We start from the raw sequence: 110964 nt of genomic DNA, 5'->3' as shown, positions 1-110964 counted from the left end.
TGTCGACGGCGAATTCTGCTGTCGCGGCTGTCTGGAAGTCGCTCGATCGGTCGGCTCTGTCGAGGATGCGACCCCCGAGGACGCCCGCGAGGAAGTTCAGGCCGACACCGATCCTGACGACCTCCCGAACGGCTACGACGAGCAGTACCTCCATGTCGATGGCATGCACTGTGCCACCTGTGAGGCGTTTCTCGAATCGACCGCTGTCGACAACGACGGCGTCGGCGCGGCGACAGCCAGCTACGCGACGGACACGCTGAAGCTCCACTACGATCCTGACGCCGTCGATAGCGACCAGCTGCCAGAGATCGTCTCCGGCTACGGCTACGATGCCACCGAGCGCGCGCTGACCGACGACACCGCCCCGGCCGGCGATGTCGCCGTCGCCAAGTTCCTCATCGGCGGCGGGCTCTTCGGGATGATGACGATGATGTGGTATCTTCTTTTTATCTATCCGAAGTATTTCGGCTTCGAGCCGTTGATCGATCTCGGCGGGTTTGACGGGCTGTATCTGTTTACGCAGCTGTGGCTGTTGGCGTCGCTCGTCCTGTTTTACACCGGGTATCCGATCCTCCGTGGGGCGTACGTCAGCCTCACGGCCGGCGAGCCAAACATGGATCTGCTTGTCGCGGTCGCCGCGCTGGGCTCGTATGGCTACAGCACGCTGGCGTTGGGTCTCGGCCGTACCGATCTCTATTTCGATGTCACCGTCGCCATCATCCTGGTCGTGACCTTCGGCAACTACTATGAGAGCCGGATCAAACGCCGGGCGTCGGATCTGCTCTCCGAGCTGACGGCGATCCAGGTCGACGAAGCCCGCCGACCGGACGGCACAACCGTCGCTGTCGACGCGGTTGAGCCGGGCGACGAACTCCTGGTGCGGCCGGGCGATCGAATTCCGGTCGACGGAACGGTCGCCGAAGGGGTCGCCGCCGTCGACGAGGCACTGGTGACCGGCGAGTCGCTACCCCGCACGAAACGTGCCGGCGATTTTGTCCGTGGTGGCACCGTCGTCACCGACCAGCCGCTGACGATCGAGGCCGGCGACGACGCCGACAGCACGCTGGATCGCCTCATCGAGCTGTTGTGGGAGATCCAGAGCAGCTCCCCCGGTGTCCAGCGATTCGCCGACAAGCTGGCGACGATCTTCGTCCCGCTGGTGTTGACGATCGGCGCGGTTGTCACGGTCGGCCTGATCGCAACCGGCACGTCGCCGACGGCCGCCCTGCTCACCGGGCTGACCGTGATCATCGTCTCCTGTCCCTGCGCGCTTGGCTTGGCGACGCCGCTGGCGGTCGCCCGCGGGATTCAGACAGCCGCCGACCACGGGCTGGTCGTCGCCAGCGACACCGTCTTCGAGCGGCCGATCGATCTCGATGTGATCGCCCTCGACAAGACGGGCACGCTGACGACCGGCGAGATGGAGGTCACCGAGACGGTCGCCGACGACCCCGAGGCCGTGCTGTCGGCGGCCGCCACGCTCGAACGCGCGGCCGCCCACCCGATCGCCGATGCGATCGTTGCGGCAGCCGCCCCCGACACGTCGGCCTCGGGCCAGTCGACTGACGGGCCTTCGCCATCGACGGCGACCGATGGTGGCGTGGCGACCGCGGGCTGGGCCGACCCCGAGTCATCGATCGAGACGGTCGAGACGCTGGAGCGCGGTGTTCGCGGCGAGGTCGACGGGAGGGAGACACTGGTCGGTCATCCCTCGCTGTTTGCTGATGGGTCGTGGGATGATCCCGAAAACTATCTGGCAGCCGCCGACCGCATCGCCGAGGGCGGCGCGGTCGCCGTCGTCGTCGGCTGGTCGGAGACGATCCAGGGGGTGATCGCCGTCGGCGACGAGCCGAAAGCCGACTGGGAGGGTGTCGTCAGCGACCTCGCGGCCGACGACCGTGAGATCGTCGTCCTCTCTGGCGACAACGAGGCTGCAACCCAGGCGTTCGGCGAGCATCCCGCTGTCGACCACGTCTTCGCTGGCGTGCCGCCGGAGGCGAAGGCGGCGACCGTGCGCGAACTCCAATCGAAGGGTCGGGTGGCGATGATCGGCGACGGCAGCAACGACGCCCTGGCGTTGGCGACGGCGGATCTCGGGATTGCGTTGGCAACGGGGACGAAGCTGGCGACCGACGCCGGCGACGTGATCGTCGCCGATGGCACGCTTGACGCGGTGCCCTCGTTGCTGACGATCATCGAAAAGACCAACAGCCGCATCACCCAGAATCTCGGCTGGGCACTCTGTTACAACGCGGTGGCGATCCCGCTTGCGGTCGCCGGCCTGCTGAACCCGCTGTTGGCCGCGGTGGCGATGGGGGCAAGCAGTCTGTTGGTCGTGGTGAACTCAACGCTCCGGCCGCTGGACTGATCTGCCACAGGCGGCCGGAAGATTATACACAATTTCGATGAAAAGTGGATGTTTATTGGGATAATGACATTTTACCTTTGCTCATCCACCGAACAGACTGCCACACTGAGCAGTACGACTGGGTACTGTATCAACCCTCTCAGTGTGTGTCTCCTGATTTCTCAACGACAGATAGTGATCTGTTCTGATAGAATTGTCGTACAAGATACAGAGCATGAGGTCTGCATAAGGAGGCTGTGAAGTCAGATTAAGTGATACTGTACCGCCGTCCTCGCTCAGTGAACTGGATAACGAATCTCTTCGATTTTAGTCTCTTGTCTGCAAGTCACTACCTACTGCACCATGATTCTCAGTATCACAAATCTTGAGCTGCTTTCGGCTCTGTGATTGATAAATAATGTGCCCGGATACGATTTGTATACCTGATTAAGACGTCACGGCACTATTTCTTCAAGCAGTACCTCCCTTTGATCTCCGCTTTCACCCGTCCAAATCATCCGGATTTCTCCACCCGAAGAAACATCATCACCATCTTCGAGAAAATTTACGCTACTCAGTGTAACTTCATCCCCGGATTGGAACAACCCGTCTATAGTATCACTATTATCGACGGCATCATTGAAGTTCGTAGGCCCTCTTTCAGCAGTATCATTGACGGTGTATTCGAACGCTACATTGTCTGGGTTGATATCATCCCCACTTCCATGGGTTATGGTAATATTATTCCCGTTAGTATCGAAGTCTGCATTGAATTGAGCATTCGGTGCGACTTCGATATCACTGCCGAAGTCTGTTACAAGTCCACCCACAACTGCCACGAGAATAACTGTAATCCCAACCAATAGGATTACACCGATTACTGGTGACAGTCCCCGGTCATCCGCTGGTTTAAATTCGAACATCACTATATCATTATCGTTTATACTATATAATATTTCGGGACAAATATTTATGAAATTTAAATTCTTATCGAGTTACATTATAATACAAAAGCTTATTGACTAGGGCAACATTACGTCACGAATAGGAACATATTAATTAGAATGATTTGATGGGGATTATAGGAAATACGACAAATATCTAATATGAGTTCAGATATCAACGATGTAAGTGGGGAAAACGCTTCTATTAGTCGAAAAAATGAAAAGTCGCTTTATTTGCAGCATGATAGTAGTGAACTCGGAGTAGAATCTAAGATACAGAAGGCTATAACAAACGGGAGGGCTCTCTCTGAATGTTTAAAAATACACCAAGCAAGTAAGACTGCTAATCAACTTGCAGAGAGTATAAATGAAAATACTGTCTCTGTCAATCCAAATGTGGATGAGGATGAATTTTTCTCAACTTCAACCGGAACAACCACAATCACAAACAGATATGATTTAGAAAAAGCCGTTCCACACGAAAAAAAGACACACTTCAATGAAATTAATCGATATTGGGTGAATAAGCCATACTCGTTTATTATCTTATTCAAATCAAAGAAAGAAAATGAAATTAAATATTATGCCATTGAGCCTTATCAGTCGAAGATTGAAGCCGAGCTACGTGAGTACATTGAAAAGAAACTCCAGCAAGAGATCAAATACGGGCAGTACACTGGTAATGAAACCACACGGCAACATAAACTTCATAACATAACGACTGAGACCCACAAGCTGCTGCGACGGTTTGGGTTATACACGCCTTCCACTTCTCCAACAACTCCTCCTACATCTGAAACTCCCATTGCCAATGAGGGGCAGTCACTTTCGGCTCGAATTAGCCGGTATATTACCAGATTCAAACAAAAGACCGACAAGTTCGATCTAAAACAAGTGGTGGCTACTCTGAGCACTAATGGGAAATCAACGCTAACACCAACAGCAAATCCAGATGATCCACCGACAAATCACGTAGACGGTATCGAGGCGACTCCAACGACCGATGCAGACTTAGAAAAGAGTAAAACACTCTCAGAATATCAAGTCGAGAAGCTGTTGTATTATCTCCAGCGTGACTACATTGGCTATGAGAAAATCGACCCGATCAAGCATGATATCAATATCGAGGATATTTCTTGTGATGGCTATCATTCACCGGTTTTCGTCTATCACACGGAACACGAACAGATCATCACCAATATCTTCCACGAGGAAGACGAGCTTGATGATTTTGTTGTTAAATTAGCCCAACTATCCGGGAAAGGGATTTCAAAACGACAACCACAGGTTGATGCGACACTTCCTGATGGGTCACGCGCACAGCTAACGCTTGGACGAGAAGTTTCCGATCACGGGACGAATTATACGATCCGGCAATTCAAAGAGGTTCCTTTTACACCAGTTGACCTGATTAATTGGGGGACGTTCTCACTTGACCAGATGGCGTTGCTGTGGCTGGCAATCGAAAACGAAAAATCGCTGATCTTTGCTGGCGGAACAGCCAGTGGCAAAACAACGTCTCTCAATGCAGTTTCGCTGTTTATTCCCTCTAACACAAAGATCGTCTCTATTGAGGATACACGAGAAGTTGAGCTCCCACAACGGAATTGGGTAGCGTCAGTAACCCGACCCTCCTTCACAGAGGACGAGCAGGGCGACATTGACGAATTTGACTTGCTTGAAGCAGCCCTTCGCCAACGACCAGATTACATCGTCATGGGTGAGATCAGAGGCGAAGAAGGTCGCACGCTCTTCCAAGTAATGTCTACCGGCCATACGACCTATACAACCTTCCACGCAGATTCAGTCGGCGAGGTTATCAAGCGGTTCACGACAGACCCAATCAACGTTTCCAAGACGATGTTTACCGCCCTCGATTTAGTCTCAATTCAAACGTCAACGAGGGTAAATGGACAGAAGGTACGGCGGAACAAGGTGATCACTGAAATCAATCACTACGATGCCGAAGATGACGATATCAATGTCCAAGACGTGTATCAGTGGGGTGCTAAAGACGATGAATTCGAACAAATCGGCAATCCAAATATCCTCAAAGAGATTAAATTCGATCGCGGCTGGCAACAACACCGGCTTGAGCGTGAAATCCTTGAGCGAAAGGTCGTCTTAGCCTATCTCATCAAACACGGCCTAAATACCTATACGGAGGTTGCAGCCACAATTCAAGCCTACATTAATGATCCAGAAACGATTCTTTCGTTGATTGCAGACGGGTCATTAGAGGAAAGTCTAAGCGACCTCCGTGATATGGAGTCTGTCCATATTGACATTGATGAATCAACTGAGGCTCTTGTGCCTCGGCCAGACCCTGATGAGGATCAAATCACGGAGGTAGACAAAATCCTCCATCGTGCGGAGCTTGAACCACTTCCAAAATTCGAAAACGCGATGGATTTCGAAGGAGAAATTGAGACTCTCTTCGATATGTATGGTGATTCTTCGTCGACTAGTTTAGATTACACGCTAACGACATTCATTGGTGATGAAGAATGAGCACCCCAACCAAATCGCAGTTTAACCAAGTCAATATCGATACGTTAGGGGATTTATTCTATCCGCTCTTTGATCGTTTGTTTGCGGACAATAGCGATTTCGTTGGGAATGTAGAGACGAAACTCAAGCAAGCCCGGATGAAGGAAACGACGGAATACTATATTTCTAAGGGGTTGGGTATCGGTATCGTCGTCGGCCTCGTATTATGGGTTTTGGGAATGGCTCTCGGCTACGGTATTTTCGCACTCAATTTCATCACGCCAGAAACGCTGAGTCTTGGCATCCCCGTTCCAAACGAGGCAACTGCTGATCTGCTCAGATCATTAGTGGTTCCAATCATTGTTATTTTATCAGGGATCGTTTTCGGGACGATTGGCTTCGCCGTCGGGTTCGGTGGGTATGTCGGTATCCCATATCAGCGAGCAAGCCAGCGAAAACGGAATATCAATATCCTCCTTCCGGATGCGATCTCGTTCATGTATGCACTTGCTGTTGGGGGAATGAATCAGCTAGAGATACTCAGAGCAATGGCGCAAACTGAGGAAACCTATGATGAAGTCTCTAAAGAATTTCAGTCCATCATCAACGAGACGGAGTATTTGGGTGAAGACTATCGGAATGCGATCCGAACACAAGCTCTCGAAACACCGAGTGATCCGTTCGCTCAGTTTCTCACTGATATGCTTTCAATCATCGACTCCGGTGGCGATATTGAGTCGTTCTTAGAGGATAAAAAAGAGCGGCACATGCGAACAGCCAAACAGGAAGAGGAAACCACACTTGACACGCTTGAACTGTTTGGCGAAATGTATATGACGATCTCGATGTTCCCGCTACTGCTGTTGATTATTCTTGTCGTCATGGGGATCATGGGGCAAGCCCGAGAACAAATGCTCTATCTTGTTGTATACGGAATGATCCCGCTGATCGGCGTCGGGTTTTTAGTCATCATAGCGAGCGCAAAAACGGATGATCCCGGTAATGGATATCTCTCAGTAGAACCGGGGGAGACGGCGGGAAAGAAAGGGGTGATTGATCTCTCAGATATTAACCAGCATACCGCCAGTTCATCCGTGTTTTCATTCATTAAATCACACCAACGGAACTACGAAATACGTGAAATAATCGCTGCACCACATCAGTTTTTCAAGCAGTATCCAACATACACACTACTCGTCACGGTTCCAATTGCACTTGCTGTATTGGGAATCGGACTCATCCAAGGGATCGCCCCAACCTCGCTTGACGGACTGATGAATCAGGTCGTCTGGGGGACACTCTTCTGGGTGTATATTCCGACGTACATCCTTTTGACCCCGTTAGCCATCTTCTATGAATGGAACGTCAGATCCCGACAAACGATCATCGGCAAACTCTCGGTCAACCTCCGGAAAATCGCCAGCGCGAACGATACCGGCCAAACTCTCCAAGAAGCAATTGAAACGGTTGCCACGACCTCGACTGGCAACTTAGCACGAGAGCTATCTATCATTCACGCTAAAATCAGCTACGGGATCAGCGTCAAACAGGCTCTCATTGAATTTAATAACACGTATCACATCCCACGGCTCTCCCGGACAATCAAGCTCATCGTCGAAGCACAGCAAGCAACAAATGAGATCTCAGACGTGCTTACGACCGCCGCACGAGCCAGTGAGAATGCCGACGATATCGAACGCGAACGCCGATCACGAACACAAATGCAGGTCGCTATTATCCTCATGACATTTCTAACGTTGCTCGGTGTCATGGCTATCCTACAAAGTCAATTTATTGATGTAATGGTGGAACTCACTCAAGGAAACAACGGTGGTGGCGGAGCCGGGAGTCCTGTTACCGGACTCGATGGGGATATGCTTTCGATGCTATTCTTCCATGCCGTCACGCTGCAAGCGTTACTTGCAGGATTCATTGCTGGCATTATTCGCACCGGAAAGCCACTCTCTGGAACGAAATTCGTCGTCGTGTTGCTAACAGTCTCAATCGCAGCTTGGAGCGTGGTTGCATAATGTGGCAAGCGCGTTTTTCAAACAGCCAATCAAGAGGACAGACTACCATCGATTATACAATCGGGATCGTTCTCTTTATTTCAGTTATCGGCGGTGTATTCCTCCTCCTTCCAACAGTGTTTGAGCCGTTTTCGACGTCGACTACAGCAGAGACGATCATAGCAGATCAAATCGCTACCCAACTCACAACAGAGTTGCTACAAGCAGAAGATCCAGGAACGGTAGATGCCGTCTGCACGGCGGCATTCTTCGGCGGTAATACCAGTCTTGATGAGACGTGTTCATTCACTGCTGATGATTCGGTTACAACGATCGTTGGGTTGGATAATACAACCAGTACTTCGATTTATATTCACGAAGTCCGAGAGGGTGGAGCCGGCGGGAGTGCTGCAACAACAACGGTTGACGGTGTAAGCTACGATCTACAGCGTAACACAGGAGAGACTGGGCGAAACACTGCTGTCGCTACACGAACCGTTCGGTTGAATGGCGAGATTCATCGCCTGTCAGTTGAGGTATGGTAGGATGTATCTCCCTACCCAATTTGATTGTGAAAATAGAGGCCAAGCGCATACCACCGAGGCCATTGTTGCATCCATACTGATACTCCTCGCAGTCTTATTCGCCCTGCAGACCACGACAGTTACTCCGTTCTCATCAACAACGACGGACAAACACTTGGAGAATCAAGAGCGGGAGCTGGTTAGCAATACGATTGACATCACCCACACCTCTGGCGAACTGAAACAAACCCTGTTGAACTGGAACGGCTCTGATACCGCCGGGAACGAGAAAGAAGGGTTTGCTGGTCGAGCGAACCCGAATGAAACCAGTTATTATACAAATATGGATGCTGATACAGCTTTCCTTAATCGGCTGAATGACAGTATAGATACCACTCAAACGGCCTATAATGTCAATCTCAAACACTACAATACCTCGACCGAAATGAAATCACAACGACTCCTCAGAACAGGATCACCATCAGATAATGTCGTCACTGTCAGAAAACCGATTGTCCTGCATGATTCGGATACACTCACAACGCAGCCACATACACAGTTACAAAACACCGATAGCGAGGACTTCTATATTACTTCGCTAAACGAAACCGCTCCAATCTACAATTATGTCGAAGTCGAGGTGGTTGTATGGAGGAGATAAGTATGAGCGGACAATCGAACGCAGAATCTCGGGGGCAACTATTGATCGTCACAGCAGTCGTGATTGCGGCTCTGCTTCTCTCCCTTTCAATGGTACTCAACATGGCCCTATTCACCGAAGCGCAGTCGACAAGTGTCACATTCAGTGATACTGCTCGCGGTGAATCGCTGAAAGACACACATATCACAAATATTGCCCAAACGATTGCTATCGAAAATAGTCAGATGGACGGGCAGGCCCCATCAGATACCCACGCCGTCATTGCCAATATCAACGCACAAACTACCCAGCGACAAACAACGTACGGTGCCATCGCGTCGCTCACACATGACTCGACGACAACTGGGACACGGATTGCATGGACAAATTCGGATGCATCCCTTACGAATACAGATGGGAATGAGACGTGGGTAGTAACGGATGGAATCGGAGAGATACGCGCTTATTCGATGAATTTCTCTACACTGCCTTCACTATCAGATCCGTCCGTCGCAGCGTTAGAGGCAAACGCGTTCGGCGTGACGTTCAACCCCAGTGATTCGGAAAACGCAACCAGATACGTCTACAGAAACAGCGGTGAGATCCATATTACAGGAGTAGATGAGACTGCGACGGTCACGACCTCATGTCGTATCCCAGAACGAACCACCACAACCATCCACTTCACAACAAATACGCTCACATCGGCTGTCGAAGAATCCCCTTGCCGTAACTTGTGGCCGGGATTCGATGTCGATGAACTCCAGTTCAATAACGGCGATACCGCTACTGGTGAGTTTGCTTACGTTATCTCATCCGGCTCGGTTGCTCCCGACGATGGAGGGACACACAACGAAATTGAGACAGCGACAGCTGTCTACGCCCTCACAGTCACATACGAGTACATCACTGACGATACTGAATACACGACCAGCACACGGCTCGCAAAGGGGGAACCATGATCATGAATCGCTTCGATTTCGGATCAGACAGCCGTGGACTGTCTACGGTCACCGGCTATACGCTCACACTTGCTATTACGGGTATTTTGCTTACAGGCCTGATTACCGGGGCAACGGGGTTTGTGCAAAGTGAAACCGAGCTGACAGCGACCAACCAATTAGAGATTGCTGGAAACACGCTCGGAAGTGAACTCGGGACGACACACGGCATTGCGACAAATCCAGCTGACAGCAACCAGCAAATCACCACGACTGTTGATTTGCCCGACCGGACGGCTGCGGGAGCATACACAATCACCGTTACTGACACGCAGATTCAACTCGCAACGGTTGACGGCGACGTGACCGTTACCGAACCACTCCCGGCTGCAAACGAGGAGATAAATATTACAAGCAATGGCCGAATTAGCGGAGGGTCAGTCACCATCCGCTACTCTGGTGGAACGACAATCGAGGTGGGAGCCACCAATGGATGAATCGGACTGTGGACGAGGGGTGAGCGATGTTCTTGGCTACATCATGATCTTCGGCATGATCCTCACACTAACTTTTGTCGCAACCACAACAGGCATCACTGAAATCAGCTCACAACAACAGAGCGAGCAGATTGCCACAGTCGAACGTGGCTTCCAGATCCTTGACCGTGATTTCGAAACTATACAGACACACAAAGACTCACGAAAGGCAACACCGTTGAATATTCAATCTGGGAGTATTGGCTACGGTGAAATAGCAACAATCACAATCGGCGAGTGGGATACAAGCAGCAACGAGTTTACCGCCGATAACACATCGATTGCGACGAGAACAATCACGTATCAAAACGACAATACAGAACTTGTCTATGAGGGTGGCCTGCTGTTCAATGATAGAACGAGCCGAGAGACCCTTTCACGTACTGACACCGGCTTTGTTGTAGAAGACACGAAAGCAGTCATCCCTGTTGTGAGTCTCAACACCCCCAATCCTGATTTCGGTGTTGCTCCCTCAGGAGAACTCGTCATCCAGTCGGTGTATTCTTCCGACACACAAACAACAGCGGCGCGAACAGTGACAGGTGAAACACTCAAAATAGCGATTGAATCAACCAAACCGGCTGGCTGGGAACGGCAGTTAGCCGACGAGGGATTCGAGAATGTTGAACGCGATGGGAGTACCGTTCGGGCATCAATTACTGTTGATGGAACAAGCCCAGAAACCGCCGTACTCTCGCCGACAGCTATCCAAACGGACATTGAAACCTAAATTCGCTTTTTCTAAGTCAACAAAACAACATTATGAACGCAGTGAACTTAAATAACCGAACAATCCTCTCGTTTTTAGCCAGAATATGATTCAATATACAGTTTCGAGTTTTCAACACTCGCATTGACACGGTTTGTCGTAACGTGCATGAACCGGATTTTATCGCTGACACCAGTCACATCCAGTTCATAGTTCAGCGGTACATTTCCTCGTCGTATTTGCCCTGACTGCCCATTTACAGATAGGCTATTAGCGATAAGTGCTCCTTGGAGGTCGATATTTCCACCCGTTTCAGTATCTGATTCAGGAGCATAGATAATCCCCTCAATGAGAATATTCCCACTGCCACTTGCATCATCTGTAAACTGATCACCGACGAAAAATTCGTTCTGTATCTCGCTACCGCCTGTTGGGTGTGTTACTTCTGCATTCCCTTGCAGTTGAAGATCATCAGCGATGTAGTACGATACGACGTTTTGTGCGTCACCTTCGACGCTCACCCCATGGGAGTTGATGTTGAAATCACCAGTAGTGGCGATTGTGATATTGCCAGCTGAGACATCAAGCGTGAGATCGTCACTGAGATCAACATCCGAGTCAATATAGTACGTTCCCGCAGTCAACTCACAACTTCCACTTATTCCTGATTCAGAAACACAGCTATGTGCATCATTCGTATTGGATGCCTCCGCAGCACTACGTTCAGACGTAATTATCGGATCCGCCGATGCATGGGGGACGTTTTCTTCTAATTCATCCTCTGGAACAACTGGATCGTTCCCGTTACCATTTCCAGATGGATCATATTCTGATTCAAGAGAGACAACGTTACTCAACACGATAGTATCCGGCACAATAAGAGTCGCTGTGGCCGTATTGTTGTGATGGTAAATATTGGCCTCAGTATCAGTTTGGGTTTGGAAGTATTCATACCACCCTTCATAGTATATACTCCTCACTTTGATCTCTACAGTTCCATTTTCTAACGGGTAATCAAGTGCATCTGATTCTAACGTTGTTGGTTTCTCGGCATCCTCATACGAGACTGTGTCATCGCCTGTCTTCCGAACCTGAATAATTGGGAATGTCAACGTCTGCTGGGTATAATCAAATTCTGGTTGCGAAACAATTGATGTATACTCCCCTTCTTTCGACCAGACACCACCGCCCTGATAGGCAATGTCTCGATCAGAGCTATTGTAGACAATCGCTCCCAGAGGTCGTGTCACATTCCACTCTTCGGTGCCAGTTTCAGTGTATGTGACCGAAACCTGCCCCGAATCCGGTTGCACCAAGTACCTGCCATTAGAAGTCTGACTCAAACTCACCATACGGTTCCGCGAATCACCGATGGCGACAGCACTCATTTCTGCCTCAACATGAGAAATTGAATTTTCGCCGTTTTCTGATTGAGCAGCAAGAGAAAAGTCATTCGCACTCCCTGTCGCAACGACAATAGATCCACCAATAACCATCGTTGAAATCCCCAATAGAAGAATTACGCCAATCACCTCCGTTTGTCCCCGATTCTTTGTGCGCATTAACATAACTCAGTCCTGCAAGGAAATAATTGTATGGTTGAAAACCCAACTCTATTTTTTTGACAGTAATCACCACCATCTATACATACGGTGGCCTCGTATACCAATATGTCTGGAATATGAGTGTATCGAATGGATTCTCAACCGGGATACCCCTCTTAGACCGCGAGATAGGCGGCGGCCTGCCTCCCGGATCTATTTTATTGTTTATTGCACCCCCAGCAAGTCAATCCGAGCAGTTTCTCTATCGATTTTCTCAACCCCGAGAGACACTGTACTCCACTACGGTACGGTCAAAACATTCGATCATTGATGCTATCACACGAACGCCACAGAATATTGCTGAACCGACAGTTGAGGATCATACCGATAGCCCAGTAACTCAGATTCAGAAAGCAGTTGGAAGGCTCAAAAAAGAATCAACACTGATTGTCGATACAATTGATCCACTCGAAGAAAACGATCCAGCAGACTATACGTACTTTCTTAATGACATCCAAAACGAGATCGCAAACACCGAATCAATAGTAATCCTTCATGCGATGAAATCGGATGTGATTAATAAAAATCGTGACCTAACAAAACAAATGGCTGATGTGGTATTCGATCTCAGTCAAACACAAAAAAATGGAAAAATAATAACAATGTTGTCTATTCCAAAGTATCGAGGAGGGTCGATCCCAGCAGAACCAATAAAACTTGATCTCACCGAAGGTATCAGCATCGATCCAAGCAGAGATATATCTTGACATCCATCCCACGGCGGTGTTCAGATAGGGACTGAAAACGTGAGGCGTCACGAGTTTTACGTGGTTCTGGAAGAATTCAGACGCCCCAGAGACAGTATCGACCAAACTGGATTAGATTTTATGAAACGAGAAGCGACACCGGAGTTTCTGATGAAGCTCAGTATTCAGCTGCATCTGTCTGGATTATCACTTTCGAATACGGTTTCTGTGCTTTAGATATTTGGTTTCGAACGCGCTCGATCAACCATGCACAACTGGATTTACAAGGCCGATTTACAGCCCACCTCAGGGAAGAGCCCGGATCACGTTGCGGTTGATGAGATGGTGATCCAACTCAATGACGAGCGATATTGGCTGTACGCAGCCGTTGATCCAGAGACGTACAAATTGCTGTATACAAGCCTTGAGACGACAACAAATACCGGACTAGCACGGACGTTTCCGCTGGGCCCAGCGAGAAACACGACGTTGCTGACGCCGTATTTCTCATTGATGGTGCCCACTCATTACAGGCTGCCTGTCACCGAGCCGGCTCTGATTTCAGATACGAAAAACATGGAGATCGAAACGCCGTCGAACGTGTCTTTCGTGATATAAAACGTCGAACTATCTGTTTCTCTAACTGTTTCAGCAACGCCGCAGCAGAGACAGCCGACGACTGGCTCAGATCGCTCAGTTTCGCATGGAATCAGCTTATCTGAACACCACCGATTGCACTAGACAAAAATACTATGCGGGAGTGCCTTGGGGTATGTAGTAGCACAGTCGCTACCATGGCAGACGACATATCACCGGCCGACGATACTATCACTCAAACTGAGGAAACGGTGGTCACGGCGGAATGTTCCTGCGGAGATGTGGTTGAGGTGGACGTTACCAGCGTCGTGAAACAGTACGAACAGGAAGCTGCGTCGGAACGAGCGGTCACCGAAGCCAGTCTCAACGCACTTGCTGATATCTTCTATGTCGTCGACCCCGAGGGTAACTTCCAGCGGTGGAACGACACACTCCCGAATCTCACCGGCTACACGGACGAAGAAATCGGCTCGATGAACGCCCTCGACTTCTTTACGGGCGACGACCGTGAGGCGATCAACGCGGCGATCCAAACCATCCTCCGGACGGGATCAGATGTAACTGAGGCCGAGATCACAACCAAAGACGGCCAACACATCCCACACGAGTTCAGAGGCGTCGCGCTGACCGATGATACCGGAACCCCCACCGGCATCATCGGCATCGCCCGTGATATCACGACCCGCAAGCAACGAGAACAGGAGCTCGAAACCCTCAACACGCGGTTCGAACTCGCGTTGGCACAAACAGATACGGGGATCTGGGAGCTCGATCTCGGTTCCGACACCGTCCGCTGGGATTCGACGAGTGAACGACTGTTTGGGTATGAGCCGGGTGAGTTCCCGGGCACGTACGCCGGCGTCGGCAGCCGCATCACGGAGAACGATTCGGAGTCTGGTGGGGCTGACTCCGACCCCGATTCGGAGACAGATGAGCAGTATCGACCCGAATACGGCGATCGGATCCGCTCGGAAGATCTGGAACGTGTGTCCGAACAGCTTGAGCGTGCTATCGAGACCGGCGAGCAGTACCAGGCTGATTTTCGGGTGCAGCCGCCGGATGACGACCAACGATGGATCCGAGCGCGTGGTGTGGTTGAGTACGACGACAGCGACGACCCTGATCGGGTTATCGGTATTCAAACCGACATCACCGAGGAAAAAGAGCGCGAACGCGAGCTCGAACGGACAAAAGCGACCCTCCAGCGGAAAAACGACCGTCTCAACGAGTTCGCATCGATGGTCTCTCATGACCTCCGGAATCCGCTTGAGATCGCAAGCGGATACGTGGAGATGGCTCGTGAGACCGGCGACGAAGCCGCCTTCGATACGGTCGAATCGGCACTTGACCGCATGAATACCATGATCGACGATCTGCTGACGCTGGCCCGCGCCGAGACGGTCGAACCGGACACCGAGCCGGTCGTCTTGGCCGACGTTGTGGCGATCGCCTGGGAAACCACACAGACAGGCGACGCCACGCTTGACTGTACCCTTCCGGACGCAATGACAATTGAAGCTGATAAATCACTCCTGCAAAACGTCCTTGAGAACGTCTTCCGTAATGCGGTTGAGCACAACGAATCCCCGATCACCGTCTCCGTCGGTCGGTTAGATTCCGGGGGGTTCTACATCGCGGATACCGGCACCGGACTGCCCAACGGTGAGGATGACGCGGTTTTTGAGCAGGGGTACACCACCAACGATAGCGGAACCGGATTCGGGCTGGCGATCGCCCGTGAACTGATCGAGGCTCACGGGTGGACGATCAGTGCCTCGGACGGTGCCCGTGACGGGGCGCGATTTGAGATTGGCACCGACGGCGTGTAACCAGTCGATAACAAGACACGCAACCTCTCTTGTACGCAACATCTCTCTTTCTCTTGCACGCGACCCCTCTCTTCTACGCAACTCCTCTCTTGTGTGCAGCGACCCAACACACCCCGGTGCTGAAATCGATCGGGGTATACTACCCCACCATGACCCACGACACACCGAATCAGGACAAAACGTTGCGCTGGTGTTCGCATTGTCAACTCAATGTCGAACCAACAGACGAAGAGCAGTCCCCGAGATGTCCCGCCTGTGGCCACGACCTCTCGTGAATCGAGGCCAGTCACTCACGTACCACACAGGCTAAGTTCGTGACGCGCTGAAAGAAGCTATGGACTGGTGGCTCCCGCGGCGATGGACGGTGGGCCTCATGCTGTGTCTGCTCGTGGTCGGGATTCCGATCGCGCTGTTTGGGATCCCTGTCGACTCGGCGGCCCCGGAGCCGGTGCCGTTCGAGGACACCCGCGCGATCGGGGTCGCCTCCGCCGAGGAGGTCGCTGCCGACGACACAGCGGCGATCCCCCGCGTTCAGGTGTTTTACTCCCAGTACCAGTACGTCATCGGCTACTACGGGCTGTCGACCGCGCTGGCGGCGATCGATGAGCCAACGACCCGCCAGCAGTACGGCCACCCGCTTGTGACCTACGTCACCGACTACAGCAACACGGCCCCCAGCGTCGGCGACGACAGCCGACTCGACACCGAGCAGGTTCCCGCCTGGACAGCCGCCAGCGACGCCGTCTTCGTCGTCGACAGCGGTGCCCAAACCCCTGCGGGGGCGGCGATCGTCCCGTTTAGCGACCGCGACGAGGCCACCGCATTCGCCGAGCAAACCGGCGGCCGGGTCGTCTCGTGGGCGACCCTCGGCGAGCAGTCCTTCGAGACCGACGACGGCGCGGTCGTCCGCGACCGCGTTGCGGCACAGCGGGCCGATGCCGATAGCTGGGTCGCCGAGCGAACCGAACTGCTTGATCGACAGCGTTCGGTCACAGTCGGGCCGGACGATGATCTCCAAGCCGCCATCGACGACGCGCCAAACGGGACAACGGTCGCACTCGCCCCTGGACAGTATCCCGGCCCAATCGAGATCGATCACCCGATCACGCTTCGCGGGCCGGGGGCGACGATCGCCGGCGACGGCGAGGGCAGCGTCATCAGCGTCACCGCCGACAGGGTTGCGATCCAGGGGCTCACGATCACCGGCGTTGGCAATCAGAGCCGCAACCCCGACGCTGTCGCCGGCGACCGCTGGGATGCGAATATCGAGCTCGGCTACGGCCACGGCGATGCCGCGATCGCCGCAACCGGCGCGAACGACACCTTGGTCGCCGACGTGACCGTCCCAGACACGCCCGCCAACGGCGTGTTGTTGCGGCGGAGCCCCGGCGGGGTCGTGACGAACCTCTCGGTGGCCGGCCCCGAAGACTGGCGTGACGGCTTCATGGGCGTTATCGCCATGTACTCCCCGACGGTGATCCAACACTCGGCGGTCACCGATGGGCGAGATGGCGTCTACCTGCATCGATCTGATGGGACGATTATCCGCAACAACACCTTCCGGGAGAACCGCTACGGCGTCCACCTGATGTACTCCTCGGGGGTGTTGGTCGCCGACAACCGGATGGCCGGCCAGTCGTACGGCGGGATCACGGTGATGACCGATCCGACCCGCAACGCGATCGTCGGCAACCTCGTTCACAACACGTCGACCGGGATCTCGACCAGCGGCTCGAACTCCTATCTCGCCCACAACGGCGTCACCGACAGCCGGATCGGGATCACGACGACCGCGATCAACTCGCTGTACGAGCACAACGTCGTCCGACACAACGAACAGGGGATGCGCACCGGCTCGGTCGTGGCGACAAGCGAGGTGACCGCCAACGACTTCATCAGTAATGACCGCCACGCCGGCGCGAGTGCCGGCCCGCTGCGGGTCTGGCGCGGGAACCACTGGGAAGGAGCGTTGACGACGCCGAGCGGCCGAACAGCCGACCGAGCATACATGCCGACTGATCCGGTCGACGGACAGCGACACCGCTCGACGACCCGCCGGACGGTCGCCGCCTCGCCGGTGTATCAGGGACTCCGCGAGCTGACCGGTGCCTCGCCGGGGCTTCGATCCGGGAGCATCCTTGATCCCGGCCCAGTCGAGACCCCACAGAATCCCGACCTCGTTGAGACGACAGCAACCCTCCACACCGACGGGCTGGCCGGCGTCCCCGCGGCACCATCTGAGCGATGACAACATCTCATGACCGACGCTGACGACGCCGAATCCAGGAGTGCAACGGGCGACAGCGACGGCTCGACATCGGTCGTGACGACGACCGGACTCACCAAGGAATACGGCGGCCGACCCATTTTCGACGGTGTCGACCTCGATATCAACGCCGGCGCGATGACTGCCGTGATCGGCCCCAACGGGAGCGGCAAAACAACGTTGTTGAAGACGCTGTTGGGCCATGTTGACCCCACCGCCGGCACGGTGACCTACACCGGCCCAGATGTGGATCGACCGATGGGGTATCTGCCACAGGAGCCGGCGTTTCGGCCGCAGTTCACCGTCAGCGAAACCGTCGAGTTCTACGCGTCGTTGGTCGACGCCTCCGTCGACACGGAGGGCCTGCTGCGTGAGGTCAATCTCTACGACGCCCGAACCCGCCGGGTATCCGCGCTTTCGGGCGGCATGCGCCGACTGCTGGCGGTCGCCCAGGCTGTCCTTGGCGATCCGCCGGTCGTCTGCTGTGATGAGCCCGCCAGCGGCCTCGATCCGAGCATGGCCCGGCGGGTCTTCGAGAGTCTCGCCGGGCGGGCCGCCGATGGGATGGCGGTCGTCGTCGCCTCCCATACCCTGTCGCTGGTCGAGACGTACGCCGATCACGTTGTCATCCTCGACGCAGGCGGTGTTGCCGCGGCCGGCTCGCCCGCCGCCCTCATTGAGCGGTACGACGCGGCTGATCTCTGGGATGTGTACGCCACTGTCGTCGATCCGGCGACTGCGGGTGTGTCTCGTCGCGGTGACGACGACGACACCGCGGAGCGAGACGCGGCGGCGTCCGACCCGACTGCTGACTCGGGAGGCGACTCATGAGCCCCCTGGCGATCATGTCGACGCTGATCGACCGCGAGCTTCGCACGGCAGCCCGAACGCGGAGCTACTACCTGCTTGGGCTTGCGGTCGGTGCGGTTCTGCTCGGGCTCACCCTCGGCGGCGGTGGAGCCGCGACAGGATACATCCCGGCTGTTGTCGATCTGCTGTTGCCGCTGGAGATCCTCGTCCCGGTTGTCGCCGTCGCCATCGGCTACCGGGCGATCCCCTCCGATCTCGACCGCGGCGAGGTGGCGATGCTCGATACCTACGCCGTCTCGCCGTCGGCTTACGTCGGTGCCGTCTATGTCGGCCGCGCAGCCGTGCTGTCGGCCATCATCGGCGGCGCGCTCGTGGCTGTTGGGGTCGTCGTTGCGGTCACCGCCGCGCCCGATACCGGCGTGTTTGCGACCCAGTCCGGGGTCGACTCGCCGATCCTTTTCGGGCGATTTCTCGTGGTGACGCTACTGTTCGGCAACGCGATTCTGGCGGTCGTCGTGTTGGCATCGGTGGTCGTGGCAACCACGCGAACGGCGATCGTCGCCGTGATCGCCGCGGTGCTCGCCGTCGTTGTCGGCGGTGAAGCGGCGATCCTGCTTGGCGTTCTCGACGGTGTGCTCGACGAGGCGACATTGCAGGTCGCCCTCGGCCTCATCCCGAACAGTGCCTACCGGGGGATCGTCTTTGAGACGGTTGTCGGCGTCCTGTCGGCCGGGGAGTCCGGCTACGCGTCGCCGCTGGTCAGCGCGGTCGGCCTGCTGTTGTGGACGCTCGTCCCACTCGCGGCAGCGGCGGGGCTACTGCGGTGGCGACTCCGATAAAATCGTGGTGAGGGCCGCTTAGACGACGAGGTACTCTTCGAGCTGGTCGCGCTCGGAGACCGCGTCGCCGGTGATCTCATCGACGATGGTGCCGTGATCGATGGCATAACACCGCTCGGCGAGCCCCTGAATCACCGACAGGTTCTGCTCGACAAAGAGGATCGTCGTGCCGAACTCCTCGTTGATCTGTTTGAGATCCTCGGTGATCGATTGGACGATCGAGGGCTGGACACCCTCCGACGGCTCGTCGACCAACAGCAGGTCGGGGTCGCCGACAAGCGCGCGAGCGATGGCGAGCATCTGCTGTTGGCCGCCGGACATCGTCCCGGCGTCCTGATCGGCGCGCTCTTCGAGGATCGGGAAGTAGTCGTAAACCTGCTCGTAGCGCGTCTCGTCGTCGCCGCCGACCGACTCGCCGACCAGCAGGTTCTCTTTGACCGTCAGATCAGGGAACACATCACGACCCTGTGGCACATAGCCGATACTGCGCTTTGCGCGTTCGTCAGGTGAGCTCCCGGTCAGCTCTTCGCTGTTGTACGTGATGCTTCCGGTTTCGGGTTCAAGCAGTCCCATAATCGACTTGAGCAGCGTCGTTTTGCCGACGCCGTTGCGGCCGACGATCCCAACGATCTCGCCGTCATCGACGCTGAACTCCACGTCTCTGAGGATCGGTGTCTCGCCGTAGCCGGCGTTGAGATCCGAGATCTCCAGGCTCATGCGTTCTCACCCAGGTAGATCCGCCGAACCTCCTCGTCGGCCTCGATCTCCTCGATCGGGCCCTGTGTGAGAACCGATCCCTGGTTCAACACGGTGACCTGCTCGGAGATCTTGCGAACGAACTCCATGTCGTGTTCGACGACGAGGAACGTCATCCCGTCGTCGTGCAGCGACCGGATCAGCTCGGCGATATCGTCCGTTTCGTCAACGGACATCCCGGCGACCGGTTCGTCGAGTATCATAAACGTTGGATCGAGCGTGACCGCCATCCCGATCTCAAGCCGCTGTTTCTCACCATGGGAGAGATCGCTGGCCGGCTCATCGGCCTTCTCGGCCAGTGCGATCCGGTCGAGCGTGCGCTCCAAGACGACATCGATATCGCGGTCAGTTCGGTTCAGCGGCACCCGGAGGTTCTGTTCGACCGTGAGACTCTCGTAGATGTGTGGTGACTGGAACTTGACGCTGATCCCGGCGTCCATGCGCTCGTGTGGCTCTAGATCGCTGAGATCGATCCCGTCGAAGTACATGTCGCCGTCGGTTGGCGACAGCTGTCCCGTGATCAGCTCAAGCAGCGTTGATTTGCCGGCCCCGTTCGGGCCGATCAGACACCTGATCTCACCCTTGTCGACGGTGAAGTCGACGCTGTCGACGGCGGTGAGGCCGCCGAACTTCTTGGTGAGTCCTTTCGTCGAGAGGATGGCCTCGCGGCTGGTTCCGGTGGCGGCAACCGCGGGCTGTTCTCTAACGTTTGGATCCTGTGGCGTGCTCATTCACGAACCACCTCCGAACTGGGTGGGGTCTCTGTGTCGGACTGTCCAACACCGAGCGACTCCAACCACGCCCGAATGCGTGTTTGGATCGTCGCTCGGCCGCGTTCAAGCCCATCCCGGATACCGTGTTTGCTGAAGAACACGTAGCTATCTTTGATCCCTGGGAGGATCCCTCGCGGAACGAGAAGCACTGTGGTCATCAGAATCACGCCAACAAAGACGATCGCAAACTCCGAGGCGTTAACCGAGAACCACAGCCGAAGCCGCTCGATGATGACCGTGCCGACGATCGCGCCGAGCAGCGATTCACGGCCGCCAAGGGTGACCCAGACGATCGGGATCGTCGCAAACACGAGCGAGAACACGCTCGGATCCATGTAGTTACCCCATGTCGCATAGAGAACGCCGCCGAGGCCAGCCAGCGCGCCCGACAGCGTAAACACGGCGAGCTTCACCCGCTTTACGTTGTAGCCGAGCATCGCGGTTCGCTCGGCATCCTCGCGGATCGCCACCAGCGCGTAGCCGTACTTGCTGTTGACGAGCACCCTCGCACCGAGATACGCGAGCAGGAGGATCCCCAAGACGAACCAGTAGAACCCCGACCCCGAGAGGGAGATCGAGGCACCCTCGACACCGAGTGCGAAGTTTCGGATCCCGGGGATGCCGTTGAACCCGCCGAGTGCGACTGTGCCGATCGACCACTCCGAGCCTGCCGTCTGTGCCATGAACGTTTCGAGGACGAGCGTCACGACGAGCGTGAGGATCGCCACGTACACGTCTTGGACGCCCCCGTAGAACATGAAGTAGCCGAGGACGAACGCCGACAGCGTCGCGGCGGCGATGGCGACAGGCAAGGCGACCGTCTGGCCCAACGGCCCGCCGAGATTGAGGCTCACGATCGCGTAGGTGTAGCCGGAGATCCCGAAGAAAGCGACCTGTCCGAAGCTCAGAATACCGGTGTACCCCCAGATGAGCGACAGCGACAGCGCGAGCAGGCCGTAGGCGAGAAACAGCGAGAACTGGCCCGCCGCGTAGGAGCCCCGGACGAGCGGGTAGGCGACCATCACGATCATCCCGACCGCGAAGGCGGCCCAGAAGGCACGGGAGTTCCCGAGCGTGTTCGGCCCGTTCAGTTTGTTCCCGATGCGTTTGAGTCGTGGTGGCAGCGTTACGTCCATCATTGCCGTTCACCTAGCTTATCGCGGATCGTGTGTGCGAGACCGGTCAGCCCATCCGGCAGGAGGCGGATCACGATGATCGCCGTGATCAGCAGCGCGATCTGCCCGATGAAGTTCCCATACAGGTTCGAGAAGATCGCGTCGATCGTGCCCAGGACACCGCCGGCCAGCGTCGTCCCGAGCAGGACGGTCGAGCCGCCGGTAACGACCGTGACGAACGACTCAACGAGGAACGACTGGCCCATGCCCGGCACGATTGTCGCCGAGGGCGCGTACAGCGCGCCGGTCAGCCCGGCGAGCCCTGAGCCGATGGCGAAGGTGACGGTGTACATCCGGTCGGTATCGACACCCATCGTGCGGGCGGTTTCGGCGTCCTGAATCGTCGCACGCGCCTGGATCCCGAACTCGGTGCGGGTAAAGACGAGGTACGCCCCACCGAGGACGGCGATCGCGGCAAACAGCAGCAGCACGCGGTACGCCGAGTAGGTGTACCCCGGAACGTTGCCGAACGGCGTGCCGATCGACTGCAGGGAGTTGCCGAAGATGATCCGGGTTCCCTGTGTCAGGATCAGCCCGAGGCCGAACGTGACGATCATCGAGTCAAGCAGCCGGCCGTACAGCCGTCTCACGATGGTGCGTTCGATGATCGCGCCGAAGGCGGCGGTTCCGAGCGCGCCGAGTATCATCGCGACCGGCAGCGGTAGTCCGACCACGTTGACCGACAGCGTCGTGATGTAGGCACCCATCATGATGAACTCGCCGTGAGCGAGGTTGATGACGCCCATCATCCCGAAGATGACGGTCAGGCCGATCGCCGCAAGGATGATGAACGCGATGCTGTCGGCCATCTGCAGGAGCTGTGTCACCGGAACACCGATGCTGTCGAGCCCCCCCAGCACGTCGCCGATGAAAAGCGGGGTGAGCAGACCGGTTGCGCCGAGGCCCGATGTCATCAGTTACTCCCCTGCGGCGTCGTAATACTCGGTCGGCGTGAACTGCCGCTCTAGCTCGCTGTCTTCGCCTGAGAGATCGATGCCGACCGTCTCCGAGAGGAACTGCTCCGGAATCATCCGCTCGTCTTCGACGGTGATGTTGTGGTCGGCGTCGCACTTCATGACCCGCATGTTGTGGGTCATGTGGTGAACCGGCCCCTGAAGGCTGATGTCGCCTTCCGGGGACTGGTCGCCGGTGACCTCCATCCCGCCTTCGAGCTCCTCGCGGACGGCTTGCTGATCGGTGGTGCCGGCCGCCTCGACGGCGTCTTTGTACATGTACATCGAGAAGTAGTTGTTGACCGACTCCTGGTTGGCGTAGCCGGCGTCCGGGAAGCGGTCGTAGTACCGGCTGACGTAATCCTCGTTGCGGTCGGTCGGGATCTCCTCCATGTAGTTGAACCCGCCGTAGACATCCGCGAGTGCCGGGGCTTCGAGCCGTTTGTGCTGGTAGCTCTGGGCCATCACGGTTGAGGTGCCCATCGGGATGTCGAGGCCAGCCGAGGTGCGCTGGTTCCAGAACGAGGAATGGTTGTTGCCGACGAGGATCGCCATCACGAAGTCGGGGTCGGCCTCCTGAATGTTGCTGATCGTCGAGCCGAAGTTCTGGTTCGACAGCGGGATGAACTCCTCATTGTTGACCGACGCGCCGTTCTCCTGGGCGATGACCTTCACCCAGTCGGCCGACAGCTGGCCGAAGTTGTAGTCGGCCGCGATGGTGTAGATGTCGGTGCCGAAGTTCTCGATCATGTAGGGAACGACACTGCCGAGCTGCTGGCGGGCTGTCGATCCCATACAGAACACGTTCTTGTCGGCGACGCCACCCTCGTACTGGGTCGTATAGAAGTACAGCTGATCCTCGCGGTCGATGATCGGCCGGATCGCCTCACGGGTCGCCGAGGAGTAGCCGGCCCACAGCGCGTCGACATCCTCCTGCTGGATGAGCCGCTCGGTGAGCTGCTGGTAGCGTTGGTTGTCCGACTGCGGGTCGGGATCGAACAGCTCGATCTGCTGGCCCATGATCCCGCCGTTGTCGTTGATCTCCTCGATAGCGAGCTTGCTGGCGCGCCACTTCGGCGTGCCGACAAGCGAGAAGTTGCCAGAACGGTCTTCGAGCACACCGATCTTGATCGTGTCGCTCCCGCTGTCACCACCGCCGCCACCGCCGGAACAGCCGGCCAGTGCCGCGCCGACGCCGGCCGCACCGGTTGCAAGAACTGATCGTCGAGAAACGTGATTGTCACTCATTGTACATCCTCCGTGTCTCGCTGGTTATTGTGTGCATACGCAACCTGGTCAGCCGCATTGTAGTCCGTCTGTCCGTTCATATCGTCATCTCTGTTGAGATACGTATATTATATAAATCCTTCCAATAGAAGTGGAATAGGTGGATATATACTCACAATATCCTTGTTGTAATATGGGATCCTTATATTTTGGATGTGTATCGGGGTATAATACCTAGATAGACGGGTGAAATTTAGATATGGATTATTTTGTGTTTGTTACGCTTCATTCGTCGGATTCTGTTGGATACGGGGGAGTGCCACCCGAAAGGGGCGACAGCGCGGTAGGCCGGCGAGCGGGCGACCAGTACCGGCGAGTCACCGGCAACAACTGCGGGGCGCGCGCCGATAATATTCGCCGGCGAGTAACTAAGGTCGATAAGTCATCCTAACCCGGTTGGGGTCAGCGAGAAGCGGTGACATCCGGAGTGGCGACAACCGATCAAACCGCCGTAATCGGCCTCAACGATCAGCTTCGACGACGGTGAGTTTGACGCCGTGAACCCCTTTCAGCGGTCGAATCCGGTCGAGCAGGGCTTCGATCCGCTCGCCCGGCCCATCGACGGCGATCGATTCCAGACAGAGGTGGTCGCTGAGATGGACGTGGTGGACGGCGATGATCGTCTCGGTGAAATCGTGTTGGAGTTCGCTCATCTCGTCGGTGACGCCGCTGTGTTCGTGTTCGTAGAGGACGACAACTGTCCCGCTCAGTGTCCCCGAGAGATCGGTCTGTTGGTTGAACTCCGTGACAAACGCGCGCAGCGCGTCGCGGGTCGCCTCCGAACGGCTGTCGTAGTCGCCGGCCTCAACGACGCCGTCGAGTTCGGCGAGGAGGGCTGGCGGGAGTGTCACGCTCATCCGGTCGAGGTCGTCGCTCATAGCTCCGTATTTTCGAGCACCCGTTTAATTCTTCGGCGATCTCCTGGTGACATGGTACTGTATCGTCCAGTATTACGATTTTGTGGGGAAGTATTATTACCGTACTACACAGTGAGCCAGTCAGCATGCATATTCCAGATGGGTTTCTCGATCCGCTGGTGGCGGGGCTGTTCTGGCTCGGCTCCGGGATCGCAATCGGGATCGCGGTCAGGCGCGCCCGCGGTGAGCTGGGCGACGAACGAACACCGCTGCTCGGCGTCGTCGCGGCGGGTATCTTCGCGGCACAGATGTTGAACTGGCCGATCCCCGGCGGCACCAGCGCGCATTTCGTCGGCGGCGCGTTCGCCGGGATTCTGCTCGGCCCCTCTCTCGGCATCCTCGCTATGACGGCTGTTGTGACGATCCAGGCCCTCGTCTTCGGTGACGGCGGGATCATCGCCCTCGGCGGCAACCTCTTTGCGATGGCTGTCGTCGACGTGCTGGTCGGCTACGGTCTCTTCCGGGCGTTCAGCGGATTCCACGAGACCGGCGCGGCCTTCGTCGCGGGCTGGGGGGCGATCACGGTCTCGGCGCTCGCGGTCGGCGTCGGCGTCGGGGCCTCCTCGGCGTTCGCCTACGAGCTTGGCGTGACGGTGCCGATCATGGTCGTCGGCCACGCCCTCCTCGGGCTCATTGAGGGGGCGATCACCGCCGCCGTCTACGGTTACGTTGCGAACGCGCGGCCGAACCTTGTGGTCGGTCGCGTCGACGACGCGCTGTCGCCGGAGGTGAGCGCATGAGCGTCGCCACCGGCGACTCGTGGCTTCGCGGCGCGCTGATCGGCCTCCTCGTCCTCGTCGTGCTCACCCCGGTGTTCGGCTGGGCAGCGGGCGCGGTCGGCTACGCCGAACCGCTCGAAAACGCCGCCGAAGCGACCGGAGCCGCCGACGCGGCGACCAGCGTCGCACCCGCTCTCCTGCCGGGATACGCCATCCCGGGGGTCGGCGGATCGCTGGGGACGCTCCTCGCGGCGGTCGTCGGCACGGCACTCACACTCGCGGTCGCCGTCGGCGCGGGTCGCCTGCTCGAACCGTGACCGGCGTCGTCGGCCGCTCGGTCGAATCGATCACAGCTGCGTTGCGCGCCGTCTTTACCGCCGAACAGGTCGCCGCCACCGACGGCTTTCTCCAGCGGCGCGATCCGCGGGTGACGCTGGTCGCGGTCGCCGGCCTCGCCTTGGCGGTGATGATCACGCGAACGCTTGCGGTGACCGTTGGCTTTGCCGGACTCACACTCGCCCTCGCGTGGCTGTCGGCCGTCCCGCTCCGGCGACTGCTCGCCCGCGCCGCGGTCGTCCCGCTGGTCTCCGCGTTGATCGTTCTCCCGCAGGCCGTGTTGCTGCCGGGAGAGGTGGTCGCCTCTGTGTTCGGGCTTGCGATCACCGACGCCGGGGTCGCCTACGTCGTCCTGTTTACGTTGCGGGTCGGCGTCGGCGTCGCGCTGCTGTCGCTGATCGTATTGACGACGCCGTTTTCGGCGGTCGTCGCGGCACTGCGACAACTCCGGGTACCGGTCGCGCTCGTGTGGGTGATCGCGATCACCTACCGCTATCTGTTTTTGTTCTTTGACGAGCTCCAGCGGCTGATCTTGGCGCGGAACAGCCGGACGAAAGGGGAGGCAACGCTCCGCGGCGGCTGGCGCGACGGCCGCCGCGTCGCGGGGACGTTCCTCCTGCGAACGCTCGACCGCGGCGAGCGTGTCGGCCGCGGGATGCGAGCCCGCGGCGGGGCGCGGCCGCCGTCACCGTACCGCCGCTCGCGGTCGGTTGACGCCGGCGACTACGCGTTGCTCGTTGTCGCCGCCGTCGCGGTTGTCGGCTCGGGAGTGATTCGATGGGGGCTGTGAGCGGGGTGGTTCGATGGAGCCCGTGATCAACGCGCACGGGCTGACCCACGAGTATCCTGATGGCACAACCGCGATCAGCGAGGTGAGTCTCACGATCAGCGAGGGCGAACGCGTCGCTGTCGTCGGCGCGAACGGGTCGGGGAAAACGACGCTTCAACTCGCCCTCGGTGGGCTCATCGAACCCACCGCGGGGTCGGTCGACTACTTCGGGGAGACAACTGACGCCGAAGCCGTCCGGGAGCGACTCGGCGTGTTGCTGCAGGATCCCGACGACTACCTCTTCAACACGACCGTCCGCGAGGACATCGAGTACGGGCCGGCGCAGTTGGGCCAGTCCCGCGAGACGGCCGCCCGCCGCGTCGAGGCACTTGCCGACGATCTCGGCCTTAATGGCCTGCTGGATCGCCCGCCGTTCCGGCTGTCGGGTGGCGAAAAACAGCGGGCAGCGGTGGCAAGTGTCCTCGCCTTCGACCCTGACGTGCTCCTGCTTGACGAGCCGTTCGGCGCGGTCGATGCGACCTACCGTGAGCGCATCCAGCGGCGGATCGTTGACCACGACGGGGCGGTAGTGCTGTTCACCCCGTCGCTCGATCTCGTTCCGGCGATCGCCGACCGCGTGATCCTTGTCGGACAGAACGGTACCATCGCTGCCGACGGTGCCGTTCGGGAGGTGGTGACCGACAGATCGCTGCTGGCCGAGCAGGGCCTGCGACCGCCGCCGACGGTGCGGCTGTTCGAGGGGATCGCCCCCGACGACGAGGTTCCGCTGACGATCGCGGCGGCCCGGCAGTCCCTGCTGAACGGTGAGTTTTAGGAAACATTTGCCGCCCATGATCGCTCCTTCGGCCGGCGGTACCGTTTGAGCTTGGTGATTGTTGGATGCGGGCGTGATAGTTGTCGCTCTAAAATTTATCTATGTGGTTTCACACGCTATTTTTTCTATTATTTTTATTCAGCTCGTCTGAGGCCAGTATTACTACACTGAAAGAAACGTTTTTATCATTGTTGTCCGAATCGCAGCTTGTTATGCCTGTTTGTTCACCAGCCACACTGCACTGGCCCACACGGAGGGAGCGAATCGATGAGTGAGATGGTTCCCGGCGAGCTGCTGACGGCCGACGAACCGGTCGAGATCAACGCCGATCGCGAGACGGCATCGGTAACCGTCGAAAACACCGGCGACCGACCCTCACAGGTCGGCTCGCATTTCCATTTTTTCGAGGCGAATCCAGCACTCGATTTCGACCGTGAAGCCGCCTACGGGATGCGACTCGATATCCCGGCCGGCACGGCGATCCGGTTCGAACCTGGCTGTGAGGAAGATGTTGATCTCGTTGCCTACGGAGGCAACCGAATTATGAAGGGAATGGGCGGTCTCGTCGAGGGCGACCTCGACGACGAGGAAATCAAGGAAGCGGCTCTCGAACGCGCCCGCGAGCAGGGGTATATGGAGGCCGACGAATGAGCCGCGAACTCTCCCGGAAGGCCTACACGGATCTCTTTGGGGCAACTGAGGGCGACCGGATTCGACTCGGCGACACCAACCTTCTTGCGGAGATCGAAGAGGATCACACGACCTACGGCGACGAGGCGGTTTTCGGCGGCGGCAAGACGATGCGTGACGGGATGGGGATGCAGCCCGGCACGACCCAAGCCGAGGGCGCGCTCGACTACGTCTATACGAACGTTGTTCTGATCGATCCTGTCCTCGGCGTCCAGAAGGGCGACCTCGGCGTTCGGAACGGTGAGGTCGCCGGCTTCGGCAAGGCCGGCAACCCCGACACGATGGACGGCGTCGACGAGAACCTGATCATCGGCGCGAGTACCGACGCGGTGCCGGCCGACGGCCTCATCGCCACACCCGGCGCGTTCGACATCCACGTCCACTTCAACAGCAAGGAGCTGTTCGAGCACGCTCTCGCAAGCGGGATCACGACGATGTTCGGCGGCGGCTACGGCGGCGGCGCGACCACCTGTACGCCCGGCCCCGAGAACATCAAACGCTTCCTCGAAGCCGCCGAGGAGTACCCGATGAACGTCGGCTTCTACGCGAAGGGCAACAGCAGCCAACCCGAATCGATCCACGAACAGATCGACGCGGGTGCCTGCGGGCTCAAACTCCACGAGGACTGGGGCTCGACACCCGCCGTCATCGACAGCGCGCTCACCGTCGCCGACGAGGAGGATGTGCAGGTCTGTATCCACACCGACACGCTCAACGAATCCGGCTTCGTCGAGGACACCTTCGACGCTATCGACGGCCGAACGATCCACACCTTCCACATCGAGGGTGCCGGCGGCGGCCACGCTCCGGACGTGCTCGAACTCATCGGCCACGACCACATGCTGCCGTCGTCGACGAACCCCTCGATGCCGTACACGGTCAACACGTTCGACGAACACCTCGATATGGTGATGGTTTGTCACCACCTGAACCCGGATGTGCCGGAGGACGTTGCCTTCGCCGAGTCACGGATTCGCTCGGAGACCATCGCCGCGGAGGACGTGCTCCACGACATGGGCGCGATCAGCATGATGACCTCCGACTCCCAGGCGATGGGACGGATGGCCGAGGTTATCTGCCGGACGTGGCAGACGGCCCACAAGATGAAAGCCCAGCGCGGCCCGCTGCCGGCCGACGAGGGCACCGACGCGGACAACAGCCGGATCGAACGCTACATTGCGAAGTACACGATCAACCCCGCGAAGGTCGCGGGTATCGACGACTACATCGGCTCGCTCGAAACGGGCAAGATGGCAGATATCGCCCTCTGGGAGCCGGAGTTCTTCGGCATCAAACCCAAGTACGTCATCAAGGGCGGCTTCCCCGTCCACAGCGAGATGGGCGAGGCCAACGGCTCGCTGATGACCTGCGAGCCCGTGATGCAACGCTCCCGGGAGGGCGCGGTCGGCAAGGCGAAAAACGCCCTGAGCACAACGTTCGTCAGCGAGGCTGCCTACGAGAACGACATCGGCGACGAACTCGATCTCGATTCGACCGTCCGCCCCGTGGAGGGCACCCGCGACGTTGGCAAATCCGACATGCTGCACAACGATTACGCACCCGACGACATCGAGATCGACGCCCAGACGTTCGAGGTCGAGGTCGACGGCGAACACGTCACCTGTGAACCGGCCGAGGAACTCCCACTCGCACAGAGGTACACGCTATGAAACTCTCACCCAAGGACAACGAACGACTCACGATCTTCATGGCGGCAGAGCTCGCCAGACGACGGAAGGAACGCGGTATCGAACTCAACCACCCCGAAACGGTCGCCTACATCTCCGATTGGGTCTGTGAACGCGCCCGCGAGGGCGAAAACGTCGCCGAGATCCGCGAAGAGGCGACGAGCCTCCTGAGCCGCGAAGACGTGATGGAGGGCGTCCCGGAGATGGTTGATATGGTGCAGGTCGAACCCACCTTCCCCGACGGCACCAAACTCGTGACCGTCCACGAGCCGATCCGCGCCGACACCGAGGAGCAACTCGACTGATGGGATACCGAGACGTGGCGAAGATCGGCCTCGGCGGCCCCGTCGGCTCGGGGAAGACCGCCCTCGTCCAGCAGCTCGTCCCGCGGCTCGACGACGCCGGCTACAACGTCGGCGTCATCGCCAACGACATCATGACACAGGAGGACGCCGAGCGACTCCAGGCGTCGTTCGCCGGCCGGATCGACGAGGAGCTCGTCGCCGGCGTTGAAACCGGCGCGTGTCCACATACGGGGATCCGCGAAGACCCATCGATGAACCTCGATAAGATCGACGAGTTCACCGAGGAACACCCCGAGTTGGATGTCGTCCTCATCGAATCCGGCGGCGACAACCTCGCGGCGACGTTCAACCCCGAACTCGCCGACTACTTCATGTTCGTCATCTCGGTCGCCGAGGGCGACGACATCCCACGAAAGCGCGGGCCGGGCGTCACCCAGGCCGACCTGCTGGTCATCAACAAGACCGACCTCGCCCCACACGTCGATGTCGATCTCGACGTACTGGAGGAAGATGCCGAGACAGTTCGCGGCGAGGAGCCGACGATCTTCACGAACTGCAAAGCCGAGGAGGGGATCGACGAGGTGGTCGACAGCATCGAACGGAGCGTTCTGTTCGCGTGAGCACCGACAGCGATAGCGATAGCGGCACCGACGGCGACGCCAGCATCGACAGCGACAGCACCGCTGCCGATACCGACAGCGACGGCACCGGCGGCGACGCCGACAGCACCGATGCCAACATCGACGCCGACGCCGACAGCACCGACGACAACGACGCCGCCAGCGACGCCGCGACCGACCACACCATCCCGCCGGTGTTCCGCGAGTATGGCACCCAGCACCTCCCGCAGTCGCCGGCGTTCGGCCACGGGAAAAACGGCGTCGCCGACCTCGTCGTCGCCCGCGACGGCGACAACCCGACCCGACTGATTTCGGATCTCGTGAAGGTGCCGTACCACCTGACGGGGACGCTCGACAGCGACCCAGTCGAGGGGATGACGACGATCTGTCTGCAGGATCCGACGGGCGCGGTCACCCAAGGCGACCGCCAGACGCTCTCGGTTGAGGCCCGACCCGGTTCGCGCGCGCACGTGACGACACAGAGCGCGACGAAAATCCAGACGATGAAGGCGAGCTACGCCCATCTCGACGCGACGCTCGTCGCCGAATCGGGCGCGCATCTCGAATACATCCCCGGGTCGACGATCCTCAACGAGGACGCCCGCTGCCTGCAGACGACGACCGTCGAGATGGCCCCGGATGCGACCGTCATCGTCGGCGACGTGTTCGTCCCGAACGGGCTGACCGACCACGAGCCGTTCAGCTTCGACCATTTCCACAGTCGGCTGGAGGCCCGCGTCGATGACACGCTTGTGTGTGCTGACGCAGTCGATCTGCGACCGGACGAACGCGACCCACGCGATCCGGCGACCGTCGGCGAGCACGCTGTCGTCGGGACGCTGTATGTCTTTGCGCCATCGGCCGATGCCGACGAACTCGCCGACGCGATCCACGATCGGCTGACCGACCACGAGGTCACCGCCGGCGCGTCAGTCCTCAAAGACGACGCGGGCGTGACCGTCCGCGCTCTCGGCGACCGGAGCGCGGACGTGACCGCGGCCGTCGAGGCCGCATGGGACGAAGCCCGCCACACACTGCTCGGCACCGGCGCGCCACTGGAGGGTCGCGGCCGATGAAACGCGTCGATGGCGTCGTCGGCAACGTCGAAAGCGATCCCGACCTTGCCGCCGAGATCGACGCCCACGAGCAGGCGGACACGCTGGAGACGGTCGTGCTTGACGACACCGAGCGCAAGCGATCCCGGCTCCGCGTGACGACGGATGCGGGCACCGATCTCGGCGTGCTCGTCGATCAGCCCGAACTCGTCGCCGGCGACGTGCTCCTACTCGACGAGGAGCGTGCCGTCGTCGTCGCGTTTGAGGAGCGAGAGGCGTTCGTTATCGAGTTCTCGGCCGCCGAGGCGGCGGTCTCAACAGGGGTTGAACTCGGCCACCGGATCGGCAACCAACACTGGGATATCGCCGTCGACGGCGCGACGATCTACATCCCGGTCGAAGCCGACCGCGCGATCATCGAGGACGTATTGGGCCCCTACATCCCGGAGTCGGCGACGACGCGCTACGAGACGGTCGATGCCGAACGGTTCATCGCGGGTGACGCCGACACCGCCGTAGCCGACCACGGCGTCGATCATGACCATGATCATGGTGACGACGCCCATAATCATGGTGACGACGCCCACGATCACGGCGACGAGAGCGATGACCACGGCGACGACCACAGCCACACGCACGACCACGAGCATGAACACAGCCACGAGCATGGGCATTCCCACGACGATACTCACGACCACGACCACGCCGACTCGGCGACCGCGACAGCCTCGGAGGGTGAGCCACGATGACCTCGTCTGAGGCGTTGCTGACGGCGTTGCGGCTCTCGGATTCGATGCTACCGGTCGGCACCTACACCGCCTCCTACGGCGTCGAACAGTATCTCAACGAGGGCGAGATCGATACCGCCGACGAGCTCGGCGAGCTCATCGAAGGCTATCTCCGTGGCGTGATCGGGCCGGCCGAGGTCGTTGCGCTCGGCCATGCCCACCGCTCGGCGGCGGCCGGCGATCTCGACGGGATACTCGCGGCCGACGAACGCCTCGGCGCGGCGACGCTACCGGCAGAGTTCCGCGATAGCTCGACGAAAGCCGGCGGGAAGCTGCTGGAACTGCTCGATGAGATCGATGACGGCCCGTTCGCTGCGGCCGACACTACTGGACTGCTCGGCGAGTACACGGACGCCTGCGAGGCTGGTCGCACCGCCGGCCACTACCCTGTCGTGCTCGGCGTCGTCTGCCAGCAGGCCGGTCTCGGCTGTCGGGAGGCCGCCCTGGTGAGTGCCTACGGCTCGGTTACCGGGCTGCTCGGTGCAGCCCAGCGGCTCGGCCGGTTCGGCCACACCGCCATTCAAGCGCAGTTGTCGACGCTGTTCCCGGTGATCGAGGAGATCTGTGAGCGGTATTCCGACGCCGAGTTGACCGCGATGTGTTCGTTCGCGCCGCTGGCTGACGTGCGGGGAATGGCCCACGAACGCGCTGATCGACGGCTCTTTATGAGCTAACCGTCGGCAGCCCCGGTGTTGTCGCATTTTTCGTCCCGATCCGGAAGCGTGGATTCTTAGGTTCCCACAGCAAAGCCCCGATGGTGGCGATGATGACAGTTACCCCCACCGAGCCCCGTGCGACGAAACACTCCACTGAGCCACCGACACTATCGCGTGACTGACCTCATTCGATAGTCGCCAAGCGATGACTAAACCAGCGGGTCGAGGGTCAGCACTTTCAGATTGTGGGAATCCCAGCGGCGATTTTATACGTGACACAGCTATGAGCGGGTATGAGCGACCACCAGTCACAAACTCCGAGTCGTATGGAGCTCCTGTTCAACGCCATCGGGATCGCGCTCGTCGGCCTCTCGGCGGTCGTCCTCGCGGCGATCCTCTACGTTTCCCTTGGTGGCCTGTCAGGGCTCGACAGCATCAATCCGGCCGTCTTCGGGACGGTTCTGTTCTCGGGACTCGTTGGTGTCGCCGCGTGGCTCACCAAACGAGTCACCGATCGGTCGACGGCGCGGACGGTCTAAGATCGCCGCCGCTGTTCAGGGGCTCGTCGTCGACGGTGCTGGGTGCCACTCAGCGTTTGAGCGGTGTTGGGCAGCGACGAGTTCGATCCCGCGCTGATCCAGCAGGCCATCCTCGGTGAGCACACCCTCGATGAGGCTGCCGGGTGTAAGATCGAACTGTGGGTTCGCCACCCGCAGCTCGGCCTCGCCGTCGTAGATCTCGGTAGCTGGCCCCTCCTCGGGATGGAACGTGTCGTCCTTTGAGACCTTATCGCGGGCAGTGACCACATACACCGGGATATCGGCTGCGTCGGCCGCGAGTGCCAGCCCGCGTGTCCCGGTCTTGTTGACGACATCGCCGGTCGGGAGGATCGTATCGGCGCCGACGAGGACGGCCCCAAACTCTTCGCGGGCGAGCACCGACGCCAGTGCGGCATCGGTTGCGACCGTCACGTCGACCCCGCTGTCGGCGAGGGTTTCGGCGAGATCGATCCCCTCGCGGTTCGGCCGGGCCTCGCCGATGGTGACGGGCGCGTCGAGCTCCAGCAGCGCGTCCTTGACCGTCCCCGACCACGACAGCGTTGCGATCGGGCCAGACAGCCGGTCGGCGGCGGTTGCGGCCGCGGCGGCGTCGGCGTCGAGGGCGGCGTCGATCTCCTCGATCGCTTGGTCGTGGACGGCCGCCGGCGACTCCTCGGCACCGCTCATGACGCGGTTGACGCGGTTGGCGAGCACCGCCATGCTCGGCTGGGCGGCTTGGAGGTCGTCGGCGACCGCTGCCAGTTCCGCCCAGTCGTCGACAACAGCGGCTCGATCACGGAGCACCTCCAGGGCGCGGATCGATAGCGCGGCCGAGCCGTGGGCGGTGTCGGCGGCGATCGATTCCGGCGAGGGGGCGACCTGCTGGTAGGCGTCCCAGAGCCCGGGAACGGTTTCGCGGTCGACGATCGCGGTTGGTGTCGTCCACTCGGCGTCGGCAACGTCGGGGGCGAGATCGCGGCTCGGGGGCTCGAAACAGAACGGGTAGTGGGTGCGTTCCTCGCCGTCGTGACTGACGGTCACCGGCTCGCCCGCGGAGGCCAGCGGCACCGCTTGGTCACCGGTCGCCTCGCGGACGAGGCTGCGGGCTTCCGTTGCGGCGGCCGCCGAGCCGCCCGCCGAGGGTGCCGACAGCCCATCCCACCGGCCCGGATCGGTGTCAGCGTCGGCCGCCCGTTGGGTCAACAGCACCGCACCACGATGTTTGAGGAAGGTAGTGACGACGTGTGTCATCATCCGCTCTTTGGGCCCCACCATACTATGCTTTCCATCTCTCGGCTTTTCGAGAGGTTGCCGGCGGCGACGCTGCTATACTCACCTGTCGACATTGTCACGCAGTCACCTGTCGATGTTGTCACGCCCCCACGTGTCAACGTTGCCACGTAGTCACCTGTCGGCGTCACCACCGGTTCGTTCAACCCCTATGGCCGGCCTTTTTAGCCCACATCCCCACCGCACAGTATGGAACTGTTTACCGTCGCCGACATCCCCGAGATCGAACCGGGCGACGATCTCGCGGCGATCATCGCCGATCGCGCTGACCTCCGATCGGATGACGTGGTCTGTGTCGCCAGCACGGTCGTCTCGAAGGCTGAGGGCCGAATCGCCGATCTCGCTGACTTCCCGGCCGGCCCACGCGCCCGCGAGATCGCCGACCGCCTTGCCGAACTCACCGGCGAGGAGAAGGATCCCCGCTTCGCCCAAGCCGTCCTCGAAGAGAGCGTCGACCTCCTGATGGAAGCTCCCTTCCTCCTCACCGAAACCCGGTTCGGCCATATCGGCGTCAACGCCGGCATCGACCGCTCGAACGTTCCCGATGGCGACCTGCTGTTGCTCCCCGAGCGACCCTCCGAGAGCGCGGCCCGCATTGCTGACGGCTTGCCGACCGACCGGGTCGTCGTCACCGACACCTGCGGGCGGCCGTTCCGCTACGGCCAGCGCGGCGTTGCTATCGGCTGGGCCGGCCTGCCGGCAAGCCGCGACTGGCGCGGCCAACTCGACCGCGACGGCCGCGAGATGGGCGTGACGGTACAGAACGTTATCGACGAACTCGCCGCGGCGGCCAACCTCGTCGCCGGCGAGGGCGCGGGTGGGACGCCGGCAGTCGTCGCCCGCGGCTTCGAGTTCGGCGACCTCCCTGGCAGCGAAAACCACTTCAGAGAGGTTGAAGGCGACTACGTCCGCCAGGCGTTGCGTGGCTGGTCGTACACCGCGGAGGGGGAAGCCTGATGTTCGGCATTGAGCTCACGCCCGAGCACCCGATCGATCGGATCACCGACCTCGGCGTACAGGCCGAGGCCGCCGGCTACGACACGGTGTTTGTCTCCAGCCATTACAACAATCGCGACCCCTTCGCCGCGCTCCACCGCATCGGGGTTGAAACCGACGAGATCGCCCTCGGGCCGGGCGTCGCCAACCCCTTCGAGATCCATCCCGTCACGCTGGCCTCGAAGGTCGCCACCGTCGATGAGGCCAGCGGCGGCCGCGGCGTCTTCGGCATCGGGCCGGGCGATCCCTCGACCGCACGGAATCTCGGCTTCGCCGACGACCGTGGGCTCCGACCCGTCCTTGAGGCGTTCAAAACCGCTCAAAAACTGTGGGCTGGCGAACGCGTCGACAACGACGGCACCTTCCAGGCTGACGACGCCGGCCTCAACTACGAGCCGCCGAGCGGCGCGGATATCCCGGTCTACGTCGGCGGCGAGGGGCCCCACATGTGTCGGATGGCCGCGAAACACGCCGACGGGCTGCTGTTCAACGGTTCCCACGAGGCTGATCTCGCGTGGGCGCGCGATCAGGTCGAACAGGGCGAAGCCGACCGTCCCGACCACCGTGGCGAGTTCGACCTCGCGGCCTACGCCTCGGTCAGCGTCGCCGCCGAGCGCGAGGCCGCCCGCGAGGCGGCCCGCCCGCCGGTCGCTTACATCACCGCGGGCGCGGCCCCGCCTGTGCTCGATCGCCACGATATCGACGGCGAGACGGCCGACGAAATCGGTGAGAAGATCAGTGCGGGTGAGTTCTCCGCCGCGTTTGAGCTGGTGACGCCGGCGATGATCGATGCCTTCTGTATGGCCGGCACGGTCGACGATGTCGCCGAGCGGATGGCCGCGGTCACCGACCACGCCGACAGCATCGTTGTCGGCTCGCCGCTCGGCCCGGAACTGGAAGACGCGGTCGGGTTGGCAGCTGACGCCTACGAGCAGGCGACGAACTGATCACCTTCAACCGGTAGGGTTACTCGATCAGCTCTGACGGCCCGCGGCCGAGATTCGGCAGCGGGACACCAAGCGCGCCGAGCACGACATAGCCAAAGGCACCGACCGCTCCGAGCACGAAGAGGCTCCCGAAGGCGATCAGGATCGCCGAGATCGGGTCGCCGTTGATCACCTGTTCGACGAAGACCACCGGCATCTCGATGAGGTTCGATAGCAGCCGCAGGATGAAGCCGCCGAATGCGTTCATGCCCCACCCTTTGTGATCCCGGTATATGTGTGTTCAGGTGTCGACCGCGATCGGTCGATCCCGTTGACACCGTTGTGTCCGATCGCGGCGACCCGAACCGCCTTTCCGTACCGGTCTCCAACTGGGATCAATGAGTACGCTGTCGTGGGTTCTCGCCGGCGTCGCCATCTATACCGCGGTGGTGATTGCGGCCGACCGTCGGGGGCTGTTTCCTGACGCCATCTCGGTGAGCGGGCCGCTGCTGACGATCCACACCAAACGCGGCCGACGGTTTCTGACCCGGCTGGCGCGCCCAAAGCGGTTCTGGCGCGCCCTCGGGAACATCGGTGTCGGTTCCGCCCTCGTCATCATGGTGGGTACCTTTGTGTTGTTGATCTACCAGAGTGCCCAGATCATCGAGTCGCCGCCGACCCAAAGCACGCTTCAGAGCCCCCAAAACGTCCTTGTAATCCCCGGTGTCAACGAGTTCCTCCCGCTGTCTGTCGCCCCGGAGATCGTCCTCGGGCTGCTGATCGGCATGGTCGTCCACGAGGGCGGCCACGGCCTGCTGTGTCGGGTTGAGGATATCGACATCGACTCGATGGGGGTAGCACTGGTCGCGCTGATCCCGGTCGGCGCGTTCGTCGAACCCAACGAGGATGATGTCGAGGCCGCCGACCGCGGCCCCAGAACGCGGATGTACGCGGCCGGCATCCTCAACAACCTCATCGTGACCATCGTCGCTTTCGGCCTGCTGTTCGGCCCGGTTGTCGGCGCGATCGCCGTCGCTGACGGCGCAAGCGTCGGTGGCGTCTATCCCAACAGCGCGGTCGACGACACCGCCATCACCGCCGGCGACCGGATCGTGATGATCGACGACCAGCCGGTCGACTCCAACGCTGATCTCCAAGCGGCCCTTGCTGCCGCCGGCTCCCCGACCGTCTCGGTCACCCTCGCCGACGGCACCGAAACCACCGTCGAGCAACGCCCGCTCGTGAGAAGTATGGTCGCCGATTCGCCGTTTGCGACCGCCGATGGGAGCGATTCCGCCGATAGCGGCGACAGCGGTGATAGCGGTGACAGCGGCGATTCCACGGGCATTACCACCGACGATACGATCCGCGCGGTCGACGGTACGGCCGTCCAAACAACCGCCGAGATTCGGGCGGCGGTCGCTGCGGCCGACTCGACAGTCGTCGAGTTCACCGCCGAAGACGGCGAGACCGGCGAGACGAAACGCGTCGCTGGCCCGGTCGGCGTCATCGGCAGCGTCGCCCGCGATGGGCCGCTGGCGGCGACCGACGCCGAGGCGGGCGATCGGCTCATTATCACCGCGGTCGCCGGCGAGCGAACTATCGCCTTCGATGATCTCGAAGCCGCACTCGCTGAAACGACACCCGGCGAGGAGATCGAGATTGTCACCGCTACCGACGACGGCGACACCGAGACCACCACCGTCGAGTTGACCGCCCATCCCGACGGGACAGGCACCTACATCGGGATCACCGACGCGACAGGGTTGAGCGGGATCGGTGTCGACAGCTTCGGCGTCCAGCCGTATCCCGCGGGCACGTATCTCTCGATCCTTGGCGGCGATATCGGCGATGGGATCGCTGTTGTCCTGCTGTTTCTGTTGATTCTCCCGTTTGCGGCGGTCGTTGATCCGACACTCAACTACAATTTTGCTGGCTTTGTCGACGCGAACATGGGGTTCTACGAGGCTGTCGGCCCGCTGGCCGCGATCGGCGACGGGGGTGTGTTCCTGCTGGCGAACGTGCTGTTTTGGGTCGGCTGGATCAATATCAACCTCGCACTGTTCAACTGTATTCCGGCATTTCCGCTTGACGGCGGCCACATCCTCCGCACCTCAACGGAGGCGATCGTCTCGCGGCTGCCGACGACGGCGAAGCCAACCCTTACCCGCGCGGTGACGACCGGCGTCGGGCTGATGATGCTCATCAGTCTGGTGTTGATGGTGTTTGGCCCGCGGCTGTTGAACTGAGTCGGTCGCTCTCCGGCCGCTGGCGACGAACTGTTTTTGACCTGCCCTGCACAGACCTAGTCGATGGATCAGCGTTTCGACCATGTCGGCGACCACGAACTCGATGCAGCGACAAAACGTGAGCTTCGGGCGGTGACAGACGGCTTCTTTGAGCGGCCGCTCGAAAAGGCCGAACAGTTCGACTGGGAGGAATTCAAGCGCAACGAGGCGTTCAAGGCGATCATGATGCCGTCGCCGTTGTTTTGGGTGCTTGCGAACTTCGAGCGGAGCTTCACCCAAAAGCTCGGCCAGCAGATGTACGAGGCCTTCGGTCGGGCGGTCGCGGAGACAAATGAGGCGGTCGGCCCGGCGGCAACACAGCACGCCTGTACTGGCCTCCAACTCAGCCACGCAGCCGAAAACCGCATCGAGACGATCATCGCCGAGTTGGCCGACGGTAATCGGGAGCCTGACTGGCAACAGGAGCAGGCTGAGATTCGTGACGTTGCCACCGACGACACCGCACTCAAATCGATCGGGAAGATCACCTGGGATCTGTGGGTTGAGGACTTCGAAAACGGGCGACCGCTTGCGGCGGAGATCAAGACGCCGAAACCGAACCGCGATCAGACGATGGAGTCGAAACGCCAGATGCTGAAGACCGTCGCGGCCTACAGCCACCGTGAGGAGCCCACCCCGATCTGTCGGTACGTGTTTCCGTTTAATCCCTACGGCAGTCTGGCAGACTACGAGTGGTGGCCGCCACAGGCGTTTTTCGACGTGAAAGCAAGCGATGGGATGTTGATCGCCGAGGATTTCTGGGACGCGCTTGGCGGCCCGGGCACGATGGACGGCCTGTTCAACTTCCTCTTAGAGGAATCCGAGGACAACATCGAGAAGCTACAGGCCCTCGCTGGCGACAAGACGCTGTAGTCCCGGGAGGCTAAATACGGCCGTCTGTAACACCGCATACGATATGCACGCCGTCGATCTGTTCTGTGGGGCCGGAGGCTTTAGCGCGGGACTCGAAGCGGCCGGCATCGAGGTTGAGTACGGCGTCGATATCGCCGACGACGCGCTGGCGACCTTCGAGGCCAACCACGCGGCGACCGCGATCTCCCACGACCTCAGCGACGGCCTGCCTGCTGAAATCCACGACGAGGATGTCGACATTGTCTTTGGCAGTCCACCCTGCAAGGGATTTAGCGACGCCCGCGGCGAGCGCAGTCTCGACGACGAGCGAAACCAACTCGTGTTTTCCTTCATCCAGGCGGTCGAACAGCTCCAGCCGCGGTATGTGCTGATGGAGAACGTCGCCGGGATGACGACGATCAGCGACGCCTTTCTCGACGCCATCGAAGCAGAATACGACGCTGCCGGCTACACGGTTGACTGGGAGACGCTGAACGCCGCCGATTTCGGGGTGCCACAGACCCGCGAGCGGGTGATCTACTGCGGCGTCCGAAACGACCTCTCAGCCGAGCCATCCCTGCCCGAGGGCCCCTACACCGAACACAGCGACGGCCAACAGACACTCACCGGCGAGCCGGTACAAAGCTGGACGACCGTTGCCGACGCGCTTGCGGACTTGCCGGAACCAACCGAGACCGGCGAGGTTGACCTGCCGTCGCTGTCCGAGTTCCCTGACAACACGTATCTCCGCTTGATCCGCGATGGGGTCGACAAGACGTGGAATCACGTCGCCAAGGAGCCCGCAAGCGACGAGGATACCCAACACATCGTCGCCGCGTTGAACCCCGGAGAGATGTACCGCTCCAGTCGGTTTGGCGACCGCTACCGGCAGGTCTGGGAGCTGCTCGCCCATCGGTTCAGCGACACCGAGCAGGCCGCGCTTGAATTCATCGCCCGCCATCGCTCCCGGAAGGATTTCCGCATGAGCGGGAAGTCAGTTGGGGCGGTTCCAGATGACCTCATCGCCGACCATCTCGACGCCGACGACGCGGCGGTGCAGTCGGCACTAACCCGGCTCCACGACGACGGCTGGCTCCGAACCGACGAGGACGGCGACACCCTCGGCTACGATCTCAACACGAAATCTGGCATTCGGCCGCGATACATGCGGCTCGATCCCGACGGGCAGTCGAATACGATCCTGACGACCGATTTTGTGCCGCGCGATAAGCTCCACCCGACGGAAAACCGCGGGCTGTCGCTCCGTGAAGGGGCTCGTATCCAGAGCTTTCCGGACAGCTTCGAGTTTCAGGGCTCATTTGACGATATCGCCACGCAGATCGGCAACGCTGTCCCGCCACTGTTGGCACAGCATCTCGGTTCGCATCTCCAGGGGCTCGCCGAGTCGGACAGCGAAGCGACCGTTGTCGACTGATTCTTTCTGGTCGTCGGTTGCCACCGGGTGAAAAGACACGTAACTTCCATACCCGCGTAGCGCGAACCGCAGGCATGGTCGAAGTCCCGCAAACCGACGAAGGCTGGTATATGCTGCATGACTTCCGGCAGATCGATTGGGACGCCTGGCGAAACGCTCCTGAGCAGGAACGCGAGCGGGCGGCCCGCGCCGGGCGTGAGTATCTGGCGAGCCACGAGTCGGCCGCCGACAGCCCCGACGGCGAGGGCACCTCGGCAGTGTTCTCGATTATCGGCCACAAGGCCGACCTCATGATCGTCCATCTCCGCCCGACGCTGGATCTGCTTTCGCAGGCCGAACGCCAGTTCGAAGGCACCGCACTCGCCGAATTCACGACCCAACCGAACTCCTACGTGTCGGTCACAGAAGTGTCGGGCTATGTCTCCGATGACTACTTCGAAGGCGGCGAGATCAACGAGGGCCTTCGGCAGTATATCGAAGGGAAGCTCAAACCCGAGATCCCTGACGACGAGTACGTCTGTTTCTACCCGATGAGCAAGCGTCGCGGCGAGGAGCACAACTGGTACACCCTCCCCTTCGAGGAGCGCGCCGAGATGATGAGCGGCCACGGCGCGACCGGCAAGCAGTACGCCGGCGACATCGACCAGATCATCGCCTCCTCGATCGGCTTCGACGACCACGAGTGGGGGGTGACGCTGTTCGCCGCCGATCCCGTCAAGATCAAAGATATCGTCTACGAGATGCGGTTCGACGAGGCGACCTCGAAGTACGGCGAGTTCCCCGGCTTCTACATCGGCCGGCGGTTCCCGCCCGAGGATCTGTTGGCGTATCTCAACGGCGAGGCGGTGCCGACCGCCGAACACGACGACCATGGTGGTCACCATCACGGCGAGGGTCATGGTCAGGGCCACGGCGACGGCCACCACCACGGCGACAGCAACGGTAGCCACCACGGCGATGCTGGCGGTCACCACGGTGACGACGACGGCCATCACGACGACAGCGGCCACCACGAGGGCGAGGGTCATCACGATAGCGACGCTCACCACGATGGCGATGACGACGACGCTGATGACGAGGAGATCCGCGGCCAACTCGCGGACATGGATATCTACGCCGGCCAACCCCACGGCGAGGACGTGTACGCGACTGTGCTGTACTCGGAGGCCGACACCGACGAGCTCTTCGAGGAGGTCGAGGGGCTCCGCGGCAACTTCGAACACTATGGAACTCACGTCAAAACCGCGGTCTACGAGGCCGCCGACCGCGATCGCAGCGCGGTCGTCTCGATCTGGGATACCGCCAGCGCGGCCGACACCGCCGCCGGCTTCCTCTCGGAGCTGCCCGGCATCGTCGAACGCGCCGGCGAGGAATCCGGCTTCGGGACGATGGGGATGTTCTACACCGTCAAACCCGACTCCCGAGAGGACTTTGTCGACAAATTCGAGACCGTCGGCGGCGTCCTCGCCGATATGGACGGCCACCTCGAAACGGATCTCATGGTCAACGAGGAGGACGAAAACGACATGTTCATCGCCAGCCAGTGGGAGTCCCAGGAGGACGCGATGGGCTTCTTCCGCTCGGATGATTTCCAAAATACTGTCGAGTGGGGTCGAGACGTGCTTGCCGACCGTCCGCGACACGTTTTCCTCGCGTAAGCCACGGAACTATCGCTGCTCGTCTTCGAAGCGTTTTGATGCGACGGTCGCCCAGGGGTACCATGGCCGATCTAACCGCCCACCACGTTGGTATCACCGTCAGCGACCTCGATGCCGCAACCGAATTTTATCAATCCGTCTTCGACTGTGAGGTCATCGCGGAGTTCAGCGTCGACGGCGACGCCTTCGCCACCGGTGTCGACATCCCCAACGCGAGCGCGGAGTTCGTCCACCTCGACCTTGGCTCGGTGCGGCTCGAACTCGTCGCCTACGAGCCGGCCGGTGACGACCGCCCTCCGGCCGACCTCAACGACGCCGGGGCGACACATCTCGGTATCGAGGTCGACGATGTCGACGAGTTTTACGAGTCGCTACCGGCGTCAGTCGAGACGCTGAGCCCGCCGCAGACGACCGCGACGGGGACGAAAATCTGCTTCCTGCGTGACCCTGCTGGCACGCTGATCGAGGTGCTCAACCCGAACGCCGATTCGGCCTGATCTTAGGCGAGGGCGTACGGCCAGGCGGTCGTGCTGATCGCCAGCAGCGCGAGGGCCGCGCCGGTCATGGCGACGTTTTTCAGGAAGTTGATCATCTCACCCTGTTTCTGCTCTTCGGGCACCGCCCAGAAGTTGTGCATCACAGGTGTCGTGGCGACGAGGAAGACGACCAGCGCGCCGGCCGCCAGCGTCGGGAGGACGCCCGCGGCGACGCCGAGGCCGCCGAACAGCAGGATCCCGCCGGTGACAGGCACCGCAAGCCCGGGTGCGGGAACGCCTTTCGCGCCGGCGTACCCCGCCATCGATTCGGCATCGAGGAAGTGGTTCAGCCCGTTGAACGCGAGGACGCCGCCGAACAGCAAGCGACCAAGCAAAAACAGCTCGCCGGTGAGGGCACCGTCGAAGCCGGCCTGCAGTGGGAGCGTCGATACGAGAAGTTCGGATACCGTTGTCGGTAACATTTTGCAAGCAACTGTACGACCGCAACTGATATATCGTTTCCCGGACACCCCAGCAACCAGCTAACCCCTGTGTTACCGGCGCGTTCGAGCCGGGGTGACACAGCGTCGATCTCAGCCGGATCGGCGGAACGATTTTAGATGGTGGCCGTCTGTATACACCTAATGTCCCAGCAGCCAACGACCGCCGACGCCGGTGGGGATGCCTGTTCGGTCGTTGAGGCCATCGAACAGGTCGGTTCGCCGTGGCGACTCGTGATCCTTCATGACCTCCAGGAGGGCGAAAAGCGGTTCAACGAGCTCAAACGCTCGACGGACGCCAACTCCCGGACGCTGTCCCGCGTGCTCGATGATCTCCAGGAGACGGGCTTCGTTGAGCGGCGGCTCGAAGAGGACGCGCCGGTGGCGAGCTACTACAGCCTGACAGCCAAGGGTCGGTCGCTGTGTCCCGTCTTCGATGAGATCGAGTCGTGGGCCGATGACTGGCTGGCCGAGGACACGGTTGAGGCATCGACCAGCGACTAGCTGGCGTCGTTGCCGACGATCGTGTGATCGGTGAATCGAGCAAGAACTGTGTGCTAATTCTGCCGTCGGCGACCTACTCTGATTCCTGCTCGGCTGTCGACACCGCGCGTGCCTCGTCGTCGACAGTCACGGCCACATCGCTTGGGTCGTGGGTAAGCGACACCGGATGGGTGGTGTGACGGGCGTGCGTTTCGGCCCACCGCCGAGCCGGCTCCTCGTCGAGATACTGCTCGGTCGCCGGACAGCGATCGCAGTCGGCGACCCACGGGGTTACGTCGTCGGGGAAATGACCCGTGTGGCGTTTGTGATCGAGCGCGAACTGTTCGAAGGCTTGGTTGCCGGCATACAACGAGTCAAGCTCGTATTCGAGAGCCCACGTGCGGTCGCACTGGCTACACGTGACCGTTGGCGTGTTGTCGGCGGGTGTACCGTCCGTCTCCGCGACCGGATCCGGCCGATCGGCTGGCGGGTTCGACACGTATCGCTTCTTGTGGGCGATCTATTTGTATCTACCGAGGCCAGCTGTGGTGCTCGCCGGCGGCTCACAGCGCGCGGCCACCGCGAGCAGCCAACGATCGGGAAACCGCAACCGCAAAACCCGATCGCCGCGAGTGCTCGCGTAATGCCGGATCTGCTGACCCACGCGTTGGTCGCCTACACGCTTGCGGTGGGGTTGTCCCTCCGGTATCGCTGGCTGACGCCGCCGTACGTGACCGTCGCCATGATGGGCGCGTTCACCCCGGATCTGACGAAGATCCGACTCCTGGTTCCGTCGTGGCAGATGGAGGCATGGCTGGGGGTGCCCTTCGAGTGGGGCGCGCTCCACACCGTTGGCGGCACGCTGGTGTCGGTGCTGATCGGCGTCGCCGTCGTCCGACACACCGATCGTCGGCGCGTGTTCGGTCTGCTCGCCGTGGGTGCGGGCTCACATCTCGCGCTCGACTCGCTGTTGGCGTTTCCGGCCGGTCGCATGAAGTTCGTGCTGTGGCCGCTGACGACCTATCGACCCGTTTTCGATGGGCTGTTTCTGTCGACCGATCGCTGGCCCGTTGTTGTCGCCGCGGCTCTTGCGGCGTCGGCGTGGTATCTGCGGTATCATCGACCCGATACTGACGCGTAGGAATTACTCAACCGGCTCGAAGCGAGACTCCTCGGCCAGCTGGTCGGCGACGATCCGCCGCCCCTTCTCGACGTGGAGATCTCGACCGCGGAGATGCCAGTAGGCCGTGAGTGCCGAGTACGCCGCCCGCTCGTGGTGGGCGGTCACGAGATAGCCATCCCCGTCGTCGCGCTCGAAGACCGTCACGTGGGTTTGCCACGTTCGCAACTGGAGTTCGAGCACGCCGAGCAGCCCCGAACAGACCGGGCCGCCGACATCGACCCAGCTGCTAACCTCCCGCCGCCCATCGGGCAGCTCCTTGTGTGACGCTAGGAGCCCGAAGTGATACCCCTCCTCGCGGAGCGTCGCCTCAAGATCGTCCAGCGAGCCGTGCCAGACCCCGACGGCCTCAGCCTCGGGGCGGATCGTGTAGGTGGTATAGAAGCCGCGATCGTTGGCAACGCGTTCGGCGTGTGGCAACAGGCTTCGAACCCAGCGAAAACAGTAGCTGTCGACGAGTTCCTCGCCCGGTTTGAAGACGGCTCCGATCGCGCCGAGCACGGCAACGACCGGCGCGAGGATCGTCACTGGCTCCTCGGGGTCGACGGTGTCGAGGGCGGTCGTCGTCACCACGATGTTGCGGGCTGAGGCGACCGCCGTGGCGACCGCCCGGAGGCTGACGGTCACGAGCGCGCCGAAGATCATCGGCCGATCACCAGCCGGCGGCGCGGCTGGGCCGGCTTGGCCTCGGCGAGCACTACAGCGCGGGTGACCATGCGCATATCCTCTCTCGTCTCGGGACGTACATTAAGTGTTGTTCACTGTGTCGCCGCGTGAAGCACTCAGATCGACGGCGAGACCCGCTGGCGATCCTCGACGGCGACGGGCTCGCCGCGATAGATCGCCTCCAGATCGTCGATCGTCCGATCGACCGAAAACCGCTCGACGGCCGCCCGTGTTTGGCGATCGCTGGTGAGACAGTCCTCGATCGCCGCCCGCATCTCGTCGAGATCGCCATACTCGAAGCGCGAACCGTTGTCCGGGCCGATCGTCTCTCGGAACGGCTGGACGTTGGCGGCGGCGACCGGTGTGCCGCAGGCGTTAGCCTCCAGCGTCGACAGCCCCAGCGTGTCGCAGGTCGAGGCTGTCACGAACACATCCAGCGAACTGTAGAAGGTCGGCAGCTGCTCCCGCGGGAGGAAATCACGGAACTCGACGTTGTCGGTGGCCTGCTGTTCGAGCTTCGGTCGTGCCGGCCCCTCGCCGACCAACACGTACCGGTAGTCGGGCGTCTCGGCGGCGACCCGAAGGATCTCGTCGATATTTTTCTTTGTTGTCATCCGCCCGCTGTAGCCGACGATCGGCCGGGAATCGGTAAACAGCGACTCGGATTGTGGGGTAAACGTGTCTAATTCGATGCCAACCGGGAGCTTCTGGTGGTCGACATCGCGTCTTATCTTTGCGGTTGAGGCGGTGACACAGTCAAACGATCGGAGGAATCGGGTCTCGTAGGCGACGTAGCCTTGGCCGACGACCTGTGCGAGCCCGTCGAATTTGAGCGCGCGGATCAGATATTCCTCGATCGGGGTATGGTGGGTGTAGACGGAACGAAGATCGTGTTTTGCCGCATACCGCCGGCCCAACAGCCCTGTTGTCGCCGGGCCGTGACAGTGGACGACATCAAGATCGGGCAGCGTCGACAGCCGCCGACCGATCGGCAGCCGGTACGGCGCGTAGAAGGGGTTCGGCAGCGACGGTACCGGGTACTCGTTTGGCCCCGGCTCGTGGCTGCTGTCGGGGTAGATGATCGAGACCTCGTGGCCGCGGGCTTCCAGCCGCTCGCGCCAGGTCTTGATCGTGTAGGTGACGCCATCGATCCCCGGAAAATAGCTGTCCGTAAAAAAGCCGATATGCATAGCGCGTTATCTGCGTTTTATTGTCATCGGGTTTCAATCTGCCGGCATCTTGCGGTATCCCCGCTGATCGACCGTGATAGACGGCGATTCGGGTCGATCGGTGATGGTGGGTGGTCGGCGGTATCGGCTCGCTGTCGACAGTGGACTCCGGCTCACGTTGGGTCGTCGACGCCGGCCAACACCGTGTCGACAAACCCGGGCGCGCCGTTGTCGTAGTCGGGTGCGACATCGCTGTCAACGTACTCCTCAACGCGATCGATCACGCGGTCGACGGTCGTTGCCATCGAGATCCCGGGCAGATGCTTGGCCTCGGCGCGTTCGGCGAGAGCCTTCTGAAACGGCAGGAACGGATAGATCACACACGGCGTACCGGCGACGACCGTGTCTGCGATCGACGAAAAGCCGGTACAGACGACCACGTCGGCGGCGGCGGTGTACGGCGTCATCGTCGGTTTGGTCTCCCAGTCGTCGTCGCCGACGGTGCGCACGTCGTACCCCTTCGCTTCCAGTCGCTCCCGGAGCTCCCCAAAGTGGTCGCCGTGGCTGCCGGGATTGAGGAGTACGTCGTACGGTTCGACCGCCTCCTCGGGGTCGCCCTCCTGTGCCAGCGGCCCGACGCGGGTCGTCCCCTCCGGTGCGGGATCATCCGGCCACAGCGAGGTGACGATAATGCCCTCGGCAAACCGGAGAGAGACCTGATTGTAGAACGCCAGCGGCGGCCCCCAAACCGCCCCAAAGAGATCGGTTGTCAGGTGGTCGATCCGGTAGAAGTCGATCCCGAGGCGCGCGGCGGCGAGGCCGGCAAACACGTCGTCGGTGATCAACACGTCGGGATCTTCCTCGCGGAGCCACGCGGTGACCTCCCGTAGTCGTCGCACCGAGGAGGGAACCAGATCAAACAGCGTGTGTTCGAGGAACGCTCGCGGCGTGTTTCCTTCGACGGTGACAGTCGTGAGATCCGGCTGGTCGAAGCCGTTGAGATCGACGAACCGCTCGCCGGGGCCGCCGCCGCCGATCGCCACCTCGATCCCCCGCGACCGGAACTCCTTGGCGACCGGGATGCTCCGGGCTGCGTGGCCCGCGCCGTCACACCAGTAGACGATTGCGACCTTTTCGATCATTCGCTGGCTGTGTCAACCCACTCCGCCCATATAAGCCGCCCGTGAGAGTCCACGCCATCCGTCGTCGTCGACACCAACTGTGGCGACCACGATCCTGGATCCGAGTTACTAATTACCCGCTGGCCGTAGCCGGGCGTATGACCGAGATCACGGGGCCGAAGAATGTCGTCTTCCTCGTGTTGGACTCCCTGCGGAAGGATCGGCTCTCCGTCTACAACGATGAGATCGAGTTTACCGACTCCCTCCAAGCACTCGCCGACGACGCGGTCGTCTTCGACGATGCCGTCACCCAAGCCCCGTGGACGCTGCCCTCGCATGCCTCGATGTTCACCGGGCTGTACCCGTGGGAACACGGGACGACCCACGCCCGGAGCTACTTCGACGGGGGCCACGAGACGTTTCTCTCGGAGTTCGTCGACGCCGGCTACGACACCGCCGCGATCACCTCGAACATCTGGATCACCCCACACAAGGGGATGACCGACGACTTCGAGTACGTCGAAAACTTCCTCGGTACCGCCGACAACACCATCAGCCAACGCCTCTCGAAGCTCTCGACGAAGCTCTATGACTCCCTTGGGACGCTCCCGAAACGCGTGATCGGCCGGCAACTCGACCGAGCCTTCCGGCTGTTCGGCGTCGACGACTCCTGTAAATCAGAGGAAACCGTCGCGGCGGTCGAATCCTATCTCGACGCCCACCCCGCCGACGAGCCGTTTTTCTGCTACGTCAATCTGATGGAGCCCCACGAGCCCTACCACCCGCCGGCCGAGTACCTCGACAAACACGGTGTCGGCGACACCGCCGACATCCCCCAGCGACAGAAGGACATGTTCACGATGGACGCTCCCGACTTCGACGCGCTCCGGCGGATCTACGATGCCTCTGTCGACTATACTGACGACCTGGTGGGGCGAATCACCGACAGCCTCGCGGCCAACGGCGTCGCCGACGACACCGTCGTCGTCGTGCTCTCGGATCACGGCCAAGCCCTCGGCGAGGACGACGGCTTGTTCGGCCACCAGTTCACGACGATCGATCCTGTCATCGACACCGCTCTCTTCGTCGCCCATCCCGATCTCGACGGCGGCCGCCGAACCGAGCCGTTCGAACTCCGGCGGCTCCACGATCTCGTCCCCTACTACGCCGGCCTCGAACCGAAACCCGAGGCCATCTTCGCCGACACCGTTCGCGGTGGCTGTCAGTTCCCCGAAAACTTCACCGGCTACATCCCGGGCGAGGGGTGGGACGACTACTACCGCAAACGCCGGTATCTCATCCGCGATGGGACGACCGTGCGAAAATCCGTCGACGAGAACGGGAACGCGCGGTACCGGGCGGTCGACCGCGAAACGGGCGAGGCTGTGGCCCTCACCGACGAGCTGCGTGCGGCGATCGACGACATCGACGACGGTACCGCTGTCGACGCCGGGGCGGACGACCAGCCGACCGATGCGGCCGATGACGACGCCGACGAGGAGATCCAACAGCGACTCGAAGCGTTGGGCTACCGGTGATCGTCCGTCTGATCTAAGTGGCTCGCCTGTTTTGCCCAACCCAGCAAATGAGTGTTGTTGCCCTCCAGCCCACCACGCCTGCTGTCGGTTCGAGCGGAGGCGGTGGCTGACTCATGTCGATCCCCGGACGCACCGACTGGTCGTGGCAGGAGCTCGGCTGGTATGCCGTTGCGATCCTGTTGTTTGCCGGCCTGCTGTATTTCGCCGACACCCGTGAGTTTCTGCGCGCGCTCGGCCGTGTCGACCGCTCGACGTTCGCCATCGCCGTCGCTGTTGGGCTCTCCTCGCTGTTCGTCTGGGCGTGGGTCTGGCACCGGTTTTTCGGCCAGCTGGGGATCACAGCCACCGCCACGAAAACGGTTCGGCTGTTTTTCAGCGGCCACTTTCTGAACTCGGTGACGCCGCTCGGCCAGTTCGGCGGCGAGCCGGTGATGGCCTACATCATCGCGGATACGACCGACACCGAATACGAGGGCGCGCTGGCGGCGGTCGTCTCCTCGGATATGGTGAACGCGGTGCCGTTTTTCACCTTCACGATCGGCGGGGTTGCCTACCTCTATCTGTTCGGCTCCTTGCAGGGGTTTCTGTTCGATGTCGGCTGGATCGCCCTCCTGATCCTGCTTGTCGGCGGCGGGATCGCCTACCTCCTGTGGTCGCCTGATGGGACGCTTGGTCGGGCGGCAACAGGACTGCTCACGACGCTGGAACGCCGGGTGAGTTGGGGTGAGGGTGTCCTCCAGTCGCTGCAAGATCGGGTGCGCCGAACCGAGGCCCTCTTCGAGCGGGCCGGCCGGGATCGCGTGTTTCTGCTGACGACCATCGCCGGCTCACATCTGGCGATCGTCGCCCAGATCGTCTCGCTGTACGTCGTCTTCCTTGCCATGGGGCTTGAGCCAACCTTTGTCCCGCTGTATTTCATCGTCAACCTCTCGACGATCGCCACGCTGTCGCCGACCCCTGGCGGTAGCGGCACCTACGAGGCCGCCTTTTCGTGGCTGATGACGCTGTTTTACTCGGTCGACCTGGCGACGGCGTTGACGGCGGCGGTGTTGTTCCGGCTGACGACCTACTGGCCGGGGTTGCTCGTCGGTTTTCTCACGCTGGTGACGCTCGATCGGCAGGGCGACACCGAGCCGCCAGAGAACACCGAGTTGTAGCCGAAATTCTGCCCTACCTGAGCAAACAACAATCAGATCGGCGATATTGGTAGTGGTTGGCGTGCAAGATGGAGGGCGCGTCTCTCGCACCGAATCCGCCAGAGAGAGGTGTTGAAACGGCCAGCACAGAAGAGCAGCGTTGCAAAGACAGCAGGAACGCTGTCTCATCAAGCGTACTATGAGAGGCCATCATCGAAGATCGGCTCCGGGCTACGCGTCTCTTCGGTCGCGTCACAGACGCGGATGCGACCGTCGGAGCTCACGAACACGTTCCAGCGATCCATCCGCAATCCTAACAGGAGCTCATCATCCGCAGCCTCACCTGAGTTTGTCAGCAGTGTGGTGAGCGCGTCAAGGTCAATAGACCCGTACAGCGACGGAAGTTCGGTCGGCGCAACTCCTTCGGCCTCGGCAACTGCATCAACAAGTGCTTCTGTGAGTGTCCGCCCGCCCTCTCGCTCGTAGAACGTCTCACTCACCACGGAACAACTTCGGTACAACGCCAATTCTGGTTCTCGTTTCATGGCAACTAATACCATTCTCATTAATATATATTTGTCGTGATTATTTGGGTGAAAATATTGTTTCAGGACTGCTGACTATTTGATTGGAAGTGCCGCAGGTCAGTGGGTGGATGACCAATTCAGAGATTGACCGAGTATCCCAGTCGTGTACTGCACTCAATCTCTGTATCGGTCAGTCGGCTATCTATCAACTACTGTATGGGTTGCCTCGCCAACTGCTGAATAGAACGCGCACATCTATCAGACGGTGGAAGATAATTAGTCCACCGAGATAGGATGGTTGCGTATGAAACGGCGCGCCCTCCTATCCACCGCGCTTGGCACCACCATTGTCACATTCGGCTGTCTCGGCGTCGGTAGGGGACAGGATGGAGAAGGAACGACCGTCGAAATCATCCCCCGCAACCATACTGATCAGGAGGTCTCCTTGCAGGTCGCTGTCTATGCGATGGATGGTAGCCTGCTGCTCGACCACACGTATGTATTGCCGGGGGGACAGGGCGACGAGTCAAAGGGCGTTGAAAATCGCGTTGACCATCTTGTAGTCTCGATAGATGGTGGAAGCAAGCGGCGACATGAATATGCCCCCAACACAATCAACTGTTCACGAGATGGTGAAGACGTTCAGATTCTCGTTGAGTCAGACGGAATCTCATTCGCTTACTCGTGTTAGATTCATACTCCAGTACCTCAAACTATGTTTCTTGGTGAACTCATAGGATGAAATAAACGCTGAAATATCACTGGAGGTAATTCTATTGAAGCCTGTTATCTGGTTAGCTCACTTTGTGTCGTCGTCGTATTTGTCAGCGTCTGGCAACCCGGTGGGAACAATATTGTCGAAAACACATTTCAAGAATAACCGGTTTCGTTCCTCTTCTGAAAGACCATCTGGCTGTTCGACCTGATAGCCACACTTCCAAAGGATGTAGACCAGAACGGCAGGCGGAACGCCAAAAACAGTCGGGTCAACCACGATTTAGGAAGACATGAGTTCGCGCTCTTCGTCGGTCGGCTCGGGCGCGTCGGTACCGGCTTCAAGCGAAAACTCCCGCATCGCGGTGACCTCACGGTGGAGTTCTTCGTTCGGCCGGTCAATGGTGTCGAAGGCGGCCTCGATATCTCCGTCGCGTGCGTGGCGGACGAAGGCGACGGGATCTTCGGATGCCCCAAGCAGGCCGAAAAGGTTGGCGACGGCCTGAAATGCGGCCGGCGTACGTCCGAAGTGATCTGTGAGGCTCATATACAGGCGTAGGGATAGTACAGGCATAAAATTTGCTCCCAGAGGGGGAGTATGAAGAGACCGATGCGGCTCCATGGTAATCAATGCTCAGTCGCACACAACGCTGGCTATTCTTCCCCCTCAAGCAGTCGTTTCAGAACCACACCTTCGAGTTGACGTAATAGCTGGCCGATCTCGTCATCACTATTGAGTTCGAAGGTGTTCTCTTCGCCATCAACGGCCTCAATGATACCTAATTCCGAGAGGCGTTGGGTCTGACTCCGTGCAACACTCGGTTTAGTATCGCTGAGTCTTGCGATATCGTCTGTTGACAACCGGCGCGAAGCATTTCTGGTGAACGCCTCGATCACGCGAATGCGACTCACCGAACTGATAGGGATCAGCAGAGATGCTCATAGTTCCTCGCGTCTAGCGGCTTTCTCGTATATCGTTTTCTCGTGGGGATCTCCGAACATCAGTGCTGATCCCTATGAATAGGATTCTTAGCGGAAAGTCATCTGAGAATCGGCCTTCCGCATGCTCCTTCAAGACAGATACCACTGTTTCGCTGTCGTTCCGCAGAGCCGAAGCCGAACCTCGTTGGGCCGATTACAGCCAGTCCACAAAGGCGTCGTCCTCGCGGCTCCGCTGGATGTACTCGCGTTGCATCCCCTCGATCGCGGCTGTGAGATCGTCGCCGTTGGCGAGTCGGTCTCGAACCTGCTGTTTCTTCCACCCGCTCGGCGTCGCCTCCGCTGACACGCGGGCTTCGATCGGGTCGAGATAGTCGTCGATGGCGTCGCTCGATACCCCGCTGATACCGAGGCCATGGCGGGCGTATTCGAACAGCTCATCGAAGATGGCGTCGCTGTCGGTCGTTCGCTCGCCGTCGGCGGTCACCCACGCCAGCTCGGCGTCGATCCCGTCGGCCGCGGCGTTGTAGAAGCTCTCCTCGGCATCGTCCCACGGCAGCGTCGACAGCGGGTGGTCGGCGGCGACGAGCCCGCGAATCACGCCGGCGACGAGGGCCTGTATCCCAACGATGTCGGTGACCGTCGGCTGGGTCGGGATCGGGCGGTACTCGATGCGCAGCGAGTGAGTGTCGTTGTCGTCGTCGATGTGGTCGCCGCCGACCACACAGCGCAGCCACCGCCAGTAGGTGCCGCGTTTGTGGGTGAACTCCCAGAGGCGATCGGCCAGCGTCTCGCGGTCGTCGTCGGCGACCCACTCCCGGAGGAACGGCGCGTAGGGGTCGTCGGCGACGACGCGGTCGACGACATCGGTCGTTGTGTCGATATCTCGCGGCACCCGGACTTTCGCGTGATCGGTCTGGTTGACCGACTGCTCGAAGACCGCGATCCGGAGCTCGTGTGGTGTCTCGTCGACGACCGCCTCCGGATCGGCCACGTCGTAAAACTCAGCCGGCATGAACGGCGAGTTCGTCGCTAAGGCAAGGACGGGCCCGAGCGTCCGAATCGCGGTGTTGTAGTAGTCCGGAAAGTCATCGGCCGAGGGGATCTGCAGGTGTGGCTGGATCGACGTTGCCAACGACTCGAAAAGGATCGACGGGAACGCGGTCTCGACACCGGGAACCGAAAACCCGATCTCGCCGCCGGCATGGCGGATTGCGTCGTTGTCGATGGCGACGTAGCGGGGATACTGTCGCATGTTGTCGGCGAAAACGACGCCGTCGCGGTCGGTGGTCGCCGAGAGGTAGTCGGCCGCGCCCTCGCTTGGCGGCAGCGTCCACATCGCATCAAGGACAATTTCGCGGTCGTGGTCGGCGGTGGCCGCCCGCGCCGCCGCGGTTCGCTCCCGTATCTCGTCGGCCTGGGCGGCGAGGCCAGCGTCGCCAAGTAGCGTCGGGTCGGTGTTGATCTCGACGTTGTGCAAGCCGAGTTCCTTGTTCGCCGTCGATTCCTCGAATACGGCTTCCGGGAGGCGAGCGAGCCGCGGGTCGGTGGCATCGTCGGCGACCGCTGTGCCGCCGGTCGCGGCCTGTCCGCCGTCGCTGACCGCCGTCGCTGAGTCGGCGGTCGTGTCGCCGTCGGCGTCGTCGCTGGCAGCGTCGCCGGCGGTCACCGCGTAGGCTTCCAGTTCGAGGCCGACCGCGAAATCGGCGTTGTCCAGCCGGCCCGCCTCGATGGCGTCTCGGAGCCAGTCGGCCTGATCGGCGAGCCGGTCGCCGAACGTTGCTGCTGTCTCGGTGCTGAGCGATCGCTGGACGAGATCAGCGGTGCGGGCCTGCTCGTCGGTCATCGCCTGTCGCTCCCGCCGCCGATCGGCACGCTGTGGTTGGGTGGTCGCTGCGAGACGGGCGTCATTGGGTACTATCGCAAGCGAACGGCGGGTCACGGCATAATTCTTGCTGCACGGCTGTGTCGGCTGGCCGGCGGTCGCAGCGTTGCCTGCGGGGATCGTCCTGCGGGGCTGACCACCTCTGAATATCTGTGTCGCCGTTTTGCGGGGTGGGGGTGTGTCACTCCGGGATCGTGACCCGGCGTTCCGACTCCATCGGCGTCGGGATGTCGTCGATGAACTGTTTGATCATCGTCTCTTCGGCCCGGTGGAGCGTCTCGCTGCAGGTTGATTTCGCAATGCCAGCTTTCTCGGCCAGCTCGGTCAGCGAGCAGTCTCGCGGTGTGTCGTAGTAGCCGAGCTCGATGGCTTTCAACACCAGCTCCTGTTGTCTTTCCGAGAGCAGCTGGGTCGTGTGCAGCCGCTCCTGAATGTACTCGATACTGAACGTCAGATCGAAGTTGCGAAGCTGTGAGGCAAGCTCCGACAGCCGTTCGTGAGAGCCGGTTACATCAACAGTTGCTTTCCCGTCGGTGATCTCAACCGGGAACTCGATCGGCATCCCGGAGGCCTGTGCGGACAGATGCAGGAGTGGCGGACTAACGGTCTCGACCTGGACGGTTACCTCCTGTTCGGTCTGTTGGATCACCGAGCTTTCGGTGATCTCCTCGTGATCGGCGATGGATCCGATCAGATCGTCCGGCTCCGTCGTCTGGAGTTTGAGCAGGGCAAACGCCGCACCCGAATCCGGCACGGCGGTCATGATCTTGAAGACGGCGTCAGGGTGGTGCCGTGAGACATCGCCGATCCAGATCTGTTCCGGCAGCGTCACGGTCAGGCGAGCTTGTGTCATAGATCATCGCTCCTGGTGTGTGATCGATCCTCGCTTCCGGTGTGTCATCGGAGCCAGTCGGTGTTGCTGCACACGAACAGATTCGGCTCTCCGGTGAATATCGATGGTGCCGAACATGTTCGGCTTTCGCTCCGCCTCTGACGCCGGTGTCAACGATGTGTTGGCAATGATGTGTCCGCAACGACCGCCGGCGAAGGGGCGTCATCTTTTCGGGCGCGGTCGGCGAGTCGACCCGCCACCAGTTCGTCGATACCGAAACCCGCGGTGATCACCAGCTCTACGTCGTCAGGTCGTCGATTAGATCCCGCGAACGGTCTCGATGAGGCCGATCGATTCGAGTGTGATCCACACCACAAACAGGAGATACAACGCGAGAAAGCCGTAGGCTTCGAGATCCGTGAGTTCGAGATCAGTCCGGGCAAAGACGAGAAAGATGAGCGTAGCGAGGCCGAGAAACCCCATCGTCGGCACCGCCGCGAGAAAGTTGATCGTCGCCGACCCCGCCAGCAGGACGCCGACAGGGATGGCGACGAGGAGGTTGAAGATGTTGCTACCGAGAACGTTCGTGAGGCTGGTGATGCTGTCGTCGTCCTGGGCGGCGGTAACGCTGACGAAGGCATCCGGTAAGCTCGTCGCCGCCGCGATGACAGTCAGCCCCCACAGAAAGCTCGGTGTTCCGAAGAGGTCGCCAAGCGAGAGAGCGGCGCGGACAAGTCCCTCGACGCCGACAGCGATCACGAGCAGGGCGACTGTCAGCCGCAGCACCGCTTTCCGTGGGTCGATGCTGAAGTCTTCGCCGACGTGGTCGCTGGCATCCTGCTGGTGGAGAAAGAGATAGGTGAGGTAGGTCGCAAGCGGCAACACCATCAGCGACGGCGTCAGGATCGCGGCCGTGTTCGTCCCGCCCGGGATGTACGTCGCGCCGAGCGCGAAAACAACGAAGATCATCAGCACGCTGATGACGTAAAACTGGGTGTCGCGGTGGACAAGATTCCGCGTCGATCCCAGCCTCTCGCTGGCGAACGCCGAAAGTGCCGGAATGACGAGGATGTTGAAGATGGCACTGCCGACGATCGCGCCGACGCCGAGAGCGAACTCGCCGTGAACGACCGTGCTGATGACGACCGAGCTGATCTCCGGGAAGCTGGAGCCGACGGCGACGACGACCGCGCCGTGGACGGCGACCGGCAGCCCGTAATGTTTGCTGAGCCGGCCGGCGGCCCGCTCGAAGTGTTGGCTCCCGATCCAGATGACAGCGGTGGCGACAACGATAAGCAGCAGTGAGCCGACGAGACCGACCATCTATCGATGCTTTGCGGCACACGGTGAAAGGGTTACGCCATGATCGATATAGGCCGAACGTCCTCAGAGGAGAGGTATTCGGTTCTCGGTGTTGTCGGCGAGGTGGCTGTCCGCACACATCGCCGGCGGATACTACGGACGGACAGTCCGAACCAGCCAGGTTTCGGGATTCTGTTGTTTCACCGCAAACTCGTCGAGCGATCCGACCTCCTCACTTATCTCAACGAGATGTGACTGCAACGGCGAGGGGTCTCGATCGCTGATCACATGCAGCGTTTCGCCTGACTCGGCCGCAGCGAAGTGGCTCTCGATCGTCTCGTATCGGGTTTCGGCATCCATGCCCCTGAGGTCTATGGCCTCCGGCGGTGTGTCAACCGACCAGATCTCCTCGTACCGATCCGAGACCGCCTCACCCAGCTCCCGCAACGAATCCGGCAACGCCTCGTCGGCGACTGTTGGGAACGCCTGGAACTGTTCGTCGAACGGGAGCTCGGCCAACACGGGTCTGTGTAGTGCATCGATCGGATCACGCTCGCTGAATAGGTCGTGAGTTTCCCCACAGCTATCGCAGACGAACTCGCCCATGTTCGACACCACACCAAGCACCGGGACATCGTTTTCCTCAAACAGCTGTAGCGATCGATGCGTATCCGACACAGCGGCCTGAAACGGTGTCGTGACGAAGACAACCCCATCGATCGGTACCGCCTCCAAGGTCGTCAGCGCGATATCCCCTGTTCCGGGTGGGAGATCGATGACGATCGTCTCCGGATCGTCCCACCGGGTGTCATCGAAGAGCTCCGACAGCGCGTCGTGTGCCATCGCCCCACGCCACGCCAAGGGGGCTGAATCGGACATCAACCCGACACTCATCACCTCAATGCCTCGTTTTTCGACCGGGATCGGATCCCCGTCGGCGTCGGAGTGAACCGGCCCGCTTACCTCCAGTAGCTCCGGGATATTGGGGCCGTGAATGTCGGCATCGAAGAGCCCGACCGACTCCCCGGCCGCGGCCAGCGACCGCGCGATTCCGGTTGCCACAGTCGATTTACCAACCCCGCCTTTGGCACTTGCGACAGCGATAACACGATCCGCGGTGCCCATTCCGGCTGTACGGCCGTCTGTGTCGGGCTGAGAGGGAACCTGTTGCACGTGCGCACGGTCGACGCCCGCCACCTCCGAGGCCGCTTTGACAAGCGTGGCTGTCACTGATTCTGCCTCCTGTGGGGGGAAATCCCCCAGATCGGCCTCGATGATGACGGTTCCATCCCGCGTGTGGATGTTTTCTATCAACCCGGCCTCGAAGACGGAGACATCCGCCTCCGGATCACGAACGGATCGGAGTTTGGCCTCAACATCGTTCTGTACCGTCTCGTCGCTTGGAGCGTTTGCTGACATTAGAAATCAGGTTTCTTGTTCAGTCGGTTTTTGGTTGGATCGCCGCCGGTCGCACCCTCCGTCCCGCCGGTGAACTGCCGCCGGAACGCGCCGGGATCCTCCTCGATCGACCGAGCGGCGGTCGATCTGACAACTTTCGGCTCGGAGTCGTCGTTGGCTATCTCGCGGAGCCGCGTCTCAACGTCGTCACCGGGGATCCCCGCAAGCAGATGTGCTGCCCACTCTCTGACACGCTCGCTGTCGTCATGTGTTTGATCCAGGAGAACCTCCTTCATCTCGGTTCCACGAAGCTTGAACAGCGAGACGGCGGCGTTTCGGCGCACGGCATGATGGTCATCCGCAAGCGATGCCTCGATCGCCGTCGCGTGCTGTTGTCTGTCGATCTTATCAAGCGCGATCAACGCCTCGGAACGAACCCACGGGTTCGGATCTGACAGCGTCTCGACGGCGGCATCCCCGGCGCGTTCGCCACCCAGCTCACCGAGTGATTCGACCGAGAACTGTCTGACATCGCTGTCCTCGTCAGCCAACCCGATCTCGATGAGCGCGTCGAGAATGGTCTCTGCCCGCGTTTCTTCGCCCAAGGCGAGTGCGGCTCGACGCCGCTTGACGAGATCATCTGATCTGAGCCCGGTGATCTTTTCTGCCGCTTCCGTCCCAACAAGCGGGGCGATATCGGTCGCTTGTAGTTCCCGTGGCGTTGCCTCCCCGATCGTGATATCCCGGCTTACCTCGATATCTTCTAACCCTTCGGACTCCGCGCCGAAGCCGGGGCTTTCCTCGGGGTGAACACGGGGATCGGTCGGCCCATCAGTTGCCTCATCGGGGTCTCTCATGGGTACTCACCTCCCGTGCCACCGCGTCTCGACAGAGCACCAGCGTGAGCCCGACCACAAGGGCGGCCCCATCGGTCGGTGTTGTCGGAACGCCTGTGAACAAACACAGCAGACAGCCAGCGACCGGGAGCACGGCACGGCTCCGGACGCCCGACACGAGGGCGGCCACCCCACCAGCAGCGGCGACCGCCACGACCAAGACGGGCTGATTCGTGATCGAGAAACCGACAAGCAGCGTTGCACCGGCCGCAAACGGGGCTGAGACACCCGCCGCAAGCAGGCCGCCCGCAACGAGGAGCCCCACCGACCCGGAGAGCCGGTCGACCGGCATCTCAACGGCAAGCAGTGCAACCGCAAACAGCGTGGCACCGACGCCGATCGCATGCGTTCCATCGGGGGTGAGCCCAACCCGTCCGCCCAACGAAATCGCCATCCCGAGCAGGGCACTCCCGACAAGCGGTACTCGTCGGTAGGACGCGGTAGGCTGTGTGCTGGCCCCAAGTAAGGCGACGGTTCCACCGGCGATGCTCCCGATGATCGCCGGCAATCCCGCTGCCGGCGAAACTGAACCCAGAAGCGCAAACGCAGCGATAAATAGCAGCCCCACCTTCGTCACCGAGTCATCCACGGTGAACGCGATCGCGCCGGCGGCCACAGCCAGACTAACCGGTGTCACAACCGAAATCGCCGTGTCGACGATGGCGGGCCAAGCGAGCGGTTCGAACGGGAGGTTTCCTGCGATCGTGAGCAGCGTCTGTACGAGCACCGCGCTGGCAGCGACGACCGCGGCTCCCGCGACGACCGAGCCCTGTTGGGTGCGTACCCGATCTACAACCGAGTGATCGTACAGGTCGGTTCGGGTCGTCGGTTCGTTACTCATCGACCGACACCTCCCTCTCCCGGATGGTTTGATCCTCCCTCTCGGGTAGCTGGATTCTCGATCTCCCGGGCTGCCAACTCCTCGACATCGGCCGTCGAGAACCGAGCAAGGAAGTCTGCCGCCCGCCCGAAGAGTCCGGTTCCAGATTCGGCACCAACAGCATCAGCCAAGCCGGCAGCAAACCCCCGGAGATGCCGGTCGTGGAAATCGATCCGTGCGGCGGAAACCCCCGGATCAACAGCCGCCTCACGCCGACACAGATAGCTCATGAACTCCAGCTCTAATCTGAGGTGGTCGTGGTTGCGTCGCACCTCCGAGTCGACCTCACAGCCGAAAAACTCGTAGGCGCGAGCCAGATCCACGTTGACATCGTTCCAGGAGCGTTCCGCCCGGTAATCGGATTCGTACAGCGACACCGGTGGCCCCTGATTGTTCATCGTCCCATCGGTCTTGTCGACGACCTCGGAGTAGCCGATCACGAACAGATCGTTGAACCTGGCCGAAAGCGTTTCATGCTCCTCAGACACGGTGAGATCCGGCGGCTCGACCGACAGCGTCGTCTGCTCAAGCAGTTCCCGACACTCCGCGGTCACCGTCCCGTCAGCGAGCAGCTCATAGAGCTCATCGTCGGGATCGGTGAACAGCCGGCTACAGAGCCCGTACAGTGCCCCTCGGGCACTCGGCTCCGGTGCGACCCCGTCAGGCAAGGTTGCTGGCCGGTAGGTGAGGATCTCAGGCGACTCAGCAGCCATCGTTACTCACCACCCGTCCGTCGGATCCCTTCGAGTGTCAGCAGCGTCGTCAGGACGATCATGACACCGGCGATCACCCACAGGAACCGCTGGTAGGCGGGTGGGCCGGAGCTGACCGCCAGCCGGTGCCACTGACTCGCTGCTTTCTGTCCAGACACCTCCATATTCGACCCGTTCCAGACGGCAAAGGCGATATCCAGATCAGCAGCGTCGCGGGGGATCGCCGTGCGGCTGTCGCCACGCGGGTCAAGCGGCCGGGTAAACACGACGTGCCACCGACCATCAGCGTAGGTGTGCTCGGTACGCAGTGTGCTCTCTTCGAACGGCGTTGTCGACCCCGGCCCGCCGGCGAGGAGCTCCTCCGAGCTACCGCTCCCCGACCAGTACCAGATGTTCACTGGATTATTGGAACTCCCCATTGCGATCGGGGGTTGTTCCTCCCCACCGGCAGGCAGCTGCACAGCGACGTTGTCATCGAACTCTCGGACGCTTGGTTCGGAGCCATCCTGGGTTGGATCCGTCCACGACGTTCGCACCCGGATCTGCCTGTTGGTGCGAACCGCCTGTACCTGCATCTCCTCGACAGTAACGTCGTTGGCAGCGGGCACAGCTGCCCCCGCGCTGCTGAGCGGGATCGTTGCTGTTTGGATCTCCGCCCAGCCGCTCCCGGTTGGGGAGTTCAGCCCAGCGGTGGTGTCGACGTATTCGACCGGCACCCCGCTTTCGGCCTGGGCCTCGGCAACCGGCGGCAGGAGCACCGCTCCCCCGGCGATAACGGCCGCAAGGAGCCCGGCCAGCAGCAGCTCGTTACGATTCATCGAACACCTCCAGCCGATACTTTTCGGATCGGTCGCTGTTCAGCAGTTCCATAAGTTCGCTCTCGCCACCGCGTCGCACCCGCTCGCGTTCCTGATTGATCGTATCGAGCGCGTTGTGGACTTTCGGCCCGAACAGCTCTTCGAGATAATCCCGTGGGATGCGCTCCTCGTCGGTCGATTCACCGGCGTCGGTGTGTTTCGGCGGCGCGAACGGCGGGATGTAGTAGACGTTCGGCTCCGTCCGGAACTCGGGGTGGAGTCGGACGGCGACCTCGTACTCGTTGACGAGCTTGTGGATCGGGCCGTTTTCGTCATCGAGGTAGCCAACCATACGGAGCTGTGGCGGGCAGTCCTCTGCACACGCCGGGCCGCGTACCTCCCCCTCGGGGCCTTCGCCCTCGATACGCGGATAGCAGAAGATGCATTTCTCCGATTTCTTCTTCATCGCGTTGTAGTAGACCTTCTTGTACGGACAGCCCTCGACACAGTAGCGGTAGCCACGACACCGATCCTGATCGACGAGGACGATCCCATCCTCCTCGCGTTTGTACAGCGCGGATCGCGGACAGGCCTCGACACAGGAGGGATGCGTACAGTGGTTGCAGATCCGGGGGAGGTAGAAGTAGTAGGAGTTGGGATACTCGCCGGCCCCCTCGTCTTCGTCGTAGTTCGGCGCCCAGTCGGCGGCATCGTCCATCGGCCGCAGCGGCTCGTCACTCCCCTCGTACATAATCTGCTCGTGGTTGAAATCCCACGGCGCGCCGTAGTCGTCTTGGTCGGGCAGTTCACCCGGCGTCCGTTCCTCGCCGTCGTCATCCCAGCCGCCGCCTAACTCCTCCCAATCTTTGGGGTAGCCGGCTCCGGGTTTGGTTTCCACGTTGTTCCAGTACATGTACTCCCGGCCGCCGCTGTCGGTCCAGTTCGTCTTGCAGGCGATGGTGCAGGTCTGACAGCCGATACACTTGTTCAGATCCATCACCATCGCAACCTGGTGGTTGACGCCCTCGGCGAGATCGACGGCCTCAGTACTGCTGCTGTGGGAACTCATCAGCTGTCACCTCCGGAGCCGTCGGCAACCGCCTCGACGTCGACGCGAACATCGCTGTTGACGCCGGTCGGTCCCCAGTAGTTGGGTCGGAACTCCAGGTGTTCGCCGGTATCCTCCGGATACTGGATCAGCTGTGTCGGCTTCATATACAGCGGCACAAGCGAGTTGAAGTTCCCCCGGTCGGGGAACTGGAACCGCTCCCACGCGAAGTACAGCCGCGCTGTGCCGGGCTCACCGCTGGGATACCGTTTGGCCTGCACCTCGATACTCCCCAGATCGTTGTAGATCCGCACCGTATCGCCGTCCTCGATCCCGCGTGCCGCCATATCATCGGGGTTCAGATGGACGACCGGTTCACCCCGCTGGAGGCGAAGCATCTTCTCGCTATCGCGCCACGTCGAGTGGATCGACCACCGACCGTGTGGCGTCGTGTAGTTGAGCGGATACTCGGATTTATCTTGCAGTGTCGGCGGCTCCTTGTAGGTCGGCAGCTCCTCGCCGAGTTCGAGATACCAGTCGTGATCGATGTAATACTGCTGCCGCCCCGTGAACGTCGGCCAGGGGTTTTTGTCCTGGACGTATCGCTGCCACGGGGTGTAGGGCTCATCTTCGGTGAGATCCGATGTCCAGTGGTCGCCGACGGCTTCGATCCGCCGTGGCTGCTCGTCGATATCGTCGAAGGTGATCTGGTCTGGGCTGTCAGCGGGGTTCGTCTCCTCGGAGTTTTCGAGGATGTACTCGGCGGCAGCCTTGTCGTCTTCTAACGCGCCTGGCTCATCGGTTTCCCAGTTCCGGACGTAGTCGTCGTGAACTGATTCCAGATCGATCTCCCGATCGAACTCCCGATCCGCGATCGGTTCGACATCATCGCGTTGAGACGCCAGCTCCTGGATCTTGGCGGCGAGTTCACGGAAGATCTGCCAGTCGGTTTTCGCCTCACCCAGGGGTTCGACAGCCGGCGTAAACGGATGGATGTAGCTGTGCATGTCCGTCATCGAGAGATCGTGTTTCTCGTAGTGGCTGGCTGTCGGCAGCACGATATCCGAATACAACGCCGAGGAATCCATCCGGAAGTTGATGTCGACGATGAGATCGAGTTTTGGCCAAAGCTGCTCCTCGACGGCGACGTTCCCCTTGGCCTGATTGAAGTAGTTCCCGCGCCAGATGAACATGACTCGTGGGTCGGGCCGCGACCCATCCTCGCGCTCGGCGGGATACACCGGCATCCAGTCCTTGTCGATCGCCTCTTCGACGCGCTGGCGCGTTTCGGGGTCGGCGTTTTCCAGCACGTCGCAGTGGTAGTACGTCCACAGCGTTGTCGGCACATTGCGGCCCGGAACCGGGGAGTTCAGCTTCCCCCAGCCCTCATACGTCCAGATCTTCTCTTGGCCGACGTAGTGATCCAGCCCGGTGCCGTTCCGGCCGAGGTTTCCTGTCAGGGTGACGAGTAGCTGGATCGCTCGGTTGCCGAGATCGTTGTGATACCAGTCGTTGACGCCCTTTCCGTGGATGATCTTCGCGCGATCCGCGTTGGCGAACTCCCGGGCGACCTCCTGGTAGGTTTCCGACCCGACCTCGGTGATCTCGTGGACGGTCTCGGGCGTGTAGTTCGACAGCTCATCGCGGAGGTTGTGCCACACCGAGCGAATCCCCACCTCGTCGGCGTCGGTTGTCGAAATCGTCCCATCGACAGCCAGCTGTGGATCAAAGCCGAGCTCGATACTCACCGAGTCGTCGTGTTGGCCATCGCGCATCCCGAGTGAGCCCGGTGCCGCCCGGAGGTTCCCCTCCCCATCCTGCATGACGAAAACGTGATCCGGTCTGTCGGCATCGACGCTGAGACCGGGCACCTCGCTTGCACGGAGGAACTTCCCGGTATCTTCCCTGACGAGCAGTGGCATGTCGGTCTGCTCTTTCAGGTGGGCCTCGTCGTACAGGCCTTCCGAGACGATCGTCTGGGCCATCCCGAGAGCGAGTGCCGGGTCGCTGCCGGCATCGGGGCTGAGCCAGTCGTCGCAGTGGATCGCCGTCTGTGAGTAGTCGGTAAAGATCCCGACGCGTTTCGTCCCGTTGTAGGCGGCATCGAGGAAATACTTCGCGTCGGGGATCCGCGTGACGTTGATGTTTGAGCCCCATGCGATGATGTAGTCGGCGTGATACCAGTCGGCACTCTCGGCGTTGTCGGTCTGGGTGCCCCACGTGATCGGCTGTCCTGGGGGAAGATCCGAATACCAGTCATAGAACGAGTGCGCGACCCCGCCAAGTAACCGTGTCAGGCGGGTGCCGCTGGCGTAGGAGACCGGCGACATCGCCGGGATCGGTGTGAACGCACTGATCGCGTCGTACTCCTCGTCTTGGACGGTATCGATGACTTCCTCGGCGATCTCGGTTAAGGCCTCATCCCAGCTGATCCGCTCCCATTTGCCTTCACCGCGCTCGCCGGTTCGACGCAGCGGGTGGAGTACCCGCTGATCGGCGTTGACGTAATCCGAGTAACAGGCACCTTTCTGACAGCCGCGTGGGTTGGGGTTCGGCGAGTCCTCGTCGAACACCGGGTAGTCCGCCGCCTGGTCTTCCCGCCAGATCTGGCCGTTGCGGACGTACACCTCCCACGAACAGCTTCCGGTGCAGTTGACGCTGTGGGTGCTGCGCGCTTTCGAATCCCAGTCCCACTGTTCTCGGTAGAGATCCTCCCAGTCTCTGTACTCGTATGCGCCGATCGGATCGTCGACAACGTCTAACCCGTCTACCTGGAGGAAGCTCCCGCCGGCTGCGACACCGATTCCTTTGAGGAACTCTCGTCGTGATGGATCACTCGATTCGCTTGTCTCGTCTCGGTTGACTGTCTGATTGGTATCTTGCATAGTTGCGTTACGGTGTTGTTATGACAACGGTGCTGAGTCCGATGAGCACGCCAGCGGCTGCGAGGAGGATTCCGGTCGGTGTTCCGCCACCGACATCGAGCCCACCGGCGATGAGGCCGATCCCGAGGAGTTTCGTGACGTGATCAAGCCAGCGATACTGCCGACCGGTCAGCCCGGTCGTGATCGTTCGACTCATTCGTCATCCTCCAGTTTCGGTTCGCCACCATCGGTCGCTGCTGTACCCTCGGTCGGCGGATCGGCTTCGAAGCCGCCCAACGCCGCGTAGCTTGCGAGGCCGATGAGGATCGGTGCGCCGATCACCAAACCGATCAGATACGGCCGGAGTGCAGCAGTGCTCATCCCAACCACCTCACCGAGAACAACATCCATCCCGGCGATAGACGCCGCCATGATGAATGTCACCCCAGCCATGCCGACAGCGGTCGGCCAGGGACGCTCCGTGGGATCGGCCGTGAAGTGAACCTCCTTTTCGGAATAATCGATAAAGGGCCATGCGGCGACGGCAGCAAATACGATCCCAGGAAGCACCAGCCCGCCGATGAACTCCGCGCTGAAGTGGATCCCAAAGAGGTCGAAGCTGAGCCATGATGGGGTTAGCTTCAGGAACCCGTACCCCCACATCAGGAACCAATCAGGCATGATGAGCTCCGGCGTCGATGCGGGGTTGTTTGGGCCATATGCGGCGATATTGTGCACCGGGAAGAATCCAGAGAGAAGCGACAGCGTTGCTAATGTGAGGAAAAACACGACCGCACTGACAGCCACCTGATTCGGCACTGCGGGGAGCCCGACGATTACAGTTCCGTCGTCAGCATCAACGGTTTCTCTCCCCTGACCGTCGTCGGCAGCAACGGTTTCGCTCCCCTGAACATCCTCCTCACGCGCGGCTTCCGTGTGCTTCTGGCGAATAAGGATCGCCATATGCACCGCCAGTAATCCAGCGATAGCCAACGGTATCACCACCACATGGAAGAAGTACAGCCGCGGGATCGTCGAACTTGACGGGAACGAGCCCCCGAAGGCGACGTTCGACAGCCACTCGCCGAAGAGCGGAATCGAGAGCGTTACGTTGTATCCGATCCCCACCGCCGTACTCGCAAACTCATCGAACGGCAGCGAGTAGCCCGTATACGCCGCACCCATCGACAACCCGGCGAGGCCAAGCCCAACCAGCCAGTTCGGCTCTCGGGGATTCCGGTAGGCACCCGTAAAGAAGACCCGCAGCATGTGGAGTGCCATCGAGGCGATGAAGAGATGTGCCGCCCAGTGGTGCATCCGGCGGATCAGCATCCCGAACGGCACGTCGTAGGTGATCTGGAGCACACTGACGAACGCTGCCGGCATCTCCTCGCCCTGATACTGCATCACACTGCCCTGATACTGCGTCGCCGCTGTGCTCGGCTCATAGAAGAAGCCGAGGAACGTCCCCGAGGCGACAAGCAGTCCGAAACAGAACAGCGCGACCTCCCCAAGGAGGAAGGAATCCTCTGCTGGAAACGCTTTCCCGAGGAAGGATTGCGCCTTGCCGAGACCAAATCGGCTATCAAACCAGTCGTATGCTCTGTCAAGACGGCTCATCAGCCACCCCCGGGGCCGATGGCCCCTTCGAAATCGCCGGTGGCGATGAGATGGCCGTCGCTTGCCACCGTAATCGGAAGCTGTGGCAGTGCACGTGGCGGTGGCCCACCGACGACAGTCGCCCCTGATAACGGATCGAACAGGCCTGAATGACACGGACAGACCAGCGTGTTGCCATCACGGTTGGCGACCATACAGCCGGCGTGGGTACACACCTTTGAGAAGGCCGCATACCCCGAGATCGTGAATTCGAGGTTCGTTTCGCCGCCGTAGTCGTCTTCGGGGAACCGAACCAACAGCGTCGGGGCGTTATCAATACCGGGCCGTGGCTCGGGGAAGACGGTGAGCTGTTCACCTTCGGCTAACCGATCCTCCTGGATCCGGTTGCCATCCCCATCAACAAGCGCGATCCCATCCTCATACACTGGCCCGGAGTATCCTGGATTAAACGCCTGACTTAACCCCGCAAGCGGCGCGATAAGGCTACTTACCGCGGTCAATCCACCGATCGTGGCCAGGCCTTTGGCGTAATCACGACGGTGAAGCTCCCCCCGCGTATCCCGCCAGAACTCCTGATAGATTGTTGGCTGGCTCGCACCGGGTGACTCACAACAACACCCAGCGGACTCGTCACTCCCCGGATACTGTTGGTCGAAGGCGGGGTCTGTCTTATCACTCATCAGTGATCCCTCCGTTCAGCAACCTCGATATGTGGCATAAACCACGCATAGTACGACACCGTCAATCCTGTCAGTGACATGAACATCCCAAACGCGTAGATACCGAAGTACTGCGTTCGGGCAAAGGTTAGATATTCGCCGGTAAACAACGCTGAGAACACAAGTGTCAACGCGGTCAACCCACCCATTGCGACGAGGCCGATGACGGAATCGCTTGGCGGGTCATACCCCACAATCCATCGATCCTCAGTTTCCATCCAGTCGAATCCGACCGTTCCACCGTCAGCCGCAGTCGGCGGCGTGTCCCCGTCAGGTCTCGCCAATTCGTTCATAAACCGATGGAAGAGTGCCAACACTCCGAGTAATGCAAGGAGGGCAACCCACACGATCACACCGACCTGACTGGGTGAGAGCTTCGTTGGTGCGTCTATGAACCCCTCAACCGGACGGATATCTGTAACACTTTGATCGATCTCGACAGTTTCCGATGATGGTTCTCCCTGCCCAGCGATAAACCACATCGGGAGCAGCAGTATCGCCACGAGGAGAATGAGAATAATTCGTTGTCTCATTCTTTGTCTCTGTATAGTGGTGTCATTTGAACATCCCTCGGCGGTCGAAAACACCTGCAACCGTCTGAATCACGACGATTATGACGCTATGTAGCTCGATGTGTCTTGGCAGGCATTTCGTCCGCTCGACTATGGTAAGTCGTGTAATTAATTAAGTAATTTATCCCGAACATATTCACAACCTCCCGGCGGGGTCGACACGTTCGACCATCCTCCCCGTGAATTCGCCGATTCTCGTCCGGATCGATATCTGCGGCGACGATGTCGATGCCGAAATTATCAAAGAACAAATAATAAGTTACGAGGAGCTGGTCTGATCGCTTTCGATGCTCAACCGCCACCGAGCCCCCGGTCGAATCGGCGATATACTGCGGTGGCAAAAACTGCTGTGTGGTTGTTGTCGCTACTCCGCAACGATATCCTCGATCCACGTCAGCGTCGCCATCGCCTTCGGAAAGCCGAGCGTCGGGATCGAGAGGATCGCCACATGACGGAGCGTTTCGGGATCAACACCTTCGTCAACTGCCCGCCGAACGTGAGAGTGAACCGCACCTTCGGATTCCGATCCGGCTGCCAGGGCAATCTTGAGAAGCCGTTTTGTCTCATCATCGATCGGGCCGGCTTCCGAACAGGCTTTTCCGAGCCCGGAATACTGCTCCCACACATCGGGGTACTGGTCGGCGAGTTCACCGGCGGTCGACGGTAGCTCCTCGGAGTTTTCAACCTCGTCAGCCATGCATCTTGGTCGTAGCGAATCGCTGAAAACTGTTGTGCCGCGTCCCACTCGTCGACGATCGCTTCTCTGTTCCGCATAGTGGCAGCCACTACTCGGGGGCCGATATACGTTGATCCGATTCGATCGGTGTCGGAATATCGTCGACGAAGTGTTTTATTATTGACTCTTCGGCTCGATGGAGCGTTTCGCTGCAGGTCGATTTGGCGGTGCCTGCCGCGTCGGCCACATCGGTTAATGAACACTCCCGGGGCGTATCGTAATAGCCGAGTTCGACGGCTTTCAGCACCAGTTCCCGTTGGGTCTCCGAGAGCAGCTGGCTCGTGTGGAGCCGCTCTTGGACGTATTCGACATCGAACGGGAGATCGAAGTTTCGGAGCTGGGTGACCAGTTCAGAGAGCCGCTCGTGAGGGCCGGTCACATCGACGGTTGCCTCGCCGCCGCGGATCTCCATCGGAAACTCGATGGGCATCCCGGAGGCACGCGCGGAAAGCTGCACCAGCGGCATCGTCGTCCGGAACTGGATCGTCGCCTGTGCGTCGGCCTGCTGGAGCACCGAGAGCTCGGTGATCTGGTCGTAGCCCTCGATGTCCTCAAGGACAGCTTCGATATCCGGCCCGGTCAGTCGCACAAGCCCGAAGCCGACATCCTCATCAGGGACGGCTGTCAGCACAGTAAACGTTGTGTCGGGGTGGGTCGTCGAGACATCGCCGATCCAGACCGCCTCGGGTAGCGTAACTGTCAGGCGTGCCTCGGTCATCACGCACGCACCTCCAGCCGGCCGACAGTGATCGTTGTAGGGGTGGACATACGGATATGTTCGTCCTCCGAATATATCACACTATACCCGAGCATGTTCAGCCCTTCTGTTGGGATCGTTAACACCGTCATACCCGCGGGGCCAACACGAGCAGTGCGGTACTGGCCTCGATCGCCCGCGGTGAGATCTCCCGCTCGCCAGTAAACCGAGCGATGTCGCCGGCTTCCAGCGTCTCGGTTTCGTCGCCGACCCGGAGCTCCACCTTGCCGGCAACGAGGTACAGCACGATCTCGCGGTCGGGATGCGTGTGGGCCGGGATCTCCTCGTCGGCCGCGAGCGTGAGCCGGATCGTCTTTGGCTCCGCGTCGGGGAAGACCCGCGCGTGGGGCTCGCCGTCGAGCTCTGACAGCGTTCGGACGGTGGTCATTTTTCGGCCTCCGGTGGTTCGAACGCCTCGTGTTGGAGCCCGCGTCGCACCGGCTCGTGTTCGGCGTCGGTCGGCGGCGGTGCGGTGACCAAGACGGCCTCCAGCCGATTCCCATCGTCGGCTTTGATCCCGCGGTCGGTGCCGGCCGCGACAGCGACAACCGATCCCGGCTCGACCGGATGGTCGGTGTCACCCTCGCGGACGATCCCGCTGCCGGACTGGACGGTGATTACCACATCGCTGTCGGGTGCGTGAACCGGGATGAACTGACCGGGCTCGAAGTAGCCACAGACGGTTTTCTGGCGATCGGTGCGAACCACCTCGACCGCCGAGAACCGCGCGTCATCGCCGCTTCGTTCGGCGTCGATACTCGTTGCTGTCATCGGTACTCCCCCAGTCGACGCTGCGATCGATCTATCACAATTCGGGGGCTCGTCCCGCCAATTTTTTAGGCGAACCTAAAGTCATACAATTTGGGATCGATGACACCACGGCAAAGGTGTTCGGCCGAATATGTGCGGTTGGTCGAACCGGACGGCGGATGGCGATGTGCCACCGTCAGAACGGTGCGTCGGGCGACTCGGTCGGCTCCCCGATCTCGGTTCCTCCTTCCATCGAGGGTGTGTCGATCTCACCACCGTTGTCGGCGGTCTCCGCTGGGGCAGGCATTGCACCGGTCTCCCGGTAGGTCGTCTCGATCTCGCTGAGCTTCGCGTTGATCGCCTCGCTTTTGTGGTGCATCGGATGGCTACGAACCCGGACGAGGTCGTAGTTGTGGCGGTCGGCCAACCCGTTCCACGCCCGGAAGGAACCCAGCATGAGCGTATGGGTCTGCGGGCAGAACGGCGTCGTCGGGGTGAACTCCGCCCGGAGGATCTCCGGCTCCGCGGCGTCCTCGGCGTACCGGTAGCCGGCGTTCGGATGTCGTGGATCGAGATTCAACCGCGCGAGATTGTAGTCGAAGGTCATATCGTAAACGCCGCGCTCCTCGAATAGCTCGCGGGTGAGGGTATGGAAGTCGACATGGGCGTCACCGATCAGAACCTCATGGCCCGATAGAAAGGCATCGGGCTCCGGGATGTTCTCGGGAACGAACTCCCCGATGTCGTCGAACGCCGGGCCGTCGCTGTCGCCGAACGGGAATGAGATATCAACCATACTGGCATATCGGTCGCTGTCGCCCTATCGGTACTCCCGAACAGGTTCGGGCTGTTGGCTTTGCGGCTGCCGAGCTGACGGTGATCTATGGCCGACCGAGCGACCGAACTCCGGCGTCTTGCCGCCGATATCAGCGACCACGACGCCATCGACGACGCCTTTGTAGCCAAGAGCTTCACCGACCAGCTCGTCGTCGTCGACTGTAAGACGGGCAAGGAGCTCCCGGACGCTATCACCGAGCGGCTCCGCGACCGTGGCCTCGACGGCGCGAACGACGTGTACGCGACAACCGACGATGAAGGGTCAGCAGCCGGTGCCGTTGGGGACGCGACCCGCCACCAGTTTGTCGATACCGAAACTCGCGGCGATCACCAGTCCTACGTCGTCGACTGATTCTCAGGCAAGAACCCTGACCACGGCGGGCGATCAACCGAGTTGAACGACTATGGCGAGTGATCAACCGAGATGAACGACCAGGGCGGTCAACCGGGATGAACGCGGGTGACGTGGCCGCCACAGCCACACTGGTCGATATACTCGTCGTCGAGTTTTGTGTCGAGTACCCCACCGCTTCCGATCGTTGCTGGTGTCCTCGTCGCCGGGGTCGGGCTGTCGCTGTGGTCGCCTGTTGACGCCCTCCTGTGGGGGCTTGTCGGCTATTTTGTGATCAAGATCGCCCAAAGCACCATCCAGACGCTGTTCGGCGATCCCCGACACTGATCCCACGTCGGTATCGCGGAGCACCGAACATTATCGGGGAAATGAGTATTCGATAGTCGGGACAACGATCGTCTATGTCCGTAGACTCCTCGGACGGATACGCACAGACGGTCGATGCACGGGCGATCGACGGTGAGCCCTTCAGCGACATCATGGCTGCCATCGACAGTCTTGGCGACGGAGAGACGGCCCTGTTGATCAACAGCTTCGAGCCGAAACCGCTGTACCCCGTGCTCTCACGGAAGGGCTACGAGTACGACACGACCCAGGTCGATGACGACGAGTGGCGCGTGACGATCAGCCACGCCTAATATATTCGGCGCGAACCCCATACCGCCCGCGTCGCAACCGGAGACTGCATGACAACCACAACGCTCGACGTTCGAGAGATCCCCCCACAGCAGCGACATCCGAAGATCCACGCCGCCTTTGAGGATCTGGACGCCGGCGAGTCGCTGACGATCATCAACGACCACGACCCGAAGCCGCTGTTCTACGAGATGCAAGCCGAGATCGACGCCTTCGACGCCGACAACTACGAGCTCGAACAGCGCGACGACAACGAGTTCGCTGCGACCTTCCCGAAGCAGTAGTCGGCGTCGACGCAGCCAGATTCCTTCTCACTCAGCACTTTTCGGCCGCGGCCTCCACGACCACCCATGGGCGAACAACCGTGTAAACGAGAATACTGTCCCGACTGCGAGCGGGAAGTCGCCGTCGTCGACCAGGAGTGCCCCGACTGCGGTCGCGTACTCAAACCGAACTAAGCTATTCGCGCCAGATCGCTGTCACGACGGCGTCGTCAGTTTCGACCGTCTCGTAGCTGTAGCCGCGATCATCCAACTGTGGAAAGAGGTGTTGGGGCACACGGTCGTTGTGCTGTACCAACACCGTCTCGTCGTCGAGTTCTGTCAACTGTTCGAGGGTGTTTTGGAGCGGCTGCGGCGGTGGCAGCTCACGAGCATCGAGTGTCTCTCGTGGGACATCGGTCGGTGCATCAGTCGTCGAGAGCGGGTCAGCGGTGTTTCCCATCGAGTGACTCTCGGGTAGCGACGACAAGGAAGCTGATCCCGAATGTGTTCGTCCTATCTGCTGGCTTTCTGTGCGAATATATTCGGGAGTGTGGTTTAGCCACTCCCGTTTCCACATCCAATCGTCGGAGTCCATACGGCCGTTCGATCATTTCGCTCCGTCCCGGCGATGTGAGTGCCAGCATCGATTGAACACCATATTCCAGTATCGATTGACGATGAACGAGCCTGAACCACACATGACAGACCAAGACACCGAGGCGGCGGCAGCGACAGACACGGATGCGTCGGCCGCCCAACAGGCGATCCGGCGACAGGCCGAGCGGATCAAAGCGCGTGAGCTCCGGCAGGCCTACAACCGGCTTGAGGCGGACTCCTCGGTGTCGACCCCGGAGAAAGCGATTCTTGATGCGATGGCGACCGCGATTGTCGACGAGGTCGTCGCTGCACCGGTATCCGTGCTTGACCGCGCTGATGCGTACGACGACGACACCGTCGAGACCGCACTCGAACTGTTCGATCCGACCGACGAGTAACGCGACGACCGGGCGGCCGACACCCTCGACCGAACATATTCGGGAACACCGGCACGGCGGCTCGGCCTCAATGGGCTGATATGTCTACTGTCGCAACCGATCTTGATACCGATGGGGGGCCGCCGATGGCGATCCCGCTGCGACATTTTCTCGTCGCTCTCGGCTTTCTCTGTCTTGGTGGTGCTGGTGGGATCGCAACATTGGTCGGCGCGCCGACGGCGTTGCTCCCGCTTGCGGCCCTCCATCTCGTCCTCGCCGGCTGGGTCTGCATCACGATCATGGGTGCGATGACGCAGTTTATCCCCGTCTGGTCGGGCGTCGAGCTGTATTCCCGGCGGCTCGCAACGCTGCAACTGTGGCTCGTTGCTGCCGGCTTGCTGGGGTTCGCTGCCGTGCTGACGCTCGGAGAACTCCGGCTCACGCCGCTGTTTGGCGCGTTGCTGCTGGTCGGCTTCTGGTGTTTCGCCTACAACATCGGTCGCACGCTGTGGCGGTGTGATTCCCTCGATATCACCGAACGACATTTCGGGCTCGCGGTCGGCGCGCTCGTCCTCGTGACGGGACTCGGCCTCCTGCTTGCGGTCGATTTCACCGCGCCGCTGTTCGCCACGACCGGTGTCTCACGGCTCGCCGTGCGAGCGACGCATGCGACGCTTGCCGGCTTCGGGATCGTCCTGCTGACGGTCATCGGCGCGCTCTACCAGCTGGCGACGATGTTCACCCAGACCGAGATCGATGGTATCGACAGGCACCTCCAACGATTCGAGGCCATCGGCTACCCCCTAGGCGTGGGCGCGCTGGCCGGCGGCCGGTTGTTCGAGGTGGCGTGGCTGGCGACCGGCGGTGGCTTGCTGGTCAGTATCGCGCTGTTCTGCGTCGCGGTGATCCTCGCCCGGCGGCTGATCGAAACGAAGGTGCCGTGGATGCCGATGCTCTCGCGGTATGCGGTGGTTGCCGCCGCCCTCGCCGGCTGGGCGGTGTTGGCGGTGCCGACATGGCTGACCACACCACTGGCGGACGCCGCCCTGTTCGGCGCGCCACGAACCGGCGTGTTGCTGGCTCTTGGTGTCGTCGGCTTCGTGATCTTCGGTACGCTGTATCACATCGTTCCGTTCATCATCTGGGTGGATCGCTACAGCGACCAGCTGGGCTACGAGCCGGTGCCGATGATCGACGATCTGTACAGCGACCGGCTGGCTGCTGTCGATTTCGGACTGCTGACGACCGGAACGGTAGCTGTCGTTGGTGGGAACTGGTTTGGAACCGAGTCGCTGCTCGTCACCGGCGGCGGCCTGCTCATGGCTGGCGTTGTCGTGTTCGCCGCCAACATGCTCCTCGTACTCCGTGTTCACAGCCCTGATCCGCTGTCGGTCACCCTCTTCGGCCGGCGGCTGCGTCCGATCGCGACGAGGACACGCGATGGGAAACCCAGCGGCGATGAACCGCTTGACGAGTAGCGATACCGAACCGATTCGCTCAAGAGTATTTTGCGTCGCTTCCCTGACCTCCGGTATGGTTGTCGTTGGGGTTCACGAGTCCGTAACGGTGTTGTTCCCGACGCCGCCGTCGACACAACTCCGTACCGAAACGCCTTGCAGGGCGGATTGACATCTTATACTATGGGCCCCGATCCATCTCCCTCCCGCGACGCGTCAACAGCCGACCCGACGGTCGTCGCACACGAGAACGGCCAACTCGCCTACACCGAGTACGGCGACCCCGACGGTGACCCGGTCGTGCTGTTTCACGGAACGCCCGGCTCTCGGCTGTTGGGCGCGCTGTTCGAGACCATGGCCGAGGAACAGGGCGTCCGACTGCTCGCCGTTGATCGTCCCGGCTATGGAAACTCCGAACCGTGGCCGACGCGCTCGATCACCGACGCCGGAACGTACGTCTCCGCGATGCTGGACGACGCCGACATCGAGACCGCGACGCTGCTCGCGTTCTCGGGTGGCAGCCCACAGGCGATCGCGACCGCGGCAACCCACGGCGGCCGCGTTGACCGCGTCAAAATCGTCTCCGGGGCGACACCGCCGAGCGTCAGCGAGGACACGCCGACCGTCCAGCAGGTGCTTGCGACGCTCGCAACGCGAACCCCCTCGCTTCTCGGCGGGCTTCTCCGCGGACAGGCGTGGCTCGCCGAGCGACTCGACCCCGAGATCGTCGTCTCGCAGTATCGGGCCGACGAGCCGGCCGAACCACTGTCCGACGAAACGGCCGAGTTGATCAAGGCGGATTTCCTCGAAGCGATCTCTCACTCCCGACGCGGCACCGTCACCGAGCTTCGGGCCAACGCGGGGGTGTGGGGGATCGATTTCGACCAGCTTGCGACGCCGGTCGAACTCCGGCATGGTGGGCGTGACACAAACGTGCCCCTCGCCGACGCCCGACGGTTCGCGTCGACCCTGCCCGACAGCGATCTCACGGTCTACGATGACGCCGATCACCTCGGCGCGTTGCTTCGGAGCGTGCCGGAGATTTTCGAGAAAGCGACGACGCGATCGTCGTAGTGCGCTGACAGACAGCAGCCCTATCGGTCGACTTCGCCCATGATCGTATCCAGACTGCCGAGCGTGGCGATCAGGTCAGGGAGCTTTCCGCCGGTCGCCATCTCGGGGAGGGCTTGGAGATTCGAAAACGACGGGCCGCGGATCTTGAACCGCGCGGGCATCTCGGTGCCGTCGGCGCGAATGTAGATGCCGAGTTCGCCTTTCGCCGCCTCGACTGCTCTGTAGATCTCGGTGTCGTCGTCGGGTTTGATCGTCCGGGGGACGTTCGACCGGATCGTGCGCTCGTCGTCGGGCCAGTCGGCCAGCAGATCGACACACTGCTCGATGATCTTGGCGGACTCCTCGACTTCCTGCAGCCGGACGAGCAGCCGCGAGTAGTTGTCGCCGTCGGGTTCAGTGACGACAGTCCAGTCGAGTTCGTCGTAGTAGCCATAGGGGTCGTCCCGGCGGAGGTCGTAATCGATCCCCGACCCGCGGGCGACCGGGCCGGTCACGCCGTACTCTTTGGCTGTTTCGGCGTCGAGCACGCCGGTGCCGACAGTTCGCGTTTGGATGATCTCGTTGCCGGTGAGCAGATTGTGGATGTCCTGCAATCGTTGTGGGAGGCCATCGAGGAACGTCCGCACCGACTCGAAGAACTCCTCGCGTGGCTCGGGGAGATCCCAGACGACGCCGCCGAGTCGGAAGTAGTTGAACATGAGTCGCTGGCCGGTGAGATCTTCCAAGAGATCCTGAACACGTTCGCGCTCCTGAATCGCGTACATAAACGTCGCCGTGAAATCGCCCGACACGTCGAGTGCGTAGGCACCGATGGCGAGCATGTGGGCGAGAATACGGCTCAACTCAGCCGACAGCGTGCGGATGACTTGGGCGTAGTCTGGCACGTCGATATCGGCGAGATCCTCGGCGACGCGGGCGTAGGCCCACTCGTTGAGGAGGCCGCCGCCGCTCCAGTCCCAGCGGTCGGGGTAGGGCATGATCTGATAGCGGTAGGTTCCCTGCTGGCACATCTGCTCCTCACAGCGGTGGATGTAGCCGATGTCGGGGTCGACGCCGGCGACCGTCTCGCCGTCGAGGGTGACTTTGAGATGCATGACGCCGTGGGTCGCGGGATGGTGGGGGCCGATATTGAGGAACATCGGCTCGGCGTCGCCGCTCTCGCTGTCGACGGCATCGTACACATCCCCGTCCTGTTCGCGTAGCGGAATGACCTGCGGCTGATCCTGATCGTAGTCGTCGGTAAGCGGATGGCCCTGCCACGTTTCGGGCAGGAGGATTCGACGGAGATCGGGGTGGTCGTCGTAGGTGATGCCGACCAGATCGTAGGCCTCCCGCTCGTGCCACGAGGCGGTCGGGAACACGCTCGCCCCGGAGACCGAGCGTGGTGTCTCGCGGCTTGTGGGGACGACGAGACTCGCCTCGCGTGTCGGATCGTCGTAGGAGCGGAGGTGATAGATCGACTCGTAGCGGTCGGGGTACTGTTGGGCGGTGACACAGGTGAGATGGTCGAGGCCGGCCTCGGTTTTCAGCGTCTCAAGTGCGGCCGGGAGGTCGCTCGGCGCGATCCGGCCGGCCGGGGCGTTCTCGTGGGTCTCGACGCCGGTGAGCAGGTGGGAAACCGGCGACAACACGGCGGGCACCTCGGCGGCAGTCGTGGTATCGGTGGCTGGCTGCGTCGACATAGCCAAAAAATTATCAGCCACGGACGCAACGCTTCTGCCGGATACAGCCGGTTGTTTATATACTACCCCGAATACAGCTGGCCACGACACAGAGTATGAAATACATCCATCTCACGCTCCGCTTTCCGCCGGAGGCGATGCATCCGATGCATCGGTTTATCGACGACTCGGACGCTGTACAGCGGGACGTGCTCGTCCACGGCCAAACCGTCAGCCAGCAGGACACCTTTCTGTTCTACGTTGAAGGCGACCGAGAGCCCTACGCCGCGGCCCTACGGGCCGCCGAGCGGATCACCGATTTCGAGATCACCGCCGTCGACGACGCGGGCTTCTACTGTTTTCTGACCCAAGAGCCCGAAGCGATGGACGATGCCATGTTCGACTCCTTTTACCGGACGGGCGTGATCGTCGCGCCGCCAATCGAGTTCTTGCCGGACGGGGTCGCCAAACTCACCGTCGTCGGTGAATCCGACGCTCTTCAAGCAGCTATCGCAGCCGTCCCGGAGATCGTCGATACCACGGTCGACCGGATCGGCGATTTCGACTGGCGGCAGTCGCTGTTCGATCCCTCGTTGACCGACCGCCAGCGGGACGCCGTCCGCGTTGCTGTGCGCGAGGGCTACTACGACGTGCCGCGCGACGGCGACATCGAGGCCGTTGCCGACGCGCTAGACTGTTCGACGAGTACCGCCGCCGAACACCTCCGGAAAGCCGAGCGCAACCTCATGACCGAGTTCGTCGGCCTCGCCGATCACGACCGGTAGCGTGACCGCCGAACCCGAGCGGGATTCGATGACAGGCAGCTTATGTGGGACGAACAATAGCTCCCTGACATGAACGAGAAGCGCGTCGTGGTCGCCGCCTTCGGGCTCGCGGTGGCTGCGATCATCGGCTATCTCGTCTCCCAGTTCATCGCCGCGTTTACGATTGCCGTCTTTCTGTACTACTCCTCTCGCGGCTTCTATCACAAACTCAGCCGGGTGCAGTTCCTCAGTCGGTTCGGGATGCCGCGACAGCTCCGCGCGCTGACGACGATCTCGCTGCTCGTCGTGCCCTTCGTCCTGTTGCTCAGCTACACGGTCGTGTTGCTCGTCGTCGAGGTGCGTGATTTCGTCCAAACCTACCCAGTGATGGAATCGGCACCCGACAGCGTGGCGTGGTTCGAGGGCGTCGACGAACTCCCCGAGTTGACGTTCAACGGAATCATCAACGCCTATCAAGCCGGACAGTTGGACGGGATCATCCAGTTCGCCGTCGACCACGCGGCCTTTGCGACGAGTCTCGTGAGCGGACTGCTGTTGAACGTCTTTATCATCGCTGTCGTCACCTACTACCTGCTCATCGAGGGGTCGACGTTCCGGGCGTGGCTGCTTCGGTTCGACGACGACGATATCGTCCGGGAGTTCTTCGAGGCCGCCGACGAGGAGCTAGAGGCCGTCCTCTTCGGCAACCTCCTGAACGTGATCGTCATCTCGCTGATCGGAGCCATCGTGTTCATGGGGTACAACGCCGTCGCCCCGGCGGCTGTCGAGGTGCCGTATCCGGTGTTGGCGGGCGCGCTGACAGGGATCGCCAGCCTGATCCCGGTGATCGGCATGAAGATCGTCTACGTGCCGCTGACGATCTTCGCGGCTGTGCCGGTCGTTCTCGACGGCCAGCTGTCGATGTTGGTGTATCTCGCCGGCTTCCTCGTGTTGGCGATTGTCGTCGTCGACACAATCCCGGATATCGTCCTCCGGCCGTATCTCAGCGGGAACCGAACGCACGTCGGCTTGCTCATGTTGGCGTACATCTTCGGCCCGGTCGTGTTGGGCTTTTACGGCCTGTTTTTCGCGCCGATGGTGTTGGTGATCGGGCTCACGTTTGCCGATACGGCACTGCCGCGGCTGCTCGGTGCTGAACCGGCCGAAGCGAGTTGACGCCGTTACAGCTGTTGGCGACGACAGCGACCAGCCGATCAACCGCCATCCTGGCGGACTGAAAGGGCGAGTCGCTCTCGGCGAACCCGGACGACGCAAGCACCGCAGTGAGCGAAGTGAACGGGGAGCGCAGCGAGGCCCGGGAGTCGAGAGCGACGAGGGCTTTCTACACCAATCTGGCTCAGACAATTGCGTATCTCAACACCACCATCGCCATCGACGCGAGATTTTTGCCCCCTTCGCACCACTATGTACTGTGGCACCGTTTGACGCAGTCCTCTTCGATCTCGACGGCACGCTGTGTGAAAACACGCAGGACACCCAATCGATGTACGAGCGGGCGTTCGAGCGGGCCAACGAGACCCCGTTCGGCGAGCCGGCGGCCCTCTGGGCGGCGTTGACCGGCCCGCCGGATCACGACGATCCGGTCGGCTACTTCGCGGCGGGGTTCGCCCGCGTGGCCGCCCAACACGGCCGCAGCGACGCTGATCCGCTCGCCTTAGCCCGCGCGTTGCGGTCGGCCATCGACGACCGCGCGGTCGGCTTCTGTCCGGGAGCCGAGGCGGCACTCGACGCGGCGGCTGCAGTCGGCCCGGTCGGGGTCGTCACGAACGGCCCCGAATCCCGCCAGCGGGCGAAACTCGATGCCCTCGGCATCGCCGACCGCTTTCGGACGGTCGTCTACGCGGCGGAACTCCCGCGCTCGAAACCCCACGCCGTGCCGTTCGAGCGAGCCGTTGCTGATCTCGGCGTCGCCCGCGAGCGAACGCTGTACGTCGGTGACTCGCTGGCCTACGACGTGGCCGGCGCGCAGAACGCCGGGCTGCCGGTCGCGTGGCTCCGCGGCAACGAGGAACAGGGCGACTACGAGCCGGAGTACGTGATCGACTCGCTTGCGGAGTTGCCGGCGATCCTGCGAGGTGAGTCGTGAGCGACGCGCTGTTGACGGGGGCGTTCGGCGACGAGCGGGCGCGAGCGGCGGCCGCAGTCGCGCTCGATGCGGTCACAGAGTCGCCGGTCGAAATCGAGGCGATCACGCGCGGTAACCGCAAGGAGACGGCGATTGTGCGGTTTCCGACCCGCGGGCCGGTCGTCGTGCAGGTCGCCCGCGAGGCCGCGTGGCTCCGCACCGAGGCGGCACTGCTTCGGGCGATCAGAGAGCGGACGTTCGTTCCGGTGCCGCCCGTGTTGGCGGCGGGTACTCACGAGGGGGTCGCCTACATGCTCACTGCCTACGTCGCCGGCAGCGACCTGCATGCGGCGTTTTCGACGGTCGATAGCGCGACGCGGCGCGATCTCGCCGGCTGGTTCGGCCGCGCGCTCGCCCGCCTGCACGACGCCTTCGCCTTCGACGCCTACGGCCGGCTCGAACTCGGCGAGTCGGGGTTTACAGCGAGCCAGTCAGACTGGGACGCGTGGTTCGAAGAGTACGGGATGCGCGCTATCGACCGCCTGCCAGCTGTGTTTGATGATCTCGCCGACGACCTTCGGGGGTTGGTCGCGGAGCCACCGGACAGCGAGCCCACGCCGCGGCTGTTCCCGTGGGATTTCCGCCCCGGCAACGCCCTCGTCGCCGACGGCTCGGTGACGGCCGTGTTGGACTGGGAGGCTCCGCTTGCGGCCGCGCCCGCGCTGTCGGTCGCCAAAGCCGAATACCTCGTCGCCGACTGGTACGTTGACGATCCCACACCGCTACGGGCAGCGTTCCGGGCGGGCTACGAGTCGGTGAGAGCGATGCCGGCAGTCGATCCTGCTCATCGCGCGGCCGCTATCGCCGCCAGCGCGGTCGACTCCGCCGGCCGGGTGACGAACCCGCGGTATCCACCGGTCGACCGCGAGGCGGCGGTCGCCTTCCACCGCGACGCGCTGGAGTCGGTGCTGGCGAGCGTCTGAGGCAGGGTCGACGCCGATTACAGCGGTGAGCCTCTGCCGGTGAGTGCTGCCCACGCAAACAGGCTGAACAGGAGCAGCCCGATAGCGAGCAACCCGAGGACGAACGTACGGCTGACCTCACCGTCAGCACCCCTCGCGTCGTCTCTCCTCTCGTCGCCGCCCGCGGTGCCGTCACGGTTTTGTTCGTTCTCGGCGTCCGGGTTGGGGGTGCTTCCGCCGCTATCGTCGCTATCGTCGGGGTCGGTCGGTGGCTCCGCGCTCATAGGGACGATAGGCGAGCCGGACAGATAGCCGCTTTGTCGGCTGGCGACGCTACGGGTGGGGTGTCGGTGTGATTACTCCAATGTGATCGAAAAGCCCCAGGTCGCTGAGCCGTCGGCCTCGGCATCGTCGCCGGTGAGCGAGATCGTCGTTTCGAAGCGGTAGTCGCCGACCGGGATACAGCCGTCGGCCTCGGTCGTCGCATACAGATCGACAGGCCGGCTGTTTGACTCGCCGCCGGCGATCTCGAAGGTGCGGTACTCCTCGGTGATGGCGATCCCCTCGGTGAGCCGCCAGCAGTCGGGATCGGCGGGGTAGTCGTCGTCGCCCGCGGGCGGCAGGAGGGTCAGCGTCCCCGAGTCGGCGGTGACGTACTCGAAGTGGACGGCGCGGCCCTCGCCGACGCTGACCGCCTCGTCGCTCGTGTTGGTGAGTGTCGTCCGGAGCTGTGGGGGGTTGTCGACCGTGGCCGCCTCGCGGACGATCTCGACGGCCGGCTGGATCGGGATCTCGGGGTCGTCGTCGGTCGCGGCGATGGTGACCCCTGGGCCGCCCGTGCCTGTCGGGCGGGTTTCATTGCCGCCGTCGGTCGCGTTGTCGGTGTCGTTGTCGACCGGGTCTGTCTCGTTGTCGGTGCCGTTGTTCTCGGGGGCGGTGCCGATACAGCCGGCGAGGGAGACGGGGATGGCGGCTCCGCCAGCGTATTGGAGGTAGCGTCGTCGTGTCGGATCCATAGGCCGGTAGACAGCCGCAGGATATGTAATAGTGTCTGCTGGATAGTATTCAACTACTCACCAAACGCACATGCTGGGTTGGACAGTGAACCACGCTGAGTTGCATAGTGACTCACGCTGGGTACGCAGTGCACCGGCCGACCTGGTGGCCTGTGACGATCGAAGCTGTTCGTGTCGTCGGAGTGTTTTCTCTCAGCCCGCGTCCAGCGGGTGTGTGGTCGACGAACACCGGGTTCGACGATGTGCGGCGAAACCGTTTAGCGCGTGTGACAGCATGTACAACCATGAACGATGTTCCGGGGGACGCACCCGCGCGGTGCCCGGCCTGTGGTCGCGCGTATGCGTCCGTAAGCGCGCACAGCGGCAGCCTGATGGTGAATCTGCTCGACAACGAGCGATACCAGCGGGTCTGTTTCGAGCCCGAATCACAGGATGGCAACCCGTGTGTCTACTTCTATCATCATACTCACGAGCAGGCGGCTATATCTGAGGGGAACGATGCGGCGACGACGGGCTGAGGACTGTATGTGTGATAGCGATTTATTACTGACAGAGGGTGTTTCGAGTGTATGATAGAACGCAAACAATAAGATTCAGCTGTGTCTGTCTATGGAATAATATCTGACAAGCATGGTGTCGCTAATAAAAGAACAGGCGCATTTTATCCTGTCTGGGTGATTCGTTTCGGGTATGAGTGAGGCACCGAAAGAACGGTGTGGGTATACGTGGCCTGAAGATTTCGACCACGAGAGTGCTACTATTCCAAAGTCCCAGAATTGTTGCTGTCGAGAATCGTTGACTGATACTAACCGCTGCGCGTGGCACGCAAAAATAGATGAAACAGATGAAAAGACTGTTAATACTCTTGAAAATTCTCGTGTCCCGGAGGAGATTAGGACTGACACACGACTCTACAATGAACTCCTTGACGGAGCAACACTAGAAGGATACGACCTCCGTGATATTGGTTCTATGGCAGGTGTCACACTTCGAGATGCTAATCTCGCCGACGCCACGCTGGCAGAGACTGATCTTACCGGTTCCAATATCAGAAATTCTGATCTCACCGACGCTGATCTTTACAAGGTCAATCTTACTGATAGTACTCTCAATGAGGCCAAACTTATTCACACTGATCTGCGCGAGGCAAACCTCACTAAAGCCACGTTGCCAAATGTTGATTTCACTGATTCCGATCTCGCCGGTGCTAACCTCACCGATGTCAACCTCCGCGAAGCCGACCTCATCAACACGGATCTTCGAAATGTCGATTTTACAGATGCTAGTCTCTACAATGCCGACCTCACAAAGAGCGATCTGTTCAATCAAGACTTTCCTGGCACCGATTTCCGAAAAGCTGACTTCACGAACGCCGATCTCTATAAGACCGATTTTACTGACGCTAATCCCCACGAGGCCAACTTCACTGACGCTAATCTCCACGGTGCCAACTTTTCTAAATCTGATCTCCGAGGAGCAGATTTTACCGACACCCGTCTCACCGACGCTGACCTCAGCGGGGCGGATATCAAGATTGCGACCTTCTCGGGATGCGATATCCGAGATACCGACTTACAGAATACTGACCTTCGGTGGTGTACATTCTCTAACTTGGATATCAATGTTGGCACAAAATTTGGAGAACAATCAGCAGCAGAATCAGCCGCTAATTCAGCTAAAAATTGGGATGATATCGCACGCACCCACCATGCTCTGAAGATTGCTTGTAATGAGAACGGACTGATCAATAAGGCTCGCAAGCAGCACTACTTGGAACGTCGTGCTCGTGGATTTGAAACAAAAGCATCGACCAATCTGAGTCCGTTGGTGACACCTAGTTGGCTCGGGTCTATAGCATCACGCTATCTCATCGGATATGGCGTTCGAGTTAGAACACTCGCGGTATGGATGGTGTTTCTCTTTTTAGCGTCAACACTCGTGTACATCAATTTCGGTGTCGAAGAGTCGATTATAGCGAACGTCTCATACAGTGTTCGGGCGTTTACTGTCGCTCCACCAAGGGCTCCTGTAGCCCGGATACCACACATTGTAATGATGATTGAAACGTTCTTCGGGACACTTTCAATCGTACTGTTAGGTTACGTGCTCGGAAACCGTGAGCAATTCTAACTTTCTCAGCGTGTTGCGTACTACTTATAAGCTCCTCACGCAGGCACCGCTACGTTACAAGACCATTGGGTGTAACCCTACTCGAAAATACCATCAATCGTCTCTTGTACCTGCTCCCAGTGACTGCCCTTCCAAAAGAACTGCCCACAGTCACGACACTGCCAGACAGCCACCCCATCGGGTGCGTGCTCCGGTCGCTCGCCGTCAACAGCGTCGACACGGCCGTTGCAAACGCTACACCGCTCCGGCTCGCTCGGGAGGTCGATGTCGACCCCGTGGGCCTGTAGCTCTGCGAGTTGGCCCTCGATCTCGCGGTCGGTCAGCAGGATCGCGCCGTCGGTGCTCGCGGCGAGATCGCGGTCGCGGGTGACCAGCGTGCGACCGCTGGCGTGGGCGCGCTCGCGGATCGCCGCGTCGGCTTCGAGATCCGCTTCGCCGGCGTAGACGGTATCGTAGCCACACATCCGCAGATACGTGGCGAGTTTGCCCACCATCACGTCCAGCAACAACTGTCGCGGCATCTCACGCCGTGGTCGTCGATGGGTTGGCTGTCACGGTCACCACTCGGCGGTAGCTGATTACTGTGGGCCCGATCCCCGCGGCAGCCCCAACACAGCTTGTCGAACTGTCGTTTCATCGAGCGCGCCGCGCAGGCGATCGCGGGCGTCAAACCCAACGGCTGGGTGCTGTCGGTTGGTGGGTGATTCAGTGGTTGTCTCACGGCCGGTCTCGGGGTCGTCGCCCGAGCGTCGGTGGCGAACGGCGTTCATCAACAGAGTACACGACCTGTCACATCATAAGCGATAGCCATGCGGAGTGAAAGTGAAACCCCTAGACTGCGGGCGAGTGGAAGAGCACGACCGGAATGGCTGATCAGCAGGTGGGTGGTTTCAAGTTCGCTCGGGAAAACAGGCGACCAATGGCCCTCCAGGAGCAGTACGATATCAGTGGCATCGCGTTGGACGACGACAGCTACACAGTCATTCAGGGTGTCTTCCGGAACAAGTACAAAGCCCTCGATAGCGCGGGCGAGACGGTGCTGCGGGGCAAACAGGAGCTGTTCAAGCTCAAAGAGAAGTTCCCGTTCGTCGACGCCGATGGCGAGGAGGTGTTTCGGGTCACCGCCAACAGCATCATCGACATCGCCGGCGACTACGTCCTCTCGGACGCTGCGACCAACGAGCCGGTCGTGATCCTCGACAACGATTTCTCGCTGCTGCAGGATACGTGGACGATCCGTGATCCCGACACGCGGGAGGCGTTGGCCGAGATCGACTCCCGCGGCGCAGGGGTGACGCTGGCCCGGAATCTGCTCCCGTTCGGCGAACTGATCCCGCACAAATACGAGATCACCGATCCACAGGGCGGTCACGTCGGCTCGATCGACGGCCAGTTCACGCTGCTCAAGGATACCTACGAGGTGACTATCGACGATGCCAGCCGCGTGCCGAAAGAGCCGATCCTCGCGGCGGCGATGGTGATCGACGCGATTCAGGGCAACTGAACGCGATCACAGAACGACCGTTTCGATACCATCGATCCCATCGATACCGCCAAAATCCGGATCTCCGGAATAGAGCATGCAGTCCTCGTCACCTCTCGATGATTTCGGCAACGATGAATCGCAGATGGCGGCGACCCGCGTTCGGGAAACAGTTGAACTCACCCACACGAAGCGCACGCCGGATCGTGTGGAACAGCCGATTTCGCCGTCTTTAGAGCCTTAAACGGCTGTCTCTACTCGGCTTAGAATCGAGTGGAAAACGAATGGGCCGACACGGATTTGAACCGCGGACCTCCCGGTTATCAGCCGAGCGCTCAACCTGACTGAGCTATCGGCCCCAACGCAACTGCTCGTAGCGGGGGACTCTGTTTAACAGTTTCCTTTCGCCACCGCGGCTCCGTCAGTCGGTTTCGGAGAATACATTTCGCCTCACGACGCGGGTCGACTACGACTCTCGGCTGCTGTCGTCGTCGTTGACCTCAAAGTCGACATCGACGTACTCCTCGTCATCTGTTGCCGACCCGCTGGCACCCAGTGGATCGTCGCCCCCGGTGTTACCGGGGTTGCCCGCTCCGGGGCCGGAACCGCCACCAACGTCGAACCCGCCGGAGCCGAACGGGTCGCTGTCACCATCACCGTCCGGAAAGCCGAACGTCCAGACGTTGCCGGTGGCGAACCCGTCGGTCTGTTTGTCAATGTAGGGAACGACCACCCACCGCTTGAGCGCGACCCGGATCGGGTATCGCGTCGGCGGCAACACGAGCAGAAACCCGATCAGATCGGTGACGAGCCCCGGCGTGAGCAGGAACGCGCCCGCCGCGATCAACAGCCCGCCGTCGAGCAGTTCGTCGGTCGGTGCCGACCCGGTGGCGGCCTTCCGCTGAAACCGCATGAGGGTGTTGCGGCCCTCCGCGCGGACGAGGATCATCCCGATGAGCCCGGTCAGGACGACCAGTGCGACCGTCTGGAGGGCTGTCAACACCCCCGAGCCGACGATGGCGACGAGGACAAATGCGTCGACCAGCGGGATCAACAGCAACAGCGCGAGCAGGGAGCGCGTGCGCATACCCCCAGTTGCGGGCCATCGGTGATAACCTCTTTCGTCGCTATCCGTTGTTGGTGTAGCTGACAGTATCGATACCGACGACAGTAGAAAGCCCTCGGCTCTCTCGGCTCCCGCGGCTCGCTGCGCTCCTCACTCGCTTCGCTCGTTGCGGTGCTTGCGTCGCCGGGGTTCGCCGGGAGAGCCTCGCCCTTTCAGTCCGCCAGGAACGTGGTCTGGTAGTTCAAGCAAAATTCAGCCGATGGCTGCTATCTCTATCAGCATACGGTTATTCACTACTGTACTCGACTGGCTGCCGAAGGTCTTAGGCGGCGGCCCACCCGAGGGCGTGTATGGACGATTCGACGGCAGCCGCGGCGGCGACGGCGTCGACACGGGTCGAGTGGCGGTCGTGGGGCCCCGACGCCTTCAGCGAGGCGGCCGACACCGACACGCCGATCCTGCTCTCGCTGTCGGCGACGTGGTGTGGGGCCTGCCACGAGATGGACGCCCGCACCTACAGCGAGCCGCGGGTCGCCGCCAACGTCAATGACAGCTTCGTGCCGATCCGCGTCGATGTCGACCGCAATCCACGCGTGCGGGAACGCTACGCGATGGGCGGCTTTCCGACGACGGCGTTTCTCACCCCAAGCGGCGAGCTCCTGACGGGCGCAGGCTACCTCGGCCCCGACGGGATGCGGGATATCGTCGATCGCATCCGCACGGTGTTCGAGGAGAAGGGAGCCGATGCCGGCCGAATCCCCCGCGCGCTGGCCGACGAGCCGACGCCCGACGGCGACCTCGACTCCCGGATCGAGGAACATATCGCCGGCCAACTCACCGAGCAGTTCGATCCCGCCCACGGCGGCTGGGGAACGGACGCCAAATTCCCGCTGCCCCGAACGGTCGAGTTCGCCCTCAAACGCGAGCCACAGCAGGCGCGCCAGACGCTTGACGCCATCGCCCAACACCTCTATGACTCTGTCGACGGCGGCTTCTTCCGGTTTGCGACCGAGCGCGACTGGTCGGGCGTCCGCCACGAGAAGGTGCTGGAAACCAACGCCGCCCTTGTCCGCGCGTTCGCCAACGGGTATCTGTACACCGGCGAGGACGCCTACCGCGAGCCCGCCGCCCACACCATCGACTATCTCACCGACACGCTGTGGACAGGCGTTGCCGTCGGTGGTAGCCAAGGACCCGGCCAGGGCGCGAGCTACTACAGCGGTGACGCCGACGAACGGGCCGACCAGCCCGGCCCCCGTACCGACCTCACGGTGTTCGCCGGCGGCAACGCACTCGCGGCCGACGCGCTCCTCACCTACCACGCCTACACCGACGACGACCACGCCCGCGAGTACGCCGAGCGGGTTCTCGACGCCCTTGAATCGGATCTCGTCGACACCGACACCGGCGTCGTCACCCACTACCGAACCGACGACGCGGTCGGCGACACCGACCTCCTGGAGGACGCCGCCCGCGTCGTTTCGGCGTGGACGACAGCCCGACAAGTCCTCGGCGATGATGAGTATCTCACGGTCGCAACGCGCGTTGCCGACAACGCTCTCGAAACCCTCGGCGGCGACGGCGCGTTCCGTGATGGCCCCGCAAGCGGCGTGGGACTCTGTGACCGCCCGCTGCGACCGATCGATACGGGCATGGAGTTCGCCGACGGCCTGCTGGATCTGGCGGCGATCACCGGCGAGGATCGCTATCGGGCGGCTGCCACCGACGCCGTCGAAGCCTTCGCCGGCGCGTGGGATCGGATCGGCGTGCAGGTCGCAGGCTACGGGGGTGTCGCCGCCCGGCTGACCGACGGCGATCTCGTCGTCGAGGTTGGCGACCCGGCCGGCTCGGATCTCCACCGCGCAGCCCTCCGGATCGCCGACCACGAGGCTGTCGTCATCTCCGATGCTGACGGTGTCGACGCCGGCACCGCGAGCGTTCGCGGCCACGAGGGGTTGGCAACGACACCCGAGGAACTCAGCACGCAGATCTCCGAAGCCGTCGAGTCGCTATCGAACTGACCGCCACAGGCTAAGCTACCACCGATAGCGGATCGTTTCGTCGCGTGGTATATTCTGCATGATTGAGCATTACATTTATACGCTACTGCTGAATATTAGGTATTATAGGACGCGTGTCATTGACACGCACCTATGTTGTAACTATGACTGGATCTCAGAACCGACGGACGTTTTTGAAGGTAGCAGGGGGCACAGGGACACTAGCACTCACAGGACTAGCTGGCTGTGCGGGCAACGGCTCCGACGGTGAGGGTGGCGACGGTGGCGGCGGCGACACGATTACACTCGGCGGCTCGATGAGCCTCACCGGCGACAACGCCGACCTCGGGCGGCTCTACCGGGATGCCTACCAGGAGACCATCGACCGGATCAACGAGAACGGCGGCGTCGAAGCCGGCGACGGCAACACCTACGAGCTGGAGATGGTGCTCCGAGACGACAGCACCGACGCCTCGACCTCCCGGAGCATTTATCAGGAGTTGATCGACCGCGAAGGAATCGACTATCTGCTGGGGCCGTACGCCAGCTCAGTGACGCTGCCGGCGAGTGCGGTCGCCGCCGAAAACGAGAAACCGATGGTCGAGGGCGGGGGTGCGAGCCCGGAGATCTTCAGCCAGGGCAACGAGTGGATCTTTGGGCTGTTGCCGACGGCCAACAAGTACGCCAAGAGCTACTTCGATATGGCCCTCGAACAGGACTCCGCGCCCGAGACGGTGGCGATCCTCGCGGAGGACGATACCTTCAGTCAGACGACCGCCGACGGCGCGCGCGAAAAGATCGAGGAGGAAGGCCTCGAAATCGTCGTCGACGAGTCGTTCCCGACCGAAACCTCCGACCTCTCGACGAACCTCGGCCGCGTCCGCGACAACGACGCCGACATCCTGCTGTTGTGTGCCCACCAGCAGCACAACATCATTCTGGCCAACCAGATGGAGAGCCAGGGCGTCAACGTTGACGCGGCGATGGGGACGGTCGGCAGCCTCAACGAGTCCTTCAAGGGCGAGGTCGGCGCGAACGGCGACTACATCTACGGGCCGACCTCCTGGGACATCAACGCGAACTTCGAGGATCCAGTCTACGGCGGTACACAGGACTTCGTGGCGGCTATCGAGGAAGGCTACGACTACACGCCGGACTACCACAGCGCGGCCGGCGAGGCGGTCATCCTGACGTTCGTCAACGCCTTCGAGTCCGTTGACGAACTCGGCCCGACTCCCGTCCGCAACGCGATCCGGGATGCCGACCCGTTCTCGACGGTCTATGGCGACGTGAGCTTCGGTGACAACGGCGTCATCGACAAGAACATGCTCATCCGGCAGTGGCAGCCCGATCCGGGGCTCCAGACTGTCTACCCCTCCTCGGTCGCACAGGCCGACCCGCTCTACCCGATGCCTGACTGGAGCGAACGGTAAACCAGATGGCCATCGCGCAGTTCGTGGTCAACGGCCTGCTCGTCGGCGCGTTGTTCGCGGCCGTAGCCGTCGGCTTCGCGCTCATCTGGGGCGTCGTCGACATCATCAACCTCGCCCACGGCGAGATGGTGATGCTCGGCGGCTACACCGCCTACTGGCTGTTGAGTATCGCCACCGGTACCGCCGAGGGATCGGTGCTGCTGTTTCTGGCGACGCTCCCGGTCGTCGTCGTCGTGCTGTTCGTCGTCGGCTACGCGCTCCAGCGCGCGCTGGTCTCGCGGGTGATCGGTACCGACATCTTCCTGACGCTGTTGGTCACCTTCGGTATCAGTATCGCCATCCAGCAGCTGGCGATTCAGGCGTGGACGGCGAACCCGCGGTCGATTCAGGTCGCCTTTGCCGACCCGTCGCTGATCGTCGCCGGGCTCGTCGTTCCGAAGATGAAGCTGGTGGCGTTTTTCGGCGCGATCATCCTGACGGCGATCCTCTACCTGTTCCTACAGCGAACCCGCACCGGGCGGGCGATCCGAGCGGTCTCCCAAAATCCCGAGGCCGCCGCACTGGTCGGGATCGATGTCGAGCACACCCGAGCGGTGACGTTCGGGATCTCCTCGGCGGTCGCCGGCGGTGCCGGCGCGTTCATCGCCACGATCCTCAACATCGAGCCGCAGATGGGGTTGATCTACACGCTGAAGAGCTTCGTCATCGTCGTCTTCGGCGGCGTCGGCTCGATCCCGGGCGCACTCACCGGCGGGCTGTTGCTCGGAACCGTCGAGGAGCTAACCGCCGGGTTGGTCTCCTCGCGGTGGACGCTCGCGGTGAGTTTCACGCTGTTGATCGTCCTACTCGTCGTGAAACCACAAGGCCTGTTCGGCACGGAGGCTGAGGAATGAGCACTGAATCCGACGACAACGGCCTGCTGCGGTCGGTGCTGCCGCCCGAGCGGGTCGATCAGCTGTTCGATCTCTGTGGGGCTCACGGCTGGAAGCTCATCCTCGCCAGCGCGGTCGTCGGCGCGTTGCCGCCACTGTTCGGGCTGCGCGAGGGGTACATGATGACGGTCATCTCGGAGATGTTCCTGTTTGCGATCCTCGCGCTGTCGTGGGATATCGTCGGCGGCCAGACCGGCTACCCCAGCTTCGGGAACATGGCCTTCTTCGGGATCGGAGCCTACACGGGCGCGATCCTACTGAAGGACTTCGCCGTGTCGTTCCCGCTGGCGGTCGTCTCCGCCGGCGTGTTTGCGACCGTCTTCGCGGCGATCATCGGCCTCATCGTGTTGCGGCTGCGGGGCCACTACTTCGCTATCGCCACGCTTGGCGTCCTGCTGGCGGCTCAGCAGATCTCCCGCAATCTCGAAATCACCGGTGGCGCAAGCGGCAAAATCCTCTTCGATGTACCGCCGGGCGTCGTCTTCTACTACTTCTTCCTCGGCGTGCTCGTCGCCGAGATCATCGTCGTCTACTACCTCTCATCGACCCGGTTCGGGTTCATCCTGAATGCGATCCGCGACGACGAGGGGAAGGCGACCGCGATGGGGTTCAATACGACCTACTACAAGACGGCGGCGTGGATGCTGGCCGCACTGTTCACCGGACTCGCCGGCGGAGCCTACGGCCTGTTCAACACGTTCATCGATCCACAAACCGCTTACAACGGCGCGTGGAACGTCGAACTGATCGCGATGGCCCTGATGGGCGGCACCGGCACCGTCGCCGGCCCGGTCATCGGCGCGTTCGGCCTCCACACCGTGATCGAGTACGTCGAGACCGCCTTCGTCGGCTGGCAACTCGTCATGCTCGGACTCGCCGTCATCGTGACCGTCATCGGCTTCCCGAAGGGCGTCGTCGGGACGCTCCGGGAGTACGCCAACGAGATGGACTACTACGAGCGCGGCGGGATGGCCGCGACCGACGCCGCGGCCGACGGCAGCGGCGGCAGCGACGTTGCTGCCAGCACTACCGACGCCGCCGACAGCGACGCCGACACGGAGGTGACACGTGATGAGTAAATCAACTGACAGCGACGACACAGGAATGACCGCCGCCACGGCCAACGCCGACGACGCCGTGCTTCGAACCGAGGGCATCACGAAACGGTTCGGCGGCCTCACCGCCGTCGATAGCGTTGATGTCGAGGTTCACGAGGGCGAGATCGTCGGCCTCATCGGCCCCAACGGCGCGGGGAAATCGACGCTATTCAACTGTATTACTGGCACGCTCACCGCCGACGAGGGTCGGGTGACGTTGCAGGGCCAGGACGTTACCGACTGGCCGGAGTACAAGATCGCTCGTGCGGGTCTCGGCCGGATGTTCCAGGAGACCCGGATCTTCGGCGGGATGAGCGTCCGAAAGAACCTCCTGTTGGCCGCTCAGGAGGGTGGCGCCGACATCGGCGGGCTGCTCCGCCGGCCGGACGACTCGCTGCTGGCGCGAACGAACGAACTGCTTGAGTACGTCGATCTCGGCGGGCTCGCCGAGACGCGTGCCGGCCGACTCAGCTTCGGCCAACAGAAGCTCATCGAGTTCGTCATGGCCCTGATGAGCGAGCCGGAGTTGCTGTTGATGGACGAGCCGGCCGGCGGGATCAACCCCTCGATGCTGGAGAACCTCATCGAGTACATTCGGGCGGCCAACGACGAGGAGGAGGCGACGATCTTCCTCATCGAGCACAACATGGATTTCGTCATGGAGATCGCCGACCGGATCTACGTCCTCGCCCACGGCGAGCGCATCGCCGAGGGGACGCCCGAGGAGATCCAAAACGACGAACGCGTCATCAACGCCTACCTCGGGAGGGAATAATCATGGCCGACACCATCCTCGAAATGGAGAACGTCGTCGCCGGCTACGGCAACACGACCGTCCTCCACGACATCGACATCGCCATCGAGGACGAACAGATCGCCTGTCTCATCGGCCCCAACGGCTCGGGGAAATCGACGTTGATGAAGAGCATCTACGGCTTCGCCGACGTGATGGCCGGAACGGTCTCGTTCCGGGGGGGTGAGATCACCGGCCGCTCGCCGCAGGAGAACCTCGCCAACGGGATGAGCTACGTCCTCCAGGACGCCAGCGTCTTCCCCGGCATGAGAGTCCACGAGAACATGCTCATGGGCGGCTACGTCTTCGAGGACGACGAGCAGGCGGCCCAACGGGCCGAAGAACTCTACGACGAGTTCCCGATCCTCGGTGACATCCGCGACCAGCAGGCCGGGACGCTGTCGGGCGGCCAGCGGCGGCTGCTCGAACTCGCCCGCGCGCTGATGGTCGATCCCGAGGTAATGTTGCTCGACGAGCCATCCATCGGGCTCGAACCGAAGTTCATCGATGATGTCTTCGAGCGGATCGAACAGCTCAACGAGCTGGGAACGACGCTACTGTTGGTCGAACAGAACGCCCAGAAGGGGCTGTCGGTCGCCGACCGCGGGTTCGTGTTGGCCAGCGGCGAGATCAAATACACCGGCTCCGGCGACGAACTCCTCGACAACGAGGAGGTCGGCCGGCTCTACCTCGGCGGCTGAGCGGCCACCCGGAGCCGTTCGCCGGCGAATAAACGTCCGGTGTGTTTTTATCAACCGACGGATAACAGCCGTGTATGGCAAGCCTCCGTGATCTCGGCCTATCCGAGTACGAAGCTCGCGCCTACCGGGCGTTACTCCGGAGCGGCCCGACAACCGCAAAGGAGTTGTCACGGAAAAGCGAGGTGCCGATGGGCCGGATCTACGACGTGCTCAACGGGCTCGAACAGCACCGCCTCGTCCGGAGTCAGGCCGCCAGCCGGCCGAAAAAGTACGTCGCCGTCGAGCCTGATGTTGGGTTGGATCGCTTGCTTGAGGCCAAACAGCGCGAACTCGACGAACAAGCCGAACAGTACGCCGACACCGTCGACACGCTGATGGACGATCTCGAAGCGGCCGCGCCGGTCAACGGCCAGTTTTGGACCGCCGCGGTCGGCCCCGAGGAGACGCTGGAACTGCTCTTAGAGCGGATCGACGCAGCCGATGAATCACTGCGCATCGTTGCGGGATCACCGTCGGCCGGCCTCGACCTCCGGAGTGCGAGCAGCCGCGTTGTCGACGGGCTGGAAGCCGCCCTAGAGCGCGGCGTCGATGTCCAGCTGTTGTTGACGCCGACAGTTGTCTGCAACCTGCCCGAGTCGACGATCGAGGCCTACAACGCGCGGCTCAGCGAATACGACAACTACGCGGTTCGCACGCACGAGGCTGTCGATGGCACGTTTAACATGATCGACGGTGTCGAAGTCTGTCTTGAGGTGCCGAACCCGCTGGATCCCGAGCAGGCGTTTGCGATGATCGATCTCAAGGATCGCAACTTCGCGGCCGACGTGCGGGAGGTTTTCCAGCCCCGATGGGAGGACGCCGACCCGCTCAAACTACCGCAGCACCACTGAACCTATTGATCGCTTGTGCCGCTGAGCTCCGCCCGCAGCTGGCCCATCGTGACCTCGCGTTCGGCGTGGGCGTTGTGTTGGTGGATCGATTCGTCGTTCGACTGGCGGATGTAGACGACCGCCTCGTCGGCGAGGTGATCGAACTCCTCGACCGCACCCTCCGCCAGCGCGCGCACGCAGTCCTCGACGAACTTGGCGTCGGAGTGGGCCGCAAACGTCATATGATCCTCGTCGGGGCGTTTCGCCATGTTGTAGATCCGCGCGCTCATCGCGTCGCGGGCGATGTCGATGATGTCGCCGAGATCGACATCCGGATCGCCGTTGCTGGTGATCGTTAGCGTGGCGTGACCGCGCTGGGAGTGGCCGGGCTGGGGTACCGCATCAAGGAACTCGTCGATGGTCTCGCGGTCGACATCGAGGTCTTGGAGCTTCTCGCGCGCTCTCGACTCGGACATCCCCTGTGAGCACGGACAGACCGTCATTCCCGTCACTTCCGCGCCGATCTCCTCGTGTGTGCCGTCGTCGGTCGCGGTCGCGCTGGCGATGATCGTCGCCGTGTTTTGGGTCGGTTTCCCGCTGGCCGGCGTCTGTTCTTTGGTGACGAGATCGGCGGTCATCTCGACCTCGGCGGTGGAGGTGTAGTCGTGTTTCGACAGCAGGCGTTCGGCGGCCTCCCCGCAGACGTCCTCGACGCGGTAGGCCTCGGTCTCGGTCGTCTCCTCTAGGATCTCGTCGATGACCTCCATGTTGCGGCTCATGTCGATCCCCTTGCGGCCGCCCGGGAGATCGACGAACACGTCGAACTCGGCCATCAGGACGATCGGGCGTTTGTCCTTTCGTGCGAGCTTGACCAGTTTTTCAACACCTGTGACGCCAACCTGACTGAGCCCGACGGCCACATCCGGCTGGGTGGCCTGCACATCGGGCAGCTGGTGACTCATTACCCCGAATACGGCTGTCGTGTGATTATGACTTTCGGTGCCCTGAATGGGTCGGACACAACCGTTAGCGACGACCGTGGCGTGGCCGCGGGACGGACGCGACCCACCGTGCTTAGGTCGCCGCAACGAGGTTGAGCACGCCGACAGTCTCCGCCACCACCCACGCGAGGAACACGGCGTAGGCGACAAGCAGCGCGTAGGCCTCCGGCGTCGTCAACGAGAGATCGGTGCGGAGGAAGGCGAACAACAGCACCGTCGCCAGCGTGAGCACGCCGAACATCGGGACGGCGACGGCGAAGTTGATCGAAACGGTGCCGAGCAGCAACACGCCGATCGGGATCGCCACCAGGAGATCAAACGTATTCGAGCCCAGAACGTTGCCGAGGCTGGTCAGCCCTCTGCCCTCGCGGGCGGCCCGCACGCTGACCAGCGTATCCGGCAGGCTCGTCACCGCGGCGATGATCGTCACCCCGGCGAGAAACTCCGGGATCCCGAAGGTGTGGGTGAGGATCTCGACAGCACTCACCAGCTGTTCGACGCCGACGAGGATCAACAGCAGGCCACCGGCCAGCGTCGCCCACTGCCGGCCGATCGCATCGTTGAGCTCGATATCGCCGGTGTACTCGCTGACATCCTGCCACTGGATGAAGAGGTACAGCCCATAGAGCAACAGCGGGATCATCGCCAGCGGGCGGGTGATCTGCCCGACAAGCGGCGGTGTTTCGGGGGCCGGAATGTAGATCACGCCGAGGGCGAAGGTGATCACCAACGCCGAGACGGCGATCATGTAGAACTGGGCTTCCTTGTAGACCAGCGACCGGTTTGTTTCGAGGTTGCCGGTCGCCGCCAGCCCGGCCACCGCGGGGATGACGAGGACGTTGAAGATGGCCGAGCCGACGATCCCGCCGACGCCCATATCGAAGACGCCGGCAAGCGCGGTGAAGATGACGCTGGCAAGCTCCGGAAAGCTTGAGCCGACGGCGACGACGATCGATCCCTGGACGACCGGCGGGAGCCCGTAGTGCGCCGACAGCTGTTCGGCGGATGACTCCAGCCAGCCGCTGCCGACCCAGATGACCGCGGTTGTAACGACGATCATCCCGACGGCGACCGCCGGCGACGCGGGCAACAGGCCACCGAGCATTATCCTCGGCTTCCGGGTCGGGGGTGTTAATACTGTTTACTCGACGGCTGTGGTCGGTGTCGACCGTTAGGGCCAATCCTCGCGGGTCTCGCCCTCGAGGAGCTCCTCGTCGGCAGACTCCGACGCCAGCTCCCACTCGGCGGCCTCGGCGGCCTCCGCTAGGGGAAGATACTCCCAGCCGGCGTCGTCGGCGATCGCTTTGTCGTCGTCGCTCGTCCCGACAAAGACGTGCCGTTCGGTCTCGAACTGGTCGGCGACGTTGTCGAGGCTCTCGCCGACGCCGCGCGGCCCCGAGAAGAAGTCCTGGCGAACCCGGTGTTTCCGGGTGAAGTTCGTGACCACGTAGGTCGGTTTCTCGCTGACGACGCCGACATACTCTGTCCACTGTCGGGCATCGGTGATCACGGCTCCCGGATCGGCCAACGACTGCAGGGCTGCCAGTTCGAAGGCCAGTGTCATATCGCCGCTTCCGTCCATACCCCTGCTACCTTGCGGTCGCCGAAAACCGCTTCGTTTCGGTCGGCGACCGGCCGGCGTCTTACTGCTGTTGTTCCTGGACGGCTGCGATGTCGTCGGCCTCAAACTCCTCGTTGAGCAGTGTCTCGGTCTGGTCGCCGACCGGGATCTCCTCGCGCATCAGCTCCTTGTAGCCGCTCTGGGGGGCGAGATCGCCGATCAACACGCCGCCGACGACCTTGCCGTCCTTGATGGCGACGCGCCGCCACTCGTTGTCGCCGTAGGCTTTCGAGACGTACTCGTCGCCGATCGTCGGATGGCCAAACGAGAGGAACGGGAAATCGAAGTGGGTGATCGAGTACGACGACACCCAGCGGAATCCATCGGTTTCGGGCTCGATCATGTTTTTCGCGGCGATGGTGCCCTGCTCCTTGGCCGACCCCCACGAGCCATTTTGGGCGTATTCGCCGAGAATCGTATCGTAGTACCGCGTCAGGTCGCCGGCGGCGAAGATGTCGTCGAGGCTGGTGCGCATATACTCGTCGACGACGACGCCGTTGTCCTGTTCGATATCGAGATCCTGCAGCAGCTCGATGTTGAAGTTGAGCCCGATGGCGATACCGACAAAGTCGGAGTCGAACCGCTCGCCGTTGGGGTCGATGGTCGCCTCAACGTGGCCCTCATCGTCGGTTTCGAAGTGATCGACACCGCTCTGGAAGACGGGTGTGACGCCGCGTTCCCGCATCGCGTCGTGCATGATCTCCGCGCCCTCCTCGGTGAGCGCGTACCGCCACCAACAGTCCCCGCGCATGAGGTAGTTCGCTTCGACCTCCTGTTCGCCACAGATGGCAGCGAGATCGATGCCGAGTAAGCCCGCGCCGACGATGGTTGCCGAGTCGGCGTCCTCGATGTGGTCGCGGATCTTTCGGGCGTCCTGGAACGTCCAGAAGTGGTGGATCCCGTCGGCGTCGCTGTTGTCGACCGGCAGCTGTGTTGGCGTGCCGCCGGTGGCAACGAGGAGCTTGTCGTAGCCGATCGTCTCGCCTTCGTGGGTTGAGACGGTGTGGTCGTCGGGATCGATGTTGGTGACGACGGTGTTGAGCCGGAGGTCGATGTCGCGGTCGGCATACCAGCTCTCATCGTGGATCGAAATCGGCGCCTCGGGGAGCTTGCCCTTGGCGTACTCCTTGATGAGGATCCGGTTGTAGAGGGCCTCCCCCTCCTCGGTGATGACGGTGATCTCGGCGTCCGGGGCCTCCTCCCGGAGCGTCTCCGCCGCGGAGCTGCCCGCGATCCCGTCACCGATAACGACGTACGATGCTGTCATACCCCCGCGTTCGTGATCCGGGGTAAAGGAGGTTGCTATCGACGCGGAACCGTTGACAACCGTCCATGCCGGGGGGCTGCGACCGGACAAACCCCCGTTTTTCATCCGTCCCGTCGGTGGGTTTCCGCCCGATTTCATCCCGCCGCTGTGGCTCCTGGGTGGCTGTCCGTGTCGATCTCACCGGTCGCTCGACCGTGCCGTGGGCTTCAAGCCTGTCCATCCCCAACAACAGCTACGATGAAGATCCGCCAAAACCTCCGCCACTGGGCGGCGAAAAACGCGCTGACCGCGCCCGTGCTCGGCGATATCGCCAACGACAAGCTCGTCGATATGCACACCGACATCTTCCTCGGAAAAGCTGATGAGGACGCCCGCGAGGATCGCCGCGACCACCTCGATGGCTTCTTCGATGCGACGATGGACACCTACGTCGCGGCCCTCGAAGCCGGGTTTCCGGAGGCCCAAGCCCGTGAGATCACCCACATCCAGGCCAATTTCGATTTCTTCAACCACGGCTGGACGGAGATGATGGAGATCCCCGCCGAGGAGTTTGAGGAGCACTTCCGCCGCTACGAGGACTTCTTCAAACGCTACGGGATCACCGTCGACGACCCACTCGGCGAGTTCCGGCCGGCCGACGGGATCCCCGAGGCCCCTGAAACGCCGGAGCAACGCGACCAGCCGGCCTACGAGAACGCGATCGCCGGCTTTGCCGACGACGTGTACGTCGAGGACGGCGACGGCGAACTCCACGTCGGCTCCGGAACCGCCGAGCCCGCCGACGCCGATCCGGCCAACGCCCCCGGCATGAGCGACGCCGTCGACGACGCCGATACCGAGCGGGCTGACTCCTAACGGTTGGTGGGGCGATAACACGGGATTTAATCGCCCCTCACCCCTACGGTGTCTATGGCCCAACCACGCGTCCCGGGTGATCGCGGCGAGCAGATCGATCTTCCGTGCGGCGAGTCGGTCGTCGTCACCGATCTCGATCTCGGGATGCGCGAGTACGACTGCGACTGTGGGGCAACCCATGCCGTCGTGATGGACGTCCACCCACCGGATCGGTTTCTCCCGGAGTTTCTGGTCGACGTGCTTCAGGAGGCGATCGAAACTACCAGCGAGGAGATGCCGGAGTTCGGGACGCCGCACCTCCTTGGGATCGTCCTCGAAGAGTTCCCCGAACAGGTTGTCTCCTACGATGCGACCGAGGAGCCGGATGTCGGCTTCGCGCTCCTGTGGCTCACTGATTTCGATTCTCGAACCCTGCATGAGCGCATCGTCGAACTTGTTATCGAGCTGATGGAACATGCGGTCAGCCACGCCGACGACACCAGCGCACTCACCGAGTTTGAGGCGAAGATGCACGAGTTCGATGTGGCGGCGTTCGTCGAGCAGTACCGCGAGGAACGCGACCTCGAAGCAGAGGAATTCACCCCGTAACCGTCCGGTAAAATACGACACTGTCACACATATTTTTGATCGTTGTCAGAATTGGATCTCGGCGAAACCGCTGTATTATCGGCGGAACCGCCTGTGTAAGCGGTTGTCTGACAGCTGTCACACACAGATTGAAACCGTTTGCACCGCTAGTATGGGTATGCAGACCACACCGAGTGATTTCGACCGCGTCGAAGGTGTGCTTGCGTCCGCCGACGAGCCGTTGACCGCCCGTGAGATCCTCGCCGCCTTGGAGGATGGTGACGCCGAGACGACGTTTGAAAGCCCACACCAGCTGGCAACGGTGCTTGGCCGCCGGGCGAAAACCGGTGAGATCACCGTGATCGCTCAACAGCCCTATCGGTACACTCTCAGCGAGAGCTAATCGCTGAAACGACGATCAGTTCCGCGGGACGGTGATGTTTTGAACGGTCGCCCCACAGTCGGGACACTGCCGACCGCCGTCGGTGTCGTCGAGTCGTTCGCCACAGCCCGTACACTCAAACCGGGTGTCGGTGTCGACCGACGTGTGTAAGCTGGGAAAGTGGAGTGCCATACGCTCACAATGGTAGTTGCGTATATAACTTTCACGGCCGATTTGCGCAGATATACAACTGTATAACCGGATCACAAATTTATTTCTTCAAAATAACGGCCTCTTTCTAAATTATTGTACATTTTTGGTGACCTCCTATGGTTCCATACTGTACTCATACTCGGGTCGGCGGCGGCTGACGCGGTCGGGAGACCGAACCGGTCGTCGAGGGTTATCGCGGTGCCGATGACTGAGAAAGGGTTAACTCGATGGGGGATTCCCGTTCAGGTATGTCGATCAGTCTCCGCCACCCCACGGAACGTGTCTGCGAGCGGTGTGGGCGGACAGAACGCTGGGACGGAACCACCGAATCGTGGCAGGTCGACGACGACGCTGTCGGGAGTATCTACTGCATCCACGAGTGGGATATCAACGGCTCGTTCGTCCCCTTCGAGGATCACCTGTAGGATGCCGACCGTCTACGTTACCGTCCCCACCGACGCGGCCGAGGAGATCGCCGCAACGCTCGTCGAAGAGCGGCTTGCGGCCTGTGTCAACGCGGTCGACTGCCACTCGACGTATCGCTGGGACGGGCGCGTCGAAACCGACACCGAGACGATCCTGCTGGTCAAGACGACCGACGCGGGCTACGACCGCCTCAAAGCCCGGATCGAGGAGCTCCATCCCTACGAGGTTCCCTGTATCGAGCGGTTCGATGCGGCTGACACGCTTGAGTGCTTTGGCTCGTGGATCGACGACACCGTCGACTGAGCACACGGGACTCAGCTACCCTGACGCCGATCTCAGCGATTCGAGCACCGAGTGCGTCCCATCAAAATACGACCCCGCAACCACGGTGTCGGCGGCGGCTTTCGCCCGATCGTCGGCGTTGGCGACGGCGTACGACTCCCCTGCCGTCTCGAACAGCGACACGTCGTTTTCGCTGTCGCCGATCGCCACAAACGAGTCGGTGTCGACCCCGAGCGTCTCGGCAACTGCGGCAAGCCCATCACCCTTCTCGACGCCCGGTGTCTTCAGATGATAGGCGTAGCCGGTGTCGACGACTTCGAGATCGAACTCGTCGGCGACCTCCCGGAGCAACGCCTCGTCGGCGTCGATGCGGGCGGCGAGTTCGGTCTCCCGCCAGCGGTTCGTCGTATCGGCGTCGTCCCAGCCGAGGTCGCCGCCCCGGGCGCGAAACGTCTCGGCGGCCTGTTCGGCCCGATCGCGGTCGCCCTGGAAGCTGACCTGGCCGTCGGCACAGACGACGCCGCCGTTTTCGGCGACGACCCGCTCCGGAATCCCCAGAAAATGACAGAGTGCGACCGGGTAGGGAAACGATTTGCCGGTCGCCACCACGACCGGCGCGTCCCACGCCGGCACCACCTCAAAGACCCGCGGGTCGATCCGATCGTCGCGTGTTGTCAGCGTGCCATCGATATCCAGCGCAAGCGGCGGTACCATACACCCTTTCGGCGATCCGGACAAAAAACCGCTCCGGCGTCGCTGTCAGCCGGCGGTCTGCTGGTGGTCGCTTCTCAGGCCGGTGTGTCGTCGGCGACATCCGACTCGCCCGCCGGCGTCGAGATGACGTTGACCAGCGCGTCGAGGGCGGGTTCGGCATCCGGCCCCTCGGCGGTCAGTTTCACCCGGTCGCCGCGCCGGACGCCGAGCCCCGTTACCGCAAGGATGCTGTCGGCAGCAACGGGCGGTCGGCTGCCGTCGACGGCTTCGACCGTGATCGTGGCATCGAAGTTGCCGGCGGCTTCGACGAAGGTCGTCGCTGGTCGCGCGTGCAGTCCATCCTCCGGGACGACGGTGACTGTTCGTTCCATGAGCCCTGTTAGGATAGCGTCCTGTTAGTAGTAGGTGGTTATCGCCGTCGGCCGCGTTAGCGGCCCTGCTCGGCGGCGTAGCTTTCGAGCTGTTGTTCGACCATCTCGCTGAGGTTGCCGAGTTCCTCCTCGGTATCGCCGTTCTTGATATCCTCGTAGGCCTCGGCGACGAGCGTCCGCACCGTATCGAACGGTCCGATCCGCGCGCCGTTGGTCGCCGGCGTGTCGGGGCTGCCGAGCAGCTCCTGAATCCCGACCTCGTGGCCGGGGTTCTCGCGGAACCAGCCATCGTTGCGCAGCTTCTCGACACCCTGTTCGTGCACCGGCAGGTAGCCGGTTTCTTGGTGCCAGCGGGCCTGTTGTTCCGGCGCGGTCATCCACGCAAGGAACTCGCCGGCGGCCTCCTGCTGGTCGCGTGTGGCGTCCTCGGAGACCCACAGCGATGCGCCGCCGACGATGAGGCCGACGCGCTCGCCCGCCGCGGGCATCCCGCTGACGGTCGTCTCGAAGTCCGCACCCTCGATGATCGAGCCACACGACGAGGACGAACCAACCAACATCGCGGCTCTGCCGTCGTGGAAGGCCTCCTTGGCCTTCCCGCGGGCCTCGATCCCGGGATTGTGGTACAGCCCGCGGTTGTCCAGATCCGTCCACCAGTCGTAGAGCTCGACGCCGGCATCGCTGTCGTAGAAGGCCTCGTCGGCTGTCCCCGCGCGGCCGTTCTGTTTGTTGACGATTTCTTGGCCCGCGCTGGCAAACCACTGCTCGACGAACCAGCCGTAGTTGGCGAAGGTGATCCCGGTGTCGGTGACGCCGGCGTTGACCAACTCCTCGGCGGCGGCGGTGACCTCGGCGAAGGTTTCCGGTGGGTTGTTCGGGTCGAGTCCCGCGGCCTCGAAGGCGTCCTGGTTGATCGCCAAGATCGGCACCGAGGAATTAAACGGCATCGAGTACAGCGTGCCGTTGGTTCGGTAGTAGCTCAAGACGGGATCGAGGTAGTTGCGGAGCTGCGTCCCGCTCGGCAACACGTTTTCGACCGGTTCGAAGGCTCCGCTGTCGACAGCTTTGGCGGTACCGATCTCGTAGATCTGCGACAGCGTCGGCGTGTCGCCGCGCTCGGCGGCGTTCAGCGTTGACTCCAGGTTGCCGCGGTAGCTGCCCTTGTTGGTCGCCTCGATTCGGATGCCGTCGGCCTGCTCCTCGAACTCGCGGATCAGGTTCTCCAACAGCAGCCCCTTGTCGCCACCCATCGCATGCCAGAACTCGAAGGTGGTCACGTCGCTGTCGGCGGCCACCTGGGCGGTGACACCGCCGAACTCGTAGTTGGTCGCCAGCTCGTTGAGCGAGCTGCTGCGTTCGTCGAGCGTTGTCGCGCCGGTTGAGACCTCGGCCAACGCCGTCGTCTGCTGTTGGACGGCCGCGGCGGCGTTCTCGGTTCGATCCGCGGTCTCGTCGGCGATCGCACTCACGTCGTCGACCATCGCCGCCGCCTCTTGGAGTGAGTTGGCCTGCTGGTCGGTCGCCTCGCTGATCTCCTGGACGCCGACGTTCGTCTCCTCGACATCGTCGGCGATCTGCTGGAAGTTTTCGACCGCGCCTTCGATCGTGTCGACACCGGAGTCAATCCGGTCGCGGGTCTCGTGCATCTCCTCGACGGTGGTATCGGCCTGATCGCGGATCGTGTTCACCGACTCCTCGATGTCGCCGGCGGCCTCCTCGGCGTCCTCGGCGAGGCTTTTGACCTCGTCGGCGACGACCGCGAACCCTTCGCCGGCCTCGCCGGCGCGGGCGGCCTCGATCGAGGCGTTGAGCGCGAGGATGTTGGTCTGGCTGGCCACGTCGCCGATGAACTCCGCGATCTCCTCGATCTCGTCGATCCGGCTGTCGAGCTCCTGGGTGGCCTCCAACATCCGGTTGGTGCGGGTGTCGATATCGTCGAGTTCCGCAAGCGCGTCTGTCGCCAACTCACGGCCTTTCTCGCCGCGTTCGGCGGCCTGCTCGGAGGCTTCGGCGACCTCGCTGGCCGAGGAGGCGACCTCCTGTGTTGCGGCCGATAGCGAGCGGATCTCATCGGAGAGCTCCTCAAGCTGGGAGTTCTGCTTGCTCGCGTCGTCGGCGATCGCGTTGACCTCGCTGCTCATCTCCTTGCTGGCGGATTTGACCTCATCGACCCGGCCGGTCACGCGGTTTGTCGCGCCGGTTACCTGGTCGCTGAAGTCATCGACCGTCTGGACGGTATCGCTGAACTCCTCGATCAGCTCGTTGAACGCTTCGGCGGTTCCCGTCGCCTCCGCTGGGGCATCCGATGGATCGATCCGCACGGTGAGATCGCCGTCGGCACCGTCGGCCATCGCGTCGGTCAGCTCCGTACAGAACGCTTCCAGCTCCTCGGCTCGCTCGTCGTCTTGGTTCGGCACAACCTCACCGCCGTCGGTGGTTGCGGCGGTGGTTGCGGCGGTGGTTGCGGCGGTGGGCTGTTCGGCGATGGTGACACCGCTGTCGGTCGGTCGGCTGGCGGCTGTGGGCCTCTCGCTCTCGGTGGTTGTGGACTCCGTTTCGTCGGTTGGTGCCTCTTCGGCGGTTGTCGCCTCTTCGGCGGTTGTTTCCTCTTCTGCGGCTGCCGCCTCGTCGGTCGCTGTCGTCTCGCTCTCAACGGTTGTCGCTTCACTTTCGGCGGGTGCCGTCTCGCTTTCGGCGACTGTCGTCTCATTCTCGTCGGCTGCTGCTTCGCTTTCAGCCGCTTTTGCGTCGGTTGCGTCGGTTTCGGCTGGTTCCTCGTCGTCGCTTTCCCACGGGAGCGAGATGAGGCCGAACAGGCCGGCCGTTGTGACTGTCGGGTCGCGCGCGAGCCACGCGAGCCCGAGTGCGGCCGCGAAAAGGCTGATTCGGACGCTGTTCCCGGCCAGTTTGCCGGTGCCGACCCCACACCACGGGCGAGCGGTGATCCACCGTAGACTCATACTTACGATCATTACAGTATGGTGTACATAAATGTGTGTATCGGATTATCGTGTTCAACCGCCGTTGGTCGTCCACTACTGTCTTAGGCCGTGTCGGTCAACGCCGTGAAGACGAGCGTGGGGAACCGCGGCTCCAGCCGGGAGGGAGGGCGGCCGGTTTCCGATGGCTGGTCGGCTTTCACGCGGCGGATGATCCCGCTTTCGGCGAGCTCATAGAGGATACGTTCGATCGTCGCCCGCGAGAGATCAATCCCGTCGCTGCTGATCGCCTCGGCGGCCTCCTTGACCGACTCCCGGGCCGTCTCCGGTAACTCGATCAGCCGCCGGACGATGCGTTTTCGACTCGCCGGCAGCGACATGACACGGCCAAGGGCGACACAGGGCTGCGGCACCGCCGCCATCCCGGTCGCCAACGCGGCCGCATCGATCGGGGTGTCGGCATCCGCGCCGACGCTCACCGCCGCGCCGAACAACGCCGCCAGCGCGTCGTGGGCGTCGCCGTCGGCCCAGGTGGCAACCTCGGTGAGCCCGTCGGTCGTCGTCGCCGATCGCAGCCGCCCGTCGGCAACCCGGCTGTCTAAGATCTCGATCAGCGTGTGCTGTGTGTAGGGCTCGATGTGAATCCGTTTGATCGCGTTGCGGTCGCTGATCGCGGTGTCGGCGGGCTTGCTGCGCCCGATCGCCAAACAGCTGATCGATGATCGAAACGGCGCGAACTGCTCGAAGACGGCCGCGCTGTCGAGGGTTTCGGGCTCGTCAACGTGGTCGACGGCGACAACGAGCTGCCGATCCTGTCGTGTCAGCTGTGTCTCAAGGCGGTCACGCATCGCCTCGCTGCTGACCCCCTGTTTTGGTACTGTTGACGACGACAACGCCGCCACAACGGTATGGAGCAGCGCGAACGCCGACTGTGCGCGCCGGCTGTCAACGTAGAGAAACCGCACCTCGGTTGTCGGCTCGGCCCGCGTTGCGGTGTAGATCTGTGTGGTCTGGTCGCCGTGCTGGCGGCTACACTCCGCAAACAGTGCGCGAACGACCGCGGATTTGCCCGCGCCTTTCGGCCCCCAGACGTAGCTGTCGGCCGGCCGGTCGGCATCGAAGATCGGTGCCAGCACGTCCAGCAGCTGCTCGATGACGGTGCCGCGGCCGACCGGCTCGCTTGGATGTACCAGCGGGCTGATCGCGTCGTACGCCGGCCTGGCGTCGTCGGCGTGCTGTCGACGGGCAACTCGGTCCTGTAGTTCCATGGTGTGCTCCCGATGGCGTGGTCAGTGTTTGGTGCTGGGCTGTGCGTGATCCGTGCTCGTGGTGTTCCTGTTCAGTGCCGCGATGCGTCCATGCTCCGTGCTGTGGGTATGAATGAAAAATCGAAAACCGCATCACCAAACGACCGTCGCCGAGCGACGGTGTGATCGACTCCGGCTCACCAACGGGGTGAGCAAGGAGTGGTTGGCGGGTGAGTTGGCCGGTTTAGAGGCCGATGCCGCCGAGGCCGCCCCAGAAGGTATCTCCGAGGAGGCCCGCAGCGGTCAGGACTGCCGACAGCAGACCCGAGGCCGCGATTGCGAACGCCGGCGGGTCAACGTGGGTCTTGCCGTGCATGTAGAAGACACGGTTACAGACCTCGCCCATCAGGGCACCGAAGACGCCGAAGAGTCCGCCGAAGATCAGCACGACCGTCGGACTGTAGCCAGCGGCATTGGCACCCAGCGCGCCGACCGCGCCGGGGAGAGTGATGTGGTGGGTGACCGGGATGTTGTCGACGCCGCACTGCAGGAACACGAGGCTCGCTGCACTGATACCGAAGCCGATCAGCGGGCTACCGGTACCTTGGTAGGCGGCTGTCCCGAGGAGACCACCGATGAGACCGATCATGGCGACACCGCTCCATTTGTACTGCCACGGCAGCCAGATGCCGGGTGCTTCGTCCTCGTCGCGCTCCCACGGGCCAACATCGAAGAGGCCGTCACCGGTGACCTCGCCGATGATGCTGTAGCCGAAGGCAACGCGGTGGATCAGCGCGGAGACGAAGACCATCAGCGCGATGTTGTCAGTCGGGATACCGACCGTTCGACCGAGGCCGGTGCCGACCATCCCAAGGATGCCGAAGATCCCACCGACGAGCAGCACGTCGATCTTCTGGGTTCCGGCAGCCCAGAGGATGTTCTTCCCATCGTCGATGTAGCCTTGCTTGGCTGCGTATGCGGCTGCGGCCGCACCAGCGGCGAAGCTGATGTGCGGGCCGAAAACCGGACCGAAGCCGAGGAAGCCAGTGAACCCACTGGCCGTCAGTGACGCACCTTCGCCTGCACCGTCAACACCGATCGCATTTGCTGCCTCACCGGCGATCACCATGAAGCCGGTGAAAATGAATGCTGGGAGTGCACCGATTGCGGCACCGAAGGCACCGCCAGCGAACGCGGAGATGTACCACGTCGGGTCAACAAGCGTTGGATTCAGTACCATCGTTAGTCACCACCCTCGTCTCGGGCCCAGTCTTCGGATCGCTCGACTGCGTCCTTCCAGCGGTCGTAGTTGACTTCGATGTCGGCGTCCTCGTCGACGGGGAAGCGTCGGTCGACCTGCCAGTTGTCGCGGAGTTCGTCAACCGTGTCCCAGTAGCCGACGGCGAGGCCGGCGGCGTAGGCTGCACCGAGGGCGGTCGTCTCGTCGACGACCGGTCGGACGATCTCCGTACCGATGATGTTCGACTGGAGCTGACAGAGGAAGTTGTTTTTGACTGCTCCGCCGTCGACACGCAGACTCGAAAGGTCGATGTCGGCGTCCGAGACCATGGCCTCGGCGACGTCTTTGGTCTGGTAGGCGATGGATTCGAGCGTGGCGCGAACGATGTGTTCGCGTCGGGTACCACGCGTCATGCCGACGATCGTCCCGCGTGCGCGCTGATCCCAGTGGGGTGCACCGAGACCGGTGAACGCCGGGACGACATAGACGCCGTCAGTCGAGTCGACGCTGCGTGCGAGTTCTTCGGACTCGGCAGCGTCCTCGATGAGCGTCATGTCTTCGAGCCATTCGATGGCCGCGCCAGTGATGAAGATCGAGCCCTCAAGGGCGTACTGAACGTCGCCACCGGATTTCTGGAAGCCGATCGTGGTAAGGAGGCCGTGATCGGAGCTGACGGCCTCGTTGCCGGTGTTCATGAGCATGAACGAGCCGGTACCGTACGTGTTCTTGGCGTCGCCAGCGTCGAAGCAGGTCTGGCCGAACAGCGCGGCCTGCTGGTCGCCGAGCGCGCCTGCAACAGGCACTTCGGCGCCGAGGAAGCCGTCGGCGTCCGTGGAACCGTAGGTTTCGTCGTCCGAGGACGGACGAACTTCGGGGAGGATCTCCCGCGGAACGTTGAACTCGTCGAGGAGTTCGTCGTCCCATTCGAGCTCGTTGATGTCGTAGAGCATCGTCCGCG

The 110964-nt window shown here is 61.5% G+C and carries 117 protein-coding genes, 1 tRNA gene and 2 pseudogenes (1 of these 120 only partly in view); 64 read left to right on the top strand and 56 right to left on the bottom strand.

The genetic code is table 11. From position 1 onward, the window contains the following. Positions 1-2368, top strand: partial view of a heavy metal translocating P-type ATPase gene (locus EWF95_RS06600; RefSeq protein WP_142443285.1) — the 3' portion only. It extends 59 nt beyond the left edge of the window; 2368 of the gene's 2427 nt are visible here — the last part of the coding sequence; its start codon lies beyond the left edge, outside the window; the stop codon is at positions 2366-2368. 434 nt (positions 2369-2802) lie between these two features. Here EWF95_RS06600 and EWF95_RS06595 read toward each other — a convergent pair whose 3' ends face one another. Then, positions 2803-3270 carry a type IV pilin gene (locus EWF95_RS06595; RefSeq protein ID WP_142443284.1) on the bottom strand — a complete coding sequence of 156 codons (468 nt, stop codon included), beginning with the start codon at positions 3268-3270 and terminating at the stop codon, positions 2803-2805. A 351-nt stretch (positions 3271-3621) separates the two neighbouring features. Here EWF95_RS06595 and EWF95_RS13680 point away from each other — a divergent pair. The 7 genes and pseudogenes from EWF95_RS13680 to EWF95_RS06560 all read left to right on the top strand — a co-directional run. Beyond that, a pseudogene (locus EWF95_RS13680) lies at positions 3622-5694 on the top strand (type II/IV secretion system ATPase subunit); the annotation flags it as partial. A 104-nt stretch (positions 5695-5798) separates the two neighbouring features. Beyond that, positions 5799-7811: a type II secretion system F family protein gene (locus EWF95_RS06585; protein ID WP_142443283.1), complete on the top strand. Its 2013-nt coding sequence runs from the start codon at positions 5799-5801 to the stop codon at positions 7809-7811. Then, entirely contained in the window at positions 7811-8335 is a 525-nt protein-coding gene (locus tag EWF95_RS06580) for a DUF7287 family protein (protein ID WP_142443282.1), read from the top strand. Before EWF95_RS06585 ends, EWF95_RS06580 begins: the two co-directional genes overlap by 1 nt. 1 nt (position 8336) lies before the next feature. Continuing rightward, positions 8337-8975, top strand: coding sequence for a DUF7288 family protein (locus EWF95_RS06575; protein WP_142443281.1), 639 nt, complete (start codon positions 8337-8339; stop codon positions 8973-8975). Next, positions 8963-9916 carry a hypothetical protein gene (locus EWF95_RS06570; RefSeq protein ID WP_142443280.1) on the top strand — a complete coding sequence of 318 codons (954 nt, stop codon included), beginning with the start codon at positions 8963-8965 and terminating at the stop codon, positions 9914-9916. The genes EWF95_RS06575 and EWF95_RS06570 overlap by 13 nt, the downstream gene beginning before the upstream one ends. Positions 9917-9918: 2 nt before the next feature. Beyond that, the gene (locus EWF95_RS06565) at positions 9919-10392 is read left to right on the top strand and encodes a DUF7266 family protein (protein WP_142443279.1); all 474 of its coding nucleotides are present in this window, start codon (positions 9919-9921) and stop codon (positions 10390-10392) included. Further along, positions 10385-11161, top strand: coding sequence for a DUF7289 family protein (locus EWF95_RS06560; protein ID WP_142443278.1), 777 nt, complete (start codon positions 10385-10387; stop codon positions 11159-11161). The genes EWF95_RS06565 and EWF95_RS06560 overlap by 8 nt, the downstream gene beginning before the upstream one ends. A 74-nt stretch (positions 11162-11235) precedes the next feature. On the opposite strand, the gene EWF95_RS06555 is transcribed toward EWF95_RS06560, so the two are convergent. After that, complete coding sequence (locus EWF95_RS06555; RefSeq protein WP_142443277.1) at positions 11236-12702, bottom strand: DUF7289 family protein; 1467 nt, start codon at positions 12700-12702, stop codon at positions 11236-11238. 119 nt (positions 12703-12821) lie between these two features. On the opposite strand from EWF95_RS06555, the gene EWF95_RS06550 reads away from it, so the two are divergent. The 6 genes and pseudogenes from EWF95_RS06550 to EWF95_RS06525 all read left to right on the top strand — a co-directional run bounded on the left by EWF95_RS06550 (position 12822) and on the right by EWF95_RS06525 (position 19771). Continuing rightward, positions 12822-13451 carry an RAD55 family ATPase gene (locus EWF95_RS06550; protein ID WP_142443276.1) on the top strand — a complete coding sequence of 210 codons (630 nt, stop codon included), beginning with the start codon at positions 12822-12824 and terminating at the stop codon, positions 13449-13451. Between the two features lie 120 nt (positions 13452-13571). Beyond that, a pseudogene (locus EWF95_RS06545) lies at positions 13572-14152 on the top strand (IS6 family transposase). 156 nt (positions 14153-14308) lie between these two features. After that, on the top strand, positions 14309-15856 hold the full coding sequence (locus tag EWF95_RS06540) for a sensor histidine kinase (RefSeq protein ID WP_185911726.1): 1548 nt from the start codon (positions 14309-14311) through the stop codon (positions 15854-15856). A 334-nt stretch (positions 15857-16190) separates the two neighbouring features. Next, on the top strand, positions 16191-18104 hold the full coding sequence (locus EWF95_RS06535) for a NosD domain-containing protein (protein ID WP_142443274.1): 1914 nt from the start codon (positions 16191-16193) through the stop codon (positions 18102-18104). Positions 18105-18113: 9 nt separating this feature from the next. Beyond that, a complete protein-coding gene (locus EWF95_RS06530) occupies positions 18114-18953 on the top strand; it encodes an ABC transporter ATP-binding protein (protein ID WP_142443273.1) in 840 nt (279 codons plus the stop codon). Continuing rightward, entirely contained in the window at positions 18950-19771 is an 822-nt protein-coding gene (locus EWF95_RS06525) for an ABC transporter permease (protein ID WP_142443272.1), read from the top strand. The genes EWF95_RS06530 and EWF95_RS06525 overlap by 4 nt, the downstream gene beginning before the upstream one ends. Positions 19772-19789: 18 nt before the next feature. Here EWF95_RS06525 and EWF95_RS06520 read toward each other — a convergent pair whose 3' ends face one another. The 6 genes from EWF95_RS06520 to EWF95_RS06495 all read right to left on the bottom strand — a co-directional run bounded on the left by EWF95_RS06520 (position 19790) and on the right by EWF95_RS06495 (position 25593). Then, positions 19790-20488, bottom strand: a complete 699-nt coding sequence (locus EWF95_RS06520) for an ABC transporter ATP-binding protein (RefSeq protein ID WP_142443271.1) — start codon at positions 20486-20488, stop codon at positions 19790-19792. After that, positions 20485-21258 (bottom strand): ABC transporter ATP-binding protein, encoded by a 774-nt coding sequence (locus EWF95_RS06515; RefSeq protein ID WP_142443270.1) that lies wholly within the window; start codon positions 21256-21258, stop codon positions 20485-20487. The genes EWF95_RS06520 and EWF95_RS06515 overlap by 4 nt, the downstream gene beginning before the upstream one ends. Next, on the bottom strand, positions 21255-22436 hold the full coding sequence (gene urtC, locus EWF95_RS06510) for an urea ABC transporter, permease protein UrtC (protein ID WP_246055646.1): 1182 nt from the start codon (positions 22434-22436) through the stop codon (positions 21255-21257). Before urtC ends, EWF95_RS06515 begins: the two co-directional genes overlap by 4 nt. Further along, positions 22436-23389, bottom strand: coding sequence for an urea ABC transporter, permease protein UrtB (gene urtB / locus EWF95_RS06505; RefSeq protein ID WP_142443268.1), 954 nt, complete (start codon positions 23387-23389; stop codon positions 22436-22438). Before urtB ends, urtC begins: the two co-directional genes overlap by 1 nt. A gap of 3 nt (positions 23390-23392) precedes the next feature. Further along, entirely contained in the window at positions 23393-24676 is a 1284-nt protein-coding gene (locus tag EWF95_RS06500; RefSeq protein WP_142443267.1) for an urea ABC transporter substrate-binding protein, read from the bottom strand. Positions 24677-25176: 500 nt separating this feature from the next. Beyond that, positions 25177-25593, bottom strand: a complete 417-nt coding sequence (locus EWF95_RS06495) for a CopG family ribbon-helix-helix protein (protein ID WP_142443266.1) — start codon at positions 25591-25593, stop codon at positions 25177-25179. Positions 25594-25718: 125 nt separating this feature from the next. On the opposite strand from EWF95_RS06495, the gene EWF95_RS06490 reads away from it, so the two are divergent. From EWF95_RS06490 to EWF95_RS06435, 12 genes are all read left to right on the top strand, one after another. Continuing rightward, the gene (locus tag EWF95_RS06490; protein ID WP_142443265.1) at positions 25719-26372 is read left to right on the top strand and encodes an energy-coupling factor ABC transporter permease; all 654 of its coding nucleotides are present in this window, start codon (positions 25719-25721) and stop codon (positions 26370-26372) included. Next, positions 26369-26668 carry a PDGLE domain-containing protein gene (locus EWF95_RS06485; protein ID WP_142443264.1) on the top strand — a complete coding sequence of 100 codons (300 nt, stop codon included), beginning with the start codon at positions 26369-26371 and terminating at the stop codon, positions 26666-26668. The genes EWF95_RS06490 and EWF95_RS06485 overlap by 4 nt, the downstream gene beginning before the upstream one ends. Then, entirely contained in the window at positions 26665-27477 is an 813-nt protein-coding gene (cbiQ, locus tag EWF95_RS06480) for a cobalt ECF transporter T component CbiQ (protein WP_142443263.1), read from the top strand. The genes EWF95_RS06485 and cbiQ overlap by 4 nt, the downstream gene beginning before the upstream one ends. 13 nt (positions 27478-27490) lie before the next feature. Continuing rightward, on the top strand, positions 27491-28291 hold the full coding sequence (locus EWF95_RS06475) for an energy-coupling factor ABC transporter ATP-binding protein (protein WP_142443262.1): 801 nt from the start codon (positions 27491-27493) through the stop codon (positions 28289-28291). A gap of 267 nt (positions 28292-28558) precedes the next feature. Then, the gene (locus EWF95_RS06470; protein ID WP_142443261.1) at positions 28559-28942 is read left to right on the top strand and encodes an urease subunit beta; all 384 of its coding nucleotides are present in this window, start codon (positions 28559-28561) and stop codon (positions 28940-28942) included. Further along, a complete protein-coding gene (gene ureC, locus EWF95_RS06465; RefSeq protein WP_142443260.1) occupies positions 28939-30651 on the top strand; it encodes an urease subunit alpha in 1713 nt (570 codons plus the stop codon). Before EWF95_RS06470 ends, ureC begins: the two co-directional genes overlap by 4 nt. Beyond that, positions 30648-30974 carry an urease subunit gamma gene (locus tag EWF95_RS06460; RefSeq protein WP_120103214.1) on the top strand — a complete coding sequence of 109 codons (327 nt, stop codon included), beginning with the start codon at positions 30648-30650 and terminating at the stop codon, positions 30972-30974. Before ureC ends, EWF95_RS06460 begins: the two co-directional genes overlap by 4 nt. Next, the gene (gene ureG, locus EWF95_RS06455) at positions 30974-31594 is read left to right on the top strand and encodes an urease accessory protein UreG (RefSeq protein WP_142443259.1); all 621 of its coding nucleotides are present in this window, start codon (positions 30974-30976) and stop codon (positions 31592-31594) included. The genes EWF95_RS06460 and ureG overlap by 1 nt, the downstream gene beginning before the upstream one ends. Positions 31595-31779: 185 nt before the next feature. Further along, on the top strand, positions 31780-32670 hold the full coding sequence (locus EWF95_RS06450) for an urease accessory protein UreD (RefSeq protein WP_185911759.1): 891 nt from the start codon (positions 31780-31782) through the stop codon (positions 32668-32670). Further along, complete coding sequence (ureE, locus tag EWF95_RS06445; RefSeq protein ID WP_142443258.1) at positions 32667-33398, top strand: urease accessory protein UreE; 732 nt, start codon at positions 32667-32669, stop codon at positions 33396-33398. The genes EWF95_RS06450 and ureE overlap by 4 nt, the downstream gene beginning before the upstream one ends. Next, on the top strand, positions 33395-34111 hold the full coding sequence (locus tag EWF95_RS06440; protein WP_142443257.1) for an urease accessory protein UreF: 717 nt from the start codon (positions 33395-33397) through the stop codon (positions 34109-34111). Before ureE ends, EWF95_RS06440 begins: the two co-directional genes overlap by 4 nt. Before the next feature lie 275 nt (positions 34112-34386). Further along, positions 34387-34632 (top strand): hypothetical protein, encoded by a 246-nt coding sequence (locus EWF95_RS06435; RefSeq protein ID WP_142443256.1) that lies wholly within the window; start codon positions 34387-34389, stop codon positions 34630-34632. Between the two features lie 15 nt (positions 34633-34647). On the opposite strand, the gene EWF95_RS06430 is transcribed toward EWF95_RS06435, so the two are convergent. Next, on the bottom strand, positions 34648-35883 hold the full coding sequence (locus EWF95_RS06430) for a translation initiation factor eIF-2B (RefSeq protein ID WP_142443255.1): 1236 nt from the start codon (positions 35881-35883) through the stop codon (positions 34648-34650). Positions 35884-36111: 228 nt separating this feature from the next. Between EWF95_RS06430 and EWF95_RS06425 the strand changes: the two genes are divergently transcribed. Next, positions 36112-36879 carry a coenzyme F420-0:L-glutamate ligase gene (locus EWF95_RS06425; protein WP_142443254.1) on the top strand — a complete coding sequence of 256 codons (768 nt, stop codon included), beginning with the start codon at positions 36112-36114 and terminating at the stop codon, positions 36877-36879. Beyond that, the gene (locus EWF95_RS06420) at positions 36879-37865 is read left to right on the top strand and encodes a 5,10-methylenetetrahydromethanopterin reductase (RefSeq protein WP_142443253.1); all 987 of its coding nucleotides are present in this window, start codon (positions 36879-36881) and stop codon (positions 37863-37865) included. Before EWF95_RS06425 ends, EWF95_RS06420 begins: the two co-directional genes overlap by 1 nt. Positions 37866-37884: 19 nt before the next feature. On the opposite strand, the gene EWF95_RS06415 is transcribed toward EWF95_RS06420, so the two are convergent. Beyond that, positions 37885-38112, bottom strand: a complete 228-nt coding sequence (locus tag EWF95_RS06415; RefSeq protein ID WP_142443252.1) for a hypothetical protein — start codon at positions 38110-38112, stop codon at positions 37885-37887. A gap of 130 nt (positions 38113-38242) precedes the next feature. Here EWF95_RS06415 and EWF95_RS06410 point away from each other — a divergent pair, with 130 nt between their 5' ends. The 5 genes from EWF95_RS06410 (at position 38243) to EWF95_RS06390 (ending at position 44574) form a co-directional block, all read left to right on the top strand. Then, entirely contained in the window at positions 38243-40093 is a 1851-nt protein-coding gene (locus EWF95_RS06410) for a site-2 protease family protein (protein ID WP_142443251.1), read from the top strand. A gap of 63 nt (positions 40094-40156) precedes the next feature. Next, positions 40157-41005 (top strand): TdeIII family type II restriction endonuclease, encoded by an 849-nt coding sequence (locus tag EWF95_RS06405; protein ID WP_142443250.1) that lies wholly within the window; start codon positions 40157-40159, stop codon positions 41003-41005. A 43-nt stretch (positions 41006-41048) separates the two neighbouring features. Continuing rightward, on the top strand, positions 41049-42419 hold the full coding sequence (locus tag EWF95_RS06400; RefSeq protein ID WP_142443249.1) for a DNA cytosine methyltransferase: 1371 nt from the start codon (positions 41049-41051) through the stop codon (positions 42417-42419). A gap of 74 nt (positions 42420-42493) precedes the next feature. Next, positions 42494-44077 (top strand): heme-binding protein, encoded by a 1584-nt coding sequence (locus EWF95_RS06395; RefSeq protein ID WP_142443248.1) that lies wholly within the window; start codon positions 42494-42496, stop codon positions 44075-44077. Between the two features lie 62 nt (positions 44078-44139). After that, the gene (locus tag EWF95_RS06390) at positions 44140-44574 is read left to right on the top strand and encodes a VOC family protein (protein ID WP_142443247.1); all 435 of its coding nucleotides are present in this window, start codon (positions 44140-44142) and stop codon (positions 44572-44574) included. 2 nt (positions 44575-44576) lie between these two features. On the opposite strand, the gene EWF95_RS06385 is transcribed toward EWF95_RS06390, so the two are convergent. Continuing rightward, positions 44577-45035 carry a DoxX family protein gene (locus tag EWF95_RS06385; RefSeq protein WP_142443246.1) on the bottom strand — a complete coding sequence of 153 codons (459 nt, stop codon included), beginning with the start codon at positions 45033-45035 and terminating at the stop codon, positions 44577-44579. Positions 45036-45197: 162 nt separating this feature from the next. On the opposite strand from EWF95_RS06385, the gene EWF95_RS06380 reads away from it, so the two are divergent. Continuing rightward, positions 45198-45557, top strand: a complete 360-nt coding sequence (locus EWF95_RS06380) for a winged helix-turn-helix transcriptional regulator (protein WP_142443245.1) — start codon at positions 45198-45200, stop codon at positions 45555-45557. 73 nt (positions 45558-45630) lie between these two features. Here EWF95_RS06380 and EWF95_RS06375 read toward each other — a convergent pair whose 3' ends face one another. Continuing rightward, entirely contained in the window at positions 45631-46035 is a 405-nt protein-coding gene (locus EWF95_RS06375; protein ID WP_142443244.1) for a hypothetical protein, read from the bottom strand. Between the two features lie 144 nt (positions 46036-46179). Between EWF95_RS06375 and EWF95_RS06370 the strand changes: the two genes are divergently transcribed. Next, positions 46180-46677: a metal-dependent hydrolase gene (locus tag EWF95_RS06370; RefSeq protein ID WP_142443243.1), complete on the top strand. Its 498-nt coding sequence runs from the start codon at positions 46180-46182 to the stop codon at positions 46675-46677. 3 nt (positions 46678-46680) lie between these two features. Here the strand turns inward: EWF95_RS06370 and EWF95_RS06365 are convergent, their stop codons facing one another. From EWF95_RS06365 to EWF95_RS06355, 3 genes are all read right to left on the bottom strand, one after another. Continuing rightward, entirely contained in the window at positions 46681-47361 is a 681-nt protein-coding gene (locus EWF95_RS06365; protein WP_142443242.1) for a hypothetical protein, read from the bottom strand. A gap of 137 nt (positions 47362-47498) precedes the next feature. After that, positions 47499-48572 carry a glycosyltransferase gene (locus tag EWF95_RS06360; protein ID WP_142443241.1) on the bottom strand — a complete coding sequence of 358 codons (1074 nt, stop codon included), beginning with the start codon at positions 48570-48572 and terminating at the stop codon, positions 47499-47501. Positions 48573-48724: 152 nt separating this feature from the next. Then, on the bottom strand, positions 48725-49693 hold the full coding sequence (locus tag EWF95_RS06355) for a glycosyltransferase (protein WP_142443240.1): 969 nt from the start codon (positions 49691-49693) through the stop codon (positions 48725-48727). A 137-nt stretch (positions 49694-49830) separates the two neighbouring features. Here EWF95_RS06355 and EWF95_RS06350 point away from each other — a divergent pair, with 137 nt between their 5' ends. Both EWF95_RS06350 and EWF95_RS06345 read left to right on the top strand, forming a co-directional pair. Continuing rightward, positions 49831-51210 (top strand): sulfatase, encoded by a 1380-nt coding sequence (locus EWF95_RS06350; RefSeq protein ID WP_142443239.1) that lies wholly within the window; start codon positions 49831-49833, stop codon positions 51208-51210. A 113-nt stretch (positions 51211-51323) separates the two neighbouring features. Then, positions 51324-52367: a lysylphosphatidylglycerol synthase transmembrane domain-containing protein gene (locus EWF95_RS06345; protein ID WP_142443238.1), complete on the top strand. Its 1044-nt coding sequence runs from the start codon at positions 51324-51326 to the stop codon at positions 52365-52367. Between the two features lie 176 nt (positions 52368-52543). Here the strand turns inward: EWF95_RS06345 and EWF95_RS06340 are convergent, their stop codons facing one another. Continuing rightward, the gene (locus EWF95_RS06340; protein ID WP_142443237.1) at positions 52544-52891 is read right to left on the bottom strand and encodes a HalOD1 output domain-containing protein; all 348 of its coding nucleotides are present in this window, start codon (positions 52889-52891) and stop codon (positions 52544-52546) included. A gap of 286 nt (positions 52892-53177) precedes the next feature. Between EWF95_RS06340 and EWF95_RS06335 the strand changes: the two genes are divergently transcribed. Further along, positions 53178-53564, top strand: a complete 387-nt coding sequence (locus tag EWF95_RS06335) for a hypothetical protein (protein ID WP_142443236.1) — start codon at positions 53178-53180, stop codon at positions 53562-53564. A gap of 306 nt (positions 53565-53870) precedes the next feature. Here EWF95_RS06335 and EWF95_RS06330 read toward each other — a convergent pair whose 3' ends face one another. The 21 genes from EWF95_RS06330 to EWF95_RS06230 all read right to left on the bottom strand — a co-directional run bounded on the left by EWF95_RS06330 (position 53871) and on the right by EWF95_RS06230 (position 73091). Then, complete coding sequence (locus EWF95_RS06330) at positions 53871-54134, bottom strand: hypothetical protein (protein WP_142443235.1); 264 nt, start codon at positions 54132-54134, stop codon at positions 53871-53873. 107 nt (positions 54135-54241) lie between these two features. Beyond that, positions 54242-54499: an Rrf2 family transcriptional regulator gene (locus EWF95_RS06325; RefSeq protein WP_185911725.1), complete on the bottom strand. Its 258-nt coding sequence runs from the start codon at positions 54497-54499 to the stop codon at positions 54242-54244. Between the two features lie 223 nt (positions 54500-54722). Beyond that, a complete protein-coding gene (locus EWF95_RS06320; protein WP_142443233.1) occupies positions 54723-56372 on the bottom strand; it encodes a hypothetical protein in 1650 nt (549 codons plus the stop codon). Between the two features lie 220 nt (positions 56373-56592). Continuing rightward, on the bottom strand, positions 56593-57264 hold the full coding sequence (locus EWF95_RS06315) for a helix-turn-helix domain-containing protein (protein ID WP_142443232.1): 672 nt from the start codon (positions 57262-57264) through the stop codon (positions 56593-56595). A 297-nt stretch (positions 57265-57561) separates the two neighbouring features. After that, positions 57562-58566: a sodium:calcium antiporter gene (locus tag EWF95_RS06310; protein ID WP_142443231.1), complete on the bottom strand. Its 1005-nt coding sequence runs from the start codon at positions 58564-58566 to the stop codon at positions 57562-57564. 132 nt (positions 58567-58698) lie between these two features. Continuing rightward, positions 58699-59964, bottom strand: coding sequence for a P-loop NTPase (locus tag EWF95_RS06305; protein WP_142443230.1), 1266 nt, complete (start codon positions 59962-59964; stop codon positions 58699-58701). Beyond that, positions 59964-60800, bottom strand: coding sequence for a HEAT repeat domain-containing protein (locus EWF95_RS06300; RefSeq protein ID WP_142443229.1), 837 nt, complete (start codon positions 60798-60800; stop codon positions 59964-59966). The genes EWF95_RS06305 and EWF95_RS06300 overlap by 1 nt, the downstream gene beginning before the upstream one ends. Further along, positions 60784-61680: a hypothetical protein gene (locus tag EWF95_RS06295; RefSeq protein ID WP_142443228.1), complete on the bottom strand. Its 897-nt coding sequence runs from the start codon at positions 61678-61680 to the stop codon at positions 60784-60786. Before EWF95_RS06295 ends, EWF95_RS06300 begins: the two co-directional genes overlap by 17 nt. Next, complete coding sequence (locus tag EWF95_RS06290) at positions 61677-62432, bottom strand: molecular chaperone TorD family protein (protein WP_142443227.1); 756 nt, start codon at positions 62430-62432, stop codon at positions 61677-61679. Before EWF95_RS06290 ends, EWF95_RS06295 begins: the two co-directional genes overlap by 4 nt. Before the next feature lie 2 nt (positions 62433-62434). Beyond that, positions 62435-63250 (bottom strand): ethylbenzene dehydrogenase-related protein, encoded by an 816-nt coding sequence (locus EWF95_RS06285; protein ID WP_142443226.1) that lies wholly within the window; start codon positions 63248-63250, stop codon positions 62435-62437. Continuing rightward, complete coding sequence (narH, locus tag EWF95_RS06280; RefSeq protein ID WP_142443225.1) at positions 63240-64298, bottom strand: nitrate reductase subunit beta; 1059 nt, start codon at positions 64296-64298, stop codon at positions 63240-63242. Before narH ends, EWF95_RS06285 begins: the two co-directional genes overlap by 11 nt. After that, complete coding sequence (locus EWF95_RS06275) at positions 64298-67162, bottom strand: nitrate reductase subunit alpha (protein ID WP_142443224.1); 2865 nt, start codon at positions 67160-67162, stop codon at positions 64298-64300. Before EWF95_RS06275 ends, narH begins: the two co-directional genes overlap by 1 nt. Positions 67163-67169: 7 nt before the next feature. Further along, complete coding sequence (locus EWF95_RS06270) at positions 67170-67358, bottom strand: hypothetical protein (protein ID WP_142443223.1); 189 nt, start codon at positions 67356-67358, stop codon at positions 67170-67172. Beyond that, positions 67355-68761, bottom strand: a complete 1407-nt coding sequence (locus tag EWF95_RS06265; protein WP_142443222.1) for a cytochrome b — start codon at positions 68759-68761, stop codon at positions 67355-67357. The genes EWF95_RS06270 and EWF95_RS06265 overlap by 4 nt, the downstream gene beginning before the upstream one ends. Continuing rightward, positions 68761-69441 (bottom strand): QcrA and Rieske domain-containing protein, encoded by a 681-nt coding sequence (locus tag EWF95_RS06260; protein WP_142443221.1) that lies wholly within the window; start codon positions 69439-69441, stop codon positions 68761-68763. Before EWF95_RS06260 ends, EWF95_RS06265 begins: the two co-directional genes overlap by 1 nt. Beyond that, on the bottom strand, positions 69441-70013 hold the full coding sequence (locus EWF95_RS06255) for a hypothetical protein (protein WP_142443220.1): 573 nt from the start codon (positions 70011-70013) through the stop codon (positions 69441-69443). Before EWF95_RS06255 ends, EWF95_RS06260 begins: the two co-directional genes overlap by 1 nt. Positions 70014-70416: 403 nt before the next feature. Next, the gene (locus EWF95_RS06250; RefSeq protein ID WP_142443219.1) at positions 70417-70749 is read right to left on the bottom strand and encodes a carboxymuconolactone decarboxylase family protein; all 333 of its coding nucleotides are present in this window, start codon (positions 70747-70749) and stop codon (positions 70417-70419) included. An 88-nt stretch (positions 70750-70837) separates the two neighbouring features. Then, the gene (locus tag EWF95_RS06245; protein ID WP_142443218.1) at positions 70838-71506 is read right to left on the bottom strand and encodes a helix-turn-helix domain-containing protein; all 669 of its coding nucleotides are present in this window, start codon (positions 71504-71506) and stop codon (positions 70838-70840) included. 127 nt (positions 71507-71633) lie between these two features. Then, positions 71634-71933, bottom strand: coding sequence for a cupin domain-containing protein (locus EWF95_RS06240; RefSeq protein WP_142443217.1), 300 nt, complete (start codon positions 71931-71933; stop codon positions 71634-71636). Continuing rightward, a complete protein-coding gene (locus EWF95_RS06235; protein WP_142443216.1) occupies positions 71930-72316 on the bottom strand; it encodes a cupin domain-containing protein in 387 nt (128 codons plus the stop codon). Before EWF95_RS06235 ends, EWF95_RS06240 begins: the two co-directional genes overlap by 4 nt. A 175-nt stretch (positions 72317-72491) precedes the next feature. After that, on the bottom strand, positions 72492-73091 hold the full coding sequence (locus EWF95_RS06230) for a hypothetical protein (RefSeq protein ID WP_142443215.1): 600 nt from the start codon (positions 73089-73091) through the stop codon (positions 72492-72494). 87 nt (positions 73092-73178) lie between these two features. Between EWF95_RS06230 and EWF95_RS06225 the strand changes: the two genes are divergently transcribed. The 4 genes from EWF95_RS06225 (at position 73179) to EWF95_RS06215 (ending at position 74404) form a co-directional block, all read left to right on the top strand. After that, a complete protein-coding gene (locus EWF95_RS06225; RefSeq protein WP_142443214.1) occupies positions 73179-73484 on the top strand; it encodes a hypothetical protein in 306 nt (101 codons plus the stop codon). A gap of 159 nt (positions 73485-73643) precedes the next feature. After that, positions 73644-73811, top strand: coding sequence for a hypothetical protein (locus EWF95_RS13520; RefSeq protein ID WP_185911724.1), 168 nt, complete (start codon positions 73644-73646; stop codon positions 73809-73811). 74 nt (positions 73812-73885) lie between these two features. After that, complete coding sequence (locus EWF95_RS06220) at positions 73886-74122, top strand: DUF2249 domain-containing protein (protein ID WP_142443213.1); 237 nt, start codon at positions 73886-73888, stop codon at positions 74120-74122. A 48-nt stretch (positions 74123-74170) separates the two neighbouring features. Then, positions 74171-74404: a DUF2249 domain-containing protein gene (locus tag EWF95_RS06215; protein WP_142443212.1), complete on the top strand. Its 234-nt coding sequence runs from the start codon at positions 74171-74173 to the stop codon at positions 74402-74404. Positions 74405-74579: 175 nt separating this feature from the next. On the opposite strand, the gene EWF95_RS06210 is transcribed toward EWF95_RS06215, so the two are convergent. After that, positions 74580-74843: a DUF2249 domain-containing protein gene (locus tag EWF95_RS06210; RefSeq protein WP_142443211.1), complete on the bottom strand. Its 264-nt coding sequence runs from the start codon at positions 74841-74843 to the stop codon at positions 74580-74582. Positions 74844-75081: 238 nt separating this feature from the next. On the opposite strand from EWF95_RS06210, the gene EWF95_RS06205 reads away from it, so the two are divergent. The 3 genes from EWF95_RS06205 (at position 75082) to EWF95_RS06195 (ending at position 77888) form a co-directional block, all read left to right on the top strand. Continuing rightward, positions 75082-75378 (top strand): hypothetical protein, encoded by a 297-nt coding sequence (locus EWF95_RS06205; RefSeq protein ID WP_185911723.1) that lies wholly within the window; start codon positions 75082-75084, stop codon positions 75376-75378. Between the two features lie 80 nt (positions 75379-75458). Next, a complete protein-coding gene (locus EWF95_RS06200) occupies positions 75459-76835 on the top strand; it encodes a hypothetical protein (RefSeq protein WP_142443209.1) in 1377 nt (458 codons plus the stop codon). 162 nt (positions 76836-76997) lie between these two features. Further along, on the top strand, positions 76998-77888 hold the full coding sequence (locus tag EWF95_RS06195) for an alpha/beta fold hydrolase (RefSeq protein ID WP_142443208.1): 891 nt from the start codon (positions 76998-77000) through the stop codon (positions 77886-77888). Between the two features lie 20 nt (positions 77889-77908). Here the strand turns inward: EWF95_RS06195 and EWF95_RS06190 are convergent, their stop codons facing one another. Further along, positions 77909-79570 (bottom strand): NADH-quinone oxidoreductase subunit D, encoded by a 1662-nt coding sequence (locus EWF95_RS06190; RefSeq protein WP_142443207.1) that lies wholly within the window; start codon positions 79568-79570, stop codon positions 77909-77911. A gap of 95 nt (positions 79571-79665) precedes the next feature. On the opposite strand from EWF95_RS06190, the gene EWF95_RS06185 reads away from it, so the two are divergent. From EWF95_RS06185 to EWF95_RS06170, 4 genes are all read left to right on the top strand, one after another. After that, on the top strand, positions 79666-80334 hold the full coding sequence (locus EWF95_RS06185; protein WP_142443206.1) for a helix-turn-helix domain-containing protein: 669 nt from the start codon (positions 79666-79668) through the stop codon (positions 80332-80334). Between the two features lie 69 nt (positions 80335-80403). Then, positions 80404-81489, top strand: a complete 1086-nt coding sequence (locus tag EWF95_RS06180) for an AI-2E family transporter (protein ID WP_142443205.1) — start codon at positions 80404-80406, stop codon at positions 81487-81489. Between the two features lie 256 nt (positions 81490-81745). Further along, positions 81746-82420: an HAD family hydrolase gene (locus EWF95_RS06175; protein ID WP_142443204.1), complete on the top strand. Its 675-nt coding sequence runs from the start codon at positions 81746-81748 to the stop codon at positions 82418-82420. Then, positions 82417-83382 (top strand): phosphotransferase family protein, encoded by a 966-nt coding sequence (locus tag EWF95_RS06170; protein ID WP_246055644.1) that lies wholly within the window; start codon positions 82417-82419, stop codon positions 83380-83382. Before EWF95_RS06175 ends, EWF95_RS06170 begins: the two co-directional genes overlap by 4 nt. Before the next feature lie 17 nt (positions 83383-83399). Here the strand turns inward: EWF95_RS06170 and EWF95_RS06165 are convergent, their stop codons facing one another. Together EWF95_RS06165 and EWF95_RS06160 are read right to left on the bottom strand one after the other, a co-directional pair. Next, the gene (locus EWF95_RS06165) at positions 83400-83645 is read right to left on the bottom strand and encodes a hypothetical protein (protein WP_142443203.1); all 246 of its coding nucleotides are present in this window, start codon (positions 83643-83645) and stop codon (positions 83400-83402) included. Between the two features lie 72 nt (positions 83646-83717). Next, positions 83718-84377: a hypothetical protein gene (locus EWF95_RS06160; protein WP_142443202.1), complete on the bottom strand. Its 660-nt coding sequence runs from the start codon at positions 84375-84377 to the stop codon at positions 83718-83720. A gap of 284 nt (positions 84378-84661) precedes the next feature. On the opposite strand from EWF95_RS06160, the gene EWF95_RS06155 reads away from it, so the two are divergent. Beyond that, positions 84662-84895, top strand: a complete 234-nt coding sequence (locus EWF95_RS06155) for a hypothetical protein (protein ID WP_142443201.1) — start codon at positions 84662-84664, stop codon at positions 84893-84895. Between the two features lie 172 nt (positions 84896-85067). Further along, positions 85068-86507, top strand: a complete 1440-nt coding sequence (locus tag EWF95_RS06150) for a pentapeptide repeat-containing protein (protein WP_142443200.1) — start codon at positions 85068-85070, stop codon at positions 86505-86507. Between the two features lie 77 nt (positions 86508-86584). Here the strand turns inward: EWF95_RS06150 and EWF95_RS06145 are convergent, their stop codons facing one another. Beyond that, on the bottom strand, positions 86585-87028 hold the full coding sequence (locus tag EWF95_RS06145; RefSeq protein ID WP_142443199.1) for a Mut7-C RNAse domain-containing protein: 444 nt from the start codon (positions 87026-87028) through the stop codon (positions 86585-86587). 57 nt (positions 87029-87085) lie between these two features. Then, on the bottom strand, positions 87086-87277 hold the full coding sequence (locus tag EWF95_RS06140; RefSeq protein ID WP_142443198.1) for a hypothetical protein: 192 nt from the start codon (positions 87275-87277) through the stop codon (positions 87086-87088). A gap of 149 nt (positions 87278-87426) precedes the next feature. Between EWF95_RS06140 and EWF95_RS06135 the strand changes: the two genes are divergently transcribed. Continuing rightward, the gene (locus EWF95_RS06135) at positions 87427-88011 is read left to right on the top strand and encodes an LURP-one-related/scramblase family protein (protein WP_142443197.1); all 585 of its coding nucleotides are present in this window, start codon (positions 87427-87429) and stop codon (positions 88009-88011) included. Positions 88012-88275: 264 nt separating this feature from the next. On the opposite strand, the gene EWF95_RS06130 is transcribed toward EWF95_RS06135, so the two are convergent. Next, positions 88276-88349 (bottom strand) — tRNA-Ile (locus EWF95_RS06130). 107 nt (positions 88350-88456) lie between these two features. Further along, entirely contained in the window at positions 88457-89077 is a 621-nt protein-coding gene (locus EWF95_RS06125; protein WP_142443196.1) for an FxsA family protein, read from the bottom strand. A gap of 329 nt (positions 89078-89406) precedes the next feature. Between EWF95_RS06125 and EWF95_RS06120 the strand changes: the two genes are divergently transcribed. The 7 genes from EWF95_RS06120 to EWF95_RS06090 all read left to right on the top strand — a co-directional run bounded on the left by EWF95_RS06120 (position 89407) and on the right by EWF95_RS06090 (position 96902). Further along, positions 89407-91077: a DUF255 domain-containing protein gene (locus EWF95_RS06120; RefSeq protein WP_142443195.1), complete on the top strand. Its 1671-nt coding sequence runs from the start codon at positions 89407-89409 to the stop codon at positions 91075-91077. A gap of 143 nt (positions 91078-91220) precedes the next feature. Further along, positions 91221-92489: an ABC transporter substrate-binding protein gene (locus EWF95_RS06115; RefSeq protein ID WP_142443194.1), complete on the top strand. Its 1269-nt coding sequence runs from the start codon at positions 91221-91223 to the stop codon at positions 92487-92489. A 5-nt stretch (positions 92490-92494) separates the two neighbouring features. Then, positions 92495-93382, top strand: coding sequence for a branched-chain amino acid ABC transporter permease (locus EWF95_RS06110; RefSeq protein WP_142443193.1), 888 nt, complete (start codon positions 92495-92497; stop codon positions 93380-93382). Further along, positions 93379-94500, top strand: a complete 1122-nt coding sequence (locus tag EWF95_RS06105; protein WP_142443192.1) for a branched-chain amino acid ABC transporter permease — start codon at positions 93379-93381, stop codon at positions 94498-94500. The genes EWF95_RS06110 and EWF95_RS06105 overlap by 4 nt, the downstream gene beginning before the upstream one ends. After that, positions 94493-95293 carry an ABC transporter ATP-binding protein gene (locus EWF95_RS06100; protein WP_142443191.1) on the top strand — a complete coding sequence of 267 codons (801 nt, stop codon included), beginning with the start codon at positions 94493-94495 and terminating at the stop codon, positions 95291-95293. Before EWF95_RS06105 ends, EWF95_RS06100 begins: the two co-directional genes overlap by 8 nt. 2 nt (positions 95294-95295) lie before the next feature. Then, the gene (locus tag EWF95_RS06095; protein WP_142443190.1) at positions 95296-96012 is read left to right on the top strand and encodes an ABC transporter ATP-binding protein; all 717 of its coding nucleotides are present in this window, start codon (positions 95296-95298) and stop codon (positions 96010-96012) included. A gap of 74 nt (positions 96013-96086) precedes the next feature. Continuing rightward, positions 96087-96902, top strand: coding sequence for a TrmB family transcriptional regulator (locus tag EWF95_RS06090; RefSeq protein WP_142443189.1), 816 nt, complete (start codon positions 96087-96089; stop codon positions 96900-96902). A 2-nt stretch (positions 96903-96904) separates the two neighbouring features. Here the strand turns inward: EWF95_RS06090 and mptA are convergent, their stop codons facing one another. From mptA to EWF95_RS06070, 4 genes are all read right to left on the bottom strand, one after another. Further along, the gene (gene mptA / locus EWF95_RS06085) at positions 96905-97843 is read right to left on the bottom strand and encodes a GTP cyclohydrolase MptA (RefSeq protein ID WP_142443188.1); all 939 of its coding nucleotides are present in this window, start codon (positions 97841-97843) and stop codon (positions 96905-96907) included. A 112-nt stretch (positions 97844-97955) separates the two neighbouring features. Continuing rightward, positions 97956-98990, bottom strand: coding sequence for a sodium:calcium antiporter (locus tag EWF95_RS06080; protein ID WP_142443187.1), 1035 nt, complete (start codon positions 98988-98990; stop codon positions 97956-97958). Positions 98991-99053: 63 nt separating this feature from the next. Further along, the gene (locus EWF95_RS06075) at positions 99054-99464 is read right to left on the bottom strand and encodes a DUF7124 domain-containing protein (RefSeq protein WP_142443186.1); all 411 of its coding nucleotides are present in this window, start codon (positions 99462-99464) and stop codon (positions 99054-99056) included. A 61-nt stretch (positions 99465-99525) separates the two neighbouring features. Continuing rightward, positions 99526-100770 carry an NAD(P)/FAD-dependent oxidoreductase gene (locus EWF95_RS06070; RefSeq protein ID WP_142443185.1) on the bottom strand — a complete coding sequence of 415 codons (1245 nt, stop codon included), beginning with the start codon at positions 100768-100770 and terminating at the stop codon, positions 99526-99528. A 237-nt stretch (positions 100771-101007) separates the two neighbouring features. Here EWF95_RS06070 and EWF95_RS06065 point away from each other — a divergent pair, with 237 nt between their 5' ends. The 3 genes from EWF95_RS06065 to EWF95_RS06055 all read left to right on the top strand — a co-directional run bounded on the left by EWF95_RS06065 (position 101008) and on the right by EWF95_RS06055 (position 102595). Then, positions 101008-101625, top strand: coding sequence for a DUF6149 family protein (locus EWF95_RS06065; protein WP_142443184.1), 618 nt, complete (start codon positions 101008-101010; stop codon positions 101623-101625). A 54-nt stretch (positions 101626-101679) separates the two neighbouring features. Continuing rightward, the gene (locus EWF95_RS06060) at positions 101680-102213 is read left to right on the top strand and encodes a DUF5815 family protein (RefSeq protein ID WP_142443183.1); all 534 of its coding nucleotides are present in this window, start codon (positions 101680-101682) and stop codon (positions 102211-102213) included. Between the two features lie 157 nt (positions 102214-102370). Next, positions 102371-102595, top strand: a complete 225-nt coding sequence (locus tag EWF95_RS06055; protein ID WP_142443182.1) for a hypothetical protein — start codon at positions 102371-102373, stop codon at positions 102593-102595. A 15-nt stretch (positions 102596-102610) separates the two neighbouring features. On the opposite strand, the gene EWF95_RS06050 is transcribed toward EWF95_RS06055, so the two are convergent. Further along, complete coding sequence (locus EWF95_RS06050; protein WP_142443181.1) at positions 102611-102766, bottom strand: rubrerythrin-like domain-containing protein; 156 nt, start codon at positions 102764-102766, stop codon at positions 102611-102613. 269 nt (positions 102767-103035) lie between these two features. On the opposite strand from EWF95_RS06050, the gene EWF95_RS13515 reads away from it, so the two are divergent. Further along, a complete protein-coding gene (locus tag EWF95_RS13515) occupies positions 103036-103212 on the top strand; it encodes an HEWD family protein (protein WP_185911722.1) in 177 nt (58 codons plus the stop codon). 1 nt (position 103213) lies between these two features. After that, positions 103214-103516, top strand: coding sequence for a divalent-cation tolerance protein CutA (gene cutA, locus EWF95_RS06045; RefSeq protein WP_142443180.1), 303 nt, complete (start codon positions 103214-103216; stop codon positions 103514-103516). A 15-nt stretch (positions 103517-103531) separates the two neighbouring features. On the opposite strand, the gene EWF95_RS06040 is transcribed toward cutA, so the two are convergent. From EWF95_RS06040 to EWF95_RS06015, 6 genes are all read right to left on the bottom strand, one after another. Further along, positions 103532-104209, bottom strand: coding sequence for a phosphoglycolate phosphatase (locus EWF95_RS06040; protein ID WP_142443179.1), 678 nt, complete (start codon positions 104207-104209; stop codon positions 103532-103534). A gap of 74 nt (positions 104210-104283) precedes the next feature. Then, positions 104284-104580, bottom strand: a complete 297-nt coding sequence (locus tag EWF95_RS06035; protein WP_142443178.1) for an HPr family phosphocarrier protein — start codon at positions 104578-104580, stop codon at positions 104284-104286. Positions 104581-104636: 56 nt separating this feature from the next. Continuing rightward, positions 104637-107540, bottom strand: a complete 2904-nt coding sequence (locus EWF95_RS06030) for a methyl-accepting chemotaxis protein (RefSeq protein ID WP_221886621.1) — start codon at positions 107538-107540, stop codon at positions 104637-104639. 83 nt (positions 107541-107623) lie between these two features. After that, positions 107624-108787, bottom strand: a complete 1164-nt coding sequence (locus EWF95_RS06025) for an AAA family ATPase (protein WP_142443177.1) — start codon at positions 108785-108787, stop codon at positions 107624-107626. Between the two features lie 223 nt (positions 108788-109010). Then, complete coding sequence (locus tag EWF95_RS06020) at positions 109011-110006, bottom strand: hypothetical protein (protein WP_142443176.1); 996 nt, start codon at positions 110004-110006, stop codon at positions 109011-109013. Between the two features lie 2 nt (positions 110007-110008). Continuing rightward, positions 110009-110964: FGGY family carbohydrate kinase (locus tag EWF95_RS06015; RefSeq protein ID WP_246055642.1), on the bottom strand; the 956-nt coding region annotated here is incomplete at its 5' end.

This window comes from Halonotius roseus (genome assembly GCF_006861655.1).
Taxonomy (GTDB): Archaea; Halobacteriota; Halobacteria; order Halobacteriales; family Haloferacaceae; genus Halonotius; species Halonotius roseus.
This window is presented reverse-complemented; position numbering and strand designations above follow the sequence as displayed.

What these genes read in the sequence shown, in the direction of transcription:
- EWF95_RS06135 (WP_142443197.1), top strand. Translation starts at nt 87,427, where the DNA reads ATGGCCCTCCAGGAGCAGTACGATATCAGTGGCATCGCGTTGGACGAC.
- EWF95_RS06470 (WP_142443261.1), top strand. Translation starts at nt 28,559, where the DNA reads ATGAGTGAGATGGTTCCCGGCGAGCTGCTGACGGCCGACGAACCGGTC.
- EWF95_RS06530 (WP_142443273.1), top strand. Translation starts at nt 18,114, where the DNA reads ATGACCGACGCTGACGACGCCGAATCCAGGAGTGCAACGGGCGACAGC.
- EWF95_RS06575 (WP_142443281.1), top strand. Translation starts at nt 8,337, where the DNA reads ATGTATCTCCCTACCCAATTTGATTGTGAAAATAGAGGCCAAGCGCAT.
- EWF95_RS06565 (WP_142443279.1), top strand. Translation starts at nt 9,919, where the DNA reads ATGAATCGCTTCGATTTCGGATCAGACAGCCGTGGACTGTCTACGGTC.
- EWF95_RS06305 (WP_142443230.1), bottom strand. Translation starts at nt 59,964, where the DNA reads ATGTCAGCAAACGCTCCAAGCGACGAGACGGTACAGAACGATGTTGAG.
- EWF95_RS06125 (WP_142443196.1), bottom strand. Translation starts at nt 89,077, where the DNA reads ATGCGCACGCGCTCCCTGCTCGCGCTGTTGCTGTTGATCCCGCTGGTC.
- EWF95_RS06335 (WP_142443236.1), top strand. Translation starts at nt 53,178, where the DNA reads ATGAAACGGCGCGCCCTCCTATCCACCGCGCTTGGCACCACCATTGTC.
- EWF95_RS06405 (WP_142443250.1), top strand. Translation starts at nt 40,157, where the DNA reads ATGGATCAGCGTTTCGACCATGTCGGCGACCACGAACTCGATGCAGCG.
- EWF95_RS06160 (WP_142443202.1), bottom strand. Translation starts at nt 84,377, where the DNA reads ATGGATCCGACACGACGACGCTACCTCCAATACGCTGGCGGAGCCGCC.
- EWF95_RS06295 (WP_142443228.1), bottom strand. Translation starts at nt 61,680, where the DNA reads ATGAGTAACGAACCGACGACCCGAACCGACCTGTACGATCACTCGGTT.
- EWF95_RS06300 (WP_142443229.1), bottom strand. Translation starts at nt 60,800, where the DNA reads ATGAGAGACCCCGATGAGGCAACTGATGGGCCGACCGATCCCCGTGTT.
- EWF95_RS06580 (WP_142443282.1), top strand. Translation starts at nt 7,811, where the DNA reads ATGTGGCAAGCGCGTTTTTCAAACAGCCAATCAAGAGGACAGACTACC.
- EWF95_RS06210 (WP_142443211.1), bottom strand. Translation starts at nt 74,843, where the DNA reads ATGGGAAACACCGCTGACCCGCTCTCGACGACTGATGCACCGACCGAT.
- EWF95_RS06350 (WP_142443239.1), top strand. Translation starts at nt 49,831, where the DNA reads ATGACCGAGATCACGGGGCCGAAGAATGTCGTCTTCCTCGTGTTGGAC.
- EWF95_RS06585 (WP_142443283.1), top strand. Translation starts at nt 5,799, where the DNA reads ATGAGCACCCCAACCAAATCGCAGTTTAACCAAGTCAATATCGATACG.
- EWF95_RS06215 (WP_142443212.1), top strand. Translation starts at nt 74,171, where the DNA reads ATGACAACCACAACGCTCGACGTTCGAGAGATCCCCCCACAGCAGCGA.
- EWF95_RS06515 (WP_142443270.1), bottom strand. Translation starts at nt 21,258, where the DNA reads ATGAGCACGCCACAGGATCCAAACGTTAGAGAACAGCCCGCGGTTGCC.
- EWF95_RS13515 (WP_185911722.1), top strand. Translation starts at nt 103,036, where the DNA reads ATGTCGATCAGTCTCCGCCACCCCACGGAACGTGTCTGCGAGCGGTGT.
- EWF95_RS06435 (WP_142443256.1), top strand. Translation starts at nt 34,387, where the DNA reads ATGAGCGACCACCAGTCACAAACTCCGAGTCGTATGGAGCTCCTGTTC.
- EWF95_RS06165 (WP_142443203.1), bottom strand. Translation starts at nt 83,645, where the DNA reads ATGAGCGCGGAGCCACCGACCGACCCCGACGATAGCGACGATAGCGGC.
- ureC (WP_142443260.1), top strand. Translation starts at nt 28,939, where the DNA reads ATGAGCCGCGAACTCTCCCGGAAGGCCTACACGGATCTCTTTGGGGCA.
- EWF95_RS06115 (WP_142443194.1), top strand. Translation starts at nt 91,221, where the DNA reads ATGACTGGATCTCAGAACCGACGGACGTTTTTGAAGGTAGCAGGGGGC.
- EWF95_RS06570 (WP_142443280.1), top strand. Translation starts at nt 8,963, where the DNA reads ATGGAGGAGATAAGTATGAGCGGACAATCGAACGCAGAATCTCGGGGG.
- EWF95_RS06290 (WP_142443227.1), bottom strand. Translation starts at nt 62,432, where the DNA reads ATGGCTGCTGAGTCGCCTGAGATCCTCACCTACCGGCCAGCAACCTTG.
- EWF95_RS06060 (WP_142443183.1), top strand. Translation starts at nt 101,680, where the DNA reads ATGGCCCAACCACGCGTCCCGGGTGATCGCGGCGAGCAGATCGATCTT.
- narH (WP_142443225.1), bottom strand. Translation starts at nt 64,298, where the DNA reads ATGAGTTCCCACAGCAGCAGTACTGAGGCCGTCGATCTCGCCGAGGGC.
- EWF95_RS06485 (WP_142443264.1), top strand. Translation starts at nt 26,369, where the DNA reads ATGAGCGTCGCCACCGGCGACTCGTGGCTTCGCGGCGCGCTGATCGGC.
- EWF95_RS06030 (WP_221886621.1), bottom strand. Translation starts at nt 107,540, where the DNA reads ATGAGTCTACGGTGGATCACCGCTCGCCCGTGGTGTGGGGTCGGCACC.
- EWF95_RS06240 (WP_142443217.1), bottom strand. Translation starts at nt 71,933, where the DNA reads ATGACCACCGTCCGAACGCTGTCAGAGCTCGACGGCGAGCCCCACGCG.
- EWF95_RS06220 (WP_142443213.1), top strand. Translation starts at nt 73,886, where the DNA reads ATGTCCGTAGACTCCTCGGACGGATACGCACAGACGGTCGATGCACGG.
- EWF95_RS06415 (WP_142443252.1), bottom strand. Translation starts at nt 38,112, where the DNA reads ATGAACGCATTCGGCGGCTTCATCCTGCGGCTGCTATCGAACCTCATC.
- EWF95_RS06075 (WP_142443186.1), bottom strand. Translation starts at nt 99,464, where the DNA reads ATGGACGGAAGCGGCGATATGACACTGGCCTTCGAACTGGCAGCCCTG.
- EWF95_RS06235 (WP_142443216.1), bottom strand. Translation starts at nt 72,316, where the DNA reads ATGACAGCAACGAGTATCGACGCCGAACGAAGCGGCGATGACGCGCGG.
- EWF95_RS06150 (WP_142443200.1), top strand. Translation starts at nt 85,068, where the DNA reads ATGAGTGAGGCACCGAAAGAACGGTGTGGGTATACGTGGCCTGAAGAT.
- EWF95_RS06595 (WP_142443284.1), bottom strand. Translation starts at nt 3,270, where the DNA reads ATGTTCGAATTTAAACCAGCGGATGACCGGGGACTGTCACCAGTAATC.
- EWF95_RS06555 (WP_142443277.1), bottom strand. Translation starts at nt 12,702, where the DNA reads ATGCGCACAAAGAATCGGGGACAAACGGAGGTGATTGGCGTAATTCTT.
- EWF95_RS06065 (WP_142443184.1), top strand. Translation starts at nt 101,008, where the DNA reads ATGAAGATCCGCCAAAACCTCCGCCACTGGGCGGCGAAAAACGCGCTG.
- EWF95_RS06035 (WP_142443178.1), bottom strand. Translation starts at nt 104,580, where the DNA reads ATGGAACGAACAGTCACCGTCGTCCCGGAGGATGGACTGCACGCGCGA.
- EWF95_RS06055 (WP_142443182.1), top strand. Translation starts at nt 102,371, where the DNA reads ATGCAGACCACACCGAGTGATTTCGACCGCGTCGAAGGTGTGCTTGCG.
- EWF95_RS06070 (WP_142443185.1), bottom strand. Translation starts at nt 100,770, where the DNA reads ATGACAGCATCGTACGTCGTTATCGGTGACGGGATCGCGGGCAGCTCC.
- EWF95_RS06100 (WP_142443191.1), top strand. Translation starts at nt 94,493, where the DNA reads ATGAGTAAATCAACTGACAGCGACGACACAGGAATGACCGCCGCCACG.
- EWF95_RS06560 (WP_142443278.1), top strand. Translation starts at nt 10,385, where the DNA reads ATGGATGAATCGGACTGTGGACGAGGGGTGAGCGATGTTCTTGGCTAC.
- EWF95_RS06390 (WP_142443247.1), top strand. Translation starts at nt 44,140, where the DNA reads ATGGCCGATCTAACCGCCCACCACGTTGGTATCACCGTCAGCGACCTC.
- EWF95_RS06195 (WP_142443208.1), top strand. Translation starts at nt 76,998, where the DNA reads ATGGGCCCCGATCCATCTCCCTCCCGCGACGCGTCAACAGCCGACCCG.
- ureE (WP_142443258.1), top strand. Translation starts at nt 32,667, where the DNA reads ATGAAACGCGTCGATGGCGTCGTCGGCAACGTCGAAAGCGATCCCGAC.
- EWF95_RS06360 (WP_142443241.1), bottom strand. Translation starts at nt 48,572, where the DNA reads ATGCATATCGGCTTTTTTACGGACAGCTATTTTCCGGGGATCGATGGC.
- urtB (WP_142443268.1), bottom strand. Translation starts at nt 23,389, where the DNA reads ATGACATCGGGCCTCGGCGCAACCGGTCTGCTCACCCCGCTTTTCATC.
- EWF95_RS06225 (WP_142443214.1), top strand. Translation starts at nt 73,179, where the DNA reads ATGGCCGACCGAGCGACCGAACTCCGGCGTCTTGCCGCCGATATCAGC.
- EWF95_RS06140 (WP_142443198.1), bottom strand. Translation starts at nt 87,277, where the DNA reads ATGAACGCCGTTCGCCACCGACGCTCGGGCGACGACCCCGAGACCGGC.
- EWF95_RS06395 (WP_142443248.1), top strand. Translation starts at nt 42,494, where the DNA reads ATGGTCGAAGTCCCGCAAACCGACGAAGGCTGGTATATGCTGCATGAC.
- EWF95_RS06020 (WP_142443176.1), bottom strand. Translation starts at nt 110,006, where the DNA reads ATGGTACTGAATCCAACGCTTGTTGACCCGACGTGGTACATCTCCGCG.
- urtC (WP_246055646.1), bottom strand. Translation starts at nt 22,436, where the DNA reads ATGGACGTAACGCTGCCACCACGACTCAAACGCATCGGGAACAAACTG.
- cutA (WP_142443180.1), top strand. Translation starts at nt 103,214, where the DNA reads ATGCCGACCGTCTACGTTACCGTCCCCACCGACGCGGCCGAGGAGATC.
- EWF95_RS06230 (WP_142443215.1), bottom strand. Translation starts at nt 73,091, where the DNA reads ATGGTTGATATCTCATTCCCGTTCGGCGACAGCGACGGCCCGGCGTTC.
- EWF95_RS06310 (WP_142443231.1), bottom strand. Translation starts at nt 58,566, where the DNA reads ATGGTCGGTCTCGTCGGCTCACTGCTGCTTATCGTTGTCGCCACCGCT.
- EWF95_RS06245 (WP_142443218.1), bottom strand. Translation starts at nt 71,506, where the DNA reads ATGACCGAGGCACGCCTGACAGTTACGCTACCCGAGGCGGTCTGGATC.
- EWF95_RS06440 (WP_142443257.1), top strand. Translation starts at nt 33,395, where the DNA reads ATGACCTCGTCTGAGGCGTTGCTGACGGCGTTGCGGCTCTCGGATTCG.
- EWF95_RS06155 (WP_142443201.1), top strand. Translation starts at nt 84,662, where the DNA reads ATGAACGATGTTCCGGGGGACGCACCCGCGCGGTGCCCGGCCTGTGGT.
- EWF95_RS06110 (WP_142443193.1), top strand. Translation starts at nt 92,495, where the DNA reads ATGGCCATCGCGCAGTTCGTGGTCAACGGCCTGCTCGTCGGCGCGTTG.
- EWF95_RS06490 (WP_142443265.1), top strand. Translation starts at nt 25,719, where the DNA reads ATGCATATTCCAGATGGGTTTCTCGATCCGCTGGTGGCGGGGCTGTTC.
- EWF95_RS06205 (WP_185911723.1), top strand. Translation starts at nt 75,082, where the DNA reads ATGACAGACCAAGACACCGAGGCGGCGGCAGCGACAGACACGGATGCG.
- EWF95_RS06185 (WP_142443206.1), top strand. Translation starts at nt 79,666, where the DNA reads ATGAAATACATCCATCTCACGCTCCGCTTTCCGCCGGAGGCGATGCAT.
- EWF95_RS06090 (WP_142443189.1), top strand. Translation starts at nt 96,087, where the DNA reads ATGGCAAGCCTCCGTGATCTCGGCCTATCCGAGTACGAAGCTCGCGCC.
- EWF95_RS06520 (WP_142443271.1), bottom strand. Translation starts at nt 20,488, where the DNA reads ATGAGCCTGGAGATCTCGGATCTCAACGCCGGCTACGGCGAGACACCG.
- EWF95_RS06180 (WP_142443205.1), top strand. Translation starts at nt 80,404, where the DNA reads ATGAACGAGAAGCGCGTCGTGGTCGCCGCCTTCGGGCTCGCGGTGGCT.
- EWF95_RS06050 (WP_142443181.1), bottom strand. Translation starts at nt 102,766, where the DNA reads ATGGCACTCCACTTTCCCAGCTTACACACGTCGGTCGACACCGACACC.
- EWF95_RS06120 (WP_142443195.1), top strand. Translation starts at nt 89,407, where the DNA reads ATGGACGATTCGACGGCAGCCGCGGCGGCGACGGCGTCGACACGGGTC.
- EWF95_RS06380 (WP_142443245.1), top strand. Translation starts at nt 45,198, where the DNA reads ATGTCCCAGCAGCCAACGACCGCCGACGCCGGTGGGGATGCCTGTTCG.
- EWF95_RS06500 (WP_142443267.1), bottom strand. Translation starts at nt 24,676, where the DNA reads ATGAGTGACAATCACGTTTCTCGACGATCAGTTCTTGCAACCGGTGCG.
- EWF95_RS06260 (WP_142443221.1), bottom strand. Translation starts at nt 69,441, where the DNA reads ATGAGTGATAAGACAGACCCCGCCTTCGACCAACAGTATCCGGGGAGT.
- EWF95_RS06550 (WP_142443276.1), top strand. Translation starts at nt 12,822, where the DNA reads ATGAGTGTATCGAATGGATTCTCAACCGGGATACCCCTCTTAGACCGC.
- EWF95_RS06095 (WP_142443190.1), top strand. Translation starts at nt 95,296, where the DNA reads ATGGCCGACACCATCCTCGAAATGGAGAACGTCGTCGCCGGCTACGGC.
- EWF95_RS06370 (WP_142443243.1), top strand. Translation starts at nt 46,180, where the DNA reads ATGCCGGATCTGCTGACCCACGCGTTGGTCGCCTACACGCTTGCGGTG.
- EWF95_RS06315 (WP_142443232.1), bottom strand. Translation starts at nt 57,264, where the DNA reads ATGACACAAGCTCGCCTGACCGTGACGCTGCCGGAACAGATCTGGATC.
- mptA (WP_142443188.1), bottom strand. Translation starts at nt 97,843, where the DNA reads ATGAGTCACCAGCTGCCCGATGTGCAGGCCACCCAGCCGGATGTGGCC.
- EWF95_RS06040 (WP_142443179.1), bottom strand. Translation starts at nt 104,209, where the DNA reads ATGGTACCGCCGCTTGCGCTGGATATCGATGGCACGCTGACAACACGC.
- EWF95_RS06255 (WP_142443220.1), bottom strand. Translation starts at nt 70,013, where the DNA reads ATGAGACAACGAATTATTCTCATTCTCCTCGTGGCGATACTGCTGCTC.
- EWF95_RS06265 (WP_142443222.1), bottom strand. Translation starts at nt 68,761, where the DNA reads ATGAGCCGTCTTGACAGAGCATACGACTGGTTTGATAGCCGATTTGGT.
- EWF95_RS06145 (WP_142443199.1), bottom strand. Translation starts at nt 87,028, where the DNA reads ATGCCGCGACAGTTGTTGCTGGACGTGATGGTGGGCAAACTCGCCACG.
- EWF95_RS06430 (WP_142443255.1), bottom strand. Translation starts at nt 35,883, where the DNA reads ATGACACACGTCGTCACTACCTTCCTCAAACATCGTGGTGCGGTGCTG.
- EWF95_RS06200 (WP_142443209.1), top strand. Translation starts at nt 75,459, where the DNA reads ATGTCTACTGTCGCAACCGATCTTGATACCGATGGGGGGCCGCCGATG.
- EWF95_RS06285 (WP_142443226.1), bottom strand. Translation starts at nt 63,250, where the DNA reads ATGAATCGTAACGAGCTGCTGCTGGCCGGGCTCCTTGCGGCCGTTATC.
- ureG (WP_142443259.1), top strand. Translation starts at nt 30,974, where the DNA reads ATGGGATACCGAGACGTGGCGAAGATCGGCCTCGGCGGCCCCGTCGGC.
- EWF95_RS06495 (WP_142443266.1), bottom strand. Translation starts at nt 25,593, where the DNA reads ATGAGCGACGACCTCGACCGGATGAGCGTGACACTCCCGCCAGCCCTC.
- EWF95_RS06525 (WP_142443272.1), top strand. Translation starts at nt 18,950, where the DNA reads ATGAGCCCCCTGGCGATCATGTCGACGCTGATCGACCGCGAGCTTCGC.
- EWF95_RS06330 (WP_142443235.1), bottom strand. Translation starts at nt 54,134, where the DNA reads ATGAGCCTCACAGATCACTTCGGACGTACGCCGGCCGCATTTCAGGCC.
- EWF95_RS06105 (WP_142443192.1), top strand. Translation starts at nt 93,379, where the DNA reads ATGAGCACTGAATCCGACGACAACGGCCTGCTGCGGTCGGTGCTGCCG.
- EWF95_RS06345 (WP_142443238.1), top strand. Translation starts at nt 51,324, where the DNA reads ATGTCGATCCCCGGACGCACCGACTGGTCGTGGCAGGAGCTCGGCTGG.
- EWF95_RS06475 (WP_142443262.1), top strand. Translation starts at nt 27,491, where the DNA reads ATGGAGCCCGTGATCAACGCGCACGGGCTGACCCACGAGTATCCTGAT.
- EWF95_RS06275 (WP_142443224.1), bottom strand. Translation starts at nt 67,162, where the DNA reads ATGCAAGATACCAATCAGACAGTCAACCGAGACGAGACAAGCGAATCG.
- EWF95_RS06355 (WP_142443240.1), bottom strand. Translation starts at nt 49,693, where the DNA reads ATGATCGAAAAGGTCGCAATCGTCTACTGGTGTGACGGCGCGGGCCAC.
- EWF95_RS06420 (WP_142443253.1), top strand. Translation starts at nt 36,879, where the DNA reads ATGTTCGGCATTGAGCTCACGCCCGAGCACCCGATCGATCGGATCACC.
- EWF95_RS06190 (WP_142443207.1), bottom strand. Translation starts at nt 79,570, where the DNA reads ATGTCGACGCAGCCAGCCACCGATACCACGACTGCCGCCGAGGTGCCC.
- EWF95_RS06340 (WP_142443237.1), bottom strand. Translation starts at nt 52,891, where the DNA reads ATGAAACGAGAACCAGAATTGGCGTTGTACCGAAGTTGTTCCGTGGTG.
- EWF95_RS06400 (WP_142443249.1), top strand. Translation starts at nt 41,049, where the DNA reads ATGCACGCCGTCGATCTGTTCTGTGGGGCCGGAGGCTTTAGCGCGGGA.
- EWF95_RS06365 (WP_142443242.1), bottom strand. Translation starts at nt 47,361, where the DNA reads ATGATCTTCGGCGCGCTCGTGACCGTCAGCCTCCGGGCGGTCGCCACG.
- EWF95_RS06250 (WP_142443219.1), bottom strand. Translation starts at nt 70,749, where the DNA reads ATGGCTGACGAGGTTGAAAACTCCGAGGAGCTACCGTCGACCGCCGGT.
- EWF95_RS06385 (WP_142443246.1), bottom strand. Translation starts at nt 45,035, where the DNA reads ATGTTACCGACAACGGTATCCGAACTTCTCGTATCGACGCTCCCACTG.
- EWF95_RS06425 (WP_142443254.1), top strand. Translation starts at nt 36,112, where the DNA reads ATGGAACTGTTTACCGTCGCCGACATCCCCGAGATCGAACCGGGCGAC.
- EWF95_RS06025 (WP_142443177.1), bottom strand. Translation starts at nt 108,787, where the DNA reads ATGGAACTACAGGACCGAGTTGCCCGTCGACAGCACGCCGACGACGCC.
- EWF95_RS06320 (WP_142443233.1), bottom strand. Translation starts at nt 56,372, where the DNA reads ATGACCGACGAGCAGGCCCGCACCGCTGATCTCGTCCAGCGATCGCTC.
- EWF95_RS06460 (WP_120103214.1), top strand. Translation starts at nt 30,648, where the DNA reads ATGAAACTCTCACCCAAGGACAACGAACGACTCACGATCTTCATGGCG.
- EWF95_RS06410 (WP_142443251.1), top strand. Translation starts at nt 38,243, where the DNA reads ATGAGTACGCTGTCGTGGGTTCTCGCCGGCGTCGCCATCTATACCGCG.
- EWF95_RS06535 (WP_142443274.1), top strand. Translation starts at nt 16,191, where the DNA reads ATGGACTGGTGGCTCCCGCGGCGATGGACGGTGGGCCTCATGCTGTGT.
- EWF95_RS06270 (WP_142443223.1), bottom strand. Translation starts at nt 67,358, where the DNA reads ATGAGTCGAACGATCACGACCGGGCTGACCGGTCGGCAGTATCGCTGG.